Source organism: Enterovirga rhinocerotis (genome assembly GCF_004363955.1).
Classification (GTDB): Bacteria; Pseudomonadota; Alphaproteobacteria; order Rhizobiales; family Beijerinckiaceae; genus Enterovirga; species Enterovirga rhinocerotis.
Map to the genome: position 1 here is coordinate 2,257,161 of NZ_SNZR01000011.1, position 91,185 is coordinate 2,348,345.

General features: G+C 69.7%; 62 protein-coding genes and 1 pseudogene. 31 read left to right on the forward strand and 32 right to left on the reverse strand.

Annotation, left to right across the window (positions count from 1 at the left end; translation table 11 throughout):
• Positions 1–40 precede the first annotated feature (40 nt).
• The 3 genes from EV668_RS11390 (at position 41) to EV668_RS11400 (ending at position 4,009) form a co-directional block, all read left to right on the forward strand.
• Positions 41–1,258, forward strand: a complete 1,218-nt coding sequence (locus tag EV668_RS11390; RefSeq protein ID WP_133769851.1) for an ABC transporter substrate-binding protein — start codon at positions 41–43, stop codon at positions 1,256–1,258.
• Positions 1,259–1,793: 535 nt separating this feature from the next.
• A complete protein-coding gene (locus EV668_RS11395; protein WP_208111503.1) occupies positions 1,794–3,011 on the forward strand; it encodes an ABC transporter substrate-binding protein in 1,218 nt (405 codons plus the stop codon).
• A 77-nt stretch (positions 3,012–3,088) separates the two neighbouring features.
• Positions 3,089–4,009 (forward strand): ketopantoate reductase family protein, encoded by a 921-nt coding sequence (locus EV668_RS11400; RefSeq protein WP_133769852.1) that lies wholly within the window; start codon positions 3,089–3,091, stop codon positions 4,007–4,009.
• Between the two features lie 57 nt (positions 4,010–4,066).
• Here EV668_RS11400 and EV668_RS11405 read toward each other — a convergent pair whose 3' ends face one another.
• Positions 4,067–4,279 carry a hypothetical protein gene (locus EV668_RS11405; RefSeq protein ID WP_133769853.1) on the reverse strand — a complete coding sequence of 71 codons (213 nt, stop codon included), beginning with the start codon at positions 4,277–4,279 and terminating at the stop codon, positions 4,067–4,069.
• Between the two features lie 208 nt (positions 4,280–4,487).
• Here EV668_RS11405 and EV668_RS11410 point away from each other — a divergent pair, with 208 nt between their 5' ends.
• The 5 genes from EV668_RS11410 to EV668_RS11430 all read left to right on the forward strand — a co-directional run bounded on the left by EV668_RS11410 (position 4,488) and on the right by EV668_RS11430 (position 9,420).
• A complete protein-coding gene (locus tag EV668_RS11410) occupies positions 4,488–5,495 on the forward strand; it encodes a glycosyltransferase (RefSeq protein WP_133769854.1) in 1,008 nt (335 codons plus the stop codon).
• Complete coding sequence (locus EV668_RS11415; RefSeq protein WP_166652410.1) at positions 5,492–6,670, forward strand: acyltransferase family protein; 1,179 nt, start codon at positions 5,492–5,494, stop codon at positions 6,668–6,670. Before EV668_RS11410 ends, EV668_RS11415 begins: the two co-directional genes overlap by 4 nt.
• A gap of 90 nt (positions 6,671–6,760) precedes the next feature.
• Positions 6,761–7,897: a DegT/DnrJ/EryC1/StrS family aminotransferase gene (locus tag EV668_RS11420; protein ID WP_166652411.1), complete on the forward strand. Its 1,137-nt coding sequence runs from the start codon at positions 6,761–6,763 to the stop codon at positions 7,895–7,897.
• 24 nt (positions 7,898–7,921) lie between these two features.
• Positions 7,922–8,899: a WxcM-like domain-containing protein gene (locus tag EV668_RS11425; protein WP_133769856.1), complete on the forward strand. Its 978-nt coding sequence runs from the start codon at positions 7,922–7,924 to the stop codon at positions 8,897–8,899.
• A gap of 50 nt (positions 8,900–8,949) precedes the next feature.
• Positions 8,950–9,420 (forward strand): GAF domain-containing protein, encoded by a 471-nt coding sequence (locus EV668_RS11430; protein ID WP_245513095.1) that lies wholly within the window; start codon positions 8,950–8,952, stop codon positions 9,418–9,420.
• A 7-nt stretch (positions 9,421–9,427) separates the two neighbouring features.
• Here the strand turns inward: EV668_RS11430 and EV668_RS11435 are convergent, their stop codons facing one another.
• On the reverse strand, positions 9,428–10,696 hold the full coding sequence (locus tag EV668_RS11435; protein WP_133769858.1) for an MFS transporter: 1,269 nt from the start codon (positions 10,694–10,696) through the stop codon (positions 9,428–9,430).
• A 166-nt stretch (positions 10,697–10,862) separates the two neighbouring features.
• Here EV668_RS11435 and EV668_RS11440 point away from each other — a divergent pair, with 166 nt between their 5' ends.
• From EV668_RS11440 to EV668_RS11450, 3 genes are all read left to right on the forward strand, one after another.
• Positions 10,863–11,345: a substrate-binding domain-containing protein gene (locus EV668_RS11440; RefSeq protein ID WP_133769859.1), complete on the forward strand. Its 483-nt coding sequence runs from the start codon at positions 10,863–10,865 to the stop codon at positions 11,343–11,345.
• 32 nt (positions 11,346–11,377) lie between these two features.
• Positions 11,378–12,004, forward strand: a complete 627-nt coding sequence (locus tag EV668_RS11445; RefSeq protein ID WP_245513097.1) for an FMN-binding negative transcriptional regulator — start codon at positions 11,378–11,380, stop codon at positions 12,002–12,004.
• A 123-nt stretch (positions 12,005–12,127) separates the two neighbouring features.
• Positions 12,128–12,430 carry a PRC-barrel domain containing protein gene (locus EV668_RS11450; RefSeq protein ID WP_133769861.1) on the forward strand — a complete coding sequence of 101 codons (303 nt, stop codon included), beginning with the start codon at positions 12,128–12,130 and terminating at the stop codon, positions 12,428–12,430.
• Here EV668_RS11450 and EV668_RS11455 read toward each other — a convergent pair.
• The 10 genes from EV668_RS11455 to EV668_RS11500 form a co-directional block, all read right to left on the reverse strand.
• Entirely contained in the window at positions 12,415–13,242 is an 828-nt protein-coding gene (locus EV668_RS11455) for a 4'-phosphopantetheinyl transferase family protein (RefSeq protein ID WP_166652412.1), read from the reverse strand. The two genes, EV668_RS11450 and EV668_RS11455, sit on opposite strands and share 16 nt — an antisense overlap.
• 20 nt (positions 13,243–13,262) lie before the next feature.
• Complete coding sequence (locus tag EV668_RS11460; RefSeq protein ID WP_166652413.1) at positions 13,263–14,033, reverse strand: thioesterase II family protein; 771 nt, start codon at positions 14,031–14,033, stop codon at positions 13,263–13,265.
• A gap of 22 nt (positions 14,034–14,055) precedes the next feature.
• Positions 14,056–16,077 (reverse strand): Gfo/Idh/MocA family oxidoreductase, encoded by a 2,022-nt coding sequence (locus tag EV668_RS11465; RefSeq protein WP_133769864.1) that lies wholly within the window; start codon positions 16,075–16,077, stop codon positions 14,056–14,058.
• Positions 16,077–21,617 carry a beta-ketoacyl synthase N-terminal-like domain-containing protein gene (locus EV668_RS25590; RefSeq protein ID WP_133769865.1) on the reverse strand — a complete coding sequence of 1,847 codons (5,541 nt, stop codon included), beginning with the start codon at positions 21,615–21,617 and terminating at the stop codon, positions 16,077–16,079. The genes EV668_RS11465 and EV668_RS25590 overlap by 1 nt, the downstream gene beginning before the upstream one ends.
• 56 nt (positions 21,618–21,673) lie before the next feature.
• Complete coding sequence (locus EV668_RS11475; protein ID WP_133769866.1) at positions 21,674–34,228, reverse strand: non-ribosomal peptide synthetase/type I polyketide synthase; 12,555 nt, start codon at positions 34,226–34,228, stop codon at positions 21,674–21,676.
• Entirely contained in the window at positions 34,225–39,132 is a 4,908-nt protein-coding gene (locus tag EV668_RS11480; protein WP_133769867.1) for a non-ribosomal peptide synthetase, read from the reverse strand. The genes EV668_RS11475 and EV668_RS11480 overlap by 4 nt, the downstream gene beginning before the upstream one ends.
• Complete coding sequence (locus tag EV668_RS11485; RefSeq protein WP_133769868.1) at positions 39,129–40,952, reverse strand: ABC transporter ATP-binding protein; 1,824 nt, start codon at positions 40,950–40,952, stop codon at positions 39,129–39,131. The genes EV668_RS11480 and EV668_RS11485 overlap by 4 nt, the downstream gene beginning before the upstream one ends.
• Positions 40,949–42,739 carry an ABC transporter ATP-binding protein gene (locus tag EV668_RS11490; RefSeq protein ID WP_133769869.1) on the reverse strand — a complete coding sequence of 597 codons (1,791 nt, stop codon included), beginning with the start codon at positions 42,737–42,739 and terminating at the stop codon, positions 40,949–40,951. Before EV668_RS11490 ends, EV668_RS11485 begins: the two co-directional genes overlap by 4 nt.
• Before the next feature lie 558 nt (positions 42,740–43,297).
• A complete protein-coding gene (locus tag EV668_RS11495) occupies positions 43,298–44,545 on the reverse strand; it encodes an MFS transporter (RefSeq protein ID WP_133769870.1) in 1,248 nt (415 codons plus the stop codon).
• Positions 44,545–46,731: a TonB-dependent receptor gene (locus EV668_RS11500; protein WP_166652414.1), complete on the reverse strand. Its 2,187-nt coding sequence runs from the start codon at positions 46,729–46,731 to the stop codon at positions 44,545–44,547. Before EV668_RS11500 ends, EV668_RS11495 begins: the two co-directional genes overlap by 1 nt.
• A gap of 165 nt (positions 46,732–46,896) precedes the next feature.
• Here EV668_RS11500 and EV668_RS11505 point away from each other — a divergent pair, with 165 nt between their 5' ends.
• Both EV668_RS11505 and EV668_RS11510 read left to right on the forward strand, forming a co-directional pair.
• Entirely contained in the window at positions 46,897–48,033 is a 1,137-nt protein-coding gene (locus tag EV668_RS11505; protein WP_133769872.1) for a helix-turn-helix transcriptional regulator, read from the forward strand.
• Between the two features lie 390 nt (positions 48,034–48,423).
• Complete coding sequence (locus EV668_RS11510; protein ID WP_133769873.1) at positions 48,424–48,642, forward strand: hypothetical protein; 219 nt, start codon at positions 48,424–48,426, stop codon at positions 48,640–48,642.
• A 155-nt stretch (positions 48,643–48,797) separates the two neighbouring features.
• Here EV668_RS11510 and EV668_RS11515 read toward each other — a convergent pair whose 3' ends face one another.
• The gene (locus tag EV668_RS11515; protein WP_133769874.1) at positions 48,798–49,799 is read right to left on the reverse strand and encodes a 2-hydroxyacid dehydrogenase; all 1,002 of its coding nucleotides are present in this window, start codon (positions 49,797–49,799) and stop codon (positions 48,798–48,800) included.
• 181 nt (positions 49,800–49,980) lie between these two features.
• Between EV668_RS11515 and EV668_RS11520 the strand changes: the two genes are divergently transcribed.
• Entirely contained in the window at positions 49,981–50,514 is a 534-nt protein-coding gene (locus EV668_RS11520; RefSeq protein WP_133769875.1) for an SH3 domain-containing protein, read from the forward strand.
• A gap of 7 nt (positions 50,515–50,521) precedes the next feature.
• Here EV668_RS11520 and EV668_RS11525 read toward each other — a convergent pair whose 3' ends face one another.
• Entirely contained in the window at positions 50,522–51,379 is an 858-nt protein-coding gene (locus EV668_RS11525) for a 3-hydroxyacyl-CoA dehydrogenase family protein (RefSeq protein ID WP_133769876.1), read from the reverse strand.
• Positions 51,380–51,491: 112 nt separating this feature from the next.
• On the opposite strand from EV668_RS11525, the gene EV668_RS11530 reads away from it, so the two are divergent.
• The 4 genes from EV668_RS11530 to EV668_RS11545 all read left to right on the forward strand — a co-directional run bounded on the left by EV668_RS11530 (position 51,492) and on the right by EV668_RS11545 (position 53,949).
• Positions 51,492–52,259 (forward strand): ComF family protein, encoded by a 768-nt coding sequence (locus EV668_RS11530; protein ID WP_133769877.1) that lies wholly within the window; start codon positions 51,492–51,494, stop codon positions 52,257–52,259.
• A gap of 34 nt (positions 52,260–52,293) precedes the next feature.
• On the forward strand, positions 52,294–52,548 hold the full coding sequence (gene grxC, locus EV668_RS11535) for a glutaredoxin 3 (protein WP_133769878.1): 255 nt from the start codon (positions 52,294–52,296) through the stop codon (positions 52,546–52,548).
• 13 nt (positions 52,549–52,561) lie between these two features.
• On the forward strand, positions 52,562–53,422 hold the full coding sequence (locus EV668_RS11540) for a carbon-nitrogen hydrolase family protein (RefSeq protein WP_133769879.1): 861 nt from the start codon (positions 52,562–52,564) through the stop codon (positions 53,420–53,422).
• A gap of 62 nt (positions 53,423–53,484) precedes the next feature.
• Positions 53,485–53,949, forward strand: a complete 465-nt coding sequence (locus tag EV668_RS11545; RefSeq protein WP_133769880.1) for a DUF1178 family protein — start codon at positions 53,485–53,487, stop codon at positions 53,947–53,949.
• Between the two features lie 58 nt (positions 53,950–54,007).
• Here EV668_RS11545 and EV668_RS11550 read toward each other — a convergent pair whose 3' ends face one another.
• On the reverse strand, positions 54,008–54,901 hold the full coding sequence (locus EV668_RS11550; RefSeq protein ID WP_133770198.1) for a LysR family transcriptional regulator: 894 nt from the start codon (positions 54,899–54,901) through the stop codon (positions 54,008–54,010).
• A gap of 236 nt (positions 54,902–55,137) precedes the next feature.
• Between EV668_RS11550 and EV668_RS11555 the strand changes: the two genes are divergently transcribed.
• Positions 55,138–55,593 carry a RidA family protein gene (locus EV668_RS11555; protein WP_133769881.1) on the forward strand — a complete coding sequence of 152 codons (456 nt, stop codon included), beginning with the start codon at positions 55,138–55,140 and terminating at the stop codon, positions 55,591–55,593.
• 87 nt (positions 55,594–55,680) lie between these two features.
• Positions 55,681–56,265, forward strand: coding sequence for a glutathione S-transferase family protein (locus tag EV668_RS11560; protein ID WP_245513015.1), 585 nt, complete (start codon positions 55,681–55,683; stop codon positions 56,263–56,265).
• A 28-nt stretch (positions 56,266–56,293) separates the two neighbouring features.
• Here EV668_RS11560 and EV668_RS11565 read toward each other — a convergent pair whose 3' ends face one another.
• Complete coding sequence (locus EV668_RS11565; protein ID WP_245513016.1) at positions 56,294–57,076, reverse strand: WecB/TagA/CpsF family glycosyltransferase; 783 nt, start codon at positions 57,074–57,076, stop codon at positions 56,294–56,296.
• A gap of 76 nt (positions 57,077–57,152) precedes the next feature.
• Here EV668_RS11565 and EV668_RS11570 point away from each other — a divergent pair, with 76 nt between their 5' ends.
• On the forward strand, positions 57,153–57,959 hold the full coding sequence (locus EV668_RS11570; RefSeq protein ID WP_166652415.1) for a polysaccharide deacetylase family protein: 807 nt from the start codon (positions 57,153–57,155) through the stop codon (positions 57,957–57,959).
• A gap of 61 nt (positions 57,960–58,020) precedes the next feature.
• Here the strand turns inward: EV668_RS11570 and EV668_RS11575 are convergent, their stop codons facing one another.
• From EV668_RS11575 to EV668_RS11590, 4 genes are all read right to left on the reverse strand, one after another.
• Positions 58,021–59,310: a surface polysaccharide polymerase gene (locus tag EV668_RS11575; RefSeq protein WP_208111504.1), complete on the reverse strand. Its 1,290-nt coding sequence runs from the start codon at positions 59,308–59,310 to the stop codon at positions 58,021–58,023.
• Positions 59,307–60,704 carry a GumC family protein gene (locus EV668_RS11580; protein WP_133769884.1) on the reverse strand — a complete coding sequence of 466 codons (1,398 nt, stop codon included), beginning with the start codon at positions 60,702–60,704 and terminating at the stop codon, positions 59,307–59,309. The genes EV668_RS11575 and EV668_RS11580 overlap by 4 nt, the downstream gene beginning before the upstream one ends.
• 292 nt (positions 60,705–60,996) lie before the next feature.
• Positions 60,997–62,043, reverse strand: coding sequence for a glycosyltransferase (locus tag EV668_RS11585; RefSeq protein ID WP_133769885.1), 1,047 nt, complete (start codon positions 62,041–62,043; stop codon positions 60,997–60,999).
• The gene (locus EV668_RS11590) at positions 62,040–64,082 is read right to left on the reverse strand and encodes a glycosyltransferase (protein ID WP_133769886.1); all 2,043 of its coding nucleotides are present in this window, start codon (positions 64,080–64,082) and stop codon (positions 62,040–62,042) included. Before EV668_RS11590 ends, EV668_RS11585 begins: the two co-directional genes overlap by 4 nt.
• A 354-nt stretch (positions 64,083–64,436) precedes the next feature.
• Between EV668_RS11590 and EV668_RS11595 the strand changes: the two genes are divergently transcribed.
• Complete coding sequence (locus EV668_RS11595) at positions 64,437–65,888, forward strand: lipopolysaccharide biosynthesis protein (protein ID WP_133769887.1); 1,452 nt, start codon at positions 64,437–64,439, stop codon at positions 65,886–65,888.
• Between the two features lie 9 nt (positions 65,889–65,897).
• Here EV668_RS11595 and EV668_RS11600 read toward each other — a convergent pair whose 3' ends face one another.
• From EV668_RS11600 to EV668_RS11620, 5 genes are all read right to left on the reverse strand, one after another.
• The gene (locus EV668_RS11600; protein ID WP_133769888.1) at positions 65,898–67,073 is read right to left on the reverse strand and encodes an ABC transporter substrate-binding protein; all 1,176 of its coding nucleotides are present in this window, start codon (positions 67,071–67,073) and stop codon (positions 65,898–65,900) included.
• 78 nt (positions 67,074–67,151) lie between these two features.
• A complete protein-coding gene (locus tag EV668_RS11605; RefSeq protein WP_133769889.1) occupies positions 67,152–67,859 on the reverse strand; it encodes an ABC transporter ATP-binding protein in 708 nt (235 codons plus the stop codon).
• Positions 67,846–68,631: an ABC transporter ATP-binding protein gene (locus EV668_RS11610; RefSeq protein ID WP_133769890.1), complete on the reverse strand. Its 786-nt coding sequence runs from the start codon at positions 68,629–68,631 to the stop codon at positions 67,846–67,848. Before EV668_RS11610 ends, EV668_RS11605 begins: the two co-directional genes overlap by 14 nt.
• Positions 68,624–69,649 carry a branched-chain amino acid ABC transporter permease gene (locus EV668_RS11615; RefSeq protein ID WP_133769891.1) on the reverse strand — a complete coding sequence of 342 codons (1,026 nt, stop codon included), beginning with the start codon at positions 69,647–69,649 and terminating at the stop codon, positions 68,624–68,626. The genes EV668_RS11610 and EV668_RS11615 overlap by 8 nt, the downstream gene beginning before the upstream one ends.
• Entirely contained in the window at positions 69,646–70,554 is a 909-nt protein-coding gene (locus EV668_RS11620; RefSeq protein WP_208111505.1) for a branched-chain amino acid ABC transporter permease, read from the reverse strand. The genes EV668_RS11615 and EV668_RS11620 overlap by 4 nt, the downstream gene beginning before the upstream one ends.
• 197 nt (positions 70,555–70,751) lie before the next feature.
• On the opposite strand from EV668_RS11620, the gene trmD reads away from it, so the two are divergent.
• The 3 genes from trmD (at position 70,752) to EV668_RS11635 (ending at position 75,279) form a co-directional block, all read left to right on the forward strand.
• Entirely contained in the window at positions 70,752–71,495 is a 744-nt protein-coding gene (gene trmD, locus EV668_RS11625; protein WP_133769893.1) for a tRNA (guanosine(37)-N1)-methyltransferase TrmD, read from the forward strand.
• Positions 71,496–71,689: 194 nt separating this feature from the next.
• Positions 71,690–73,708, forward strand: coding sequence for a hydantoinase/oxoprolinase family protein (locus tag EV668_RS11630; RefSeq protein WP_133769894.1), 2,019 nt, complete (start codon positions 71,690–71,692; stop codon positions 73,706–73,708).
• Complete coding sequence (locus tag EV668_RS11635; RefSeq protein WP_133769895.1) at positions 73,705–75,279, forward strand: hydantoinase B/oxoprolinase family protein; 1,575 nt, start codon at positions 73,705–73,707, stop codon at positions 75,277–75,279. The genes EV668_RS11630 and EV668_RS11635 overlap by 4 nt, the downstream gene beginning before the upstream one ends.
• 148 nt (positions 75,280–75,427) lie before the next feature.
• Here EV668_RS11635 and EV668_RS11640 read toward each other — a convergent pair whose 3' ends face one another.
• The 6 genes from EV668_RS11640 to EV668_RS11665 form a co-directional block, all read right to left on the reverse strand.
• Positions 75,428–76,243, reverse strand: a complete 816-nt coding sequence (locus EV668_RS11640) for an ABC transporter ATP-binding protein (protein WP_133769896.1) — start codon at positions 76,241–76,243, stop codon at positions 75,428–75,430.
• Positions 76,240–77,250 (reverse strand): branched-chain amino acid ABC transporter permease, encoded by a 1,011-nt coding sequence (locus EV668_RS11645; protein WP_133769897.1) that lies wholly within the window; start codon positions 77,248–77,250, stop codon positions 76,240–76,242. The genes EV668_RS11640 and EV668_RS11645 overlap by 4 nt, the downstream gene beginning before the upstream one ends.
• Entirely contained in the window at positions 77,247–78,116 is an 870-nt protein-coding gene (locus tag EV668_RS11650; protein WP_133769898.1) for a branched-chain amino acid ABC transporter permease, read from the reverse strand. The genes EV668_RS11645 and EV668_RS11650 overlap by 4 nt, the downstream gene beginning before the upstream one ends.
• A 34-nt stretch (positions 78,117–78,150) precedes the next feature.
• On the reverse strand, positions 78,151–79,263 hold the full coding sequence (locus EV668_RS11655; RefSeq protein ID WP_166652416.1) for an ABC transporter substrate-binding protein: 1,113 nt from the start codon (positions 79,261–79,263) through the stop codon (positions 78,151–78,153).
• A 74-nt stretch (positions 79,264–79,337) separates the two neighbouring features.
• The gene (locus EV668_RS11660) at positions 79,338–80,069 is read right to left on the reverse strand and encodes an ABC transporter ATP-binding protein (protein ID WP_133769900.1); all 732 of its coding nucleotides are present in this window, start codon (positions 80,067–80,069) and stop codon (positions 79,338–79,340) included.
• Positions 80,070–80,208: 139 nt separating this feature from the next.
• Positions 80,209–80,832 carry a helix-turn-helix domain-containing protein gene (locus EV668_RS11665; protein WP_133769901.1) on the reverse strand — a complete coding sequence of 208 codons (624 nt, stop codon included), beginning with the start codon at positions 80,830–80,832 and terminating at the stop codon, positions 80,209–80,211.
• A 344-nt stretch (positions 80,833–81,176) separates the two neighbouring features.
• Between EV668_RS11665 and EV668_RS11670 the strand changes: the two genes are divergently transcribed.
• Positions 81,177–83,624: a GcvT family protein gene (locus EV668_RS11670; protein ID WP_133769902.1), complete on the forward strand. Its 2,448-nt coding sequence runs from the start codon at positions 81,177–81,179 to the stop codon at positions 83,622–83,624.
• A gap of 51 nt (positions 83,625–83,675) precedes the next feature.
• On the opposite strand, the gene EV668_RS11675 is transcribed toward EV668_RS11670, so the two are convergent.
• Positions 83,676–84,146: an NUDIX hydrolase gene (locus tag EV668_RS11675; protein WP_245513017.1), complete on the reverse strand. Its 471-nt coding sequence runs from the start codon at positions 84,144–84,146 to the stop codon at positions 83,676–83,678.
• A gap of 479 nt (positions 84,147–84,625) precedes the next feature.
• On the opposite strand from EV668_RS11675, the gene EV668_RS11680 reads away from it, so the two are divergent.
• The 5 genes and pseudogenes from EV668_RS11680 to exbB all read left to right on the forward strand — a co-directional run.
• Entirely contained in the window at positions 84,626–85,132 is a 507-nt protein-coding gene (locus tag EV668_RS11680; protein WP_133769903.1) for a sigma-70 family RNA polymerase sigma factor, read from the forward strand.
• Positions 85,133–85,213: 81 nt separating this feature from the next.
• Positions 85,214–85,318 (forward strand): annotated as a pseudogene (locus EV668_RS25335) (DUF4880 domain-containing protein); the annotation flags it as partial.
• Between the two features lie 195 nt (positions 85,319–85,513).
• Positions 85,514–86,167, forward strand: a complete 654-nt coding sequence (locus tag EV668_RS11685) for a FecR family protein (RefSeq protein ID WP_245513104.1) — start codon at positions 85,514–85,516, stop codon at positions 86,165–86,167.
• Between the two features lie 111 nt (positions 86,168–86,278).
• Positions 86,279–89,914 carry a TonB-dependent receptor domain-containing protein gene (locus EV668_RS11690; protein WP_245513018.1) on the forward strand — a complete coding sequence of 1,212 codons (3,636 nt, stop codon included), beginning with the start codon at positions 86,279–86,281 and terminating at the stop codon, positions 89,912–89,914.
• 405 nt (positions 89,915–90,319) lie between these two features.
• Positions 90,320–91,185: tonB-system energizer ExbB (gene exbB / locus EV668_RS11695; RefSeq protein ID WP_133770202.1), on the forward strand; the 866-nt coding region annotated here is incomplete at its 3' end.

Below are 91,185 nucleotides of genomic sequence, written 5' to 3' on the forward strand. Positions count from 1 at the left end.
GTCATGGGGTAGACAACCACAAAAACTCCAGGAAACGCTCATGATACCTGTCAGCCGCCGTACGCTTCTCGCCGGGACGTCCGCTTTGGCGGCGGCTCCGTTGATCCGCCCCGCCCGCGCGCAAACCCCGGTCATCAAGCTCGGCGTGTTGAACGACCAGTCAGGCATCTACAGCGACGATACCGGCATGACCTCGGTGGCCTGCGTCCGCCAGGCGGTCGAGGACTTCAAGGCCGAAGGATTCAAGGTCGAAGTCGTCTATGCCGATCATCAGAACAAGCCCGATATCGGCTCGAACATCGTTCGCCAGTGGCTCGACCGCGAAGGCGTCGATGCGGTCGTCGACGCCCCGACGAGTTCCGTCGCGCTCGCGATCAATCAGATCTGCCGCGACAAGAACAAGGTCCACCTGAATTCCGGCGCCGCGACGACCGACCTGACCGGCTCGCAATGCACCCCCAACACGATCCACTGGACCTACGACACCTACATGCTCTCGAAGAGCACGGGCGGCGCCGTCGTGAAATCGGGGGGCGACAGCTGGTACTTCATCACCGCCGACTACGCCTTCGGCCAGCAGCTCCAGCGCGACACGGCCAAGGTCGTCCAGGCCTCGGGCGGCAAGGTGCTGGGCTCGAGCGCCTATCCCTTCCCCGGAACGAGCGACTTCTCGTCCTTCCTGCTCCAGGCGCAAGCCTCCGGCGCGAAGGTGCTGGGCCTCGCCAATTCCGGGCAGGACACCATCAACTGCATCAAGCAGGCGAACGAGTTCGGCCTTAAGATGAGGATCGCCGCGTTGCTGTTCTACAATAGCAACGTACATGGCCTGGGCCAGGAAATGTCGCGCGGCATGGTCATGACCGAGAGCTTCTACTGGGATCTGAACGACCGTACCCGCGCCTTCATGAAGCGGCTGCTGTCCCAGAAGCCGAAGCAATATCCCAACATGGTCCAGGCCGGCTGCTACGGCGTAACGCTCCATTACCTCAAGGCCGTGGCCAGCCTCGGGGTCGCCGCGGCGAAAGCCGATGGCCGCGCCGCCGTCGCCCGCATGAAGGAGATGCCGACCGACGACGATGCCTTCGGCAAGGGACAGATCCGCGCCGACGGACGCAAGCTTCATCCCTCCTACCTGTTCGAGGCCAAGGCGCCGGGCGAGAACAAGGGCGAGTGGGACCTGCTCAAGCTCGTCGCGACCACGCCGCCGGAAGAGGCCTTCAAGCCCCTCAGCGAAGGCGGCTGCTCGCTCGTGAAGTAGATCCGGCGGGCCGTCCGGCCATCCGTCCAGCACCGGTCTCGCCCAGGCGGAGGCCGGCCCTTCCGCTGCCGCATGTCGGGGACGACGTGCGGCAGCGCCAGCCCGTCAGCGGCGTGGATCGACCCGCGACCTGCCCGGGGGCAGGCGCCAAGCGGAGCCATCCTCGCGGCCATCGGAGACGACCGCCGGACGCCGCCTCCATCCGATCCGCCACACGGTCCGATCGCCCGCCCTCTGCCCCGCCCCGAAGCAGCCCGCCCGGCATCGCCCTTGTGCCTCCCGGCGCCCGGACCGGGCACGAGAGCGCGTCCAGAGATTGTGCGCCCAGACCGCATAATCACGATGATAATAGCGTTTGTCCAACGACACCCGCGAGCTTATAGGCGGATCGTTTCGTACGCGCGAATCCGAGATCATCAGGAATTTTAGTCCAGCTTCCTGACAACGCATCACCGTAAAGCGTCACGATAGTCTTTTAGATTGGTAGAATTTCAAAAGAAGAAACCTACCGTTTGTTTTTTATAGGGAGCGAGTGATGAGGGCGAAGGCGGCTGCGGCCTTTTTGATGGCTCTGGCGTGGACATCGTCCGCGGATGCCCAGAAAAGCATCTCGGTGAAGATCGGCGTCATCAACGATCAGTCGGGCCTCTATTCGGAGCATGGCGGGATCGGCTCCGTCTGGGCCGCGAAGAAGGCAGCGGAGGATTTCGGCGCCGCGGCGAAGGGGATCACGGTCGAGATCGTCGGCGCGGACCACCAGAACAAGCCCGATATCGGCGCCACGATCGCGCGGCGGTGGTTCGACGTCGACAGCGTCGACGCTGTCGCGGATGCGAATTCCTCCGCCGTCGCGCTCGCGATCAACGATATCGCGCGGGACAAGAACAAGGTCATGCTGAACGGCGGCGCGGCGACCTCCGAGCTGACCGGTCCGCGCTGCAGCCCGAATACGGTTCAGTGGACCACCGATACCTGGGCTCTCGCGAACGGCGCCGGCAAGGCCGTCGTCAAGCTCGGCGGCGACAGCTGGTTCATCCTGACGGCCGACTACGCGTTCGGACACGCGATGGAACGCGACCTCGAGAACGTGGTCACGGCGAATGGCGGCAAGGTGCTCGGCAAGGTCCGCCACCCCTTCCCGACGGCCGACTTCTCGTCGTTCCTGGTCCAGGCGCAGGGCTCCAAGGCCAAGGTGATCGGCCTCGCCAATGCGGGCGGCGATACGATCACGAGCATCAAGCAGGCTGCCGAATTCGGGAATATCCAGGGCGGCCAGAAGATCGCCGCGCTGTTCATGCTGCTGCCGGATGTCCGGGCGATCGGCCTGAATGACGGGCAGGGCATCATGTTCCTCGACAGCTGGTACTGGGATCAGACCCCGCAGAACCGCGCCTTCGCCGATGCCTTCGCGGCGGCCAATGGCGGCAAGCGCCCGACCAGCGTCCATGCGAGCGTCTATTCGAGCGTGACCCACTACCTCCGCGCGGTCGAGGCGGTCGGCGGGGCGCAGGACGGCGCCAAGGTGGTCGCGAAGATGAAGGAGATGCCGACGGACGATCCGCTGCTCGGCAAGGGCATGATCCGTCCCGATGGCCGCAAGGTCCACGATCTCTACCTCTACGAGATCAAGAGCCCGGCCGAGTCGAAGGATCCGTACGACCTCCTCAAGGTGCGGGCGACGGTTCCGGCGGCCGAGGCGTTCCGCGCCATGGCCGAGGGCAAGTGCCCGCTCGTGGCCAACCAGAAGCCCTGACCTCTCCGGGGTCATCCGGCCGGATGACCCCGCTCATCGATCGAAGCTTGTCGGAACGAAGGCGGAGTACGAACACGATGCGGATCGCGATCCTCGGAATGGGCGCCATGGGGTCCGTCTATGCGGGTCTCCTGGCGGGAGCGGGCCTCGACGTCTGGGGCGTCGACATCTGGGCCGATCATGTCGACGCGATCCGTCGCGACGGCCTGCGGGTCTCCGGCGCCAGCGGCGAGCGGACGGTCCGCCTTCCCGCCACGACGGATGCGAGCGAGGTCGGCAAGGCCGATCTCGTCATCATCGCCACCAAGGCGAACGGCGTCGTCGCCGCCGCGAACGCGGCGAAATCCATCCTCGCCGATGACGGCGTCATCCTGACGATCCAGAACGGGCTCGGCTCGGCCGAGCGGGTCGCCGAGATCGTCGGACCGGAACGGGTTCTGATCGGGGTCGTCGGAGGCTTCGGCGCCTCGATTCCGGCACCCGGCCACGTCCATCACAACGGCTGGGAATTCGTCCGCCTCGGCGAGTACGAGGGCGGTGTCACGAGCCGGCTCGAACAGGTCGGAGCCGTCTGGGAGAAGGGCGGATTCAAGGTGCTGATCTTCCCCGACATCCACAAGATGGTCTGGGAGAAGTTCATCTGCAACGTGGCGTTCAGCGCCCCCTGCGCGGTGATGAACCGGACGATCGGCGAGGTCCTGGCCGATCCGGACGCAGCCTCCGTCTCGTTCGCCTGCGCGAGCGAAGCCTACGAGGTGGCGCGCGCCCTGGGGATCGCCGTCGATATCGACGACCCCGTGGCCTATGTGAAAGCCTTCGGCGAGAAGATCCCGCATGCGCGCCCGTCCCTCCTGCTCGACCACATGGCGAACAGGAAATCCGAGATCGACGTGATCAACGGCGCCGTCCCCCGCGAAGGGGCCAAGGTCGGTCTCGCGACGCCCGCGAACACCATGATCTCGGCCCTCGTCCGGGCCCGGGAAGCGACCTTCGCCTGAACGATGGTCGAGGTTGCGGCGGCAGGAGACCGCCGCAACCGAAACCTGAGGCGGCGCTCAGTAATAGACGCTGCGGCACACGCGCTCGGGTCCGTAGGGCCCCGGCCGGGTGAAGCAGCGGCGCGGCGGCGGCGGCGCATAATAGGGGGCAGGCGCGACGACGACCGGAGCCGCCTCCACCATGGTCCCGGGAGGCAGCGCCGTGTTGACGCAGCCCGCCACCCCGAGAGCCAGCAAGGCTCCGCAGGCGACCTTCAATCCGCTCTTCATCGATGATTGCTCCACGCCGGAAGTTGAAACGGCCTCCGCATAGATCAGAACCGCCGGCTGTCCGCCAGAGTTCCCGGCGCCGGGCAGGCCGCGCTCCGTCCGCAGCCCCATGCTAGCCACGCCCGCCGATGCGCGATAGCAGTCGCGACCATGGAGACCGGCACCGGCGCCGGCCCATCGGGACCAGGTCGGGATTGCGCGCGACACGATGACGATTGAGCCTCCACCGGCAGACGGCAGCGGAACGGGCACCACCGGGCCTCTCGTCAGCATTCTCGTCCTGACCTGGAATCACGAGGCCTATATCCGCGCTTCGCTGGAATCGATGCTGGCGGAGAGCTACCGCAACATCGAGATCATCGTCTGCGAGAACGGGTCCTCCGACGGGACCTGGGCCGAGCTCCAGCGCATCGTGGCGGAGCACCCGGATCGCGCCATCGCGATCTATCAGAATCCGCCCGGCACCAAGGTGACGGTCGGGTTCAACAGCCTGATCGCCCGCGCGCAGGGCGAGCTTCTGTGCTTCTTCTCGGGCGACGACCTGTTCCACGGCGACCGCCTCGCCCGCCAGGTGGAAGCCTTCCAAGACAATCCCGATCTCGAGATCGTCTACAGCAATGGCCGCTTCCTCGGCGGTCGCAAGGACGGCGAACTCGTCCACGACGAGGCCCGTTTCGAAGAGGTCTTCCGGCTGGAGCCCGAAGGCGTCCTGCGCTTCGTCTTTTCCAATCGCGGCATGATGATCCAGACGCTGATGGCGCGGCGCCCCCTGATCGAGGCGGTCGGCGGCTTCGACGAGACCGAACTCGCCGACGACTGGATCCTGAACATCCGCATCTTCGGGCATCTCACGCGGCGCTCGCAATACGCCTTCCTGCCGCTCGTCTCCTTCCTCTACCGGCAGCACGACAACAACGCCTACAAGAACTTTCCCCGCCAGTCCCGCCTCATGCTCGGCGTGATCGACAAGTACTATCATTTCGACGATCGCGAGACCGAGATCGCGAAGATGTACTACTTCCAGGCCAATGTCGGCGCGATGTACGGCTTCCAGCACCTTGGCATGACGCTCGGCTACCTGAAGGAGGCGCTGCGGCGCCAGTTCCGCCCGCGCGATCTCGTCATGTTCCCGCTCCGCTTCGCGGGCGCGCCGGGTCTTCGCCTCTACCGCCGCCTGCGGGCGGCCATGAGGCCCGCAGGCCGGCAGGCTTCGTGAGCGCCCCCGTCTCGTCTCCCGCCACGGCCCAGCGCTCGCTCTACGAGCCGGGGCTCGACGGGCTGCGCCTCGTCGCCTTCCTCGCCGTCTTCCTGCACCACCTGCCCGGCCCGACGCGATCGCTGCTCGCGCCCTTCCACAGCCATGGCTGGAGCGGCGTCGAGCTCTTCTTCGCGATCTCCTCCTTCCTGCTGTTCCGCCTTCTCGACGCCGAGTACGAGCGGACGGGGCAGATCGGGATCGGGAAGTTCTTCACGCGCCGGCTGCTGCGGATCTATCCGCTGATGATGGCCTTCTCGCTGGCCATGTTCGTGCTGCTGTCGAACCGGGGCGGCGAGGCGATCTTCCGGCTGCTCGGCCTTGCGACGATGACGGACAACATCATCACCGTCTTCGCGAAGTACAACGTCGCCATCCCCTTCAGCGGCCATCTGTGGACGCTCGGCTTCGAGTTCCAGATCTACCTCTGCCTGCCCTTCCTGTTTCTCGCCTGGAAGCGATGGGGCACGGCCCGCTTCCTGGCAGGGCTCGGCCTCTTCTGGGCGCTCGCCATCCTCGCCCGGGTGCTGGTGACGGCGGCCGGCTACGGCCATCCGCTGATCTGGGTCGTCCCCATCATGCAGCCGGATGCGATCCTCGCCGGGATCGTGCTCGCGACCGGCGCGACGGCACGGCTCCCGCGGGCGGTCTGGCCGGCCTTGTTCGTCGTCTCGCTCCTTGCCTTCCTCCTCGTGCGTCCTCCCTGGGCGGGCGTGGTGCCGGCGATCCTGTCCTATCCGCTGATCGCCCTCGCCTCCGTCTCGCTGATGCAGTGCGTGCGCACGATCCCGCTCTTCGGACGCGTGTTCGGCGCGCCCATCCCGGTCTATCTCGGGACGATCTCCTTCGGCCTCTATGTCTTCCACCTCCTCGGCATCGGGATCGGGGTGAAGGCGCTCATGCCGCTCATCGGCGTGCGGGTGCCGGAGACGCTAGCGCACAGCGCGATCGTGGCGGCCGTCGCGCTCGCGGCGACGTTGCTCCTGTCCGCGATCTCCTATCGCTGGCTCGAAATGCCCTTCCTGCGGCTGAAGGACCGGTTCTCGACGGTCCATGGCCGCGCCGCCCTGTCCGAGCCCTCGCCGGCCGACGCCATGCCGGCGCAGACCGGAGCGGCACGCGCTCCGGAGCGCTGATCAGGCCTGCTCCACCGCGAGGGCGGCGGCCTTTTTTGCGCTGCGCCCTGCGTCTATGGTGCGGGAAACACGAAGCGGTTCGACATCCCCTTGCGCATCCCTCTCAACGATCTGAAGCGGCTCGATCCCACCCTCGCGGACGAGCTTCGCCGTGCCGCCGACGAGGTGATCGCCTCGGGCTGGTGGCTCAACGGGCCGAAGACGAGCGCCTTCTGCGAGGCCTTCGCCGCCTATCTCGGCGCGAGCCACTGCATCGGCGTCGCGAACGGCACGGACGCGCTGGAGATCGCCCTGCGGGCGCTGCTCGCCCGCGATCCGCGTTTCGCAGGCGCGGACGCGAATCCGCCGGAGATCGTCACGGTCGCCAATGCCGGCGGCTACGCGACGACCGCCGCCCGCGCCGTCGGCTGCGCCCCGGTCTTCGCGGACATCGCCGAGGAGAGCCAGCTCCTCGCGATCGATTCGGCGGTGGCCGCCCTCGGCGAGCGCAGCCTCGCCGTCGTCGCGACCCATCTCTATGGCGGCCTCGTCGACGTGCCGGCGCTGCGCGCGGCGATGGACGCGGCCGGCTTCGCCCATGTCGCGATCCTCGAGGATTGCGCCCAGGCTCACGGCCTGCGCGGTTGCGGCGGGATGGCGGGCGGCTTCGGCACCATCGCGACGTTCAGCTTCTATCCGACCAAGAATCTCGGCGCCCTCGGCGATGGCGGCGCGATCGTCACGACCGATCCGGACCTCGCCGCCCTCGTGGCGAGCCTGCGCCAGTATGGCTGGGGCCGGAAATACGAGATCGACCGTGCGGGCGGGCGCAACTCGCGGCTCGACGAGATCCAGGCGGCCTTCCTGCATGCGATGCTGCCTCGCCTCGACGCGAACAATGCCCGAAGGGTCGCGATCCTCGACGCCTATGCGCGCGCGCTTCCGGACCACGTCCGGCTCGTCCGCTCGCCGGCCGGCACCGTCGGCCATCTCGCGATCGTGATGACGGAGGATCGCGAGCGGCTGCGGGCCCATCTCGGCGAGAGCGGCGTCGCGACCGACATCCACTATCCCGTCGCCGATACCGACCAGCCCGGCTGGTCCGCCCTCCCCGGCCGGATCGGGCCCACCGGCATCGACACTACGCGGCGATCCATCGGCCGCATCCTGACCGTGCCCTGTTTCCCGCAGATGAGCGACGACGAGATCGCTCACGTCTCCTCGACGCTCTCTGCCTATCCGCGCTGACGCGCGGCCCGCGAAAGGTTCCCCATGGCCATCCAACGGGCCGGCAAGCCGCCCTTCGTCCACGAGAAGGGCATCTGCGAGACCGAGCATCTCGGGCCTGACACGAAGGTCTGGGCCTTCGCGCATGTGCTGGGCGGCGCGCGGCTCGGCGCGAACTGCAACGTCTGCGCCCATGTCTTCATCGAGAACGACGTGATCGTCGGCGACGACGTGACGATCAAGTCCGGCGTCCAGCTCTGGGACGGCCTGCGGGTGGGCGACCGGGTCTTCATCGGCCCGAACGCGACCTTCACCAACGACCGCCGGCCGCGCTCGAAGCAATTCCCGGAGGCCTTCCTCCAGACCGTGCTCGAGGACGACGTCTCGATCGGGGCGAACGCGACGATCCTGCCGGGCATCCGGATCGGACGGGGCGCGATGGTCGGCGCCGGCGCCGTGGTGACGCGGGACGTGCCACCCTTCGCCACCGTCGTCGGCAATCCAGCCGTGGTCGTGAACTATGTCGAGACCGAGGGCAGCCGGACCGGCAGCGCGCGCACGCAGGGCATCGCCGGCGACGCGCTCGGCCTCGAGGCGGGCTCACGGGTCGATCTCGGTCTCCGGGACTGCTTCCTCGAACGGCTTCCGCATTTCGCCGATATGCGCGGCAGCCTCGTCCCGCTCGAGGCTGGGCGGGGTCTTCCGTTCCCGCCCGCGCGGATCTTCCTCGTCCATGCCGTCGCCAACAGCCGCATCCGCGGCGAGCACGCCCACCGCGTCTGCCGCCAGTTCCTGATCGCGACCCACGGCGAATTGTCGGTGGTGCTCGATGACGGCGAGAAGCGCGTGGAGGTGCGGCTCGATTCGCCGAATATCGGCCTGCACCTCGCGCCGATGGTCTGGGGCATCCAGTACAAGTTCAGCGCCGACGCCGTCCTCACCGTCGTCGCCTCGCACGGCTACGATCCGGACGACTACATCCGCGACTACGAGGACTTCATCGCGCTCGTCGGTCGGGGCTGAAACCGCCTGCAAAGGACCCGGAGATGCTGGAGATCCGCACCTGCGCCTACATGTCCAAACAGGACATGTTCGCGGACCTGACCTCCCAGACCGCTGCGCTGCTGGGCGCCGAACGCGATCCGATCGCGAATGCCGCCAATGCGGCCGCGTTGATCTTCCACGTTCTGCCCGACCTCAACTGGGCCGGCTTCTACATCCTGCGCGGCGGCGAACTGGTGCTCGGGCCGTTCCAGGGCAAGCCGGCCTGTGTTCGCATTCCGGCGGGACGGGGCGTCTGCGGGGCGGCCGTCGCGCAGAAGGAAGCGATCCTCGTCGAGGACGTGCATGCATTTCCGGGGCACATCGCCTGCGATGCCGCTTCGCGCTCGGAACTCGTCGTCCCTCTACTGCGATCGGGCATTCCCGTGGGCGTGATCGATCTCGACAGCCCCGTGATCGGCCGCTTCGACGCCGACGACCGGATCGGCATCGAAGCACTCGCGGCCGTCTATCTGGCCGCGAGCGATCCCTTTCCCGCGTGACGCTCGCTCAGCTCCGTTGCGACGACGGTCCCGAGGTGCCGGCCGGAGCGACGTCGCCCTGATCGGCCCCGCCGATCGGCGGCAGGAACCAGGCGAGGAGCCCGATGGCCGGCAGGAAGGAGCAGAACTTGTAGACGGCCTCGATCCCGTAGCTGTCGGCGAGAGCGCCGAGCAACGCGGCAGCAAGCCCGGCAAGGCCGAATGTCAGGCCGTAGAAGAAGCCGCCGACGAGCCCGATCCGCCCCGGCAGCAGCTCCATCGCGTAGATCAGGATCGCGGCGAAGGCGCTCGACATGATCAGGTTGATGACGATCGTCAGGACGCCGGTCCAGAACAGATCGGCGTAGGGCAGCACCAACGTGAACGGCAGCGCCCCGAGAATCGAGAACCACAGGATACGGTTGCGGCCGATACGATCGCCGAGGATCCCGCCCCCCAACGCACCGGCCGCGGACGAGGCCAGGAACAGGAACAGCATCACCTGCGATTCCTGGATCGAGACGCCGAACTTGCCCATGAGGTAGAAGGTGTAGAAGGACGAGAAGCTCTGCGCGTAGGCGTTCTTCGAGAACAGAAGGATGACGAGGATCGCGAGGGGCACGATCACCGCCATCGGCGGACGTGCGTTGCTCACGCCGTCGGATGTGGAGGCGCTCCCGCCGGCCGGCCGCTGGAGCGGCGCGATCCTGGCATAGCGGGGAAGCATCCACAGCATCAGTGCCATCGCGGCGAGAGCCGCCGTCGAGAACCAGCCGAGACTGTGCTGTCCGAACGGGACGATGATGAACGCCGCCAGCAACGGGCCGAGCGCGCCGCCCGTCTGGCCGCCCACCTGGAAGATGCCCTGCGCGAGCCCCTGCCGTCCTCCGGATGCGTTCCGCGCCATGCGGGTCGCCTCGGGATGGAAGATCGAGGAGCCGAGGCCGACGAAGGCGGAGGCGACCAGCAGCAGGCCGTAGCTGCCCGCATAGGCGAGGCCGAGCAGCCCGACGAGGCTGAAAGCCATGCCGACGATCATCGAGTGCGGCATCGGATGCCGGTCGGTGTAGAAGCCCACGGCCGGCTGGAGCAGCGAGGCGGCCGTCTGGAAGGTGAGCGTGATCAGACCGATCTGGATGTAGTCGAGCTGGTAGGTTTCCTTGATGATCGGGTAGATCGCCGGGATCAACGACTGGATCATGTCGTTGAGAAGATGCGTGACGCTCAGCGCGATCAGGACGGACATGGCCGCCTGTTTCGTGGGAGCGGAACTCGCGGGCGCAGCGCTGGTCGTCATGGCGTCTGGTGGGTCCCTCCCGCTCCGGCGTCAAGATCGGAGCGGGTTCACGCATATCGTTTCCCACCGCCGTCCGACGCCGCGATCCGACCGACAGACGCGCCTTGACGGTTTCAGGTCGGGGATCGTTATATATTCTTGGATATAGCGATTCAATCGGTCGAAGATGTCAGTCCCCGTTGATGCGTCCCGTCCTCCGCCTCGGCCGGCCCCGACCCTCGCGGAACTGGCGGCGGCCTGTCTCGCCGTCTCCCGCGCGCCGGAGGCACGGAAGCCGCTGCGCATCTTCGGGGAGCAGGTGCTCGCGCGCCCGATCGAAGACGCCATCGCGGAATCGGGACTGCCGGCGCCATCGCTGGCCGAACCCGTTTTCGGAACGGCCGAACATCTCTGCGGGCGGATCGAGCGCGGAGAGAAGGCCGATCTCTACCTGTCCGAAGACCTGGTCCGGCCGAGGCGTCTCGTGACTGCCGACTTGGCCAAGCACGTGATCCCCTTCGCGCGACAGGGCCACTGCGCCGCCATCCTCGGGATGGCGGTGGTCACCGATCGCCCCGAGGCCTTGCTTTTCGCGACGTTTCTCCTGTCGGAAGAGGGGCAGGCGGTCCTCGCGCGGCACGGCTTCAGGCCGGTTGCATCGGACCTCTGACCCACAGTGCCAGAACCAGCAGGGTGAGCCTCATGTACGTCCCGACCGTGTTCCGAAACGAGGATCGCGACCTCGCCTGGTCGCTGATCGAGACGATCCGGTTCGGTTCGCTCGTGTCGTCCGGCGACGTGCCCTTCGTTTCGCATGTGCCGTTCTGCCTCGACCGCGACCGCGGCGGGCGCACGGTCTTGATCGGGCACATGGCGCGCGGCAACGCTCACTGGAAGTCGCTCGACCCTGGCAGCCGCGTGCTCGTGACCTTCGTCGGTCCCAACAGCTACATCTCGCCGAGTTGGTACGCATCGAGCCCGCGGGCTCCCACCTGGAACTATGTCGGCATCCACCTCGTCGGCACGATCGAGATCGTGCACGACCGTAACGCCCTCGACACGATGGTCCGCCGCCTCAGCCGGGAGATGGAGGCGCCGGACAGCGGCTGGAGCATCGACGGCATCGATCCCGGTTACGTCGATCACCTGCTTCCCGGAATCGTCGGGTTCGAGATCACCGTGTCGGACGTGGACATGCAGGTTCGCCTGTCGCAGCAGAACGACGATAACGATCGCCGGCAGGTGAGACAGGCATTGGCCGATGGCGGCCTCCGGCAGCGCCAGGTCGCCGAGATCATGGACCGCATCGTGCCGGTTGATCGGAACTGAAATCCTCGATCCAGTCCGAACGTCGCGCCCGACGCTCAGGGCAGCGTGCAGGTGCCAGACGCTGGCGGAGGGAACGGCGAGCCGCGCTCCGAATTGGCCTCACCTCAGCAAGGGAGGACCATCATGGATCACAGCAAGCACGTGCGCCTGACGGACGCGGAGCTGACGGCGGCGACCCTCGAGGGCGCGACGATCTACGGACCCGGTGACGAGACGATCGGCAGCGTCGCGCACACGCATGGCAGCGGTTCGTCGGCCCTGGTCGCGATCGATGTCGGCGGGTTCCTCGGCATCGGCGCGAAACAGGTCGCCGTACCGGCCAAGGATCTCGACTTCATGCGGGACGAGGATGGCGAGGTGCATGCCGTGACCTCGTGGACCAAGGACCAGATGAAGGCGATGCCCGAGCATCACGATCCCGCCTGATCACCGGCGCCCTGGCCGAGCCGGGGGCGCGCGGACGTCGTGCTGCCCCCCGGCTCACACCAGGCCACCCTCACGCAGGCTGGCCCGTCCGGCACGGAGACGGCCACGGCGAGAACGTGCTCCGCCGTCGGGGCGAGACACCGGAGGCGCCATCGATCCGGATCGTCGGGGCAGCCGGCGCCGAAGGCGAGCCGGGGATGGGCGCCCGACAGGTCGACATCGAACGCCTTCAGCGGAAGCGACAGGCCGAGGCCCCGAGCCTTGCTGTAGGCCTCCTTGAGGGTCCAGAGCGTGTAGAAGGCCCGCCGCTGGTCGCCCTTCGCTGCCGCGTCCCTGAAAGCGGCCATCTCGGTTTCGGCGAAGACCGTCGCCGCCAGGCGGTCGAAGCCGAGGTCCCGCGTCGTGTTCTCGACGTCCACCCCGATCTCGCGGCCATCCGCCAGCGCGAGGGCGACGAGACCCTCGGTGTGCGACAGGTTGAACCGCAGACCCCGGAACGGGACGGGCTCGAGGATGCTCGGACGGCCATGGGCGTTGGCGCCGAAGACCCAATCCGACGGATGCACATCCGCATAGCGGGACAGCATGGTCCGCAGCGTGGCGCGCGCCACGAGGAACTGGAGCGCCGCCCCGGGGGCGGCGAATGCTTCCCACCGCGCGCGCTCGTCGGGGCTGAGGAGGCCGGCGCACCGGCTCAGGTCGTCCTCGCCGAGCCCCGTGGGATCCACGAGCCAGACATCGACCTCGTTGCCCGACAGCCCGTATCCGGCGCGCGCGCGTGCCGGCCTCGCCTGGCGGGGCAAGGGGCGCATGCGGAGAGGATCGGCCGGGCTCAGGCCGCGGCTCTGTCCGGTGTCAGCGCCGCGCACCATTCGTCGAGGATCCGATCCCGATGGTCGCGCAGGAAGAAATGGTCTCCGGGCAGCGTCACCTGACGGAAGCTGCCCGCCGCATGACGGCGCCAGCGGGTGATCTCGCCCGGCGCGACCTCCGGGTCGTCGCTCCCGGCCAGGGCCAGCAGCGGGCAGTCCAGCGGCGCCTCGTCCCGGTGCCGATGGAGTTCGGTCATCGCGAAATCCGCCTGCAGCATGGGGGCGATCACCGGAAGCAATTCGGGGTGAGCCAGCACCTCCGGGGCGGTGCCGTTCAGGCCGGCCAGTTCCTCGGCCAGGGCCGGCAGCGCCAGCGCGTGCCGGTGCGATGCCGGATCCCGTGCCTCGTCCGGCGCATGCCTGCCGGAGACGATCAGCGCATCCGGCAACAGGGCGTAACGCCTCCGAAGATGCCGCGCCGTCTCGAAGGCCAGCAGCGCCCCGAGCGAATGGCCGAAGAGCAGGAAAGGCCGGTCCAGCCGGCGGCGCAGGGCCGGGCCGAGCGCCTCGGCCATGGCCCCGGCCTGGCGCAGCAGCGGCTCACCCTGCCGCCGGCCGCGCCCCGGCAATTCCACGGCGAGGAGCGCGAGGCCCTTCGCGCGCGCAGCCTCGATCCAGGGCCGGTAGAAGGCCGCGCCGCCGCCGGCGAAGGGGAAGCAGATCACGAGCGCCTCGGCGTCGTCCGCTCCGGGGCCGGCATGGGGGAACCAGGGATCGGTCGGGTGGATCATCGGGAGAGCCTCCAGCATATCGTCATAGGGCGGCCGCGAGCAGGCCGCGCAGCATCGCGCCGCGATCGGGCAGCGGCGGCGGATCAGCGGGGATCGGGCTGCCGGAACGCTCGAGGCGGTAGAGCCGGTAGCTCACGCGCCCCTCGTCCAGCGCGCGGTACATCGGCGTGCCGGGACCCGCGCGATAGGTATCGAGAAAGGCTGCCAGCTCCGGCGTCGCATCCGCGAGCCGATCGAAGACCGTGTCCTCGGCCCCGGCCCCGGCCTTCCGGCCCCTCAGCACGCCCGCCGTCAGGTCGCGCTCCTGCCGCAGGATGAAGCCGTGCGCGGCCCACCCCTCCCGCATGGCAGGCTCCGCCTCCGCCGGCACGAGATCGGCCAGGACGAGGCAGCCGTCCGGCCGCAGGACGCGCCGCACATGGCGCAGGAAGGCCGGAAAATCCGGATAGGCGCAGGAGCTTTCGATGTTCACGACGACGTCGAAACTGGCGTCGGGATACGGCAGGCGGCAGGCATCGCCGCGCTGGAAGCGGGCGGAGGCGAGGTCCGGATGGCGCCGGCAATGCGCGATATTGGCCTCGCCGATATCGAGGCCGGACAGCGAGCCGCAGGCGAATTGCCGTGCCAGCACGACCAATGCGCCGCCGCGCCCGCAGCCGACGTCGAGAACGTCCGCATCCTCCGGAACGGCCTGTCCCAGGACCTCGAGCACCAGGCGCCATTGCGGCTGCTGCGGGTGATGCGGCGGCGGCGCGAAAGCGGCCTCGCCGACCTCGCCCACATCCGGGACATAGCCCCAGTTCATGAACAGTGCCTGTCCGGCCATCCCGCGCGCGGAGAGCAGGCGGTCGAGCTCCGCGTAGACGCGGGTGTTGATCTCGAGCATCGCGTCCGGCGTCGGCGCCTCGTCCGGAGGCGGGGACGCAACGGGCGGAACCGGCGCGGTGGGCGCGGCGAGGCCGATGCGGCCCGGCGGCCAGGGCGGCGCGAGAGGCCGAAGGGCCGGCGGTCCTGCCGTCTGTCCGGCGATCTGCCAGGCGCGCGACACCTCCATCAGCGCGGCGGGCGATTGCCGCTCGGCGTCCGGACCACCGCCGATTTCGCGCGCGAAATCGGCGAGCGCGACCGCGACGGCTCCGGGCAACGCCTCACGCAGCGCCGCCCGTCCCGTGAGGGGAGCTGCGGCCTCCACCGCCAGCATGGGCGAATCGAGATAAGCCGCCGCTTCGGCGGGTCCTTCCTCGTCCAGCAGGATCGAACAGGCGCCATCGGCGTAGCCGGGCACGTAGAGCGGACGGCTTCGCACGACCGGACCGAAGCTGCTCGCCAGGGAGAGGCTGCCTTCGGGACCGCCGAGGACGATATGGTGCATCGCCAGCGAATGCTGGTCGGCATCGCGGGGGTCGAGATAGGATTGAAGGCGCAGCCCGAGCGGGAGGCCGCCGGCCGTGCCCTCCAGCACGGCGAAGGGCTGGCCTTCGGCCATACCGGCCGGCCGTTCCAGCCTGAAATCGCCGAGGCCGCCGAGGGCGCGGGCCAGGACGTCCAGCGCGGAATAGAGCAGCTGGCGGCTCGTCGTCAGCTGCGCATAGGCCGGCATGCCCTCCTCGCGCGGGACGTCGCGCCAGGCGCGCGCCGCGGCGATGAAGTGCCGGGCGGCGGGAAGATGCGGATAGACGCTGTTGACGTGCAGGCGGACACCGCGCCGGGCCGCGAGGTCCAGCAGGCGCTGCAACTCGGCGGGATGCAAAGGGTGCTCCATCAGCACCGGGAGCCCGGCCTCCAGGAAGGCCGAGGCGAGCGCCGTCCCGCTTCCGCCGGAGGCCGCGGACCGCACGACGACGGCGGCCGCATCGCTCGCCGCCACCGCCTCGCTGACCTCCTGCCAGAGCGGCACGCCGAGATGCGCCGCGAGCCGGCGCGCGCGGGCGCTGCCGCGAGCCAGCACGCCGCTGAGGACGATGCCGGGGACGCCATCGGCCAGCGCCTTCAGATAGACCTCGCCGAAGCGGGCGCCGCAGACCGCGAGGCGCAACGGACGCATCACGCCGCCTCCCGGCCGTCGCGCAGCAGGCCGGCCAGTTCCTCGAGGCTGTCGGCCCCGAGCGCCGTCTCGGCCGGGAGCGCGATGCCGAGTTCACGTGACATTCGCTCGCCGAGATCGAGGAACATCAGGGAATCGACGCCGAGCTGGATCAGCCCAAGCCGGGGATCGATCTCCTCGGCCGGCCGGCCGACCAGCCGCGCCAGCGCCTGCCGCAGCCAGGCCAAGAGGTCCCCGGGATCCCCGGCTGCCACAGCCTGCTGATCCTCGACCGACGTCCCGGCCGCAGCGTCGGCCGCCTCGCCGTTCAGCAGGGCGGCGGCTCCGGGATCGGCCGCGACGAGCAAGGCGGCCGGCCAAGCCAGCGCCCGCCCGAGCGCGGACAGACCGGCCGCGTTGTCCAGCCCCCGCGTCAGGAAGCGATCGGCGAGCGCCTGATGCTCCTGGCGCAGCGCCTCCCGCCAATGGTCCCAGGCCACGGCCGTCGCCCGGGTTCCCTGCGCGCGGGCGACGGCCGCCAGCGCCTCCAGCGCCGCGTTGACGCCGGCATGCGCCCCCTCCCCCTGCGGACCGAGAGCGGCCGCGAGCGAGGAGAAGACCACCATGCGCGCCTCGGGGAAGGGCCGCAGCGCTTCGAGGATCGCCTCGGCCGCGTTGAGCTTGACCGCATGGACGGCCCCGACCTCGCTCCAATCCTGCCGCTCCACCAGCCCGTCCCGGACGATGCCCGCCAGGTGGAAGACGGCCGCCGGGCGCAGGCCCCGGTCCGCCAGCGCAGCGAAACCCGCGGCCACGGAGTCGCGCGACGTGCAATCCACGTCTGGGACAACGTGGATGGTCACGCCATGCGTCGTCTCCGCGGCGGCGAGGGCGGCCGCCTCGTCCGACCGAGGCTCCCGATGCAGGAGCAGCGCGATGTCCCGCACCCCCTGCCCGCCGAGCCAGTCGACGAGCAGCCGGCCGAGGCGCGACAGACCGCCGGTGAGCACCACGCAGCCTTCCGGCAGGCTCCAGCCCATGGCCGCATCGGCCGGCAAAGCCGCATGGCGGCGACGCAGCATCTGGCCGCGCCTCAGCGCGGCGGCCGGGGCCGGACCGTCCTCCACCCCGGCTCCGGCGAGCAGCAGAGCGAGGCTCGCCGGCGACAGATCCGTGTCCAGCAATGCAATCCGCCGGTGAGGCATCTCCCGAGCGAGGGACAGACCGGTGCCGAGCGCCAGCGCGGACAGCGCCGAGGCCGAGAGGAGCGGCCCTTGCGCCTCCGTCGCATCGCCCGGCAACGTCAGGGCCCGGCGCGTGACCAGCTGGACCCGGCACGCCTCGCCGCCCTGCCGCAGGGCTCGTGCGAGGCCGTGCAGGGCCGCATGCAGGGGCTGCAACCTGTCCGCCGGCTCACCGTCCTCTGCGACGAGGTCGGTCGCGAGCACCAGGACCTGCCCCCTTTCAGGCAGGCGCAGCGATCGATCGGCCGGGATGTCGAGCAGCGTGACCTCCCTGCCCTCGCGGAGAGCGGCCTCCTGCAAGGCTTCGGTGAGCGGGGCTCCCCGACGCCCGAACAGCCACAGGGGCTCTTCCGCCGTCGCTGGAGAAGCGGCGCTCACCGCCTCCCAGCGCTCGGCGAAGAGCCGGCCGGCTTCCTCGGCGAGCGGCTGCAGCGGCAACAGGCGTCGCCCGGCCGAGGGAGTGAGCCACAGCAGAGGATAGCCGGCTCCTCCGACCAGGGCCGGACGGCCATCGACCAAGCGGCCGAGGCCCGCGCCGGCCGTCCCGGGCAGCGCCAGGAGGTCGAGCCGGTCCGGTGCTGCGTCCAGCATCGCGGACAGGGCCGCGATCCCCGCGACCAGCCCGGCCGGCGCGGCAGCAGGCGCGTCCTCCGCCGCGTCCGGCGAAGAGGCGGCGGGGACGACACGGGCCTGCGCCACCCGGCGGCCTTCCGCCTCCAGAGACAGCCCGGAACCATCCGCCTCGAGGCGTCCCGTCAGCGGCGTCCCGGCCGGCACCGGCGCGAGGCGCAGGCCGTTCAACGCGCCGGGCAGCAGGCCGGCGGCCAGCGCCGCCTCGGCCAGCGAACCCAACAGCTCGCCCGGCCCCTCGCCCGCGGGCCCCCGCCACAGGGGCGGCGGCCCGCTCGTCGTCACGTCGGTGGCCACGTTCCGGCCCTCGCCCGGCAGGCGCGCGAGGATGATGGCTTCGCCCATCGCCGCGGCGGCGGCCGAACCCTCCTGCGGGAAGGCCGCGACCTCCTGGAACCCCGCGTCCCGCGCCGCGTCCCGCCAGGCGGGGACGGGCGCGAAGAGGCCGCCTCGCGCGGCCTCGTCCTCCACCTCCGGTGCGAGAGCGCCCAGGAACAGGTCGAAGAGCGGCTTCCGTTCCACCAGCTCGCGCAGCAGCAGGACGCCGCCCGGCCGCAGCAGGCGGGCGAGGTTGCGCAGCACGCCGGGAAGCGTCGCGGCGTTGTGCAGCACGTTGGCGGCGACGAGGAGATCGCAGGAGCCGGCGGCGAACCCCTGCGCCAGCACGTCCTTCTCCATGTCGAGCTGCCGGTACTCCATGGCGCCGACGCTCGCGAAACGCTCCCGCGCGCGGGCCAGGAACAGCGGGCCGATATCGGTGAAGACGTAGCGCTCGATGCGCTCCCCGAGCGCGTCGAGGACGGCGCTCGTCGTGCCGCCCGTACCGGCGCCGACCTCCAGCACCGTCAGCGCGCGGTCGGACAGCCTCGCCACCGCGCCGGCGAGCTGCCCGGCAAGGTCGTTGAGGCGGCTGCTGTCGTGATGGCTCTCGTAGAGCGAGGCCGCATCCGACGTGTCGCCGTTCGGGAAGACGAGGCCGAGCGCCGGCAGCTCTCCGGTCAGCACCTCGGCCAGATGCGGCGCGGTGCGGCCGATCAGGGCCGCGAGGCTCGGCGCCATCAGCGGCGTCCCGTCGGGGGCGAGAAGGCCCGGCGGCTCGCCGGCCGGGGCGAGGCCGACGAAGCGCCCTGCCCCGTCTCGCCCGAGCCCGCCCTCCGCCACGAGGTCATCGAGAAGGCGCCCGGTGAGCTGCCGGAAGCGCGGCTGGATGCCGCCGGCCGCCATCGCCGCGTCGAGATCGCGGGGCTCGCGGCCATCGAAACAGCCGAGCTTCTCGAGCGCCCGCGCGACGTAATGGCGATGCAGGGCGGCGACGCCCTCCCGTTCGAGCCGCGCCCGGTCGGGATCGACCGTGAAGGCGGCGGAGGCCGCAGCGCCCGTCGCCAGCACGTCCGCCCAGTCCCCGCCGGACGCTCCGGAAGCGGCGGCTGCCCAGCGATGGGGCCGGGTCAGACAGCGGTTCTCGAACGGCACCGGCGGCAGGCTGACGCGCCGGGCCGAGGACGGCGGCGCCTCCGCGACCAGACCCGCCATCCAGAGGGCGAGGCGCAGGCCGGCTGCGAAGGCGGCGGGATCCGGTTCCGCGAGGTGCACGCGCAGGCAGGCCCGATCGCCGGAGGTCTCCGGCCAGGCCGGATCGGCCGGAGACGGGAGCGCGGCGCCGGCCCCGTCCGCCAGCAGCGCGTCCAAGGCGGCGAGGCCGGTCGAAGCCGGAGCCTCTCCCCGGTCTAGGGCCGCGAGCAGCGCCGCGAGGGCCGGGCCGGCGAGGCCTGCCCGCGCGAGAGCTAACGGCAGTTGCCCGCCGCCCTCCCCCTCGGGCTCGATGCCGGGCTGGGCCAGGAGCCAGCGCGCGAGGGCGATCTGCGGCAGGAGGAGACCGGAGGGCGGCAGCGCCGCATCCTCCGCGTCGGCGCCGAGCCATTGCTCGAGCGCCGGCGGCGGGCCGACCTCCGCCACCAGGTCGCGGAGACCGAATGGCTCGGCTTCCGCCGCCGACCGGAGCCAGGACGCGGCGGCCGCCTGGGTCGTTCCCGTCAGGCAGGGACCGACCGGCGCGTCGCCCCGCAGCAGCAACACCGGCGCGGCTCCCGCCGCGAGGGTCCTCAGCGCCGCGCGGAATGCCGCCGGCCGCGGGGCGGTCAGGACGGCCCGCCAGGGCCAGCGCGCACCTCCCGCGCTGCCGAAGGCCTGGACGAGGCTCGTGGCGAGATCCGCCGCGCCGTCCCGCCCCGCCGCGCGAGAGGCCGCAAGCCGCCTCGCGTAGCGCGCGAGCCCGTCCGGGCCGCGTCCGGGCACGGTCGTCGCCACCGGTCCGCTTCCCGCCGCCTCACGTGGCCGGAGCGGGGCCTCCTCGAGGATCATGTGGCAGTTGGTACCGCCGATCCCGAACGAGCTGACGGCGGCCCGGCGCGGCTCGGTCGCCTCCCACGGCAGCGCATAGGCGGGCAGGAAGAAGGGGCTCACCTCGAGTTCGAGCGCCGGGTTGGGCGTCTCGGCATGGAGGGTGGGCGGAAGAGCCCGGTGGCGCAGGGCCATCACCACCTTGAGGAAGCTCGCGATGCCCGCGGCCGTGTCGAGATGGCCGAGGTTCGATTTCACCGACCCCAGGGCGCAGTACTGGCGCGCCTGCGTGTAGTTCCGCCAGACCCGCGTGAGCGCGCCGACCTCGATCGGATCGCCGAGCGGGGTGCCGGTCCCGTGCGCCTCCATCAGCCCGATGCCGGAGGGATCGACGCCGGCCATGTGCAGCGCCTCGGCGATGACGGCCGCCTGCCCCTCGGGACCCGGCGCGGTGAAGCCGGCCTTGGCGGCGCCGTCGTTGTTGATCGCCGAGCCGCGGACCACGGCCCAGATCTCGTCCCCGTCGGCCTGGGCGTCCTCGAGGCGCTTCAGCAGCACGACCCCGCAGCCATGCCCGATCCCAGTGCCGTCGGCATCGGCCGCGAAGGGCCGGCAATGGCCGTCGCGGGAGAAGATCATGCCCTCGCGGTGGAAATAGCCCAGCGCCTGCGGCAGGGTGATGCCCACCCCGCCCGCCAGCGCCATGTCGCAGGCGCCCTCGCGCAGATGCTCGCAGGCCATGTGGATGGCGACGAGGGAGCTGGAACAGGCGGTCTGCACCGTCAGCGCCGGCCCGGACAGGTCCAGCTTGTAGGCGACGCGCGTCGCCAGATAGTCCTTGTCGTTGCCGGTCAGCGCCTGGAAGTTGCGCGGCGCGGCGATGCCGAGCAGCATCTCCTGGTTCACGCGAAGCCATGTGCTCATCCGGGTCGCGCCGAAGACGCCGACCGCCCGCCGCGCCGGCTCCGCATGGCCCGCCATCTGCAAGGCTTCGGCCGCACAAGCGAGGAAGAGCCGCTGCTGCGGGTCGATCTCCAGGGCCTCCTGGTCGCTGTAGCCGAAGAAGGCGGGGTCGAAATCGAAGGCCTCCTCCAGCATGGCGGCTTCGCCGACGTAATCCGGGCGCGCGGCCGTAGCGGCGTCGATCCCGGCTTCCGCCATTTCCTCGGGCGTGAAGGGGCGGATGCAGTCCTGCCCCTCCACGATGCGCTGCCAGAAGGCGTCCGGCTCCGGCGCCCCGGGCATGCGGCAGGCGGCGGCGATGACGGCGATGGCTCCCTGTCCCTCCTGATGGTCAGGCGTGAGCGGGCGTTCGAACGATACGGCGTCGGTCATGGGCATGGTCATTCCTGTCGGCTCCAAGGGCCCGCCGCGCGCGAGGGGGCGGGCCCGGACACGTCGATTCAGAGGCCGCGGGCGTGTTGCCGGGCGGCGGCGCGGCGGCTCGCCCGCGACGGAGGACGGCTCGCGCCGGGCTGCGACCGCGTGGCGGGCGGCGGCGCGGCCCTCGCGCCCTTCAAGCGGCGCAGATGCGCGGCGAGCACCCTCGGCGTCGCGTGCTCGAAGAGGTCCACCACCGGCAAGGTGACGTCCAACTCGGCGCGGAGGGCCTGGCAGAGGCGGATCAGCGCGAGAGAGGTCGCCCCCTGCTCGAAGAAGCTGACATCCCGCCGGGCCGGGTGTCCGGTCTCCCGCGCCAGCCCCTCCAGCACGGCGCACTCGATCGCGTCCGGCGCCGCATCCATCGGACCGGCAGCCTTCGCCGTCGGCTCGGCCTTGGACCGGGGCGGGAGCATCAGCGCGGCGCGATCGTGCCGCACCGCATGCGAGAGGCCGGCCCCGGCCAGCAGCTCCGCGAGCGGCCGCGTGAACGCGGCCTCGTCCTGCGCCAGCACATGCAGCAGGCGGTCATAGAGCCCGACCATCTCGTCCAGCATGCCAGGCTCGAACAGCGCCTCCACCGCATCCCAGTTCCAGGTCAGCGCACCCTCGGCTTCGCGGGCCTGATGGTCGATCCAGACCTGGGGCGTCTGGGTGATGCCCCAGCCGAGCCTGCCCAGCGACTGGCTGCCGCCCTCCTCGCCGGCGGCCGCGCCGAGCGCCGAGGTGAAGACGATCGGACAGGCGACGCCGCGCACGCGTCCCGTGCGCCGCGCCGCTTCCCGCAGCACCCGCACCGCCGAGACGTCGGCATGGGCGAGGTCCTCCGCCAATTGCCGCTGCACCTGCCGCGCGCGGCCGAGCAGATCGGGGGCCGGCGCGTCGTCGCATTCGAGCAGGATCAGCGAGGTGAAGTCGCCGATCACCTGGTCGATCTCCGGGTGGAGCGGCGGACGCTGGAACAGGGTGAGGTTGATGGTGAAGCGGGCCGAGCGGCTCCAGGCGCGAAGCACCTCGCCATAGGCCGCCAGCAGCACGGCATTGGCGGTGAGCCCCTCTCGCCTCGCCCGCTCGCGCAGGGCCTGCCAGAGCGGGGCCGGCAGCACGGCCGCGCGCCGCTGGAAGCGGGGCGCACCGGCGGGGCCGGCCTTGACCGGAAGATCCGGCGCGGCGGGCAGCGTCTCGAGCCGACCCAGCCAGTAATCGAGAGACCGGCGCCAGCTCGGGCTTCCCTCCATCGCCCGCAGGGCCAGCATGCAGTCGCGGAAGGTGCAGGCCAGGGGCTGCGGCGCCTCCGTCCGATCCGCGGCGCGGGCCAGGAGGCCCCATTCGCCGATCAGCATCGCCATGCTGCGCCCGTCGAACAGCATGTTGTCGAGCGAGACGAACAGCCTCAGCGTGCCGTCCGCGCGCAGGGCTTGCACCTCGAAGAGGGGCCAGCGATCGGCGGGTCTCACCTGGTGGGACATGGCCTCGCGGATCGCGGCCGTCTCCGCCGGCATGTCCGCCACGGCGCAGTCGCGCAAGGCGATGACGTAGTCGGGAACGGTCGGCAGCACGCGCTGGCGGCCCTCCTCGGCCACCACCGCCCGCATCATCGGATGCCGGGCGATCAGGAGGCGGAAGGCCGCCTCGATCCGCTCGAACGGCAGATCCTCGACCTCGATCTCCGTGTAGAGATGCGAGGAGACGCCGCCGAGTTCGAAGCCCTCCTGGCGGCCGATCCAGTAGGCTTCCTGCACATCCGTCAGCGGGAAGGGCTCGTGCGCCGCCTCGGGCGCCGGAACCAGGATCGGCTCCCCCTCGCCTTCGGCCAGCAACTCCCGCCCCTCCAGCGGCGCGGCGAAGGCCGAGAGCACGGGGCGCTCGAACAGGTCGCGCACCTGGACCGCGAGGCCGGTGGTGCGGCGCAGCGCCTCCGACACCCTCACGGCGCTCAGGCTGTCTCCGCCGAGGGCGAAGAAGGACTGGCTCGGCGCCGTCACGGGCACGCCCAGCACCTCCTCCCAGATCGCGGCGATGCGAGCCTCCAGTGCCGACAGCGCGGCGGCGGGCTCGGAGGCGGCGGAGCGCGGCGGGCGCGGGAGGCGACGCCGATCCAGCTTGCCGGTGGGGCTGAGCGGCAGCTCCGGCAGGACCATCACGCCCTGCGGCACCATATAGGCCGGCAGGCGCGTCGCGGCGAAGGCGCGCAAGGCCGCCGGATCGGCCTGCCACAGGGTCGCCGGCTGCCCGGCCAGCAGAAGCGCGAAAGCATCCGGCGCATCGGGCGGCGTCAGCGCATCCGCCCAGGCGAAGCCGGCCTCCAGCAGGGCCTCCGTCCAGAACGAGGCGGAGGCCTGCCAGACGAAACGGTCGCGGCGCCGATCGAGCACCTGGTCCGGGCCGTCGCCGAGCAGCGCGACCGTGACCCGCTGAAGGTCGTTATCCGCCGTCATCTCCGGCGCCAGCAGCAGGCCGCCGGGCGCCAGGGCCTCCCGCAGATGGGCGAGAAGGGGAGAGACGTCGCGGGTCCGGTGCAGCGCGTTGAGGAGGACCAGCACGTCCTGGCTGCCGGCCGCGATGCCCTGGGGACCCAGCGGCCGCTGCGGATCCAGGGCCTGGAAGCGGATCGCGGGGTGGCCGGCGAAACCGCCGGCCGCGAGGGTCGTGCGCGCTTCCTGGAGGAAGGCGGGCGACGCGTCGGCGACCGTCAGTTCCCACCCCTCCTCCGGCAACGCCCGGACGAGGTCGAGGCTCGTCGACCCGCTCCGCGCCTCCAGTTGCAGGATGCGCAGCGGAGGACGCTGTCCCGGTGCCGCCGCTCGCAGGACGGCCTGCAACGCGGCCACCATGGCGGGGCCGGACGGGCTGCCGCGCGTCAGCGCCTCGGGGGAGAGGCCGGCATCTCCCGGCGTGAAGAACAGCGACAGCGGCTCGGCCTCGCCGCGGAGCACGGCGGCACGGCGGCCCGCATCGTCCCGCAGGCGGCGAAGGGGATCGGCGGCGAGGCCGAAGCGCGCGCCTTCGGTCTCCAGCGCATCCCAATCGCCCGTGCCGAGATCACGCAGCACCGACAGCCGGCCCTCCGCGCCCTCGCCGAGGTCGCCGGCTTCGACCAGAAGGGCGAGCCAATCGTGCAGCACCCGCTCCATCGCGCCGCCGACGCCGAGGCGAGCAGCCAGCCCTCTTCGCGCAACGGTCGCTCCTTCCTGAGCGGGGAGGCCGAGCGCGAGGAGGCTGTCCCGCGCCGCCTGGCGCGCCACGGCCGTCAGGAAGGCCTGGAAGCCTTCGGCATCGCCCATGCCGGGCTCGTCGGCGAGCCGCGCCAGCGCCACCCTGCGCGCCGTCTTCCGTCGGTCCGTCGCCTCTTCTTCCGGCAGCGAGAGCACGCGGCGCGCCGGATGGACGGCATCGTCCCCGTCCTCGTCGAGCACCACCCAGGCCTGCAGACGGCGGGTGCGCGAGGTCTTCTCCGCCCCCTCGTCGCCGATGGCGTCCACCACCGCCTTGCCGACCGCCGGATGGGCCGACAGGGCCGCCTCGATCTCGCCGAGCTCGATGCGGTGGCCGCCGATCTTCACCTGCGTGTCGCGCCGGCCGAGGAATTCCAGCGTGCCGTCCGGCCAGTAGCGGGCGATGTCGCCGGTCCGATACAGGCGCTCGCCGGTCTCGGGATGCGGGTAGAAGGCGGCTGCGGTGCGGTCCGGATCGCCCTCGTATCGCAGCGCCAGCCCGTCTCCGGCGATGTGCAGGTCGCCCTCCACCCAATCCGGGCGGTGGCGCAGGGCGGCGTCGAGCACATGGTAGCGCTGATTGGCCAGCGGATAGCCGTAGGGGATCGAGGACCAGTGCTCCGGCACCTCCCCGATCTCGAACCAGTTGGACCAGATCGAGGCCTCGGTCGCGCCGCCGAGGGCGATGAGCCGTGCCGCGCCGCCGCCCGCGCGGAAGCGGCGGGGCAGATGCAGCGGGACCCAGTCGCCGGAGAGCAGCACCAGCCGCAAGCCCGCCAGAGCCGTCGCGTCGCGCTCGGCGACGAGCATGTCGAAGAGGGCCGGCACGGAGTTCCACACCGTGACGCCCTGCTCGCGCAGCAGCTCCGCCCAATGCGCCGGATCGCGCCGGAGCGCCGCCGCCGGCACCACCAACGCGGCCCCCGCCGCGAAGGCACCGAACAGATCGTAGACCGAGAGGTCGAAGCCGAGCTGGGAGAGCGCCAGCACCCGGTCGCGCCCCGTCACGCCGAAGCGGGCATTGATGTCGAGCACGGTGTTGACCGGCCCGCGATGGTCCAGCAGCACGCCCTTGGGCGTGCCGGTCGAACCGGACGTGTAGAGCAGATAGGCCGGATCGCGCGGATCAACCTCCGCGATCTCCATCGCCGGAGCATCGTCCGGCTCGGCCGCCAGATCCGCCTCGACGGTCGCGACGCCGCGGCGCGCGAACAGGTCGGCCACCGCCTCCGGCACCGTCCCGGCCACGACGGCCAGGCGGATATCCGCGCTGTCGAGGATGACCTCCAGCCGCGCCGCCGGCTGCTCCGGATCGAGCGGCACGTAGACGCCGCCCCGCATCAGGATGGCCAGCACGGCCAGCGCCTGCTCCGGACACTTCTCCATCAGCACCGCGACGCGCTGGCCCGCCAGCGGCGCCGTCGCCGCCGCGGCCAGCCTCGCGCCCAGCCCGAGGGACACGTCCCGCAGCGCGGCATAGGACCACGAGCGGCCGTCGGCCGCGATCAGGGCCGGGCTGTCCGGGGTCTTCGCCGCGCTCGCCAGGAAGAGGTCGTGCAGGCGGAGATCGGGAAGGGGTGCCGCCGTGTCGTTCACGGCCGTTCGGACGGCCTGCTGCGAGGCGGGCAGAAGGTCGCCCGCCGTTCCGTCCCAGGCCGCCTCGTCCGCCAGGAGGCGGTGAAGCACGTCCGCATGGGCGGCCGCCATCGCATCCAGGACGCCCTCCGGGAACAAGCCCTCCACCGCATCCCAGTTGCAGCAGAGCGCGCCCTCGACCTCCATCACCTGATGGTCGAGCCAGACCTGCGGCGTCTGGGTGATGGCGAAGACCGGATCGGCCAGGAGCCCCGCCCTGCCCCCGGCGGCGCCGAACTGGCTGGTGAACACGACCGGCATCGTGACCCGCTCGGCCTCGCCGCGCTCCCGGTTCAGGGCGCGCAGGACGTCCGTCGCGTCGAAGGCCCGATGTTCGAGCACGTCGAGCATGGTCGCATGGAGGGCCGAAGCCGCCGCCGCGAACGGCGCCGCGGCGCGCTGGTCGACCGGCAGCAGCGTCACGGCCGTGAAGTCGCCCGTCAGCCCGGCGATCTCCGGATGCCACGGGCGGCGGTCGAAGAGGGTCAGGCTGAGCGTGAAGTCCTGCGCCGCGCTCCAGCGGCCGATCACCTCGGCGAAGAGGGCGAGCAGGAAGGAGGACGGGGTCAGGCCGCGCGCGGCGATGCGCTGCTTGAGACCGGCCCAATCCTGCGCGGCCAGCAGGGTCTGGCGCCGCGTGAAGCGGGGCGTGCCGACGCTCTCGGGCCGCACCGCCAGAGGCAGGCGCGGCGGCGGCGGCAGTTCCTCCAGCCGGGGCAACCACCAGGAGCGGGCGCGTTCACGCTCCGCCGGCAATCCGCTCGCCGGGTCCTCGCCGGCCAGCACGTAGTCGCGGAACGAGAGTCGGAACGGCGCGAGGCCGGCAGCCTCCATGTCCCCGCCATGGCGCATCAGCGCCTCGAGTTCGGCGAGCAGGATCTGGGCCGAGGTGGCGTCGGCGATCAGGAGGTCGAGGCCGAGATGCAACCGCACGCGCCCGGAGGGGAGCAGCGAGCCGCGCAAGGTGAAGAGCGGCCATTGGGACGTCGGATGGACCTGATGCGACAGCGCTTCGCGCCAGGTCTCGAGCGCGGTCACGGCCTCGGCCGCCTCGGTCTCGCGCAGGTCCTGCACCGCCACGGCGTAGCGCGGCACCTCGGGCAGGATGCGCTGCCGCCCGGACTGGTCGATCACGAGCCGCAGCGTGTCGTGCCGGAGGATCAGCCGGTTCCAGCATTCCTCGAGCAGCGTCAGGTCGAGGCTCTCGCGCTCGGCCTCGAGATAGGCGTGGCAGGCGACGTTGCCGAGCACGAGGCCCGCCCCCCGGCCCACCCAATAGGCATGCTGCAGGGGCGTCAGCCGGAACGGCTCGTGCCGCGCGGCAATGTCGGGCGAGAGGGTGAAGCCCGGTCCCGGCAGGGGTGCCGGCTCCTGCGGCAGTTGCGCCGCGAGGCTCTCGAGGCTCGGCGTCTCGAACAGGGCGCGCAGCGGCAGGGCGGCGCCCGTCTCGGCCTGCAGGCGCTGCACGATCTCCATGGCCAAGATCGAATCGAGGCCCAGCGTGACGAGGTTCGCCTTTGGCGAGAGCTCGCCCGGCTCCAGCCGCAGGACCGAGGCGACGATGGCGGCCAATCGGTCCCGCGCCGATGCCTGGACCGGCCCTTCGGCCCGCCCAGCGACCGCGGACGGCTCCGGCGCGGCCCGGTCGTCGAGGTTCCGGAACAGCCCGGCCCCCGTCACCGCCTCGTGCAAAGCGGCGAGGCGCGGCCACTCGGCCTCGACGCTGACGAGGCTCGGCGGCAGGTCGTCCGCCGCCAGGGCCTGCTCCAGCCGCGCGAGGTGCCAATCGGGCGTCGACAGGCGCAAGCCGGCCGCGGCCAGGGTCTCCCGGGCCGTCTCGTCGCCAGCCATGCCGTCCCCGTCCCAGGGTCCCCAGGCCATGGCGAGCGCCGGCAGCCCTTCCGCGCGGCGGCGGGCGGCCAGGGCGTCCTGGAAGGCGTTGACCGCGGCATAGGCCACCTGGCCGCGCGCGCCCCAGATCCCCGCGATCGAGCTGCACAGAACGAAGTGCCGCAGGTCCGCCCCCCGCGCCGCGTCGCCGAGATTCCGGCTGCCGGCGATCTTCGCCTCGGCCATGCGCCGGTATTGCGCCGCGGTCTCGGGGCCGAGCGGCCCCCACAGGCCGAGCCCCGCGGCATGGAACACGCCCCGCACCGGCCCCGCGCTGCGAAGCCTCCCGAACAGGCGGCGCAAAGCTGCGGCATCGGCAATGTCGCAACGCTCCAGCGTCACCCGGACACCGAGTTCGCCGAGTTCCTCGGCCAGACGACGCTCCGCCGCCTCGGGCCGGCGGCGGCCGAGCAGCACCAGATGGCCCGCGCCTCGCGCAGCCAGCCACCGGACCAGCGCGCGGCCGATGCCGCCGAACGCACCGGCGACCACGTAGGTCCCGTCGGGATCGGCGGCGAAGGGAGCCCCGGCCGCCGGTGCCGCCGCCTTCGCGAGGGCGGGGCGCAAGACCCGCCCGCCCCGCAGCGCCAGCGCGGGCGGCAGGTCCGTGCCGAGCATGGCGGCCGCAAGGTCGGTGCCCGCGCCGGCGCCGGCGGGATCGAGATCCAGCAGCCGCGTGCGCAACTCCCGGCATTCGGCCATCAGCGACCAACCGGCGCCCCACAGCGCCCGCGACGATGGGCAAGCCGTCTCGCCCGGCAGAGCCGCCGCGCCCCGCGTGACGATGACGAGCCGGGCGTTCCGGTCGCGCAGATGGCCGGCCAGGGTCAGGAACTCATCGACGACCGTCTCGTCGCCGGCCGCGTCGAGGCCGCGCAGGAACAGGACCGTCTCGCCCGCCTGGAGGGCTCGCTCGAGGCCGCGCAGGTTGCGGCCGTCCACGCTGCGGACGTCGACATCCCGTGCCGCCAGGGCGGGCAGCAACGCCGCCGCCTGGCCGCCGTGATCGGGCACGACGACGACCCCCTCCGGCCAGCCATCCGTGCCGGTGACGCTCGCCGCCGGCTCCTCCTGCCAATCCAGGGCGAGCAACCCGCCTTCCTGCGCCGTCGCGACAGGGATTTCCGGCACGGGCTCCGGACGCCTGTGCGTCCGGAAGCCGTACCAGTAGGGCCGGCGCTGGAACGGGTAGAGCGGCAGATCCTCGGGCGCCGGCAGCGGCCCGGGAGCGGCCGCATCCCAGTCGATCTCGGCGCCGGCATGGTGGAGCGCGGCGAGCCCCGCGCCCACCACCGCGACGTCCGATCGCGCGGGATCGAGGCTCGGCACCAGCAGCGGCACCTTCCGGTCCTTCGGCCAGGCGCGGCGCGCCAGCGGGAGGAGATGCGGAGCAGGACCGATCTCCAGCACGGCGTCGCAGCCGAAGCCGGCCATCGTGGCCAGAGCGTCGGCGAAGCGCACCGGCTGGCGCGCCTGCGCGGCCCAGTATTCGCCGGCGGCCAATTCGGCGAAGGTGACGGCCCGCCCGGTGAGGGTCGAGACCAGAACCGCCTCCTCGCTCCCCGGACGCAAGGCGGCGCCGAGATCGCGCAGAGCCGGCAGCACCGGCTCCATCATCGGCGAGTGGAAGGCGTGGGACACGTCGAGCGCGCGATGCCCGATGCCCTCCGCTCCGGCGCGGCGGGTCAACTCGGCGATGCCCGCCGGCTCGCCCGCCATGACGACCATGTCCGGCCCGTTCACCGCCGCGAGGGCGATCCCGCCGATGCCGGCCGCGAGCGTCAGCGCCCGCTCCTCCGTCGCGCGCAGCACCAGCATGGCGCCGGGCCGCAGGGATTGCATCAGGGCCGCCCGGCCGGCGACCAGCCGGGCCACGCCGTCGAGCGGCAGGTGCCCGGCGATGATGCTCGCCGCCAGTTCGCCGACCGAATGGCCGGCGACCACGGCCGGCCGCAGCCCGTAGGCCTGCCACATCCGGGCCAGCGCATAGCCCGTCGCGAAGAGCGCGGGCTGGGCGAGCCCGGTCTGGCGCAGGGCGGCGTCATCCGCCTGGGCCATCGCGTCGCGCACCGAGCGGCCGAGCCACGGCCGGAGGGCCGCATCCGCCTCGTCGAGCGCCGCGCGGAAGGCGGGATTCGCCTCCGCGAGGCCGCCGGCCATCCCGGCATGCTGCGCGCCCTGTCCGGTGAACAGGAAGCCGATGCGAGGCGGCACCGCGCTCTCGGCGGCGGACAGGCCGCGAAGATCGGCGAGCAAGGCGTCCCGCCCCTCGCCGACGGCGCATCCGCGCAGCTCGAGATGGGCGCGCATCCGCGCCGCCCCCCGGCACAGGCTCGGCAGCTCGGTCTCGGGCGTCACCGCGATGCGGGCGATCCACGCCGTCCGCAGCGCCTCGAAGGCCTCCGGCGAGCGGGCCGAGAGCGGCAGCACCAGCATGCCCGAGGGCGCCGCCTCCGGAGCTGGGGGCATGGCCGGCGCCTGTTCCAGCAGGGCGTGGGCGATGGTGCCGCTGAAGCCGAAGGAGGCGACGGCGGCACGGCGCGGTGCGTCCGCGCGCGCCGGCCACGGCTCCGCCGCAGCCGGCAGCCGGGCCGGGATGCGCTCCAGCGAAATGGCCGGGTTCAGCCGGCGCACGGGATGCGGGGGCACCACGCCCCGCCGCAGCGCGGCGACGGCCTTGATCGCCCCGGCGACACCCGCCGCCGCTTCCAGATGGCCGATGGCCGTCTTCGCGGTGCCGAGCAGCAGGGGCGCCGCGCGCGAACCGCCATAGACCTCCGCCAGCGAGGCGAACTCGATGGGATCGCCCAGCCGGGTGCCCGTCCCGTGCATCTCGACATAGTCGATTTCGTCCGGCCGCAGGCCCGCCCGATCGAGGGCGCGGCGCATCATGGCCACGCGCGAGCCGGGTTCGGGCACGGTCAGGCCGCTGCGCGCGCCCTCCTGGCGCAGGGCGGTCCCCGCGATCAGCGCGTGGACCCGCGCGCCCCTGGCCCGCGCCTCGGAGAGGCGGCAGAGCACGAGCATGCCGCAGCCCTCTCCGCGCGCATAGCCGTCGGCCTCGGCGTCGAAGGTCTTGCAGAGGCCGTCCGCGGCCAGCATGCCGGCGGAGCGCAGGGCCGCCTCCAGTTCCTCGGACAGCAGCACCTGGGCGCCGCCGACGAGGGCGAGATCGCTGTCGCCCGCCCGCAGGCTGGCGCAGGCGAGATGCATCGCCGCGAGCGAGGCGGAACAGGCCGTATCCACCACCACGGCCTCGCCTTCCAGCCCCAGCAGATGGGCGAGGCGGCCGGCGGCCGCAGCCGGTGCGTTGCCGGTGGCGTAATGCGCATCCGGCACCTCGCCCACGGCGAAAGGCAGATGCGCGTAGTCACCCGCACCGAGCCCGAGATAGACCGAACTGGCGCTTCCCTTCAGAGACGAGGGCGGAATGCCGGCATCCTCGAGCGCGTGCCAGGCCGTCTCCAGAACGAGGCGATGAACGGGATCGAGCGAGGCCGCCTCGCGCGGGGAGAGACGGAAGAAGGCCGCGTCGAAGCCCTCGATCGCCTCCAGGAGATGGCCTTCGCGCGGGGTGCCGCAACGGCTCTCGCGCCGCCGGGCGGGGCGTCCCTCCAGCAGCATGTCGAGATAGGCGTCGGGCGTGGCGCGGTCGCCCGCCTCGCCGCCGGGGAAGCGGCAGCCGATGCCGATCACTGCGATCGGTTCGGGCCCGGCCGCCGCGCGCGGAGCGGCGGGGACGGAGCGGCTCGCCTCGGCGCTGGGCAGGAGGCCGATCAGGTGATCGGCCAATCGCGAGGGCGTCGGATGATCGAAGGTCGCGAGCTCGGCCACGCCGAGGCCGAGGCGGGCCTGCAGCGCGGCCGCCGCCTCCACCGCCGCGGCGGAATCGAGGCCGAGATCGAAGAACCCCGCCTCGGGCGGCAGGCGCTCCTCTTCGGAGCGGCCGAGAAGGGGCTGCACGACGCGGCCGATCTCGTCGAGCAGGATCAGGCGGCGCTCGGCCGGGCCGGCCCGACGCAGACGTTCGGCCGTTCCGCTCTCGGGCTTCCCGCGCTCGGGTGCCCCCTCCGACGCGGAGGCGCCGCCCGGCTGGGCCGCCTCGGGCGTCCAGCGCCGCTCCGCCAGCAGCGTGAGGGAGCCCTCCTCCCAGGCCCGGCGCATGGCGGCGCGGCGGATCTTGCCGCTCGTCGTGCGCAGCAGCGTGCCCTGGCGGATCAGCGCGACCGCATGGAGCGCGAAGCCGTGCTCCGCCGCGACGGCGGCGCGGATCGCCTCGATCAGCGCCTCGTCTTCCGCGGGCGTCGCCCGGACGGCCTCGTGGACGAGCATGGCCGCCTCGCCTTCCGGCGTGTCCACGGCGAAACAGGCACCGCCCTGCGGTACGAGCCGCGGATCGAGCGCCTGCGCCGTCTGCTCGATGTCGGTCGGGGCATGGCAGGCGCCGCGAAGGATGATCGCCTCCTTCAGCCGGCCGGTCACGCAGAGCCGGCCCTCCAGCACGAAGCCGAGGTCGCCCGTGCGCAGCCAGCCGCCGCGCGACGCGCCCTCGCGCGGATGCAGCACCGCCTGGAAGGCGGCGGCGGTCTCCGTCGGCCGGTTCCAGTAGCCGGGGCCGACCGACCCGCCGCGGACCCAGATCTCGCCGACGCCGCCATCCGGCCGCTCGTGCCCGGTTTCCGGGTCGACGATGCGCAGATCCAGGCCGACGAAGTCGTCGCCGCTGGCGACCAGCACATGGGCATCGGGCGTGCCGGGGGGGACCGGACGGGCCTCGCCGGCCCGGAGGGCCGCATGGTCCAGGCAGAGCGGATCGAGCCCGCGCTCGGTCACGGTTCCGGCGGCGATCAGCGTCGTCTCGGCGAGCCCGTAGCAGGGGCACATGGCCTCGCGCCGCAGGCCGCAGGCCCGGAAGCGCTCCCAGAAGGCGAGGAGCGTCGCATGACGCAGCGGTTCGGCGGCCGCGATCACCATCTCGACGCTGGAGAGGTCGAGCCGCGCGAGCGCCTCGTCCGGGATCTTCTTCAGACAGAGATCGAAGGCGAAGTTCGGTCCCGGCATGACGGTGCCGCGATATTGCGTGGTCGCCTCCAGCCAGCAGAGAGGCCTCTGGGCGAAGCGCGCCGGCGGGATCAGCACCGTCGTAGAGCCGTGATGCAGGATCTGCAGCACGCCGCCGATCAGCCCCATGTCGTGGTAGAGGGGCATCCAGTTCACCATCACCGTGCGCGAGTGATTGCGGAACACCCGCTGCATGGCGGCGAAATTGTCGGCCAGCGCGGCGTGGGTGTTCATCACGCCCTTGGGCTCGCTGGTGGACCCCGAGGTGTATTGCAGGAAGGCGATGTCATCCGGCCCGGGCTCGTGCCACGTCGCGGGCGGCGCCGGGGCCTCATCGTCCAGGAAGACGGCACGCAGGCCGTGCGCGGCCACGAAGGTCTCGAAGGCCGCTCCGGAGGCCTCGGCGATGGCACGGGTGGTGACGATTCCGACGGGCGTCGCGTCGCGCGCGATGCCGTCGATCTTGCCGAGAACCCGCTGGACGCGCGACGGACCGGGCAGGTTCACCGGCACGGCGATGATGCCGGTGCGGAAACAGCCGAGCACCGCGGCCACGTATTCGAGCCCCGAGGGGAGCAGCAGAAGCACCCGCTCGCCCGGGTTGAAGGCCTGCGCCAGGGCGGCACCGGCGGCCTCCATGCGACCCAGCAATCCGGCATAGGTCAGCGTTCCCGCGGGGGCGCCCGGAGCGCCGTCGAACCGGATCGCGACATGATCTCCCCGTGTCGCCGCGTGCTCGGCGATGCGGGCGGGCAGATGGAGGAAATCCTGGGTCATCGAACGGCGTCCACGAGCAGCGTCTGCGAGGAACAGGGCCCGTCCGGCAGCTCGACGAAGCTGCGGATGGCGCGGGCGACATCGGTCAGGGCTTCCGCCTCGCGCAGAAGGGACCAGTGATCGGCGGCGATGGTCTCCTCGTGCCGGGGCCCCGTGAGGAGGTCGCGCCAGGCCGGCTCGGGGAGCGGCCAGCCCGCTTCACGCCGGGCGGCCCAGAAGCAGAGGGCCGGCACGCGCAGAGGCCTCGGCGCGAAGGCCGCCAGGGCGGAGAGCTGCCCCGCCACGACGTCGCGCAGCCAGGCGGGAGCCTGCCCCGCCATGGCCTCCGCGCGATCCGTGAAGACATCGTGCCGGGACCAGTCGACCGGATCGAGCAGGACCAGGCCGTCGCATGGCCGCCCCTCGTCCTCCAGCTGCGCCGCGAGGGCGGCCGCCAGCACGGTTCCAGAGGACCAGCCGCCGAGCAGCAGCCGCTGTCCGGGCGCCTGCCCGTCGAGCACGGACCGCGCCTGCGCGAGCACCGCGGCCAGAGGATCGCCGGTGCTCGGGGCCGCCGCGCGCGAGGCGAAGTCGATCGCCTGCACCCGGCAGACGTCGCCCAGGGCCGCTTCGAGGCTCGCAAAGGCCCCGGCGGCGCCGTCGCTGCCTGGGAAAAGCACGAGGAGCGGGCGCGTATCCGCCTGCAGTGCCGGCCTGTCGCCGCCCTCCAGCCGCGCGGCCAAATCCGCCAGGACGGGAGCCTCGAACAGGCTGCGCACCGGGAGTTCCACGCCGAAAGCGTCGCGGATTCGGCCGATCAGCCGGATGGCCAGCAGGCTGTCGCCGCCGCTGCGGAAGAAATCCGCCTCCGCAGAGAGGATCGGCGTCGCCAGCAGCTCGGACCAGAGATCGGCCAGCCGCTGCTCGACGGGCGTCGCGAGCGGACGCCCCTCGCCCGTCGCCCCGGCGGGCGCGGCCCGCGCCAGCTCCGCGGCCAATGCCGCGCGATCGACCTTGCCGTTCGCGCCGAGCGGCAGGGTGTCCACGATCCGGATCGCCGCCGGCACCATGTAGTCCGGCAGGCGCTTGGCAGCCTCGTCGCGCAGGGCCGCCGGGTTCGCGCCGCCCCGGCACTCGGCCAGGAAGACATGCTGGCCGATCCCGAGCGCGTCGCCGCCCATATGCGCCAGGCTGAACCCGGCCTCGCGCAAAACCTCCCGCCATTGCGGCGCGGCCAGCAGCGGCAGCCCCTTCTCCTGCCGGAAATCGGCGAAAGCCGAGAAGCCCTCGAGGAAGCCGGCCGTCACCATCTGGACGGCCGTGTTCTCGGTCGCCTCCAGCAGCAGCAGGCGACCGCCCGGCACGAGGAGGCGCCGCAGATAGGTCAGGGTGCGCGGCAGGTCGCGCGCATCGTGCAGCACGTTGGAGGCGACGATCAGGTCGTAGCCGTCGCTCGGAAGGCCCTGATCGGCCGGGTCGAGGTTGATGTCGAAGCGGCCGGTGGTGAAGTCGCCCTCCCCGCCGAAGCTGTCGCGCGCGGCATCGAGGAAGAACAGGGAGACGTCGGTGAAGTGGTAGCGCACGCCGCGGCGGCGCAGAACCGGCAGGAGCGGCCCCGTGAAGGAGCCGACGCCGCCTCCCACCTCCAGCACCGTCAACGGCGCCTCGGGATGACGTGCGTCGAGCGCGGCGCCGAGCATGGCTGCCGAAAGGGCGCCGAGCCGCTCCGCGGCGGGGTTGTGACGGTAGAGGCTATCCGCGTGCTGCAGCGTCGCCCCCGGGAACAGGAGTTCCAGCGGAGCCTGCTCGCCGCTCGCGAGCGCGCCGGCGCGCCGGCAGCAGGAGACGATCCAGCCGCGGAGAAGCTCGGCGCCGGGCCATGCCGGCAGCGCTTCGAACGCCGCGCAGGCCGCGTCGAGATCACCGGGCTCGGGCGCCATCCGCGGCCATTGCCGCAGCAGCCCCGCAAAGGCGGGATCCGGCTGCAGACGCCCCGAAGCGATCTCGGCGAGCGTCCGATGCATCGCGATGCGGCCCACCCCGTCCGAAGCGGCGCGGAAGGCGCGCAGCCGCTCGAGGGCCTCGCCCTGCGCCGCGCTTTCGGCCGCCTCCGCCGCGCTGCGGATCGCCGCCGCGACGGCCCCGTCGACGGCCTCAGGCTCGACGGGCATCTCCAGCACCGCCGCGCCGATCTGACGGCCGCCGGACTCGCGGTCGACCACCACCGCGACGGCCTCCTTCACCGAAGGAAGGCCGGAGAGAACGGCCTCGACCTCGCCCAGTTCGATGCGATGGCCGCCGATCTTGACCTGGGTATCCTCGCGCCCGAGGAATTCCAGCATGCCATCGGGCCAGTACCGCGCGAGGTCGCCGGTGCGGTAGAGCCGCCTGCCGTCGTCCCAGGCGGTCGGGAAGGCCTGTGCCGTGCGTGCGGGGTCGTTCCAGTAGCACTCGGCCAGTCCCACGCCGCCGATATGAAGGTCACCCGGAACCCAATCCGGCCGGTCGTGCCCCTCGCCGTCGAGGACGCGGTAGGATTGGTTCGGCAGCGGATAGCCGTAGGGGATGCTGCGCCAATGCGGCGGCACCTCGTCCACCTCGAGCAGGTTCGACCAGATGGCGGCCTCGGTGGCTCCGCCGAGCGCCAGGAAGCGCGACCCGGGCGCCGCCGCCCGCAGACGGGCCGGCTGGCCGAGGGGTATCCAGTCGCCGCTCAAGAGCGCCGCCCGCAGCGGCAGCGGCGCAGCGGATGCCGTGACCCGGTCCAGTAAGAGGTCCAGCAGGGCCGGAACGGAGTTCCACACCGTGACGCCGGCGCCCCGGACGAGGCCGAGCCAATGGGCCGGATCCCGTGCCTCCGCCTCGCCGCAGAGGACCAGCGCGCCGCCCACCGAGAGCGGACCGAAGATGTCGTAGACCGACAGGTCGAAGCCGAGCGAGGACACGCCGAGCACGCGATCCTCCGGCGTGAGGCCAAGGGTCTCGTTCACGGCGGCGACCGTGTTCCAGACCGCGTCGTGCCTGAGGGCGACGCCCTTCGGCCGACCGGTCGTGCCGGAGGTGTAGAGGATATAGGCGAGCGACTTGTGCGACAGCCCGGCCGGGCGCGGCGGCTCCCGCATCGGCCCCTCCTCGCCGGGCCGGAGCGCGAGCGGCCAATCGAGGTCGTCCCGTTCGGTGATCAGGCCGGCCGCCTCGACGTCGCGCAGGATGGCCTGCGCGCGCAGGGCAGGCATGTCGACCGCGAGCGGCACATAGGCGGCGCCGGCCCGCAGGATGCCGAGCACGCTGGCGATCTGCCAGGGGCCGCGCGGCAGCGAGACCGCGACGCGGTCGCCCGAAACGACGCCCGCCTCGACCAGCTGCCCGGCGACGGTGGCCGCCGCGGCGGCGAGTTCCGCGTAGGACCATTCCCCGTCCGGCCAGACCAGCGCCACCGCGTCGGGCCGGGCTTCCGCCCGTTCGAGGAACGCGGATTCCAGCCGGCGCGGCGGGATGGAGCACTCCGTCGCGTTGGCGGCGCTGCGGCTTTCCGCCTGCGGCGCGGGCAGGAGGGCGGCGAGCGGCGCGTCCCAGGTCGCCTCGTCGTCGCACAGGCGGTCGAGGAGCGCGGTGTAGGCCTCGAACATCGCCGCCGCCATGCCGTCCGGGAACAGCGCGTCGACCGTGATCCAGTTGAAGACCAGGGCGCCGTGACGAACCATCGCCTGATGGTCGAGCCAGACCTGGGGCGTCGCGGTGTAGACGATGTCCGGCTCACCCAGCAGCGCGACTCCGTCGCCGTGATCGGCCAGCGCGTCGATGTCGAGCCCGAGCAGGCTGGTGAAGACCACCGGCATCGCCGTGCCCCGGCTTCCGCCTCCGCCCAGGCGACCGAGTTCGCGCATCACCTCAATGCCGCTGAAGGCGCGATGCGACAGGCAGGTCCAGGTCTCCCGCTGCAGCTTCCGCGCACGATCGGCGAAGGCCGAGCCGATGTCGGGGGCCCGGCGCGGCACCAGGACGACGGAGGTGAAGTCCCCGACCATGGAATCCACCTCGGGATGCAGCCGCTCCCGGTGGAAATGCGTCAGGTTCAGGCAGAAATCGGCCTGCCGCGACCATTGCGCCAGCACCTCGGCATAGGCGGCCAGCAGCGCGCCCGACGCGGTGACGTTGCGCGCCGTCGCGAAGCGCTCGAAACGCTGCCAGCGCTCGGGCGCGACCCTGCCGTGGCGACGCACGAAATCCGGCCTCGCGGCGCTCTGCGGCGTTCCGAGGAGCGGCAATTGAGGTGCCTGCGGCAGGTTCGGCAGCCGCGCCAGCCACCAGTCGCGGTCGGCCGCGTGCTGCGCGCCTCCGGTCTCCCCGCGGCCCAGGACGTAGTCGCGGAACGTCAGCGCGAGCGGAGGCTGCCGCAGCTCGGGCCGTGCATAGAGCCGCTCCAGTTCGCCCAGGATGATGTGGAAGCTCTGCACGTCGACCGTCAGGAGGTCGAGATCGAGGTGGAGCACGACATCGCCGCTCCGCTGCGTCACGCGCAGGTCGAAGAGCGGCCAGTTCGCGGCATCGGGCGCGCGGTGCTGCATGGCTTCGCGCAGCGCGCCGAGCCGCGCCTCGACCGCATCGGGCGGCAGGCCGGAGAGGTCCTCGACGGGGATCGCGTAACGGGGCACGTCGGGCAGGATGCATTGCATCCCGTCGGGCCGGATGACCGCGCGCAGCATGCCGTGACGGGCGACGATCAGGTTCCAGGCCGTCTCCAGCCGGCCGATATCCAGCTCGGGCAGACGCCATTCGAAATAGGCGTGGCAGGAGACGTTGCCGAGTTCGAGCACCGAATCCTGACCGATCCAGTAGGCGTGCTGGATGTCCGTCAGCGGGAAGGGCTCGTGCCGGCGCTCGGGGTCCGGGCGCAGAACGGAAGGCCTCGCGGTCGCGTTCATCCAAAGGTTCCAGCGGTCTTGAGAAGGGACGGGGGAGGAGCTGAGGACGGATCGATCCGTCGCCAGCCGGGGGCGGTGTTCAGGGCCTCGGACAGGGTGCGGTAGGGACCGGGCCGGTCGCGCAGCACCGCGGGGCTGCCCTGCTCGAGGATGCGGCCATCCCCCAGCACCACGACCTGCGCGGCATCCCGCACGGTCCAGAGCCGATGGGCGATCACCAGCACGGTGCGGCCGCGCCCCAGCTCCTGGAGAGCCTCCTGGACCTGCCGCTCGTTCTCGACGTCGAGCGACGCGGTGGCCTCGTCCAGGACGATGATCGGGCTGTCCTTGAGGAACAGCCGGGCGATGGCCAGACGCTGCCGCTCGCCGCCCGACAGCGCCGCGCCGGCATTCTCCAGCACCGTGTCCAGCGCCTGGGGCATGTGCCGGACGACGTCCTCGCAGCGCGCGCGGCGCAGCGCGTCCCACATCGCCTCTTCCGTGGCGTCCGGCCGGGCGAGCCGCAGGTTCTCGCGCACCGAGAGCGAGAACAGCACCACGCTCTGCGAGACGACGCCGATCAGCGCGGCGATCGTCTCGGGCGACAGGTCGCGCAGATCGACGCCGCCGATCGAGATGCGGCCCGATTGCGGGTCCCATTCGCGGGTCAGGAGACGGGCGATCGTGGTCTTGCCGGCCCCGGTCTCGCCGACCAGCGCCGTGATCGTGCCGGGCTCCGCCGCGAAGCTCACGCCGTGCAGCACCGCTCGCTCCCCGTGTCCGAAACTCACGTCGTCGAAGACGATGCGGGACCCCGCGGGCTCGGCCTCGCCGTGGGGCATCGGGCGGAGCGCCAGCACCGTCTCGACGCGCCCCAGGGCCGCCTCCATCTGGCGAAGCATGGCGAAGAACTCGACCGTCTCGACCAGCGGCGCGAAGAGACGCAGCGCGACGAGGACGAGCAGGAGCGCTTCCGGTGCGCCCAGCTCTCCCCCCGGCAGCCGCACCGCGACCAGCACCAGCAGCAGGGCCGTGCCCAGCGCCAGGATCGCCGGCACGCCGATCATCGGCAGGACGAAGCGCATCGTCAGCGCCCGGCCGCTGTCGCGCGAGGCGGCCAGCGCCTCCTCGAGCCGCCCAAGCCGTCCGGAGGCGAGGCCGAAGGCCTTCACCACGGCGATGCCGCGAACGAATTCGAGCAGCCGCACGTTCAGCTCGGCCGTGGCGGCGGAGCGCTCCTCGCTCGTCCGGCGCAGGCCGCGTTGGCAGATCAGCAGGACGAGCGTCGCCAAAGCGAGGCTCGCCGCCAGCAGCAGGCCGAAGAACGGGGCGATCGCCAGAGCCGCCCCGACGCCCAGCGCCGGCAGCGTCATCGCGGCCACCACGCGCGGCAGCAGCAGGCCCGGAACGATCTCCAAGGCCGTCACGTCCTGCATGACGACGGTGGTCAGGTCGCCCGTATCGCGCTGGCGCAGGGTTCCGAGCGGCAGTCGGGCGAGATGCTCGAGCAGCCGCGCCCTGAGCCGCGCCGTCAGGCGATAGCCGGCGCCGTAGCCCAGCTCCGCCGCGGCATAGGCGGCGAGCCCCTGAAGCAGGGCCGCCAGCAGCATGAACAGGAGCGCCCAGAGCGGCGCGCCCGGGCCGCTCAGCAGGTCCGGGAGCGGGCCGCGCAGCCAGGCCGGCGCGGCATTCGCCGGATCGAGCACCGGGAGCAGGGCGATGACGATGATACCGAGCGGCAGGGATGCGAAGATCCCCTCCAGCACCCGACAGAGGACGGCGCCCACGAGGGCACGGCGCTCCTCCCGTGCGAGGCGGAGCAGGCGCAGCAGGGCCTTCATGATGTGAGCTCCGCCGCATCCTCGACCCGTGACGGCGTGTCGTCCTTCGCCGCCCCGAGGCCCCAGGAGAGGTTGCGTTGCTGGATGCGCCAGAGCTCGGCATAGCGCGGCGCGGCGCCGAGCAGGGCGTCGTGGGTGCCGGCGGCGACGATCCGGCCGTTCTCCATGAGGACGATCCGATCGCAGCCGACGACGCTGTCGAGCCGGTGCGAGATGACGACGATGGTCTTGCGGTCGGCCAGGCGCCCGACCGCATCCTGCAGCAGCGCCTCGTGGACCGGATCGGCGAAGCTCGTCGCCTCGTCGAGCAGCAGGATCGGCAGGTCCGCCAGCAGCGCTCGGGCGAGAGCGACGCGCTGGCGCTGGCCGCCGCTGAGGCGCGATCCGCCCTCCCCGACCCGGGTCTCGTATCCCTTGGGAAGGGCGGCGATGAAGTCGTGGCAATGGGCCGCTCGGGCCGCGGCATCGACCTCCGCAACCGACGCGGCGGGACGGGCCGTGCGGATGTTCTCGAGGATCGTGTCGTTGAACAGGAACACGTCCTGCGAGACGACGCCGACCAGGCGGCCGAGTGCTCCGGGCGCGACCTCCGACACATCGCGCCCGCCCACCGTGATGCGGCCGCGCGTCGGCTCGAGGCTCTGGTTGAAGAGGCGGGCGAGGCTCGTCTTCCCGGCCCCCGAGGGGCCGACGATGGCCGTGATGCCGCCCTCGAGAACGGCGAGGCTGATATCCTGCAGGATGGCGCGGCCGCCCATTTCGAGCGAGACGCCATCGAAGACGACCGGGCCCGGCGCGAGCGGCGCGGGGTCGGAGACCGGACGCTCCGGGGCCGCATCGACGATCTCGGCGATCTTGCCCGCCGCCTGGCGGGTCCGCATCAGCAGCTCGGCGTAGAGGACCAGCTTGAGCAGCGGCACGCCGAGGCCCGTGGCGGCGAGCAGGCAGAACACGAGGGCGGCGGGCGTGACCGAGCCGTGCTGCTGCAGCCAAAGCCCCACCGGCAGGACGAAAGCCGGCGCGGCGCCGATGATGACCGTGTAGAGGACCCAGCCCGGCATCCACTGCGCCCGCCATTCCTCGGCGAAGGCATGGAGGTCTCGGACCTGCTGCAGGGCGCCATCCATCATCAGGCGCCCGCCCTGGAGGGTCTTCAGCGTCTCGAGGCCCAGCACCAGTTCGGCCGCCGTGGCGTTCACGCGGCCGATCCGGCCGAAATAGAGGCCCATCTTCTCGCCGTGGCCCCGCATCATCGCGGCCTGCGCCGCGGCGCCGATGGGCAGGACCGCCAAGGCGGCGAGCGCCAGGCGCCAATCCGCCCAGGCCATCATCCCGCTCAGAACCAGGATGGTGGCGAGGGCCGCGACGACATCCGGCAGGTGATGGCTGATGAACAGCTCGACCGCCTCGACCTCGTCCCCCAGCACGCGCTGCACGCGCGCATCCTGGCGCTGCGTGAAGTAGCTGAGCGGCAGCGCGGCGAGGCGATGCATGAGATCCCGCCGCAGCACGAAGAGCAGATCGAAGGCGGCGTAATGCGCGCAGGCGGTCGCGACGCCCGCAAGGATCGGCTGCAGCAGCACCGCAAATCCCGCCGCGAGCGCGGCGAACCGCAACGGCGCGCTGTCGATTCCGACGGAGCTGACCGCCCATCCGACGAGGAGCAGGGGCACGACCGCGAGAATGGTGCTCAGTGCCGCGACGAGGCAGGCGAAGAGCAGGCGGAACCGCACCGGCTTCGCCAGGGCCCAGGGCCCCACCCGCCCGCCGGCAGACCCGGCCGCCATCACGCCGTCCGCCCTAGCGGCCGGCCCGCGGACCGCGAGGCCAGACCCCGGCGATCCGCGAATCTCGCAGGCGAACCATGCCGGTCGCGCGAAGACGCGAACCCCTCAGCCTGGACTCGAGGTCGGCAGCAAGCATGCCTGAGACTCAGAGCGGCGGGGCACAAGCGCGCACCGTTGTCAGAAATCATACGATCCTACCCCGAGCGAAAATCATCGAAATGTAGATTTCATACAATCTATCGATGATGCCGGCATGCACACGCGATCTAATATCGCCAGCAACTCATTGCATGACCAAAAGTATGACGCAACGCACTATCGGAGATTATCTTTGTGTATTAGAATAACTATACAATACGACGCAGACTATAGCCTTGAAATGCCATTCCTTACAGGCAGCCGAACTCGCGCCCGCGAGAGCTGGCGAGGACACCCGCGCCGCTGACGACGGGCGCGAGGCATTCCGTTTGCAAGCCGGCGGCGGTCCCTTCGCGGGCGGCGCGCCGTCACGCGTAGCGACCGCTCCCGACCGTCTTGACGGTCGAGGCGATCGTCACCTCACAGGACCGCCTCCGGCTGCCGCGCGAGAGGCCGCAGGAGCAGCGGGGGCACGAGGCAGGCCGCCGCGACGGCGACCGCTCCCGCGAGCCCGAAGGAGGCACCGTAGCCGTGATGCTGGGCGAGAACGCTTCCGCCGTATCCGGCAACGGCGGCCAGAAGCGCATCCGCGGACTGGAAGATCGTGAAATCCACCCCGGCCTGGAGCGGAGAGGACAGGCTCATGAGGAGCGAATAGACCGCGACGTAGCCCATCGCGATCGCGAGGGTCATGAACAGGATGAGGACTGCCAGGATCGAGCCGTCACGGAGTCCGGAGGCGATCGCAGAGGCGAGAAGGGCGAGGGCCGCGGCCTTGACGACAAGGGCGATGGCGACCGCGCGCCCGGCTCCGGCGTACCGCAACAGCGCTCCGCCGATGAAGGTGCCGACGATCCCGACGACCGCGCCGGCCATGCCGAGAACGAGGCCGACCTTGGCGACGTCGTAGCCGACATCGATCAGCATGGGGCCGGCCAGAGCCATCCCGATCCGGCCGCCGAAGGCGAACAGCACCACCACGAGGAGGCCCGAACGGACCTCCCGACAGCGGAGTGCGAAGAGCAGGCTCGGACGATGGGAGAGATCGGTCTCTGCGAGCCGGTCCGGCTCGCGGGCCCGCCAGAACGGCACCGAGAAGACCAGGACGAGACCGGCCATCGCCGTCGCGGCCACCGTCCAGCCGAACTTGGCGGCGACGATCAGAAAGAGCCCGCTGCCGAAGATCGCGCCGAGATAGCTGCCTCCGACCTGCGCCGTGTTCCCCCAGCCGCGACGATCCGGCGGCAATTGCTCGACGGCGAACGCATCGCAGGCGATATCGACGGTGGAGGCGGCGAGCGCAGCGACGATCAGGACCGCCAGAAGCGGCGTCGGCGCGCCGGCCCCGATCGCGGCGACGCCCACGAGCGCGGCGATGACGATGGCCTGGCCCAGGACGACGATCCGCCGGCTTCGCCTGCGCGTCGCGCCGGCCGGAAGCCGATATCGCTCGACCGCGGGCGCCCAGAGGAACTTGAGCGCCCAGGGCAGCATCGCCAGCATCACGAGGCCGATCGCGTCGAGCGGCATCTCCTGCGCCCGCAGCCAGGTCGGGATCCCCTGGAAGGTCAGCCCGCTGACCAGGGTCTGCGAGACGTAGATCCCCGTGAGCGCGACCAGGACCTGCCCGAACGGCAACCGGCCGGCGGGCGACGGGCGCTGCGTCATCAGAACCGCATCCGCACGTCGAGCCCGACGAGCCGTCCCATCCCGACGCTCGAATAGACGCTCGGGCCGCTCTGGTAGGAATAGGTGCGGTAGACCTTATCCGTCAGGTTGTTCGCGAAGATCTTCGCCGTGACCTGGTTGGGGAACGCGAATTCCAGCCCCGCATCGTAGGTCGTGTAGCCTCCCTGCGCGAGCGTGTTCTCCATGTCGAAGAAGGTCTTGCCGATGATCCGCATGTTCCCGGTCAGCGTGACTTGCGCGGGGATCAGGGTTTGCTCGATCGTGTACCGCGCGCCGAGATTGGCCGTGACGTCGGGGGCATAGGGGATCCGCTTGCCCTTGTAGTTCACGCCCTTCTGCCAGTCCGTGAACTTGTCGAATTCCGAGCGGCCGAACGCCCCCTGGGCGGTCAGGACGAGCTGGTCCGTCGCCTGCAGCCGCGCTTCCAGCTCGACGCCGGTGCTCACGCCCTGCCCGGCATTGCGCAGGACCTGGTAGCCGATCGGTCCGACATAGACCTGCTGGTCCTGGGAGGAGATGTGATAGAGGGCCGCCGACAGGCCGAGCCGCCCGTCGAAGAGTTCGGTGCGCCCTCCCACCTCGAAGTTCCAGGCGGTTTCCGGCTTGTAGACGTTCAGGTCGAAGGAGGAGGAAACCGTGTGGTTGAACCCGCCGGCCTTGTATCCTTGGGAGACGAGAGCGTAGACGCGCGTCGTGTCGTTGACCTGGTAGCCGAGAGATACTTTGGGCTGGACGTTCGAGAAGTTCGCCTCCTGCTTCGAGGCGAGGCCCATTCCGGATCCGAACGAATCGGGTCGCAGGTAGTCGATGTCGCTCCAATCGTAGGAGGCGCGCAGGCCGGCCGTCAGGGCAAGGCGGTTCGTCAGATTGTAGGTCGCCTCGCCGAACGCGCTGGCGGAGCTCGATTCCACCCGGTTGCGGGACGGCCCCATATAGTAAACCGGAATCGACGGCCAGCCGCGCGTGAAATCGTTGTTGACGAAGGAGACGCCCGCCACACCCTTGAGCGGGCCGGCGCCGTCATAGGCGAGGCGAAGCTCCTGGTAGATCGTCCGGTAGGTTTCCGGCTGGTCGACGACCGCACGACGACGAAGATCGATGTACTGGAACGACGAGACGCTCGAGAGCGTGAAATCACCCATCCGGTAATTCCAGGCGAGAGCCGTGGTCGTCAGTTCCCGATCGAAGGAGTTGTAGTAGCGTTGCGGGGTGGAGCGGAACCAGCGTCGACGAAGATCGGCGTCGAGGACGAAGTTCTCCTCGCGCGAGCGCAGCGACTCGTGCGACGCAGAGAGCATGGCGTCGAAATCACCACCCAGCGGCGCGTAGCGGAGGGCCATCCGGCCGCTCAGGGCGTTGCGGCCGTCGATGTTGTCCTTGCCGCGCTCGAGATCCTTGAGCTGCCCGATATAGTGACGCTCCTTGATCCCCAAATCGAGGAACAGCGTGTCCGGAACGAGGACCGTCGTCGTGTTCGCTCCGATCTCGTACAGCCCGTTCGAGGCGATCGCCGAGATGCTGGCGCGGTTCTCGCGCGGCTTCTCGGTCGAGATGCTGATCACGCCGGCGAAGGCGTTGATCCCGAACAGCGTCCCCTGCGGCCCGCGCAGGAACTCGACCCGGCCGACATTCGAGAGATCCTGCACGAGCGCCCGAGCGGATTGCGGCACGCCGTCGATCAGGACCTGCACGCTCGGATTGTAGAAGTCGAACGAATTGATTCCCCGCACCGTGAAGTTGGCGAACAGGCCCGAGCCGCGATCGTCCACCACGAGACCCGGCAGCACCTTCTGCAGATCGGCCGTCGTCTGAACCTGACGGTCGCGCAGGACGGCTCCGTGGACCACCGACACGGCCGCATCCGTCTTTCCGAGTTCCTGCGGACGCTTGGCCGCCGCGACGCTGATCTCGTTGAGAGGGGCGACGGGCGAGACGACGCGCGGCCGGACGAGGCCCGCACCCGAACGGGCCTGGCTGTCTGCGGCGGCGGCCGGACGAGCGGCGGCGCGGGCACGCGGCGCGGCCCGAGCGCCGCGCGGCGATGCCGGACGGGTCCTCGCGACCGGCTCCTCGACGACGAGAGGAGGCAGCGCCGTGCTCGGCGACGGGCCCGGGTCCAAGGTCGCCTGTGCAAAGGCCGAAGTCGAGACCAGAAGCGCCGCCATCACAGCAGGAGTCACGCGAAGCGCTGGAATAGTCACGATCTTCAGGTCGTCGAGAGCTCGGCTCTGTTTTGCATCAGTATTGTTCTTGTCCGAGATATCGACCGCCTCGTCGCCAGTTGAGATCATTTCTAATCTAGGTCCTGCTTCAGCTCTCACCTGTCATACTTGCCGGGAGCGAAATTGCTGTCTAACGAATTTGGGAAGGCCATTGATGGAATCGGGACAATGTCAGCCACGAGCGACAGCCGCCGATCGCCTGTGTCATCCCCATCACACGACGATGGAGTCTCGCACGCGAACTGGCGGGAAGGCGTCTTGCAGGCGCTGGAAGGGTTTGGACTGCGCGAAGGCGCCAGGATCGAGCAACCCGATCCCGGGCTGACGATCCTTTGCCTCGACTCGCGGATCGATGCGGATCGGACGTTCAATCCCGAGGGGCCGAACACCTTTTCCCTGAGCATCTGCCTGGAAGGTCAGGGCACGATGTCCATCGAAGGAGCGAGCCAGTTCGCCTTCAGCGCCGGTTCGGCCGTCCTCTTCACGAGCGAGAACTACATGCGCGGCAGCAACTCGCTCGCCGGCGGCTGCCGCCTGCGCATGGTCGACCTGCGGTTCGAGCCGGACTTCCTGAGCCAGCTGGGGGGAAGCGGCCTTGCCCGATTCGGCGGCGACATCCTCAGCCGACACAGCCGGCCCGATCAGAACGTGCACCTGCTGGGGTTCAGCGCCCAACCGAGCCTCATGGAAGCGGCGCGCGCCATCTTCTGCTGCCACCTGGCCGACGGTCTGGCCCGGGAGCTCTTCCTCAAGGCCAAGGCCGTCGAAGCGCTGAGCCTGACGGTCGATGCGCTCGATGCCGCGCAACCGAAAAGCGTCTCGGTGCGGGCGGACGTCGCCCGGAAGATCAAGGCCGCCCAAGCCATCATCGAGGCGAGGTTCGACGACGATTGGACGATCGCGCGGCTGGCGCGCGAGGTCGGACTGAACGAACGTCAGTTGAAGGACGGCTTCCGCCACTTGTTCGGGCGGACGGTGCACGGCTATCTGCACGGGGTCCGGATGGACACCGCGGCCGCGCTGCTCCGAGCGGGCCATTCCGTCACCGAGACAGCGCTCGCGACCGGGTTCAGCAGCCTCAGCCATTTCAGCCGGGCGTTCAAGATCGCGAAGGGCACCTCGCCCCGCAACCATCTCCGCGATCCCGCCACGGATGCCCCCGTATCGGCCTTGGTCCCGTCGGGTGTCTTCGATGAGCCGAAGCGCTACGGTCCCCGCAGCCCGCCTCAGCGTCTTTCCGGCTGACGCGGCCCGGCAGTCTCACCCGAGGCGCGATCGTGAACCGGACGAGGACGCTGGGTGGGCCCGGAGACGTCTCATCGGCGTCACGATCCCCGGCGCATTCGGCCATGGGAAGACGCGCCGGCAGATTCGCATCGACGAGACCGGCCAGACGGGCTTGAACAAAGGCGCATTCTTTCCCATTGTCGCGCCAGTCGTGAACCCGCAGCAACCGTGACGCGCAAACGGTCCCAACCTGACGGTCGGGATGGGGAGCGCGCGGACCGCAGGGACGCCGCGACGAAGCGCTCCGGACGACCGTCGGACCATCGAGGATGGGCGACGGCCCGCGGCGCCCGGGGCGTCGAAATCCGGCTACTGTCGAGACGACAACGCGGAGCGGAAGGGCTCAACATGGCTGACCCCAAGGACGCGCGGCGCGCCCGCGCGGAGGCCCATTTCAAGCAGCCACCCGCCGACACGGCCGGGCCGGGCCGTTCCGCCTATGACGCGGAGGCGGCCGCCCGAGAGGAGAATACCGAGCGGCTGAAGCGCCTCCGCCTTGCGAAGGAGGAGAGCTTGCGGGAGGCGATCGCCGTCAACAAGGCTCGCCGGGGTTTGAAGACCCGGTGAGGCCGGTCGTGCTCACGAAGCACGGAGAAAGGCTTTCCCCCTCCTGCATCCGGCCGCTTCCAGCCGGATCGGGCAGGGCCTCGGCCCTCTCGGCCATGGTGCTCGCCGCCCTCGCCCCCCGCATGGCGACCGGAAGAGGGCGATAGGGCTCGCCCTCAGAGCATCGAGGGCAGCACCCGGTCCGGCGGGCGGTGGCCGTCCATGAAGGTCCGGATGTTGACGATGACCTTCTCGCCCATGTCGAGCCGGCCCTCCTGGGTGGCCGAGCCCATGTGAGGCAGGAGGACGACCTTGCCCGCCTTGGCGAGCTTGACGAGGCGCGGATTGACCGCCGGCTCGTGCTCGAAGACGTCCAGCCCGGCACCGCCGATCTCGTTCGACTCGATCAGCCTAGCGAGCGCGTTCTCGTCGATGATCTCGCCGCGCGCGGTGTTGACGACGAGCGCCACCGGACGAAGCAGCTTCAGGCGCCGTGCCGAAAGCAGGTGATAGGTCGCCGGCGTATGCGGGCAATGGACGGAGACGATGTCCATCCGCGCCAGCATCTGGTCGAGCGAATCCCACCAGGTCGCCTCGAGCGATTCCTCCACCTCCGAAGCGAGGCGGCGGCGGTTGTGGTAGTGGATCGAGAGCCCGAAGGCGCGGGCGCGTCTGGCGACGGCCTGGCCGATCCGCCCCATCCCGACGATGCCGAGGCGCTTGCCGGTGATGCGGCGCCCGAGCATGCCGGTCGGCGCCCAGCCGCTCCATTCGTCCTCGGGGATCAGGCGCGCACCCTCCGGGATGCGGCGGGCGACGGCCATGATGAGGGCCATCGTCATGTCGGCCGTGTCGTCCGTCAGCACGCCGGGCGTGTTCGTGACGGTGATGCCGCGAGCGAGCGCGGCCTGGACGTCGATATGATCGACGCCGTTGCCGAAATTGGCGATCAGCCGAAGCCCGGCCCCGGCCTGGGCCAGGATCGAGGAATCGATCTCGTCGGTGATGGTCGGCACCAGCACGTCGGCCCGCTTCACGGCCTCCATCAACGCAGCAGCGTCCATGGGCTTGTCGTCGAGATTGAGCTCTGCGTCGAAAAGTTCGCGCATGCGCGTCTCGATCGCCTCCGGGAGGCGGCGGGTGACGACGACGAGGGGCTTCTTGCGTGACGACATCATGGATCCTCGGGCGGGACGAACGCGCATTTCATCCCGCCTTAACCGTAAACCGGCCAAAGATAGGGGCAAGCGTCGCCGATGGCGCGACGAGCCGCCTCCTGGCAGCCGACGGGAAAAGTCTCTAAGGCGCGCCTGTCTAGCAGAGGCGGTCGTTTAGACAATTGGATCGCGGAACCGAGACATGCGATTTTCTCCCGCCCTTCTCGCCGCAGCGGTGCTCGCGCTCGGCCTCTTCTCCCGCCCCGCCACCGCCGTCGTGGAGGTGCCCGCGGGCAAGGTCTCAGGCCTGCCCGTGCCGCGCTATGTCAGCCTGAAGACCGACCGGGTGAACCTGCGCGAGGGTCCCTCGAAGGACCATAGGACGGCCTGGGTGTTCCAGCGCGCGGGCCTGCCTGTGGAGATCACGGCGGAATTCGAGACCTGGCGCCGCATCCGCGACGCGGAAGGGACCGAGGGCTGGGTCCTCCACTCGCTGCTCTCGGGCCGCCGCACGGCCCTCGTGATGCCCTGGGCGAAGGCCGGCACCGAGCCGCTGCCGCTCTACGACAAGGCGGACGAGAAGGCGCGGGTCGTGGCGCAGCTGCAGCCGAACGTCATCGCCAATGTGAGGACCTGCCGCGAGGGCTGGTGCCGCATCATCATCGGCAAGGACACGAGCGGCTTCATCAAGCAGGATCGCCTCTGGGGCGTCTACCCGAACGAGACGCTGGAATAGCGGCGCCTCAGCCCGGCCTGCGCCAGCCCGGCTTGCCCCGGCCTCCGACGAGGCCGGCGCGTACCCTCTGCTTGAGCAGCGGACGCGGCCGGAAACGCTCGCCATAGGCCTCCTGCAGGATCTCCTGGACCTGCAGGCAGAGATGAGACGTCGTCGCATCCATCAGTTCGAAGGGCCCCATCGGGTGGCCGAGGCCGAGCCGGCAGGCCGTGTCGATGTCCTCGGGCGTCGCGACGCCTTCCTCGACGAGCCGGACGGCCTCGATCATGAAGACGTGCAGCAGCCGATTCACGGCGAAGCCCGCGACGTCCTTGATCTCGATCGGCGCCTTGCCGATCCGCCGGCAGAGGTCGAGCGCCGCAGCGACCGTCTCGGGGGCCGTATCGAAGGCCGGGATGACCTCGACGAGCTTCATGCGGGTGACGGGCGAGAAGTAATGCGTGCCGATGAAGAGCCGCCGCCTGTCCGGCGCGACGGCCGCGGCGAGGGTCGAGATCGGGATGGTGGAGGTGTTGGTCGCGAGGATGCAGCCCGGAAGGCAGATGGCATCCAGAGCCCGGAAGACCTCCGTCTTCACCGCCTCGTCCTCGAACACCGCCTCGGTGACGTAATCCCGATCGGACAGCGCCTGCCGGTCCGTCGTCGTCCGCAGGCGCGCGAAGGCCGCCTCGCCCTCCCCCGCCGGCAGCGCCCCGCGCTGGACGCCGCGCTCGTAGACGCTCTCGAGCCGCTTCAGTGCCGCCGCCAGCCGATCCTCCTCGCGGTCGACCAGCACCACATCGTGGCCTGCGAGCGCGAAGGTCAGCGCGATCTCGGAGCCCATCAATCCGGCTCCCACGACTCCGATCCGCTCAAGCGCCGCCATCCCGTCCTCCCGTAACATTGGTTCGTCGATCCCGATGGGCATTGCGCGGCGCGAGGGCGCATGCAAGCCTCTCGAAGCGCCGCCACACGGATGCGAGAAGCCCGGCGAAACGATGATCGCGCCGATCGCCCTCCTCCGACACGCCGCCGACCCTTTTCGGCGGGCCGCAGCCGTGGCGGTCGCCGTCGTCTATCCGCCGAGCTGCGTCGCCTGCGGCCGCGCGACCGGGGAACCGCACGGCCTCTGTGCCGAATGCTGGAAGGGCCTCCGCTTCATCGAGCGCCCCTATTGCGAGCGGCTCGGCACGCCCTTCGCCGTCGACCACGGCATGAGCCTCGTCTCGCCGGCCGCCATCGCCGATCCGCCCGTCTATGCCCGCGCGCGGGCCGTCGCCCGCTATGACGAGACCGCGCGCACGCTCATCCATCGCCTGAAATACGGCGATCGGCTGGAGACGGCGCGAGCCCTCGGGCGCATGCTGGTCGCCGCCGGCCAGGACCTCGCCCGCGATTGCGACGCGATCGTCCCCGTCCCCCTGCATCGGGTCCGGCTCTGGCAGCGGCGATACAACCAGGCGATGGAACTCGCACGCCCGGTCGGCGCCGCCGCCGGCAAGCCGGTCGAGCCCTCGCTTCTCCGCCGCGTGCGGCACACGACACCCCAGGTCGGCCTGAGCCGGAACCAACGGGGCCGGAACCTGCAGGGCGCCTTCAAGGTGCCGCCCGAGGCGCGTCCGCGTCTCGAAGGGCGGCGCATCCTCCTCGTCGACGACGTGATCACGACGGGCGCCACCGCCAATGCCGCCGCGCGGGCGCTCCTGCGGGGCGGCGCGGCGGCGGTGGACATCCTCGCTTTCGCGCGGGTGGTGCCCGAGAGCTGAAGCCTGTTATGATCGGGGCGACAGGATAGCGCGCATGCCACCCATCACCATCTACACCAAGTCCTGGTGCCCCTATTGCCAGGCGGCGAAGCAGCTGCTGACGGCGAAGGGCGCCGCGTTCGACGAGATCGAGATCTCCGGCAAGGAGGCCGAAAGGGCCGAGATGGTCCAGCGCGCCGGCGGCCGCACGACCGTGCCGCAGATCTTCATCGGCGACCGTCATGTCGGCGGCTTCGACGACCTGAACGCGCTCGATCGCCGGGGCGAACTCGACCCGCTGCTCGCCTGACGGAGAAAGCCGGATGACCCGCCCGTTCAAGGCCGCCTGCGTGACGATGCGCTCCGGGCGGGATCCGGCCGCCAATCTCGACGCGGCCACGCGCATGATCCACGAGGCGGCCGCCGCAGGGGCGAGCTTCGTGCAGACGCCCGAGATCACCAATCTCTGCGACCGCAACCGACCGGCCGTCCTGGAGAAGACGACGACGGAGGACCGGGATGCGACCCTCGCCGGTCTGCGCGAGACGGCGCGCGAGCTCGCGATCACGCTCCATATCGGCTCGCTGGCCCTCCGCTCGAGCGGCGACCGGCTCGCCAATCGCGGCTTCCTCGTCGGGCCGGACGGCGAGATCCTGCGCCGCTACGACAAGATCCACCTGTTCGACGTCGACCTGCCGAACGGCGAATCCTGGCGCGAATCGAACAGCTATGACGGCGGCTCGGAGGCGGCGCTCGTCGAGACGCCGCTCGGACGCATCGGGATGACGATCTGCTACGACGTGCGCTTCGCGGGCCTCTACCGCGCGCTCGCCGAGGCAGGCGCCGAAATCCTCACCGCCCCGGCCTGTTTCACCCGCCAGACCGGCGAGGCTCATTGGCAGGTGCTCCAGCGGGCGCGGGCCATCGAGACCGGCTCCTTCATGATCTCGGCGGCCCAGGCGGGCGAGCACGAGGACGGCCGCGAGACCTACGGCCATTCGATCATCGTCGATCCCTGGGGCCGCGTGCTCGCCGAGGGCGGCGCGGAGCCCGGCCTCGTCATGGCCGAGATCGACCTCGCGCTCGTCGCCGATTCCCGGGCGCGGATCCCGACCTTGAAGAACGGCCGGCCCTTCCGCGTCGCCACCACCGCTGCCGCGAGACCGCTTGCCGCAGCGGGATAGGGGCCGTAACGAGGTCGGCGATACCATATGACAAGTCTGAGACGGTTTTCGGTCGAGTTGCGATGATCCGCTACAGCCTGGTCTGCGAGGCCGGCCACGAATTCGAGACTTGGTTCCCGTCCGGCTCGGCCTATGACGACCAGAAGGCACGCGGCCTCCTGTCCTGCCCCGTCTGCGACAGCCGCGATGTTCGCAAGGCGATCATGGCGCCGTCGGTCGCGACCAAATCCTCCCTATCGGCGGCAGCTGCGGATCCCGCGCCCGTGGAGGCGGCAGCCCAGCCCGTCACTCTTCTCTCGGAGAAGGAGCAGGCGTTCCGCGCGATGTTGAAGGCGGTCCGGGAGCAGGTCACGAAGAATGCCGATTACGTCGGCACCGGCTTCGCCGAGGAAGCCCGCCGCATGCATCACGGCGAGATCGAACAACGTTCGATCTACGGCGAGACGAGCCCCGTCGAGGCTCGCGCCCTGATCGAGGAGGGAATCGAGGTCCATCCTCTCCCGCCGGCGCCCGACGACCGCAACTGAGGCCCCGGCGACAGGCCTGCCGGACCTCGCCCCGAAGGGCTCGCACCCTGACATCCAGTCAAGGATGAAGATCGCGCGGTAGCCGCTGCTCGAAGAACTTCGAGAACGCCGCGATGCGCGGGGGCAATTCCTGGAAGGGAGGATAGTAGAGCGTCAGCCAGAGATCGGGCGGCGCCCAGCCCTTCAAGACATGGACCAGGCGGCCCGTCCTCAGATGTTCGGCGATGTTGAACCCGGGCAGCAGCGCCACGCCCAGCCCGTCGGCAGCCATGTCGGCCAGAACCTCACCGCTATTGGCGCCGAAGGCGCGGCCAGCCGAGAGGCTGACCGTCGCGCCTCCGTCTGACAGGGCCCATGTCTCCCGCCGGCTATCCCCGCCATATGCGAGGCAATCATCCGGACTGAGTTCGTTCGGGTGCTTCATCGCCGCGAACCGGCTGTCGGGCGCGGCGACCAGGATCCTGGGAACGACGCAGATCTTGCGCCATATCGTGTATTTGTCGGACGGCTGAAGCGAGATGCGGATCGCGAGATCGAAATCGTCTTCGACGATATTGATCAGTCCGTCGGACAGCGAGATCTGAAAGCTGATCTTGGGGTTGGCCTTCATAAAACCGGAAACGATCCCGGGTAGGATCGTCTTTCCGAGCCAGACCGGAGCGCTGATCCGAAGCCGGCCTTCATCCGCCTTGTTGGCGTTCATGATGTCGCGGCGGGCCCGATCGATCGCATCGAAAGCCGGCTTGACCTGCGCGGCGTAAACCGCGCCGTCGGTCGTCAAGGCGACCTGGCGTGTCGTGCGGACGAACAACTGCACGCCGAGTTCAGCTTCGAGCCCTGCGATCGCTCGCGTGACGGCCGCGGGCGTCATGTCCAGTTCGCGCGCGACCTGCGCGAAGCTCCGTTTCTCGGCGGCAAGGAGAAAGGTTCGTAGGCGCCTGTAGCTGTCCATTCGATTGTTGCTATCAGTGCAATTCAATCGTGATGAATATTGCAATTCATCAACGTCGGCAATCGGCGTATCCAAGGTTGGAACGGAACGGACGCGCCGGGCGCTGTGCAGCTTTTCGGCATCGCGACGTTCTCGCGGCTGACGGTCGAGATCGATATCCGCGCGGCATCGATGGCAGGCGGGCCGCCTTCCCCGAGGATCGATCCGTGCGATCGCCGCGGACAAGGACCCTTACGATGAGAACCCAGCCAAACAGGAAAGTCGCCAGTCACGGCGTGGCATGGGAAAGCACCTATGGCTATGTCCAGGCTGTCCAGGTCGACGACACGATCTATCTGTCGGGACAGTTGAGCCACGACAGCGAAGGCAACTTCGTCGCGCCTGCGGAGCTGGACGGCGCGGGAAGACCTGTCGACTTCTCGCAGATGGAGGCACAGTTCCGCCAGACCTATATCAACGCCAAGATTCTCCTCGCCCGGTTCGGTGCCACGCTCGACGATGTGGTCGAGGAGGGCGTCTTCGTGGTCGACGTCCCATCGGGCTTCGCTGCCGCCTCCAAGGTTCGCAAGGAGATGTACGGCACGGCCATACCGCAATGCGCCAGCAGCATTTTCGGCGTGTCTGGCCTGGCTCAGCCGGTGCAGCTCGTCGAAGTCACGTTCCGTGCGGTGATCAATCGCCGCGCGAGCTGACGACCGTTTGCCAAGACGATGTCCACTCACAGCGGAAAGGTCTCAATCAGATATGCCGACACTCTATTACGCGGTCGGAGCCTGCTCTTGGCGCCGCATATTGCTCTCGAATGGATCGGCGCGCCTTATGAGGCGATCAAGGTCGGCTACGGCTCGAAGGAGCTTCTCGCGGTCAATCCCGCCGGCGCGGTGCCCACTCTGCGCGAAGACGACGGTTGGATCCTGACACAGGCGGGCGCGATCCTGGACTACCTGGCGCGCAAGCATCCGGAAGCGGCTCTCGGCGGCGGCGACGGTCCGCGCGCGGAAGCCGAGGCGCATCGCTGGTCCGCCTTCTTCACGTCGGACGTCCACGCCGCCTTCTGGCCGATCTTCATGCCCTATCGTTACACGACCGACGAAGGCGATGCGGCCCGGCAGGCGGTCGTCGAGGCAGGGCACAAGCTGGTCGCGAAACAGTTCGCCGTGCTCGAGCGGCACCTAGACGGGCGTCAGTACATCCTCGAGGATCGGCGCTCGGTCATCGACGCCTACGCGTTCCCGATGATCCGCTGGGCGGGGAAGCTCCTGCCGGGCGGCCTGAGCCCCTATCCGAACGTGCAGGGGCTGCATGACAGGATCGCTGCCGATCCCGGTGTTCGAACCGTTCTGGCGCGAGAGACGAGCAACTGACCACGAAAGGCGGTCTGGCGCTGGCCCCTCAGGCGCCAGACCGCTTGCCGAGCGACGGGCCGAGGTCGCGATCGAGACCCGCGAGGACGAGGAAACGCCAGGACCGCACGAAGTAGCGGTGGAAGAGGCGGGCGGGCTGGCCGGCGAAGCGGAACAGCCATTCGAGACCGAGACGCTGCATCAGGACGGGCGCGCGCGGCACGAGCCCCGCGGCGACGTTCAACGCCTCCCCGATGCACAGCACGACAGGCTCGCCGAGCGCGGCCCCTTGGCGATCGGCCCAGATCTCGGATTTCGGCGCCCCGACGCCCATGAGGAGGAGCGTCGTTCCGTGCTCCTTGATCGCGGCGGCGAGCCGGCGGCCATAGGCCTCGTCGCGCTCGAAGCCGAAGGGCGGAACCTCGAAGGCGACGGCGGCGGCCGGATAGCCGGCCGCGACGAAGCGGCGGGTCAGGATGCGCCCGGCCTCGTCGCTGGCGCAGAGCATGTAGACCCGACCGGATGCCGCAGCGCCCTCGGCGAAGACCGCGTCGAGAAGATCGTGCCCCGTCACGCGGCGCGCGTCGCGGTGGCCGCGAAGACGCGCCAACCAGACGAGCGGCATGCCGTCCAGCGTCCGCACCGCCGCGTGCGCGTAGGCGGACCGGAAGGCGGATTCGTCGCGCAAGGTGACGATGTGTTCAACATTCGCTGTTACGATGATCCTGGGACCCGGTGCGGTCGACGCCCTGGCCGCCTTCAGCACGTCGGCGCCGCTCCCGTTCGAGAACGCAAGACCAAAGAGATCGACGGATCCCGCTGCATTGCTCATGTCTGACACCATCGCGTTCCGGAATGAGGCAAACGCCTCCCGATCCGGCTTCTCCGCGGAGATCGGAGCAAATCCGATGCTCGTGGAGCGCGGCTGGTCCGTCACCTATCGGCACAAGCTATGGCGGCTTCTGGCGCGGCGCATTCCGCTTCGGCCCTTCCCCCTGTCCGGGCCATCGGCCGTCGCCTCCATCACCTTCGACGACGTCCCCGACAGCGCGGTCTCGGTCGGCGCGCAGTTGCTCGGCAGGAGCGGCGCGGCCGGCACGTTCTACATCGCCGCGGGGACCTGCGAGTTCCAGGATCGGCATTGGCGCGTCTGCAGCCGGGACCAGATCCGAGACCTCACGGAGGGAGGACACGAGGTGGGCTGCCACACGGCGCACCATGTGAACGTCCAATCGCTCGGCGTCGAAGCCCTGGCGCGGGAATGCGACGAGAACGCGAGGACGATCCTCGAGATCACGGGATACCCCCTGCTCAACTTCGCCTATCCCTTCGGGGATCTCGGCCTGTGGCAGGCGCGGTATCTGGTGCAGCGGTTCCAGTCGTGCCGGACGATCTACGAGCGGATCAACGTCGGCACGATCGACCTCGCCAAGGTCGGGGCCATCGGCCTGTTCGACCGCACCATGACCCGCGACCGCCTCGAGGACCTGGTCGGGGCGGCCGTTGCGGCGAAGGGCTGGCTCGTCTTCTACACGCATGATGTCGGCCCCGAACCGACCTTCATGGGAACGTCCCCGCGCCTGATGGAGCTGACGCTCTCGGTTCTCGCCGATCACGGGGTGCCCTGCGTGACGATGGAGGCCGCGCTCCGCCATCACGGCTACGGAGAGGACCGGACGGCGCCGAGCACCGGAGCCCGATCCGCGGAGATCTGACCGCGCTCCCGCCCCGACCTCGTCGGTGGGAGCATGGTGCGACGACGATGCCGGCCGGCCCCTACCGACGCAGGCCGGCCCGCCGCGGCGACCGGAACGCATTCGTCAGGATCGCCGACAGCGCAGCCGGATGCATCGCTCCGGGGGCCATCCGGGTCCCCTGCGCGGCGCAGCCGGCGAGGAACCAGAGCAACGCGCCTGTCTTGATCGTCATCGACGACGTGCTGATGGACAGGAGCAGCACCAGATACATGCAGGTGAACAGCTTGAACCGCCACGATTGCATCGTCTCGGCGGGGCATCCGAACACGTAGATCGACCAGAGCATCAACGCTCCGAACAGGCCGAACTGCGACAGGACATAGGCGTATCCGGAATCGCCGAAATCGACCACGGTCGTCTTCAGTCCCAGTGCCTGGCTCAGATCGAGCGTCGTCAACAGCTGACCGCTGGCCAGGATGCGGCCGGACGTCGTGTTGTCCCACGGCATGCCGGCCTTGTGCCACGCGTAGATCAGGAGAAGGATCAGCGCGATGAACGGCATCACGAAGACGGTCAGAGGGCGAGCGAGCGGCGCGACGGCGTAGATCAGCGCCACGATCACGCACAGATAGACCCCGAAGCGTGAATCCCCGAGGATGAGCACGGTCGCGATCAGCAGCATCTTCAGGATGAGAGCGGCCGGTCGTTTTCCGTCGCGCAACAGGACCCAGGCGAAGGCGATGGCGCCGAAATTGCCGAGCGACACCGGCTCCAGGAACACCGACGACACCCGATGCTCGCCCAGGAACGGCAGCAGGGTACGACCGTCGAATCTCAGCCCGCTGATATAGAGCCCCGGCCCGTCTCCGCCGAACGACGCATCCACCGCCCCCTTGGCCCGATAGAAGCTGAGAACGTCGAAGTATTTCAGGAACAGGTCCAGGAAGAACCATTCCAGCAGGGCGCCTGCTGTCACGATCAGGAGTGAGATCGTCACCGCGCGATCACCGGCGGCCAGCGAGCCGAAATGGCGGCCGAGAAGGAAGAAGATCACCGGGATCAGGGCGTCGCGAAAGATCTTCGGATCGAAATTGGCCCGGGCCGCCATGGCGAAGACCAGCCACGCGAACAACGCGATCGTGATCGCGTACAGGTTCGCGCTCCTCGTCGCCACCATCGCACCCGCGATACCGACGATGACGAGCTCGATCCCGATGACGTGGGAGGCGCTGACCCGGAAGACGCTGGCATTGATGAAGCTCAGCGCCAGATTGAAGACCAGGGCCGCGACGACGAGCGCGATCGCGACCTGTGAGCCGCGTGGCTCCGGCAGCGACACGGCGCGCACCGGGCCCGCCGTGTCGCTCACGCGACGGTCTCTTTCGTCCGGGTCGCCGACAATTGCTCCATGCCCCAGGCCGCCGCCGTGCCGAGACCGACGCCCATCAGGAGGCTCGCGATCAGGACGAGGATGGCGGGCGGGCCGCTTGGCGCGATGGGCGGAGACGCGAAGCTGAGAACGCGCGTATTCGTGTTGTCGAAGCGCTGCTGCTCGGCGAGTTCCCGCGACCGGCCGAGGAAGGTCTCGTAGATCGATCGGCTGACCTCGACCTCGCGCCCGAGTTCCCGCAGGCGCACGCTGCTCTCGTTCGTGTTGCTGATCTGGCTCTTGGCCGCCTCCAGCTGTCCCTTCAGCGCGGCCACCGTCCCCTTGGCCCGGTCGAGCTCGACGGACACCGAGTGGACCATGTCGCGGATCGTCTGGTCCAGCAGCCGCCGCGCTTCGGCCGTCTGGAGCGTCGCGGTGATGTAGTCGGGATGCCGGGGACCCAGCGTCGCGTTCAGGTTGTTCTCCACCTGACGGGCCGCCGCGTAGCGGTTCCGGAGGCTTTCGATCGAGCCGCCCCGGAACGCCTCCGGAATGGCCTCGAGCCGGACGACGCCGTTTCTGCTGTTGCGGATCTGGGTGAGCGCGGATTGCAGCTCGTTCACCCGCGATTCCGCGGTGATGAGCTGGCCCGACAGGTCGATGACCTGCTTCTCGATGACCGCCTGCCCGTTGGCGACGACGATCCCGTGAGCGCTCCGATAGCGTTCGTAGCGTTCCTCGGCGTCGCGCAGGCGCGCCTGCAGCGCCTCGAGCCGGGCATCGACGGACAAGCCCGCGCGCTTGGCGGTCGCCGCCTGCGCGGCGTTCTCCTCCTCGACATAGGCGTTCATGACCGCGTTCGCGATCCGGGCCGAGGTGTCGCGGTTTCCCGTCGAGACATAGACGTTGACCACGAACGAGTTCGGATTCCTGACCACCGTCAGCGCGCGGTCGAGCACCCGCAAGGCCAGCGTGCGCGGATCCAGCGGCTCGCTCAGGCCGAACCGGACGAGCAGCGAGCCGAGCGGCCCGCGCGGCCGGCCGCCGAACATCGGATCCTGTTCGAGACGCTCGGCGGTGATCACCCGGTCGAAGACCGCACGCGAGGTGATCACATAGGTCTGGCTTTCCGCGTCGATGGTGCTCGTGTCGCGGGCGCTACTCCGCGGCGAGACGCCCGTGCCCAAGATCTGCAGGCCGATCGGATCGAGCAGGATACGGCCGGAGGCGATGTAGCTCGTCGGCGAGAGCATGACGTAGGCCAGCCCCGCCAGCAGGCTCAGCACGACGAACGCTCCGACGAGGCGGAGACGGCGCAGAAGGACGTCGGCCAGATATTGGCCGTTCGTCATCGGAGCCGGCAGATACGCCCGGACCTCGCGCGTCGTCGTCACTGGATCGACCTCAGCATCGTCCCGGTCGGGACTTTCGGCGTCAACATCGTCCGTTTCTGTTGATCAATTGCGAAGGGCCTCCCTCGTTCGGGACGATGGTGAGAGAACGAGCCCAGCGTCATCGATCCGGCACATCGTCTCGGCGCAACGGGTCGCGGGTTTAGACAGGCCGCAGCCATTGGTCCGTCCGATCGTTCGAAGGCCATACAGGTTCGTGCCAAAGCGGCACGGCCCGCAGGCACCTCGACGGTCGCCGTCATTCGTCGCGCAAACGGGATGCCGTGACGGGGGCTCATTCCGGCTCCTCCAGAGAGGCGCGGAACCGCGCCGCATCCTGATCCGCAAGGCCCGTCCAGCGGGCCACATTCGCGCGCGAGGCGCGCGACGCCTCGGCCAGACGGCCGGGCTCGAACGCGAAGCGGGCGATCGCCTCGGCCGCGTCGGCGGCGGCGAGCGGGTCCACATGAAGGCCGGACCCCGCGAGGACCTCCTCGAACACGGCTCCGCGCGGCGCCACCACGGGCAGGCCGCCGTGCTGAACCTCGAGCAGGGGCAGCCCCAGCCCCTCCGCCTTCGACGTCGAGAGGAGCAGATGGCTGCTTTCGACGATCCGCCTCATCCCGGCATCGTCCACACCGTGATGGAGGCCGATATGGGGCGGCGGATCGCGCAGGAAGGCGTGCTCCCCCCAGCCGATCCGCCCGACGATGTCGAGACGGGCGGGGATGCCGCGCGCGTTGAGGGCTTCGACGATCGCGATCGCAGCCGGATAGTTCTTGCGTGGCTCGATGGTGCCGATCGCGAGAAGGCGGAGGGTCTCTCCGGGCAGCGGCACGGACGGAGGCGGCAGATCCACGAGCCCGAACACGTCGCCGGCCTTCGGCCTCAGGAGATCGATCGCCGCACCCGCCCTCGTGAAGGCACGGAGCTCCGTCGCCGTGGTCTCGGAATTGACCAGGAAGCGACGGCCCCGCCGCACGGCGAAGCGGAAGGAGGGCGCCATGTAGAGGCGGGCCTTCCAGCTGAGGTCCTCCGGCCGCGTGAGGAGAAAGGTGTCGTGGACGTAGATCAGGCAGCGATCGCCGAGCGCCACGGCCAGCGGGCCAGGCGGGAAACCGGGAAACACGAACAGCGCGCGCCGGTCGGCGAGGCCGCGGGCCGGCAGGCCGAGATGCTGCTTCAGCATCATCGACAGCAGCCCGCGGCTGCGAACCAGCTCGACCCGATGCGGTGCCAAAGCCTGCGGCCCGAAGAGTTCGAGCGCCACGCGCTCGATCCCCGTCACGTGGCCGCGCAAATTCGTCTGGTCGACGATGATCCGCCGGGACATTCCGCTCATGCCCGTGCTCCCGAGAGAAATTGGCGCGACCGATAGGCGCCGTAGAGCAGCCGTCTCATCCAGAGCGGCTGCGCACGCCCCCAGATCCGCTGCTTCAGCCGCCGCGCGAGGCGCGCGATCCGCGAGGGCGCAGGCCGGACGGTGCCACGTTCGCCGGGCAGCGGCTCGGCGGAACAGGCGAAGCTGCGCAGAATGTCGGGAGAGAAACGGATGCGCCCGCCCGCCCCCTCCGGCAGCAGCCCGCGCTCCTTGAGGCCCTCTCGCAGCGAGAGGTACGACGCCGCGTGGCTGTTCCGGCTCTCGAGCGCGATCCGGCCCCAGGCCCCGAGAGCCGCCCGCCGCTCGGGATCGGCGACGAGAGAGCGGATCGCAGCCGCCATAGCCTCCGGCCGTGGCTCGACCAGAAGGCCCGAGACGCCCTCGATCACGGCACTCGTGAGACCCGTCAGGCGATAGGCGATCGTCGGCGTGCCGCAGAGCCCGGCCTCGACCGCCGTCTGGCCGAAGGTCTCGAGCCGGCTCGCGATCACATGGAGGTCGCAGGCGCCGTACCACGCCGCGAGGGCCGCCTCGTCGGCGATCGGACCCGGCGTGACGAGGTTCGGCAGCGGAAAGGCCGCCGGGTCGTCGATGCGGCCGATCGCGACGAAGCCGATCCCCGGCGCAGCGACGGCCGCGAGCGCCGCCGCGAGATCGGGGCCGCCCTTGTCCGGCTGGTCGGCAATGACCGCACCGAACAGGATCAGGACGTCGTCCGGCGGCAGGCCCAGCCTGCGGCGCAGGGCGGCCTTGTCCGCCGGCGGCCGGAACACCTGGCTCGGAAAGGCGAGTTCGATCCGCGCGGTCCGGACACCGTCCGGCGCGAAGGCCTCGGCCTGATCGAGCGTCCAATCCGAATTGGCGAGGAGCGTCGTGCCGGAGGCCAGCGTCTCGCGCTTGCGCGCAAAAAACTCCGCGATCCGGCTTGGCGCGAGTTGCGGATAGAGATCCGGCGTCGGGCAGGCTGCATCGCAGCCCCGCTCGACGATCAGCCGGCATCCGTCCGGATGGGCGCAGCGGCCCGTCAGCGGGAAGAGGTCGTGCAGCACCGCCGCGACGGGGACATGCGCACCGAGCCGGGACAGGGTGTCGAGGCTTCGCGTCGCGCCGTGGAGATTGCCGGCCATCACCCAATCGGGCGCGTCGGCGAGGATCGCCGCCTCAATCGTCGGGAATGCATCGGTCCACTCGGCCGCGATCGTCGGAGAGGCGTCGTTGAACCGGAAGGTCCTCACATCGTGCCCGCCGAAGCGCAGTGCCTCCACCAATCGGCGATGCGCGATCCCGGCCCCGCCGGCCCCGCCGGCATCGTTGATCGCCGCGATCCGCAGCGGCTTCGGCTGAGCTGCGGCCGCCAGGGACTCGACAGGCCGGACCAGAACCGGCCGCCCGATCCGCGCGATGCGCGCACCGGCTCCGGCGATGCGCTGCCACAGATCGCCGACCGCATCTCCGGCGAGAGGCGACACGCCCCCGGCGGCCCGTATGGCTGCGAGGCTGAACAGCACGTCGCCTGCCGGCTGGCCGTCCGGCGCAGCGCCGGCGGGATGCTCCAGCATGTCCACCGCGACGGCGGTGCCGTCATGCAGGACGCGCAGCCCATGGACGAGCCCTGTCCGCTCCCTCTCGGCGGTGAGGACGAGGGCGGCCAGGGCTCCCGGCGCAAGCCTGTCCCCGGCTTCGAGAACGAGGAGGAAGGAGGCGCTCGACCGCTCGACCGCTCGCGCCAGCGCTCCCGGCACGGCTGCCGCGACGGGCACGACGCTCGCCGTGGGATAGGCCTGCCGCGCCACCGAGGCCGCGCTCGCCGCTGCGGCCTCCCCCTGGGCCGCGTTCGCAACGACGAGGATCGCAACCTCGGGCCAGCCGCGTCCGTCCGGCAGCGTCGCCGGCAGAGCGCCGATCGGAGCCCAGTCGAGCAAAGCCGAAGACCCGTCCGGCAGAGGCTCCGGCGCAAGGTCCCTATCGGGCTGGAAGAAGGTGGCTCGGGCGGGTGGCATGGTCGAAAGCGCGACAATGCGGGAAGCTCCCGCACCGTCTCAGGACGTCCTCTGAGGTATTGTCAGGTTCGATCGCGTCACTATGGAGGCGGGGACCCTAAGGTTTGGTCCGCATTGCATGCGTTTTTTCCGGCTTCCCGTTGAGGAGGCCTTAACCAAGCCGACCGGCGCCCGCGCTTTCCGGATCACCGTTGGGACGGCGGTAAGCTGTCCTGCGTCAACTCAAGCCATGTCGCGCAAGCTTTCGGAACGAGGCCCGAGCCTTCGCAAGGCCGTATCGTCGCCTGGCTCGGCCGGACCCATGCGCTGCTCCTCCACAGAGCGGCCCCCTTCCGCTGCACGGATGGGCTCGCCGTGATCCGGCACCATTTCGCCCTTTATCTGGTGGCTCGCGCCAGCGCCGCCGCGGGCAATCTCGCCGCCATCGCGATCTTCACCCGGCTCGCCGGCCCCGAGATCTACGGCCATTACGTCGTCATGTTCGCCGCCGCCCTCGTCATCAGCGGGTTCTCGGCGCAATGGATCCGCTACGCCTTCTTCAACAATTACCGATCCGACGACGACCGCGACTTCTTCGCGAGCTTCGTGACGGTCCTGGCCATCTCGATGGCCGTGACGAGCGCGATCGCCATCCTGGCCTTCGCGCTCGACGGTGTCGGCGCCGTCTTCGCGGCGGGCGCGCTCCTGATCGGCCTCTCGACGGCCCTGTTCGAGGTGCTGACCGAGGTCTGCCGGACGCGGCTCGAAGCTGGCCGCGCCGCACTCAGCATCATCCTGAAGGCCGCGCTCGTCCTCGCCTTCGGCACGATCGCGCTCGTCACGGATCGGAGCGCGCTCGCCCTCGCCCTCGGCATCGCGGTGGCCCACCTGATCGCCAGCATCCCGGCCGCGATCACCCTCGGCCGCCTTCTCGGCGGTCGGCCGACCTGGCTGCACGCGCGCAAGCTCCTGGTCTTCGGCTGGCCGCTGATGCTGTCCTTCGGAATCGGGTCCTTCGCGCAGGGCGTGGACCGGTTCTTCCTCGCCGGCGCGGAAGGCGCCGCCGTCGTCGGAGCCTATGGCGCGCTGAGCGATCTCGTCCGGGCGAGCTTCGTCATCCTCGCCGAGAGCATCAGCATGTCCGCCCTGCCGCTGGCGAAGCGCCTGTTCTCCGAACACGACCGGGAGGGGACGGATCGCACGCTGGCGCAGGCCTATTGCGTCCTCCTCGTGATCGGCGTCTTCATGCTGGCCGCGTTCATCGTCTTCGGACCGCTGATCCTGCCCTTCGTGTTTCCCGCGAGCTTCCTGCACGGATCGGACAGCCTCCTGCCGGTGATCGCGCTCGCAGCGTTCCTGCTCGTGCTGCGCAACGTCTATCTGGCCCAGATCATCTACTTCACGCGGGCGAGTTGGATGGAACTCGTGTCCGCCCTGATCCTGACGCTCGTGAATCTCGGCTTCTGCGCGCTGCTCATCCCGCATTACGGGGCGCTCGGCGCCGCGCTCGCCTTTCTCGCGGGCCAGGTGGCGGCAGGGGCGTTCTTCCTGTTCGCCGGTCCGCGCGACTTCCGCATGCCGACGCCGTTGCGCCCGACCATGGGCGTCCTCGGGGTCGGAGCCGCCCTCCTTCTCGCATGCCACGGCCTCCGTCTCGCCGATCTCGGCTTTGCGACGACCCTGGGGCTCGAGTTCCTGCTGTTCGTGGCGGCCTTCGCGGCCACCGTCCGCGCCTTCGGTCTCCGGTTCTCGATGCTGCGCGCCGCCATCGGCGCCGCGCTGTCCCGGATCGGAGGCGCCGGCCGCCAGGCCCGGCCCGGCGCCTGAGATCCCGCCTCAATTCATCAGATTGCCCGTCGCGGCATCGACCGGAACGATCTTGCCGCCCTTCACATAGGCGAGCGAGAGCCGCACGTTCGAGCCGCCTCGCTCGTCGACTTCGGTGATGTGGGCCGGATTCCGGCCCGGCGGCAGCGACTTGAAGGCCTCGGTCAGCTTCGCAAGGATCTTCGCCGCATCGCTCGTCGTGCCCGCGAGCTTCATCGCTTCGGACACGGCGTTGAGCGCGGCGTAGTTGTAGGCCGCCTCGGAGCCCGGATCGCGGTTGTAGGCCTTTCTGAAGCGGCCGACGAATTCCTGGGTGCCGGGCCGCGGATCGAAGACCGTCGGCAGGACGCCCATCGCCCCTTCGAGCTGCTGATAGCCACCCAGCACATGCGCGATCTCGTCGAGCTTGGCCTGGTCCATGATCATGAAGCCGCCCTGGAAGCCGAGCTCGCGCGCCTGTTTGATGACGAGCGCGGTCGGTTCCGACGCTCCGCCGACGAAGAGGACATCGGGGTTGCCGGCCATCACGCGGCTGACGCCGGAATAGAAGTCGGTGTCCTTATTGTAGGACATCGCGTTCTCGGCGACGACCGTGCCGCCCGCCTTGGTCCAGGCCGGCTTCATCAGCGCGGCCCAGGCCTTGGCGTAGTCGTGATCGGCCCCCGCCATGCCGAGCTTCTTGCCGAAGGAGCCCATCGTCGTCTTGATGAAGGGATCGATATAGCCGGCGAAGGAGGGCGGTATGCGGAAGGTGAGCTTGTTCCCGCGCTCGGTCATCTGCGGCACGCTGGTATAGGCGCCGATCAGGAAGCCGTCCTGCTCGTTGAAGGCCTGCATGGCGAAATTGCCGCCCGAATGCGGGCAGAAGACGACGGGCGCCTTGTACTGGGCCCGGAGACGTTTCGCGTTCACCGCCGCTTCGGATGGCGAGTACTTGTCGTCGAGGCCGACGACGGCGATCTTGTGAGGCTTCCCGCCGATCTGCACGCCACCGGAATCGTTGATCTCCTTGGCCGACATTTCGAGGCCGGTCAGCGTGTTCTTGCCGTAAAGCGCCGCGCCGCCCGAGAGCGGCCCGGTCCAGCCGATGGTCACGGTCTCCTGCTGCGCGAAGGCGCCGCGCGTCGTCGCAACCAGAGCCGCGGCGGCCGTGCCCGCCAGGATGTTTCGCCTCGTCCCGATCATCGCGTTCCTCCCTGTTCCCGCCTCGTTCAAGCTTTCCGCCCTGCCTCCTCTCTTGCGGGAGAAGGCAGCGTCTGGGGGTCACGCCCCGATATAGGCCCTCCGGATCCCCTCATCCCTCAGCAGCGTCGCGGGCTCGCCCTCCATGACGATGCGACCGTTCTCGAGCACATAGGCGCGGTCCGCGATCTGGAGGGCGGCGAAGGCGTTCTGCTCGGCGAGGAGCACCGTCGTTCCGGCGGCGTTGATCGCCTTCACCGCTTCCAGCACCTGCTTGACCACGAGCGGGGCGAGGCCGAGCGACGGCTCGTCGAGCAGGAGCACCTTCGGACGGCCCATCAGCGCGCGGCCGATCGCCACCATCTGCTGCTGTCCGCCGGAGAGCGAGCCCGCCGGATCGTGCCGCTTCTCGCGCAGGATCGGGAACATCCCGAAGACCTCGTCCAGGATCTCCTCGGACCGCGCGGGGTCCCGGCGATGGACATAGGCCCCGAGCCGCAGGTTCTTCTCGACGCTCATGCCGGGAAAGAGCTTGCGTCCCTCTGGGCAATGGACCAGCCCCGCCTCGACGATGGCGGACGGTTTCGCGCCGGCGAGATCGCGGCCGCCCAGGCGGATCGCGCCCGCCTTGAGACGCCGCAGCCCGCTGATGGCGAGGAAGAGCGAGGATTTGCCCGCCCCGTTCGCGCCGAGCATGACCACGAGTTCGCCCGCCTCGACATGGACCGACACGCCGTCGAGCGCGCGGTAGCTGCCGTAATCGAGCGTCGCGCCCTCACATCGCAGCATGGCCGGCTCCGGCGAGTGCGAAATCGGCCCCCAGATAGGCCTCGATCACCTTGGGGTCGCGCGAGACCTCGCCCGGCGTGCCTTCGGCGATCTTCTCGCCGTGGTCGAGGACGACCACCTTGTCGGCGAGGCCCATCACCATCCCCATCTTGTGCTCGATCAGCCCGACCGTGAGGCCGCTCTCGGCCATCTTGCGGATGAGGCGGGCGAGCCCGGCGGTCTCCTCCGGATTGACGCCGCCCGCCGGCTCGTCGAGCAGAACGATGCGGGGCTCGGTCGCGAGCGCGAGGGCGAAGGCGACGCGCTTCTTCTCCTCCTGGCTGATATCGGCGACGACGCGGTCGGCCGCATGGTCGAGCCCCACGAAGGACAGCGCCTCCTCAGCCTTGCGGCGGCATTCGCGGTTATCCGCCCTCGCCCGCGCGGTATTGAGGATCGCGTCGAGCAGGGTCGAGCGCGTTCGCAGACGATGGCCGACGATCAGGTTGTCGAGGACGCTCTCGTCCTCGAACAGCGTCGTCGTCTGGAAGCTCCGCGCGAGGCCGAGCATCGCCATGCGGTCCGGCCGCATTCCCGTCACGTCCTCGCCGTCGAGGCGCACGATGCCCTCGGTCGGCCGGTAGGCCCCCGCGACGAGGTTGAAGAAGGTGGTCTTGCCGGCACCGTTGGGGCCGATCACGGCCGTGATCCGGCCGCGCTCGAAGCTCGTCGAGACGTCCTTCACCGCGGCGAGGCCGCCGAACCGCTTCGTCAGACCCGAGACCTCAAGCATGGGCCGGCGCCTTCCGGCCGTCTGCCGACGCGTCGGCTTCGGCCTGCTCGCGCCGGGCGGCACTGGCCCGCTCGCCGGCCTCGCGCGCCTGCCGCGCCTTGAGCGTGCCGATGATGCCCTTCGGCATGAACATGACGAGGAGGATCAGGAGGGGTCCGAAGACCAGCAGCCGGTAATCCTGGAGGAATTGCAGCGACTGCGTCGCCCAGGTGAGCATGATGGCTCCGATGACGGGGCCCGACAGCGTGCCGAGGCCGCCGACCAGGATGAAGGCGATCATGTCGAAGGCGTTCGTCTCGGCGGCGATGGAGGGGCCGAGGAAGCGCACGAAGCCGGCATAGAGCGCGCCGGCGAAGCCGGCATAGGCGACCGAGATCACGAACGAGAGGACCTTCGTGCGCATGAGCGGCACGCCGAGCGCCTCGGCCAGCGGCTCGCCGTTGCGGATGGCCATGAAGGCGCGCCCGGTCAGCGAATGGACGATGCGGTCCATCACGACGAGCGCGAGGGCCAGCATCGCGAGGATGAGGTAGTATTGCGCGAGGGTCGTGTCGAACCGGATCGGCCCGATCCCGGTCGGCGCGGGGATCCCCATGATGCCGACGACGCCGTGGGTCAGCCCGTCCCATTTCTCGATCACGAGCCAGACGATGATGCCGATGCAGAGGGTGAAGATCGAGAAGTAATGGTGCTTGAGCCGGAGCGAGATGATGCCGGCGACGAACCCCAGCGCCGCCGCGTTCACGCCCGCCAGCAGGAAGGCGATCCAGTACGGCACCCCGTAATCGACCGTGAGGATCCCGACCGTGTAGGCGCCGATCGCCATGAAGGCGGCATGGGCGAGGTTGAGATGGCCCGTATAGCCGAGCATCAGGTTCAGCCCGAGCGCGGCGATGGCGTAGATATAGGCCAACGCCATCACGTAGACGAAGTAGTCGTTCGGCACGACGAAGGGATAGACGAGCCCCGCGAGGATCGCGGCGACGGCGAGGGTCCTGCGGCTCAGCAGCCCGCTCATCGCGCATAGCCCGGAAACAGGCCCTCGGGCCGGAGCGACAGGATCAGGACCAGCGCCGCGAAGGCGATCACGTCCTTCATGTCGGTCGAGACGTAGAAGGCGCCGAAGCTCTCGACGAGCCCGATCACCATCCCGCCGAGAATGGCCCCCGGCACCGAGCCCATCCCGCCGAGGATGATGATGACGAAGGCCTTGAGGATCACGAGATTGCCCATGGCGGGGAAGATCAGGCTGATCGGCACGAACAGCACCGCCGCGACGGCGGCGAGCGCACCCGAGATCGCGAAGGTGATCATCGAGACGCGGGTGAGGTCGATCCCGACCAGCGAGGCCCCTTCCCTGTTCTGCGCCATGGCGATGATGGTCGCGCCCGTCGTCGTGCGGGTGAGGAAGAGGTGCAGCGCGATCATCAGCACCACCGCCCCGGCGATGATGATGCCGCGCTGGATCGGCATGACGAGGCCGGCATTGATTCGCAGCCATTGCCAGATGCCGGGATAGGGCTCGCGCAGACGGTGGAAATCGGCGCCCCAGATGGCCTGGGCGATGGCCTCGATCAGGAGGAGGAGGCCGATCGCCGCGATCATGTCGTGAAGGGGTGGCTTGTCCCGCAGCCGGCTGAAGACCAGGCGCTCGCTGAGCACCGCGATCCCCGCCGTGACCACGGCCGCGAAGACGAGCGCGACCCAGTAATTCGCCCCGAGGGCCGTCGAGGCGAAGAAGGCCGCATAGGCCCCCGCCATGAACAGCGCGCCATGCGAGAAGTTCGGGATGTGGAGGATGCCGTAGACAAGCGTGAGGCCGAGCGCGACGAGGCTGTAGACGCTCCCGAGCGTGAGCCCGTTCAGGACCTGCTGGAAGAACAGCGACACGCGGCCGAACCCTCCCTCGGCCGCATGATCCACGGTCCCGCCGCCGCTCGACGCGGCGTCGGACCGGGAACCTCGGGCCTCTCTCCCGCCCCCGGCATCGCCGCGGGCACGGGGCCGTCTTTGCGGCCTCCGGAAGAAAGCTTGTCATCGGCGTCCGGCCCGGTCAATCAGGCAAACCGGCCGGCCGGCCCTCCTTTGGTCTGAGGCCCGGCGCTCTCGCCGCACCGCGCATGTCCACATCCCCGGGACCGAACATCGTGACCCTTCCCGCCGATCCGGCGCAGCCTGCGCTCTGGCGCGCCTCCGTCGTCACTCTCTTCCCCCAGATGTTCCCGGGGCCGCTCGGCCTGTCGCTCGCGGGCGACGCCCTGCGGCGCGAAGTCTGGTCGCTGTCGACGCAGGACCTGCGCGAACACGGGCTCGGCCGCCACCGCGCGGTCGACGACACGCCGGCGGGCGGCGGGCCCGGCATGGTCCTGCGCGCGGACGTTCTTGCCGCGGCGATCGATGGGGCCTCGGGTCCGGACGACCCGCGCCCCCGCCTCCTCCTCTCGCCGCGCGGCAGGCCCCTGACCCAGGCGCGGGTGCGCGACCTCGCCGCCGGTCCGGGCGTCCTCCTCGTCTGCGGCCGCTTCGAGGGGGTGGACGAGCGCGTCATCGAAGGGCGCGGGCTCGAGGAGGTCTCGATCGGCGACTACATCCTCTCGGGGGGAGAGCTCGCGGCGCTCGTGCTGCTCGACGCCTGCATCCGGCTCCTGCCCGGCGTCATGGGCAAGGACGAGTCGGGCACGGAGGAGAGCTTCGAATCCGGCCTTCTCGAATACCCCCACTACACCCGCCCGCGCGACTGGGAGGGGCGCGGCATCCCGGAGGTCCTGACGGGCGGCAACCACAAGGCCATCGCGGCCTGGCGCCGCGAGCAATCCCTCCGCCTGACCAAGGCCCGCCGACCCGATCTCCTCGATCCGGCATAGGGGCCGCGTGAGAGCGCCCGGGCGGCGGGGCCGATGGGCCTGTCGTGCCCGATCATGGCTCGGATGAAGGTCGGCGCACCTGCCCGGCGAGGGTCCCCGACTGGATGGCGCCGTGAAAACGCGAGAATATAATTCACGAACACAAAAAAATGGCCCATGAATTGCTGCGGGGAGTTTGGGCAGAAGGGCAGGCAATGCGGGTAGGGATCGAAATCGGCGGCACGTTCACGGACCTCGTGGCAGCGGGTCCGAACGGGTTGACGATCACCAAGGTGCCGAGCGTGCCGGCGCGGCCGGACGAAGGTGTGTTCGATGCGCTCGATCGGGCCGGCATCGCCTGCGAGGCGATGGTCGAGCTCGCCCACGGCTCGACGGTGGCGACCAATGCCGTCCTGGAACGGAAGGGCGCCCGCCTCGCCTTTCTGGTGACGGCCGGTTTCGGCGACGTCCTGACGATCCAGAGGCTCGAGCGGCGCCGCATCTTCGACCTCCTCTACCGCAAGCCCGTTCCGCTCGTCGCCCGCAAGGACGCGTTCGAGATTCCCGAGCGCACCCTGTTCGACGGATCGATCGCGGAGCCGCTCGATACCGGCCGGATCCGGGCCTCGCTCGAGGCCTTCCTCGCTGCCGGCGATTACGGATCGGTCGCCATCTGCCTCCTCAATTCCTTCGCCAATCCCGATCACGAGCGCCGGCTCGCGGAGCTGATCCGGGACGTCGATCCCTCGCTCGACGTCACCTGCTCCTATGACATCTCCCGCGAGTACCGGGAGTATGAGCGCGCGACGACGACCACGATGGCGGCCTACGTGCAGCCGGTGATCGCCGCCTATCTGGCGCGCATGGAGAGCGTGCTGGCGAGCCGCGGCTTTGCCGGCAACCTCAGCATCATGCAGTCGAACGGGGCCAGGATGCCCGCCGCGGCAATGCGGCGAAACGCGGTGACGGCGCTCCTGTCCGGGCCGGCCGCCGGCGTGACGGGCGCGGTCCGGCAGGCGGGCCTGTCCGGCATCCGCAACCTCGTGACGCTCGATATCGGCGGCACCAGCGCGGATGTCTGCCTCGTGGTCGACGGCAAGCCGCAGCTGTCGCAGGAGGCGAAGATCGACGGCCTGCCGATCCGCACGCCGATGGTCGACATCGCCACGGTGGGCGCGGGGGGCGGCAGTCTCGTCTGGGCCGACGACGGCGGCATGATGCGCGTCGGGCCGCAGAGCGCGGGCGCCAATCCGGGGCCGGCCTGCTACGGCCGCGGCGGCACGCAGCCGACGCTGACGGACGCCCATGTCCTATGCGGGCGCCTGCGCCCCGAGGCCCGGCTGGCAGGCTCGATGCAGCTCGATGTCGAGGCGTCGCGCCGCGTCTTCGCGCCTATCGCCGAGCGCTTCGGACTGGAGCCTGCGGCGGCGGCCGACAGCGCCGTCCAGATCGCCATCGCGAACGTCGTCGCGGCGATCCGGCAGGTCTCGACGGAACGCGGCCGCGATACGCGCGACTTCACGCTCGTCCCGTTCGGCGGCGCCGGTCCGCTCCATGCGGCGGCCGTCGCGGAGGCGCTCCATATCGCGACCGTGCTCGTGCCGCCGAATGCCGGCGTCATCTCCGCCTATGGCCTGCTCGTCTCGGACCATTCCCTGTTCGAGAGCCTGACGAGGCCGATCCCGCTCGACGAGGCCGCGCCCGACAGGGTCCGGGACACCCTGGGCGGTCTGCGCACGGAGCTCGCGAAGCGGATCGAGGAGCTCGGCGTTCCGGGAGATCGGCTCTTCGAGATGTCGCTCGACATGCGCTTCAAGGGACAGGCCTTCGAGATCACCGTGCCGCTCGCGGAGGCAGATGTCCCCGAACTGACCCGCGAACGCCTCCTCGCGCTCTTCGCCCGCGAACACGAGGCGATCTACAGCCATGGCGGCGGCGTCGGGCGGAACGCCGTCGAAATCGTCTCGTACCGCGTCGGCCTGCACGTGCCGCAACTGGACCGGCTGAGCATGTCCTCGAGCGGCGCGGAGACGTCCGCCGAAGGGAGCTGCGAGGTCTTCGACCGTGGCGAGAGGCTGGACGCCCGCCTCCTCTGGCGCGGATCTCTGCGGGCCGGACAGAGCGTCCAGGGCCCGGCCGTCATCGAGGACACGACGGCGACGATCTGGATACCCAAGGGCTGGAGAGGCGAGATCGACGGCCATCAGAACCTGATCATGAGGGCAGCAGCATGAGCACGATCAGCCCCGTCGATTACGCGGTCATCAGCCAGGCCTTCCTCTCCGCGGCGCGCGAGATGGGCGCCAAGCTCTGCCGCGCGGCCTATTCCTCGATCGTGCGGGAGGCGAAGGACGCCTCGACCGGCATCCTCAACGCCCGCGGCGAGGCCGTCGCCCAGAGCGACGAGCTGATCCCGATCCTGGTCGGCTCGCTGTCGATCGCCTTCCGGCACTGCGCCGCGGCCTGCCCGGTGGAGGAGCTCGTCGAAGGCGACTTCTACATCACCAACAATCCCTATCAGGGCGGCCATCACCTGAACGACGTCTTCATCTTCGTGCCGATCTTCGTGGACGGCCGGCTTCTCGGATTCAGCGCCGCCGTCGCCCACCAGCTCGATGTCGGCGGCTCCTCGACCCTCAGCAACATCGCGAGCGACGTCTACCAGGAGGGCCTGACCATCCCGGCCGCGCGCTACAGCATCGCTCGCGATTGGAACGGCGGCCCGCTGGAGAAGCTCATCGCGGCCAATATCCGCGTCCCCGACCAGACGATCGGCGACATCAACTCCCAATTCGCGGCCTGTCGGACCGGCGTCTCGCGTGTCGTCGACCTGTGCGCGAAATACGGGACGGCCAAGATCCTCCAGGTCATGGACGAGATGCTCGACTATTCGGAGCGGCGCGTCCGCACGGCCATCGCCGCCATCCCGGACGGGACCTACCGGGCCGAGGACACCCTCGACGACGATGGCGTCACGGGTCATCCGCTGACGGTTCAGGTCGCCGTGACGGTCGCAGGCGATACGATGGAGATCGACTACGCGGGCACCGCGGACCAGGCCAAGTCCGGCCTCAACTCGCCCTTCGCCTCGACCGTCTCCGCGACGCTGACGGCCATCAAGGACATCGTGACGGGCAGCGACGTCCCCTACAACGAGGGGACCTTCCGGCCGATCACCATCAAGGCTCCGCTCGGCAGCTTCCTCAACCCCCGGCATCCCGCGCCGGTCGCCGCCCGGATGGAGCCGATCTACCGCGCCTTCGACAGCATCCTGATGGCGCTCGGCCAGGCCATTCCCGAGCGGGTCATCGCCTGCGGCTACGACAGCACCTACCTCACCTCGCTCAGCATCCTGGAGAGCGGGGGCTACCAGGTCTTCATCGAGGTCCATGGCGGCGGGTGGGGAGCCTCGGCGGAGGGTGACGGGGCCGACGGCATCGCCCAGCCTCTGTCGAACTGCACCAACGTCCCGGTCGAGATGACCGACATGGGCTACGACTATTTCCGGATCGAGGAATACAGCCTCGTCCCGGATTCCGGCGGAGCCGGGAGGCATCGCGGCGGCCACGGCACGAAGCGGGCCTTCCGCATCCTCAAGGACGGGGTGCGCTTCTCCATCTACGCCGACCGCTTCGAACGCCCGGCCGCCGGCATCCGAGGCGGCGGCAGCGGCAGCCCGGCGGGATGCGAGGTCGTGCGCGGCAACGAGCGCATCCCCTATCGCTCGATGGGATCGGACGTGCTGAGGAAGGGCGACCTCTTGGTGGTGCGGACCGGCGGAGGCGGCGGCTACGGCGCCGCCTGACGGCCCGGGAGCTTTGCCCGGACACGCCTGACCCGGCCCGTCGCACACCGGACGCTATCCGGGCGGCTTATACCGCACGCCGTACGCCAACCTGTTCGCTTGCGGTGGTGTCCGGGCGGCATGCTCACGCCGACGACGGCGATCGACCTTACCCGTGCTGCCGCCGCGCCTCGCGCCGGGGCGTCGCGTCGGTTCGCGGGCGGCCGAGATAGGCTTCGATGACCGCCTCGTCGCCCGTGACGGAGACCGGGGGTCCATCGGCGATGCGGGCCCCGAAGTTCAGGACGGTCACGCGTTCGCAAAGGCCCATGATGAAGCGCATGTCGTGCTCGACGAGGACGATCGTCATGCCCTCGGCCGCGAGCCGGCGGATGATGCCGGCGACGAATTCGGTCTCGACCGGATTGAGGCCGGAGGCGACCTCGTCGAGGAGAAGGAGGCGCGGCTCGGTGGCGAGCGCGCGCGCGATCTCGAGCTTCCGCCGGGCTCCGTAGGACAGGCCCGACACCGTCGTGTCCGCTTCCCCGTCGAGGCCGACGAGCGCCAGCAGCCGCAGCGCGACCTCTGTCTGCTGCGCCTCGTCGCGGGCCTTGGCGCCGAGCGAGAACATGCTGCCGAGAAAGCCGCAGCGCGCATGCCGGTGACGGCCGGTCAGCACCGTCTCGAGGACCGTCATCGCCTCGAACAGGCGCGGCGTCTGGAAGGTCCGGCAGATTCCGGCCTCGACACGCATGTGGACGGGCAGATGGGTCACGTCCCGGCCGTCGAAGCGGATCGTGCCCGCGCTGACCGGCGTGACGCCGGAGACGAGATCGAAGGCCGTGCTCTTGCCGGCCCCGTTCGGCCCGATCAGGCCGTGGATGGTGCCGGGCACGACGTCGAGGTCGACGTCCCGGACCGCGACGAGACCGCCGAAGCGCCGGGTGACGCCGCGGAGCGACAGGATCGGGGCTGCGTTGCTCATGGGCGGCGTCCGCGGCCGAACCGCTCGGCGAGGCTGGAGCCGACACCGGCGATCCCGCGCGGCATGAAGACGAGGGCGAGGATCAGGAAGACGCCATAGGCCAGCATCTTGTACTGCGCGAAATCGCGCAGGTACTCGGGCAGCACGACGAGGAGCGCCGCCCCGATCACCGCGCCCGCGAGGCTGCCGAGCCCGCCGACCGTGATCATGATCAGGATCAGCAGGGATTCGTGCCAGGTGAAGGTCTCGGGACTGACGAAGCGGAAGACGTGCGGAATGAACGAGCCGCCGAGCCCCGCGATGGCGCAGCCGAGCGTGATGGCGACGATCTGGTAGCGGTGGGTCGGCACGCCGATGCTGCGGGCTGCGACCTCGTTCTGGCCGATGGCGCGAAAGGCCCGTCCGATGCGCCCGTGCGTCAGGCGGATGAGCAGGGCATAGACCACCGTCAGCGCCACCATCTCGGCGATGAAGAGGTCGAGCCGGCTCGTCGCCGTCCAGCCGAGAAAGCTGATCGGCGGCACGCCTTTGACGCCCGCCGTGCCGCCGGTCAGCGACACCCAGTTCGAGATGATCTGGTGGACGATGATGCCGAAGCCGAAGGTCGCGATCTTGAAGTAGATCCCCGACAGCCGGACGAGTTGCGCCATCACGAGGCCGGCGAGGGCCGAGGCGAAGACCGCCCCGAGGCAGGCGACCGGGAAGGAGAGGCCGAAATTCTTCTCCAGAAGCACGGTCGTGTAGGCGCCGATCCCGAGGAAGGCGGCGTGGCCGAGCGAGAGCTGGCCGGCGAGCCCGACCATGATCTGCAGGCCAAGGGCCGCGATGGCGTGGAACGCGACGACGCAACCGAGATAGAGCGCGAACCCTCCGAGCCAGATCGGCAGCAGCCAGGCGATCGCCATCAGGACCGCGAAGACGATCCAGTCGCGATGGCCACGGCCACGTCGCCCCGGCTGCGCGGGCGACTGGGCCGGTGTGACGGCATTCGCGGGAGCGGCGCTCATCGGCGCGCTCCCGACAGCAATCCCGTCGGCTTCAGGAGAAGGATTCCGATCATGATCGCGAAGGCGATGCTGTCCTGATACTCGGTCGCGATCAGCTGGCCGCCGAAGGTCTCGCCGAGACCGATGATGAAGCCGCCGAGCACGGCGCCCGGAATGCTGCCGAGCGTGCCGACCACGGCCGCTGCGAAGGCCTTCACGCCGATGACGCCCATGTCGAAGGAGACGTAGGAGATCGGCGCGTAGAGGACGCCCGCGGCCGCGCCGATCGCCGAGGCGAGCGCGAAGGAGACGGAGGTCGCGAGCGCCGGGCGGACGCCCATCGTCGCCGCGGTGTCGGGATCGTCCGCGGCGGCGCGCAGCGCGAGGCCGAGCCATGTGCGGGTGAAGAAGAGATGCAGCCCCACCAGCAGCGCCGGCATGACCACCGCGATGTAGAGATAGACGGCCGGCAGCGGGTAGCCCGCGAGCGTCAGGGTCTGGTGGGTGAGCCCGGTCGGGTAGACGACCGGGTCGGCGCCCCAGATCAGCCGGGCCCCGTTCGAGAGCACGATCCCGATCCCGAGCGTGAGCAGCACGAGATAGACCTGATCGGCCCGTCGGGCCACGCTGGGCCGGATCGCGACCCGCTCGATGACGAAGCCGAGGAGCGCGGCGCCCAGCATCGCGCCGATGATGGCGAGCCAGAACGGGATGCCCGGCGCCGCGACGAGGATCGCATAGCCCAGGAAGGCGCCGATCATCATGATGTCGGCCTGGGCGAAGTTCACGAGGCCCATGGCGCGGTAGATCATGCTGAAGCCGATCGCCACGAGCCCGTAGATGCAGCCGACGGCGAGGCCGCTCATCAGTTGAATGACGAAGGTCACGTCGCCGCCCGCCGCTCTTTCACGCCTGCCTCTCTCACTTCATCAGGAAGTCGAGCTTCAGCTCGTCGCCCGTCAGCTGCACGAAGGGGAGCGGCCGCACGACGTCGCCGTTCGGCTGGATGGTGATCGTGCCCGTCGCGCCCTCGAACCCCTTGGTGGTGAGGAGAGCGTCGCGGATGCCCTCCGAGGTGAGCTTCCCGGCGGCCGAGGCGCGCCTGATCGCGTCGGCGAGCACGTAGATGCCGTCGTAGCCCATGCCCTCGTATTGCGTCGGCTGGCGCTTGTACTTGGCCTGCCAATTCGCCGTGAACTCCTTGCCGCGAGCCGTGTCGATCGAGCCGGCGAAGTAGTAGAGTGCCCCGTAGGCGCCGTTGGCGGCCGGCCCCGCGATCTCGCGGAACTGCCTGATGGCCGGCGAGGTGTTGGCGAAGGTCGGGATCGCGATCTGCAGCTCGCCCATCTGCTTCATGATGAGGCCGGTATCCGTGTAGAAGCCGAGGATCGACACGAAATCGGGCTTCGCCTCGGCCATCTTGGCGAGGATGGGCTTGAACTCACGGCCGTTCGGCTCGTAGGCGACGCGCCCGGCCACGGTGACGCCGAGTTCCTTGGACTTCTCCTCGAAGGCGTCCGCCAGCGACTGACCGTAATTGTCGTTGCGGGCGAGGATGTAGACCGACTTCGCCTTGCGGCTCTCCAGCACCCATTGGGCCGCGCTCGACGAGAAGGTCTTCGCCGTCTGGGCGATGCGGGCGAAGTACTTGTTGCCCTTTTGCGTGAGCGAGGTGTCCTGCGCGAGATGCGACAGGAGCGGCACCTTGGCCGCCTCGGTGATCTCGATGGCGGCGGCCGTCTCGGGGCTCGTGCAGCCGCCGAACACGGCATGGACCTCGTCGGCGTCGATCATGCGCTGGACGGCCTGGGCCGCCTGGCTCGGATTGCCGCCGGTATCGGCGGTGACGAGCTTGATCGTGTGCTCGCCGAGCATCTTCGACTTGGCGATCTCGTCGAGCGCCACCTTGGCGGCTTCGAGGGAGTCATTGCCGTAGACGGCCACCGCCCCGGAGAGCGGGCAGATGAACCCGATCTTGATCTCCTTGGCGAAGGCCGGCGTCGCCAGGAGCGGCAAGGCGGCCGCGAGGAGCACTCCGAATCCCGAGCGCCGTGCTGTCAACCCTCGAACCATGGCACACCCCTCTCCAGACAGAACCAAAGGACGCCTCAGCCGACGCCGAGGTAGCTTGCGCGGATTTCCGGATCCGACAGAAGACGCTCCGCCGGCCCTTCGCGCCTGATCCGCCCCCGTTCGAGCACGTAGGCGCGGTCGGCGACGTCGAGCGCCTCGCTCGCGTTCTGCTCGACCAGGAGGATCGTCAGGCCCTTGCCGGCGAGCGTGCTGATCATGTCGAAGACGGCGTCGATCAGCATCGGCGCGAGGCCCATCGAAGGCTCGTCGAGAAGGAGGACCCGCGGCTTCGCCATCAGCGCGCGGCCCATGGCGACCATCTGCTGCTCGCCGCCCGACAGGGTGCCGGCGAGCTGCGTCCGCCGCTCCACGAGACGCGGGAAGGACGTGTAGATCGCGTCGAGATCGAGCTTCGGCGCGATCCCGCGCCTGTGGGCGAAACCGCCCATCAGGAGGTTCTCCTCGACGCTCAGCGATCCGAAGACCCGGCGCCCCTCCGGCACGACCGCGATCCCGCGGCCCACGATCGCGGCAGGCTCCAGCCCGTCGATCCGCTCGCCGTGCAGTTCGACCCGCCCCGCGTTCGGCTTGAGGAGGCCGCAGATCACGCGGATGGCCGTCGACTTGCCGGCTCCGTTGCGCCCGAGCAGCGTCACGACCTCGCCCTCGCGGACCTCCAGGTCGACGCCCGACAGCACCGGAACGCCGGCGACATAGCCGGCCTCGATGCCTGTCAGGGCGAGTGCTGCAGGGGATTTGCTCTCCATACGTGAAAAAAGAGCACAGAAATTCTCAGATGTGAAGCAAGCTGCGATGGGGTCGGCGGGCAAAGTTCAGGCATGGGCCGCCCATTCGTTGGTCGTACGGCCCGCGGGGCGACGGCGGCGCCCCCTCGACGGAATCGGCTCAGTAATGGGGCGGGGTGATCACCCAGACGATCTCGGTCGGCTCCGATCCCGGATTCGCGCAGCGATGAGGCGTCGTGCTCGGAAAGGAGAAGCTGTCCCCCTTCTCGAGCCGGAAGGCCTTGTCGCCGATCCAAAGGTCCATGACGCCACGGATCACGAGGCCCGCCTCGGCGCCGTCGTGGCTGTAGAAGTCGCTGTCGGCACCCGGAGCGATCGTGCTGAGGAGGACCTCCAGCGGGCCGTTCAGGTTGGGCGACAGCAGTTCCTCGCTGATGCCGGTTCCGGTGAACGACATCTTCCGTCGGCGTCCCGCGCGAACGATGAACTCGCGCTCCTCGGCCGGCCCGATCACGCCGGGCTGGAAGAACCAGCTGAGCTGGACCCCAAGGACGTTCGCGATCTTCTTGAGGACACCGATCGGCAGCCGCGAGCGGTTGCGCTCGATCTGACTGAGATAGCCGGTCGAGACTCCGACCTCATCGGCGATGTGCTGAAGCGTCAGACCCTTGATCTTCCGCAGGGCTCGGATCTGTTGGCCGAGTTCGAGTTCCTCGTCCTGATGCTCTGCGATGCTCTCGGGCTCGACGGCCTCGCGTGGATGACCTGCCGCGTTGGCGACCATAACTCGGACGACCTCATCTCTCGACTGACTTCGGCCATCGGCCGATGGTCAGGCGTATGCGCAGACCGATCCGGGGGCAACAGGCCGGAGGTGGACGCTGGTGAGCTGCAGGCGGGGGGATGCCAGCGCCGTCGCGGAAGAGGATCGCGACGGGTCCAGCCTTTGGGCAGCCTTCGGCCTGGACCAGGCGCCCAAGGCCCGTTCTGTGAAATATAAAGCATAAATTTCACGCTTGTAAAAACACGCCCTGCATGAAACCTTCGCGTTGGTCGATGCGAGCGCCGCCGCGGTGCCGGGACGCTCCAGGTTCGATCGACCGAGCACAGGGCAACAGAGCGGCCGACATGACCCAGATTCCCTCGAAGGCGCGCGTCGTCATCATCGGCGGCGGGATTTCGGGATGTTCGGTCGCCTATCACCTCGCAAAGCTCGGCTGGACCGATATCCTGTTGCTCGAGCGCAAGCAGCTGACCTGCGGTACGACCTGGCATGCGGCCGGCCTGGTCGGTCAGCTGCGCGGCTCCCAGAACATGACGCGGCTCGCGAAATATTCGGCCGATCTCTACGTCAAGCTCGAGGAGGAGACGGGGATCGCCACGGGCATGCGCCAGAACGGGTCCATCACCGTCGCGCTCACCGAGGAGCGCCGGGAGGAGATCTACCGGCAGGCGACGCTGGCGCGGGCCTTCGATGTCGATGTGCAGGAGGTCTCGGCATCCGACGTCAAGGGGATGTATCCGCACCTCAACATCGCCGACGTCGTCGGGGCAGTCCACCTGCCGCGCGACGGGCAATGCGATCCGGCCAACATCGCCATGGCGCTGGCCAAGGGCGCACGGATGGGCGGCGCCACGATCGTCGAGAACGTGAAGGTGACGGCGGTCCATGACAGGGACGGCCGCGTCACCGGGGTCTCCTGGCAGCAAGGCGAGGAGCAGGGCACCATCGAGACCGACCTCGTCGTCAATTGCGGCGGCATGTGGGGGCGCGACCTCGCCGCCCGCTCGGGCGTCACGCTGCCGCTGCACGCCTGCGAGCATTTCTACATCGTCACCGAGGCGATCCCGGACCTGCAGCGGCTCCCGGTGCTGCGGGTGCCCGACGAATGCGCCTACTACAAGGAGGATGCCGGCAAGATGCTGCTCGGGGCGTTCGAGCCCAAAGCCAAGCCGTGGGGCATGGACGGGATCCGCGAGGATTTCTGCTTCGACCAGCTCCCGGAGGATTTCGAGCATTTCGAGCCGATCCTGGAGAAGGCCGTCCGGCGCATGCCGATGCTGGAGACGGCGGGCATCCACACGTTCTTCAACGGGCCGGAAAGCTTCACCCCGGACGATCGCTATTATCTCGGCGAAGCGCCTCAATTGCAGGGCTATTGGGTCGCTGCGGGCTACAACTCGATCGGCATCGTCTCCTCGGGCGGGGCAGGCTTCGCGCTCGCGCAATGGATGAACGACGGCGAGCCGCCTTTCGACCTCTGGGAGGTCGATATCCGCCGGGCCCAGCCTTTCCAGCGCAACCGCCGCTACCTGAAGGAGCGCGTCACCGAGACGCTCGGCCTCCTCTACGCGGACCATTTCCCCTTCCGCCAGGTCGAGACGGCGCGCGGCGTCCGGCGCTCTCCCCTGCACGCCCATCTGGCGGAACGCGGCGCCGTGTTCGGCGAGGTCGCGGGCTGGGAGCGCGCCAACTGGTTCGCCCGCGACGGCCAGGAGCGGGAGTACCGCTATAGCTGGAAGCGTCAGAACTGGTTCGAGAACCAGCGCGAGGAGCATCTCGCCGTGCGGAACGGCGTCGGGCTCTTCGACATGACGTCGTTCGGCAAGATCCGCATCGAAGGGCGTGATGCGCTGGCCTTCCTGCAACGCGTCTGCGCGAACCAGATGGACGTCGCGCCGGGCCGGATCGTCTATACGCAGATGCTGAATGCACGCGGCGGGATCGAGAGCGACCTCACCGTCACGCGCCTTTCCGAGACGGCCTTCCTCGCCGTCGTTCCGGGCGCCACCCTGCAGCGGGACCTCGCCTGGCTGCGCCGCCACCTCGGCTCCGAGGAGTTCGTCGTCATGACCGACGTCACGGCCGCGGAAGCCGTGCTCGTCCTGATGGGACCCAAGGCGCGGGAGGTCATCGCGCGCGTGAGCCCGCAGGACTTCTCGAACGAGGCCTTCCCCTTCGGAACGGCCCAGGAGATCGAGATCGGGATGGGCCTCGCTCGGGCCCACCGCGTGACCTATGTCGGCGAGCTCGGCTGGGAGCTCTACGTCTCGTCCGACCAGGCGGCGCATGTCTTCGAGGCGATCGAGGAGGCCGGGGCCGCGTCGGGCCTGAAGCTGTGCGGCCTGCACACGCTCGATTCATGCCGGATCGAGAAGGCGTTCCGGCATTTCGGCCATGACATCACCGACGAGGACCACGTCCTGGAGGCGGGCCTCGGGTTCGCGGTGAAGACGGCCAAGGGCGAATTCGTCGGCCGGGACGCCGTCCTGCGCAAGCGCGATGCGGGGCTGGAGCGCCGCCTGCTGCAATTCAGGCTCCGCGATCCCGAGCCCCTGATCGTCCACAACGAAGGCATCGTGCGGGACGGCCGTATGATCTCCTTCGTGACCTCCGGCAATTACGGACACCATCTCGGCGGCGCCGTCGGCCTCGGCTACGTCCCCTGTCGGGGCGAGAGCGAGGACGACATCCTGTCGTCCCGCTACGAGATCGAGATCGCGGGGGAGCGCTTCGCCGCCGACGTCTCGCTCAGGCCGATGTACGATCCCAAGGCCGAGCGGACGCGCCTGTAGGCGGAGGTCGCACTCGCCACCTCAGGGACCGAGCCGCCGCGAGCCGCCGGCTCAGGCGATCATCGGATGACCGCCCGCGACGTCCAGGATCGAGGGGATGACGTGGGAGCGGCTCCGCCACGCCTTGGGCAGGCGCCGCGGGAGATTGAGAACGATGTCGGCGAGGCCGGGCTCGTCGATGAGGTCCGCCGCGTCATCCGTGGTCAGCCAAGCGATCGCGCGCTCGCCTTTCTCCTTCCAGGTCGGAAGATGTCCCTCGACGTGGAAGATGAAGACTCTCACCCTCAGCAGCTCGAAGTGATCCTTGCCGCGCCTCCAGGCGAGATAGGAGCCGATCGGCTTGGGATGAGCCCATCCGACGAGCCCGGCCTCCTCCCGCGCTTCGATGGCCGCGGAACTGTGATCCTCCTCGCCCTTCACGGGCCAGCCCTTGGGCACGATGAAGCGCTTCGTCTCGCGCGATGTGATCATGAGGACGCGCAAGGCGCCCGAAGGATCGCGCGCGAGCGGCAGCGCCGCCACCTGCTTCCTCGGTCCTCCATCGCGACGCTTTCCCATGGCGCGCTCATAGGGGCTTTCGCGGGCGGATTGTAGTCGGCCCTGACGATGACGCCGGGAGGGCATGCGTCAGAGGACGATCGAGATCGAACCCATCGACCGGCGGTGGAGAAACCCGCTGCGGACCCGGCCCATCCGCTCGGACAAAGCCGCCGGCGGCGTCCTCCGTTCCCGATGCCACGACCAGACCGGCCATGCCGCCGCTCGGGCGCGACGATCCTTCGTTGCCATAATGCAACGTTTCGGAATCGCGCTTTCATTTCAGCTTGTTATCGAAGCGATCGCGGCGCGCCGGCGCGCCGGATCCCCTCCCCTAAAACGATTCCAGATCATTGTGATTGTGACACAAATTCCCGCGGGGTAACTCTTCGGCGTGCTCAATCGATGGATGGCGGCGAGCAGTACGGCGCATCTGTGGCGCGTCATGGTCAGGAGAGCCCGAAATGCCCGGGGCACTAGTTCAGGACCTGCAGCGGTCCGAAGAGGGGCGTCTCCGTCGCTTCTTCATGCGGCGTTTTCGGAACGCGACCGAAGCGGCCGACGCAACGCAGGAGACCTTTCTGCGCATGCTCTCCGTGCCGTCCAAGACGGTCATCGAGAACCCGCAAGCCTACCTGTTTCAGGTGGCGAAATCGGTCGCCCACGCGACATCGGCCCGTCTTGCTGCGGATTCGGATCTGTTCCTTCCGGCGATCGCGGGCGAGAACCGGGCGGCGGACGCCCCCGACCAGGAGCGGATCGTCAACGGCCGCCAGAGCCTGATCCTTCTCGCCAAGGCGATCGAGCAACTGCCGAACCGGTGCCAGGAGGTCTTCATCCTGAGCCGCTTGCACGGCTTGCCGAACGGCGAGATCGCTACCCGGCTCGGCATCTCCCGCAACATGGTCGAGAAGCACATCATCAAGGCCCTGATCCGCTGTCGAAACGTGCGCGCCGAGATTTTTTTCTAAACGGGCGTCAGGTCGCAGCCCTGTTTTTGACTCTAAGAGGGGAGCAGCCGCGAAAGCCGAAGAGCGACTGCAGAGGCGGGCATGGCCAACAGGTTGTCGCAGGACGGTGAAGATCGGATCGCGCAGGAGGCCGCCGGATGGGTCGCCCGCCTGCAATCGAGCGATGCGACCGAGCGCGATCGGCGGGAGTTTCAGCTCTGGATCGAGCGGGACGTCGCCCATCGCGAGGCGTATGGCGAATTCGCTTCTCTCTGGACCGACCTGAAGCAGGTCCAGGTTCCTGCCGAACGTCTTAAAGATATCCGGCGGACGCGCCGAACGACGGCGCGCAGCTTCGTGGCTGCCGGCCTCCTTGTGATCCTGTCGCTCGCGCTCCACCAGATGGGCTTCGTCGATCGCCTGCGCGCCGACCATTACACCGGAATCGGCGAGGTTCGCACGATCAGGCTGGCGGATGGCTCGACCCTCGAATTGAATACCGACTCGGCGGTGATCGTCCGCTTCTCGCAGGCGGAACGCCGCGTGCTGCTCCTGCGGGGCGAAGCCTTTTTCGACGTCGCGCGAAATCCCGACCGGCCGTTCGTCGTCGAAGCCTCCATGCTGAGCGCGACCGCTCTCGGGACGCGATACGGCGTCCGCGCGCCCGACGGGAGCTTTTCCGGCAGCGTCGGGGTCGAATCCGGGCGTGTCGCGGTGGCGGGCGGCCATGACCGGGCCGTGCTGCGGGCCGGCGAGGCGGCCGGCGTGACGGCGCAAGGCCAGCTGGGCGTCAGGCAGGCCGATATTTCCAACGAAACGGCCTGGCGAAGCGGGAAGCTTGTCTTTTCCAATCGACCTCTCCGCGAGGTGATGGCCGCGCTCGAGCGGTATCGGCATGGGCGGATCGTCGTGATGGACGACAAGGCGGCCGAGCAGCTCGTATCCGGTATCTTCGACCTGAATGATACCGATGACGCATTGCGGGTTCTGGAAGAGAACCTGCCGGTCAGCATCATCCGCGTCACCGGAATCATGACTATCGTGCGATCGAATTAGAATTATTACATTCTAATAATCGGCACAGACGCTGAAAATTGCAAAAATTATTTTGTCCTGCAGGTCAGGACCTGCCCCCGACTTCGGCTCTTCGTTGTTAGGAGCGCGCATGTGAGCGGCGTTCCTTCTGATGCACAAACGGGGGCGAGAATGGCGGTCGGGGTTACGCGGAGGCGCGCACGCAGCAGGCTCGCAAGGCTGGCGCTGACCGGTGTTTCCGTCTTCGCCTTCAATGCGGTGCTCCATCCGCAGACGGCGGATGCGCAAGGGGTCGTCACTGCGGCTTCGGTGACGGTCGCGGTCCCGGCGGGGTCGCTCGAAGGCGGCCTTCTGGCTCTCGGCCGCCAGGCGAACCTTCGGATGCTCTATCCCAGCAGCCTCACGTCGGGAAAGCGTACGGCGGGCGTCAGCGGACGGATGACCACACGTCAGGCGGTCACGCAGCTTCTTGCCGGAACCGGTCTCCATGCGGCCTTCACGGGCACCAACACCGTGACGCTGACGGGGCCCGCGACGAGCACGGGCGGAGGCCCGGTCGGGGCGGCGCCTGAGGGCGCGATCGCGCTCGATACGATCAATGTCAGCGGGGTCGGCGGATCGGGCCTGTTCGACGGCGGCACTCCCGAGACGCCCTTCACGACGCCGGCACCGACATCCTTCATCTCGCAGGAAAGCATCGAGCGCTTCCGCGGCTCGAGCCCGGCCGACATCTTCCGGGGCACGCCGGGCGTCCTGTCGGGCGAGGCGCGCAACGGCGGCGGTAGCATCGATCCGAATATCCGCGGCATGCAGGGCATGGGCCGCGTCTCGGTCACGATCGACGGCGCCGAGAACGCAATGACGGTCTATCAGGGCTATCAGGGCATCTCGAACCGTACCTTCGTCGATCCAGACTTCCTGGCGGGGGTCGACATCCTGAAGGGTGCCGATGCGGGCTCCCGCGGCGTCGCAGGGACGATCTCGATGCGCACGCTCAGCGCCAACGATGTCGTCAAGCCCGGCGAGAGCTGGGGAGTGCAGGTCAAGGGCGGCTTCGGCACCAATACCGCCACCCCGGTGGCTGGAAACCTCGGCGGCTATTCCTGGCCCATCTCCTACTACAGCACTCCCGATCCGAAGCCCGTACCGACCGCGACATCGACCGGAATGGACCGGCCAAGCTTCCTCAGTCCGACAAACGGCTCGTTCAGCGTCGTCGCGGCGGTCAAGGAGGATAATTACGATCTGCTCGGCGGCTATGCCTACCGTCAGCAAGGCAACTATTTTGCAGGGAAGAATGGTCGTGGTGCCGGCGTGTACGACGCCGGTCCGTCACCTCTCTGTTACTCAAACGGCTTTTGCTACAATCCACCTCATCCAATCTCTTACGATCACAACTATCGGAACACTGGCCTGACAAGCTATCGCCGGGGCGAGCAGGTGCTGAATACGCAACTGCAAACCGAGTCGTACCTGTTCAAGGGCACGATCCGCACGGACAACGACCAGACCCTTCAATTGGGATATACGGGATATCGCAGCAAGGCTGGCGACATGGTTGCGGCGTTGTTCGGAGGGCCGCGGGCACAATCCGTACAGCAGCGCCTGGAGAACGACACGCAACTCGATAGCGGAACGCTCCGCTATCGCTGGAACCCGAGCAACAACGATCTCGTCGATCTCAGGCTCAATCTGTGGACGACGACGCTGACCTTGCGCACGCCGCCGCGCATCAGCGCTGGAGTGACCACCCCGCCGGAGACATTTGGGCTTTCGTACAACCACATCCCTGGCAGCCGCAGCGTGATGCGCGGCGGGGATATCAGCAACAAGTCCCATGTCGCACTCGGATCCTTCGGGGTCGTCGACCTGGAATATGGTGCGTCCTACATCAAGGAATCGACGAAGCCGCTTCCCTTCTCGAACGAGTTGAGCCTCGGCATTGGATTCCGGGATGGTTCTCGCGAGGAGACAGGAGGCTTCGGAAAGGTCGCCTACAAGCCCGTCGATTGGCTGACCCTGAACGGCGGACTTCGCTATTCGTATTATCAGTCCGACGACCACAGCCTCATCACAAAAAGCTCGGCGATAAACTACAAGCCCGACCGCAAGGATGGAGGATATAGCCCGTCCGCCGGCATCACGATCGAGCCGATCAAAGGCGCGCAACTCTACGCCAATTATGCCAGCACCCTGCGCATGCCGAGCCTGTTCGAATCGGTCGCAGGGTACAGCCTGACACCCAACTCGGGTCTGAAGCCCGAACGCTCGAACAGCTGGGAAATCGGTGCCAACCTGTCCCGGGATGGGCTGTTCCTTCCGGATGATAAGGTCAGGCTGAAATTCGGCTACTTCAACTGGGACGTGAAGGATTATGTCGCCCGACAGACAGTTCGGTTCAGTGATCCCGCACTCGGTGGATTTACGTACAACACCTTACAGGTGACCAATATCGACCGGGCGAAATTCGAAGGCCTCGAAATGTCGGCCCGATATGAAAACGGCGGCTTCACCGCAGATTTCAGCGCCAACTACTATTTGGGCGTCGAGTACTGCATCACGGCAGCGACCTGCTCAAAATCGACGCTGTCAGGCGACTACGCGACCAATCAGGTTCCGCCAGAATACATGGCGAATCTGACTGTCTCTCAGAAGTTCCTCAACGACGATCTGACCCTCGGCGGACGCGTCACCTATACCGGACCGCGTTCCATCGGCCACGGAGAGGTCCAGTACGGTGCGGCGGCGATCATCGCGCCGATCGATTGGCGGCCCTACTGGATGCTGGATCTCTTTGCCGAGTACAAGCTGAGCAAAGACATCACCATGTGGGCGGCCATGGAGAACGTGACCGACCAGTATTACGTGGACCCGCTCAGCCTCGTTCAGCAGCCTGGCCCGGGACGGACGTTCCGGATGGGATTGACCGGCAAGTTCGGCGGGAGCGAGCCGATCAGGCCGCTCTCCTTCGCCCGGCTGTTCGCACCCGGTTCCGAGACGAAAGCGGACTGGAGCGGTTTCCATATCGGCGGTCATGGGGCGTACGACTACACGCGACTTCGCGGTCAGACGACCGCGCTGGACGGGTCGAGCGCCGGCTATGCAGGTCAGGAATCGCCGCGTCTGAACGCCGGCGGGTTCTCGTTCGGCCTCAACGCCGGGTATGACGCGCAATTCGCCAACGGGGTGGTTGTCGGTCTCGAAGGCGACATCTCGAAGTCGGAATCCAGCGGCACCCAGCTCACGATGGCGACCGAGGGCGATACGGGCCCGTTCTCCACCAATCTCCTGCGCAGTCGCCAATACGAGGCGACGCAGAAGAGCGAAATCGACTGGATTTCGACGATCCGCGGGCGTCTCGGCTATGCCTTCAACGATCGGCTGATGGTCTACGGGACCGGCGGTATTGCATTCGCAAGCCAGCACGAGGAGCGGACTCAATTTGTCGGAGTCCCGTCGACCATCAGCATCGTCTTGCCGCCCAACCTGACGCGAGCTTCGTTCGTCGAGAGAGAGAACGCGATCCGGGTCGGCTACGTGATCGGCGGCGGCGCCGAATACGCTCTCGGCGGAGGCTGGTCGGTCAAGGGCGAGTATCTCCTGGCGAGCTTCGCGGAGAAGAAGCTCGTGTTCCCGAACGCCAAGGCAGGCGTGATGATCGCGAACGGAGCCGGCCACCCCGCCACCGCCAACACGACCAACGGACGCGTGGTGAACAGCAAGCTCGACATCCCGATGGTGAAGCTCGGCGTGAACTATCGCTTCTGACGGTCTCGGGCCGCAGCGGATGCTGCCGCTGCGGAGCCGGGCTCCATCGGAAAAAACGCGCGGCGGAGGTCCCGTTCGCCGAGGCCCGTTCGTCTAACGGGTGAAGGGTCCGGCGGAGGGAACGGGGCGGATGCCCCAGGCCTGCCGGGCCGGATGACGAATGATCTCCGGTCGCAGGACCGGATGCGGCTTCCCCTTTTTTGGGGAATGGCACCGCGAGCCAGCCAGGGCCGGAGACGGCCGTTAGCCAGCCAGCGGGCGCTCTTTCTGGGACGATGAGAAGAGACAGGGATGCGCAGAGTGATCGAGACTGTCTGCCCGCATGACGCCGGCCGGGCCGGCCGGGCCGGCCGGGCCGGGCGGGGTGGCTGCGGCGCTCTTCTGCGGGCCGTGAGGCTCGCGGCGATGGTGCTGCTCATCGCGGCGCCGGCCGGGGCGCAGGAAGCGGGGCCGGAGGGCGGAGCGGCCGGGGCCTCGCCTGCGGCCGCGGCACCCGCGGAGAGCGTCCCTGCGGCAACCGCGCCGGCAGCGACCCCGCAGCCCCTGCCGGGCGGCGAGGGCGCGGCGCCGGCCGACACGGCGAGCCCCGCCCCGGAGCCGGCCGCGAGCGAGGCTCCCGCGGCCGAGGCGTCCCCGCCGGTTCCCGCGCCATCCGGCATGCCGGTGGGCGGGGCGGCTTTGCCGCACGATTTGTCGCCCTGGGGCATGTTCCTGCAGGCCGACATCGTGGTGAAGGCGGTGATGGTCGGCCTCGCGCTCGCCTCGCTCGCGACCTGGACCGTGTGGCTCGCCAAGGGGATCGAGCTCGCCAGCGCCAAGCGCCGGGCGCGGAGCGCGACGCGCAAGCTGGAGCGGGCGCAGAGCCTCGACGAGGCGACGCGGCTGATCGACGGCGCCTGGACGCGCAAGGGCCCGGTGGCCGATCTCGTCCATGCCGCCGCGCGCGAGCGCGAGCGCTCGGCGGACCTCTCCGCGGAGGGCCTGAAGGAGCGGCTGTCGATCGCGCTGTCGCGGATCGAGGCCCGGGCCGGGCGCGGCATGACGCGCGGCACCGGCCTCCTCGCGACGATCGGCGCCACCGCCCCCTTCATCGGCCTCTTCGGCACGGTCTGGGGCATCATGAACAGCTTCATCGGCATCTCGCAGGCGAAGACGACGAACCTCGCCGTCGTCGCGCCCGGCATCGCCGAGGCCCTGCTCGCGACCGCCATCGGCCTCGTCGCGGCGATCCCGGCGGTGATCATCTACAACGTCTTCGCGCGCTCGATCGC

Coding starts and splice junctions, on each gene's coding strand:
- trmD (WP_133769893.1), top strand. CDS start 70,752: ATGTCCACATCCCCGGGACCGAACATCGTGACCCTTCCCGCCGATCCG.
- EV668_RS25590 (WP_133769865.1), bottom strand. CDS start 21,617: ATGACCATGCCCATGACCGACGCCGTATCGTTCGAACGCCCGCTCACG.
- EV668_RS11565 (WP_245513016.1), bottom strand. CDS start 57,076: ATGAGCAATGCAGCGGGATCCGTCGATCTCTTTGGTCTTGCGTTCTCG.
- EV668_RS11670 (WP_133769902.1), top strand. CDS start 81,177: ATGACCCAGATTCCCTCGAAGGCGCGCGTCGTCATCATCGGCGGCGGG.
- EV668_RS11495 (WP_133769870.1), bottom strand. CDS start 44,545: ATGACGCAGCGCCCGTCGCCCGCCGGCCGGTTGCCGTTCGGGCAGGTC.
- EV668_RS11485 (WP_133769868.1), bottom strand. CDS start 40,952: ATGAAGGCCCTGCTGCGCCTGCTCCGCCTCGCACGGGAGGAGCGCCGT.
- EV668_RS11645 (WP_133769897.1), bottom strand. CDS start 77,250: ATGAGCGCCGCTCCCGCGAATGCCGTCACACCGGCCCAGTCGCCCGCG.
- EV668_RS11400 (WP_133769852.1), top strand. CDS start 3,089: ATGCGGATCGCGATCCTCGGAATGGGCGCCATGGGGTCCGTCTATGCG.
- EV668_RS11585 (WP_133769885.1), bottom strand. CDS start 62,043: ATGAGCGGAATGTCCCGGCGGATCATCGTCGACCAGACGAATTTGCGC.
- grxC (WP_133769878.1), top strand. CDS start 52,294: ATGCCACCCATCACCATCTACACCAAGTCCTGGTGCCCCTATTGCCAG.
- EV668_RS11460 (WP_166652413.1), bottom strand. CDS start 14,033: ATGATCCACCCGACCGATCCCTGGTTCCCCCATGCCGGCCCCGGAGCG.
- EV668_RS11445 (WP_245513097.1), top strand. CDS start 11,378: ATGTACGTCCCGACCGTGTTCCGAAACGAGGATCGCGACCTCGCCTGG.
- EV668_RS11590 (WP_133769886.1), bottom strand. CDS start 64,082: ATGCCACCCGCCCGAGCCACCTTCTTCCAGCCCGATAGGGACCTTGCG.
- EV668_RS11530 (WP_133769877.1), top strand. CDS start 51,492: ATGATCGCGCCGATCGCCCTCCTCCGACACGCCGCCGACCCTTTTCGG.
- EV668_RS11425 (WP_133769856.1), top strand. CDS start 7,922: ATGGCCATCCAACGGGCCGGCAAGCCGCCCTTCGTCCACGAGAAGGGC.
- EV668_RS11570 (WP_166652415.1), top strand. CDS start 57,153: ATGCTCGTGGAGCGCGGCTGGTCCGTCACCTATCGGCACAAGCTATGG.
- EV668_RS11465 (WP_133769864.1), bottom strand. CDS start 16,077: ATGCGTCCGTTGCGCCTCGCGGTCTGCGGCGCCCGCTTCGGCGAGGTC.
- EV668_RS11480 (WP_133769867.1), bottom strand. CDS start 39,132: ATGAACGCGACCGCGAGGCCTTCCGTTCTGCGCCCGGACCCCGAGCGC.
- EV668_RS11665 (WP_133769901.1), bottom strand. CDS start 80,832: ATGGTCGCCAACGCGGCAGGTCATCCACGCGAGGCCGTCGAGCCCGAG.
- EV668_RS11630 (WP_133769894.1), top strand. CDS start 71,690: ATGCGGGTAGGGATCGAAATCGGCGGCACGTTCACGGACCTCGTGGCA.
- EV668_RS11390 (WP_133769851.1), top strand. CDS start 41: ATGATACCTGTCAGCCGCCGTACGCTTCTCGCCGGGACGTCCGCTTTG.
- EV668_RS11500 (WP_166652414.1), bottom strand. CDS start 46,731: ATGGCGGCGCTTCTGGTCTCGACTTCGGCCTTTGCACAGGCGACCTTG.
- EV668_RS11540 (WP_133769879.1), top strand. CDS start 52,562: ATGACCCGCCCGTTCAAGGCCGCCTGCGTGACGATGCGCTCCGGGCGG.
- EV668_RS11515 (WP_133769874.1), bottom strand. CDS start 49,799: ATGATGTCGTCACGCAAGAAGCCCCTCGTCGTCGTCACCCGCCGCCTC.
- EV668_RS11605 (WP_133769889.1), bottom strand. CDS start 67,859: ATGCTGCGATGTGAGGGCGCGACGCTCGATTACGGCAGCTACCGCGCG.
- EV668_RS11440 (WP_133769859.1), top strand. CDS start 10,863: ATGTCAGTCCCCGTTGATGCGTCCCGTCCTCCGCCTCGGCCGGCCCCG.
- EV668_RS11450 (WP_133769861.1), top strand. CDS start 12,128: ATGGATCACAGCAAGCACGTGCGCCTGACGGACGCGGAGCTGACGGCG.
- EV668_RS11615 (WP_133769891.1), bottom strand. CDS start 69,649: ATGAGCGGGCTGCTGAGCCGCAGGACCCTCGCCGTCGCCGCGATCCTC.
- EV668_RS11680 (WP_133769903.1), top strand. CDS start 84,626: ATGCCCGGGGCACTAGTTCAGGACCTGCAGCGGTCCGAAGAGGGGCGT.
- EV668_RS11490 (WP_133769869.1), bottom strand. CDS start 42,739: ATGGCGGCCGGGTCTGCCGGCGGGCGGGTGGGGCCCTGGGCCCTGGCG.
- EV668_RS11685 (WP_245513104.1), top strand. CDS start 85,514: ATGGGCTTCGTCGATCGCCTGCGCGCCGACCATTACACCGGAATCGGC.
- EV668_RS11550 (WP_133770198.1), bottom strand. CDS start 54,901: ATGGACAGCTACAGGCGCCTACGAACCTTTCTCCTTGCCGCCGAGAAA.
- EV668_RS11640 (WP_133769896.1), bottom strand. CDS start 76,243: ATGAGCAACGCAGCCCCGATCCTGTCGCTCCGCGGCGTCACCCGGCGC.
- EV668_RS11525 (WP_133769876.1), bottom strand. CDS start 51,379: ATGGCGGCGCTTGAGCGGATCGGAGTCGTGGGAGCCGGATTGATGGGC.
- EV668_RS11510 (WP_133769873.1), top strand. CDS start 48,424: ATGGCTGACCCCAAGGACGCGCGGCGCGCCCGCGCGGAGGCCCATTTC.
- EV668_RS11520 (WP_133769875.1), top strand. CDS start 49,981: ATGCGATTTTCTCCCGCCCTTCTCGCCGCAGCGGTGCTCGCGCTCGGC.
- EV668_RS11600 (WP_133769888.1), bottom strand. CDS start 67,073: ATGATCGGGACGAGGCGAAACATCCTGGCGGGCACGGCCGCCGCGGCT.
- EV668_RS11555 (WP_133769881.1), top strand. CDS start 55,138: ATGAGAACCCAGCCAAACAGGAAAGTCGCCAGTCACGGCGTGGCATGG.
- EV668_RS11610 (WP_133769890.1), bottom strand. CDS start 68,631: ATGCTTGAGGTCTCGGGTCTGACGAAGCGGTTCGGCGGCCTCGCCGCG.
- EV668_RS11410 (WP_133769854.1), top strand. CDS start 4,488: ATGACGATTGAGCCTCCACCGGCAGACGGCAGCGGAACGGGCACCACC.
- EV668_RS11395 (WP_208111503.1), top strand. CDS start 1,794: ATGAGGGCGAAGGCGGCTGCGGCCTTTTTGATGGCTCTGGCGTGGACA.
- EV668_RS11455 (WP_166652412.1), bottom strand. CDS start 13,242: ATGCGCCCCTTGCCCCGCCAGGCGAGGCCGGCACGCGCGCGCGCCGGA.
- EV668_RS11435 (WP_133769858.1), bottom strand. CDS start 10,696: ATGACGACCAGCGCTGCGCCCGCGAGTTCCGCTCCCACGAAACAGGCG.
- EV668_RS11545 (WP_133769880.1), top strand. CDS start 53,485: ATGATCCGCTACAGCCTGGTCTGCGAGGCCGGCCACGAATTCGAGACT.
- EV668_RS11405 (WP_133769853.1), bottom strand. CDS start 4,279: ATGAAGAGCGGATTGAAGGTCGCCTGCGGAGCCTTGCTGGCTCTCGGG.
- EV668_RS11635 (WP_133769895.1), top strand. CDS start 73,705: ATGAGCACGATCAGCCCCGTCGATTACGCGGTCATCAGCCAGGCCTTC.
- EV668_RS11475 (WP_133769866.1), bottom strand. CDS start 34,228: ATGACCCAGGATTTCCTCCATCTGCCCGCCCGCATCGCCGAGCACGCG.
- EV668_RS11660 (WP_133769900.1), bottom strand. CDS start 80,069: ATGGAGAGCAAATCCCCTGCAGCACTCGCCCTGACAGGCATCGAGGCC.
- EV668_RS11430 (WP_245513095.1), top strand. CDS start 8,950: ATGTCCAAACAGGACATGTTCGCGGACCTGACCTCCCAGACCGCTGCG.